At 71.3% G+C, this 115343-nt stretch carries 58 protein-coding genes and 4 pseudogenes; 21 read left to right on the top strand and 41 right to left on the bottom strand.

Annotated elements, in window-relative coordinates; translation table 11 throughout:
- Nucleotides 1–86 precede the first annotated feature (86 nt).
- A complete protein-coding gene (locus ACFYSH_RS17985) occupies nucleotides 87–692 on the top strand; it encodes an SMI1/KNR4 family protein (protein WP_388753500.1) in 606 nt (201 codons plus the stop codon).
- A 53-nt stretch (nucleotides 693–745) separates the two neighbouring features.
- Here the strand turns inward: ACFYSH_RS17985 and ACFYSH_RS17980 are convergent, their stop codons facing one another.
- The gene (locus ACFYSH_RS17980; protein ID WP_388753498.1) at nucleotides 746–1363 is read right to left on the bottom strand and encodes a TOPRIM nucleotidyl transferase/hydrolase domain-containing protein; all 618 of its coding nucleotides are present in this window, start codon (nucleotides 1361–1363) and stop codon (nucleotides 746–748) included.
- 342 nt (nucleotides 1364–1705) lie between these two features.
- Nucleotides 1706–2167, bottom strand: a complete 462-nt coding sequence (locus ACFYSH_RS17975) for a MarR family transcriptional regulator (RefSeq protein WP_359465950.1) — start codon at nucleotides 2165–2167, stop codon at nucleotides 1706–1708.
- A gap of 91 nt (nucleotides 2168–2258) precedes the next feature.
- On the opposite strand from ACFYSH_RS17975, the gene ACFYSH_RS17970 reads away from it, so the two are divergent.
- Entirely contained in the window at nucleotides 2259–2630 is a 372-nt protein-coding gene (locus ACFYSH_RS17970; RefSeq protein ID WP_359465951.1) for a VOC family protein, read from the top strand.
- Between the two features lie 33 nt (nucleotides 2631–2663).
- Here ACFYSH_RS17970 and ACFYSH_RS17965 read toward each other — a convergent pair whose 3' ends face one another.
- The 11 genes from ACFYSH_RS17965 to eccD all read right to left on the bottom strand — a co-directional run bounded on the left by ACFYSH_RS17965 (nucleotide 2664) and on the right by eccD (nucleotide 52668).
- Complete coding sequence (locus ACFYSH_RS17965) at nucleotides 2664–3272, bottom strand: type VII secretion system-associated protein (protein WP_359465952.1); 609 nt, start codon at nucleotides 3270–3272, stop codon at nucleotides 2664–2666.
- Complete coding sequence (locus ACFYSH_RS17960) at nucleotides 3265–4035, bottom strand: type VII secretion system-associated protein (RefSeq protein ID WP_359465953.1); 771 nt, start codon at nucleotides 4033–4035, stop codon at nucleotides 3265–3267. Before ACFYSH_RS17960 ends, ACFYSH_RS17965 begins: the two co-directional genes overlap by 8 nt.
- 68 nt (nucleotides 4036–4103) lie before the next feature.
- Nucleotides 4104–42368, bottom strand: coding sequence for a lonely Cys domain-containing protein (locus ACFYSH_RS17955; protein ID WP_388753495.1), 38265 nt, complete (start codon nucleotides 42366–42368; stop codon nucleotides 4104–4106).
- 81 nt (nucleotides 42369–42449) lie between these two features.
- Nucleotides 42450–42821 carry a hypothetical protein gene (locus tag ACFYSH_RS17950; protein WP_388753493.1) on the bottom strand — a complete coding sequence of 124 codons (372 nt, stop codon included), beginning with the start codon at nucleotides 42819–42821 and terminating at the stop codon, nucleotides 42450–42452.
- 2 nt (nucleotides 42822–42823) lie between these two features.
- Nucleotides 42824–43279, bottom strand: coding sequence for a YbaB/EbfC family nucleoid-associated protein (locus tag ACFYSH_RS17945; protein WP_065848046.1), 456 nt, complete (start codon nucleotides 43277–43279; stop codon nucleotides 42824–42826).
- A 157-nt stretch (nucleotides 43280–43436) separates the two neighbouring features.
- Entirely contained in the window at nucleotides 43437–47657 is a 4221-nt protein-coding gene (locus tag ACFYSH_RS17940; protein ID WP_388753490.1) for an AAWKG family protein, read from the bottom strand.
- 125 nt (nucleotides 47658–47782) lie between these two features.
- On the bottom strand, nucleotides 47783–48247 hold the full coding sequence (locus ACFYSH_RS17935) for a type VII secretion system-associated protein (protein ID WP_359465960.1): 465 nt from the start codon (nucleotides 48245–48247) through the stop codon (nucleotides 47783–47785).
- Nucleotides 48248–48381: 134 nt separating this feature from the next.
- On the bottom strand, nucleotides 48382–48690 hold the full coding sequence (locus tag ACFYSH_RS17930; RefSeq protein WP_359465962.1) for a WXG100 family type VII secretion target: 309 nt from the start codon (nucleotides 48688–48690) through the stop codon (nucleotides 48382–48384).
- Between the two features lie 108 nt (nucleotides 48691–48798).
- Entirely contained in the window at nucleotides 48799–49134 is a 336-nt protein-coding gene (locus tag ACFYSH_RS17925; protein WP_359465963.1) for a hypothetical protein, read from the bottom strand.
- A 468-nt stretch (nucleotides 49135–49602) separates the two neighbouring features.
- Nucleotides 49603–51213, bottom strand: a complete 1611-nt coding sequence (gene eccB, locus ACFYSH_RS17920; protein ID WP_388753485.1) for a type VII secretion protein EccB — start codon at nucleotides 51211–51213, stop codon at nucleotides 49603–49605.
- A 45-nt stretch (nucleotides 51214–51258) separates the two neighbouring features.
- On the bottom strand, nucleotides 51259–52668 hold the full coding sequence (gene eccD / locus ACFYSH_RS17915) for a type VII secretion integral membrane protein EccD (RefSeq protein WP_359465966.1): 1410 nt from the start codon (nucleotides 52666–52668) through the stop codon (nucleotides 51259–51261).
- Between the two features lie 405 nt (nucleotides 52669–53073).
- On the opposite strand from eccD, the gene eccCa reads away from it, so the two are divergent.
- Nucleotides 53074–57126, top strand: a complete 4053-nt coding sequence (eccCa, locus tag ACFYSH_RS17910; protein WP_388753482.1) for a type VII secretion protein EccCa — start codon at nucleotides 53074–53076, stop codon at nucleotides 57124–57126.
- Between the two features lie 68 nt (nucleotides 57127–57194).
- Here the strand turns inward: eccCa and ACFYSH_RS17905 are convergent, their stop codons facing one another.
- The 5 genes from ACFYSH_RS17905 to ACFYSH_RS17885 form a co-directional block, all read right to left on the bottom strand.
- Nucleotides 57195–58442, bottom strand: coding sequence for a S8 family serine peptidase (locus tag ACFYSH_RS17905; RefSeq protein WP_359465968.1), 1248 nt, complete (start codon nucleotides 58440–58442; stop codon nucleotides 57195–57197).
- Nucleotides 58439–61750, bottom strand: coding sequence for a right-handed parallel beta-helix repeat-containing protein (locus ACFYSH_RS17900; protein WP_388753479.1), 3312 nt, complete (start codon nucleotides 61748–61750; stop codon nucleotides 58439–58441). The genes ACFYSH_RS17905 and ACFYSH_RS17900 overlap by 4 nt, the downstream gene beginning before the upstream one ends.
- Before the next feature lie 145 nt (nucleotides 61751–61895).
- On the bottom strand, nucleotides 61896–63122 hold the full coding sequence (locus tag ACFYSH_RS17895) for an RICIN domain-containing protein (RefSeq protein WP_388753476.1): 1227 nt from the start codon (nucleotides 63120–63122) through the stop codon (nucleotides 61896–61898).
- A complete protein-coding gene (locus ACFYSH_RS17890; protein WP_388753669.1) occupies nucleotides 63119–63883 on the bottom strand; it encodes a type VII secretion system-associated protein in 765 nt (254 codons plus the stop codon). Before ACFYSH_RS17890 ends, ACFYSH_RS17895 begins: the two co-directional genes overlap by 4 nt.
- 507 nt (nucleotides 63884–64390) lie before the next feature.
- Entirely contained in the window at nucleotides 64391–64690 is a 300-nt protein-coding gene (locus ACFYSH_RS17885; protein ID WP_388753473.1) for a hypothetical protein, read from the bottom strand.
- Between ACFYSH_RS17885 and ACFYSH_RS17880 the strand changes: the two genes are divergently transcribed.
- The 4 genes from ACFYSH_RS17880 (at nucleotide 64683) to ACFYSH_RS17865 (ending at nucleotide 69753) form a co-directional block, all read left to right on the top strand.
- Nucleotides 64683–65423, top strand: coding sequence for a mannose-binding protein (locus ACFYSH_RS17880; protein ID WP_359465973.1), 741 nt, complete (start codon nucleotides 64683–64685; stop codon nucleotides 65421–65423). The genes ACFYSH_RS17885 and ACFYSH_RS17880 overlap by 8 nt on opposite strands.
- A gap of 575 nt (nucleotides 65424–65998) precedes the next feature.
- Nucleotides 65999–67204: a PP2C family protein-serine/threonine phosphatase gene (locus tag ACFYSH_RS17875; protein WP_359465974.1), complete on the top strand. Its 1206-nt coding sequence runs from the start codon at nucleotides 65999–66001 to the stop codon at nucleotides 67202–67204.
- A gap of 754 nt (nucleotides 67205–67958) precedes the next feature.
- Nucleotides 67959–68549 carry a sigma-70 family RNA polymerase sigma factor gene (locus ACFYSH_RS17870; protein WP_388753469.1) on the top strand — a complete coding sequence of 197 codons (591 nt, stop codon included), beginning with the start codon at nucleotides 67959–67961 and terminating at the stop codon, nucleotides 68547–68549.
- A 157-nt stretch (nucleotides 68550–68706) separates the two neighbouring features.
- The gene (locus tag ACFYSH_RS17865; protein WP_388753466.1) at nucleotides 68707–69753 is read left to right on the top strand and encodes a LacI family DNA-binding transcriptional regulator; all 1047 of its coding nucleotides are present in this window, start codon (nucleotides 68707–68709) and stop codon (nucleotides 69751–69753) included.
- Nucleotides 69754–69848: 95 nt separating this feature from the next.
- Here the strand turns inward: ACFYSH_RS17865 and ACFYSH_RS17860 are convergent, their stop codons facing one another.
- From ACFYSH_RS17860 to ACFYSH_RS17845, 4 genes are all read right to left on the bottom strand, one after another.
- Nucleotides 69849–70922, bottom strand: coding sequence for a DUF1996 domain-containing protein (locus ACFYSH_RS17860; protein WP_359465980.1), 1074 nt, complete (start codon nucleotides 70920–70922; stop codon nucleotides 69849–69851).
- A 334-nt stretch (nucleotides 70923–71256) separates the two neighbouring features.
- Nucleotides 71257–72096 (bottom strand): carbohydrate ABC transporter permease, encoded by an 840-nt coding sequence (locus ACFYSH_RS17855; protein WP_359466173.1) that lies wholly within the window; start codon nucleotides 72094–72096, stop codon nucleotides 71257–71259.
- Between the two features lie 28 nt (nucleotides 72097–72124).
- Complete coding sequence (locus ACFYSH_RS17850) at nucleotides 72125–73120, bottom strand: carbohydrate ABC transporter permease (RefSeq protein ID WP_388753463.1); 996 nt, start codon at nucleotides 73118–73120, stop codon at nucleotides 72125–72127.
- A gap of 14 nt (nucleotides 73121–73134) precedes the next feature.
- Nucleotides 73135–74451: a sugar ABC transporter substrate-binding protein gene (locus ACFYSH_RS17845; RefSeq protein ID WP_359465984.1), complete on the bottom strand. Its 1317-nt coding sequence runs from the start codon at nucleotides 74449–74451 to the stop codon at nucleotides 73135–73137.
- A 184-nt stretch (nucleotides 74452–74635) separates the two neighbouring features.
- Here ACFYSH_RS17845 and ACFYSH_RS17840 point away from each other — a divergent pair, with 184 nt between their 5' ends.
- Nucleotides 74636–75961 (top strand): ROK family protein, encoded by a 1326-nt coding sequence (locus tag ACFYSH_RS17840; protein WP_388753460.1) that lies wholly within the window; start codon nucleotides 74636–74638, stop codon nucleotides 75959–75961.
- Nucleotides 75962–76170: 209 nt separating this feature from the next.
- On the opposite strand, the gene ACFYSH_RS17835 is transcribed toward ACFYSH_RS17840, so the two are convergent.
- From ACFYSH_RS17835 to ACFYSH_RS17825, 3 genes and pseudogenes are all read right to left on the bottom strand, one after another.
- Nucleotides 76171–78342: a discoidin domain-containing protein gene (locus ACFYSH_RS17835; protein ID WP_388753457.1), complete on the bottom strand. Its 2172-nt coding sequence runs from the start codon at nucleotides 78340–78342 to the stop codon at nucleotides 76171–76173.
- A 220-nt stretch (nucleotides 78343–78562) separates the two neighbouring features.
- A complete protein-coding gene (locus ACFYSH_RS17830) occupies nucleotides 78563–80752 on the bottom strand; it encodes a discoidin domain-containing protein (RefSeq protein WP_359466174.1) in 2190 nt (729 codons plus the stop codon).
- Between the two features lie 276 nt (nucleotides 80753–81028).
- Nucleotides 81029–81340: pseudogene (locus tag ACFYSH_RS17825) on the bottom strand (cellulose-binding protein); the annotation flags it as partial.
- A gap of 1032 nt (nucleotides 81341–82372) precedes the next feature.
- Between ACFYSH_RS17825 and ACFYSH_RS17820 the strand changes: the two are divergent.
- The gene (locus tag ACFYSH_RS17820; protein ID WP_359465987.1) at nucleotides 82373–82549 is read left to right on the top strand and encodes a hypothetical protein; all 177 of its coding nucleotides are present in this window, start codon (nucleotides 82373–82375) and stop codon (nucleotides 82547–82549) included.
- Between the two features lie 398 nt (nucleotides 82550–82947).
- Here ACFYSH_RS17820 and ACFYSH_RS17815 read toward each other — a convergent pair whose 3' ends face one another.
- The 4 genes from ACFYSH_RS17815 to ACFYSH_RS17800 all read right to left on the bottom strand — a co-directional run bounded on the left by ACFYSH_RS17815 (nucleotide 82948) and on the right by ACFYSH_RS17800 (nucleotide 87491).
- Nucleotides 82948–84339 (bottom strand): amidase, encoded by a 1392-nt coding sequence (locus ACFYSH_RS17815; protein ID WP_359465988.1) that lies wholly within the window; start codon nucleotides 84337–84339, stop codon nucleotides 82948–82950.
- Nucleotides 84326–84532, bottom strand: coding sequence for a hypothetical protein (locus tag ACFYSH_RS17810; RefSeq protein ID WP_388753453.1), 207 nt, complete (start codon nucleotides 84530–84532; stop codon nucleotides 84326–84328). Before ACFYSH_RS17810 ends, ACFYSH_RS17815 begins: the two co-directional genes overlap by 14 nt.
- A 487-nt stretch (nucleotides 84533–85019) precedes the next feature.
- Nucleotides 85020–85862: a MerR family transcriptional regulator gene (locus ACFYSH_RS17805; RefSeq protein WP_359465991.1), complete on the bottom strand. Its 843-nt coding sequence runs from the start codon at nucleotides 85860–85862 to the stop codon at nucleotides 85020–85022.
- 204 nt (nucleotides 85863–86066) lie between these two features.
- Nucleotides 86067–87491, bottom strand: coding sequence for a non-reducing end alpha-L-arabinofuranosidase family hydrolase (locus ACFYSH_RS17800; RefSeq protein WP_359465992.1), 1425 nt, complete (start codon nucleotides 87489–87491; stop codon nucleotides 86067–86069).
- Nucleotides 87492–88462: 971 nt separating this feature from the next.
- Between ACFYSH_RS17800 and ACFYSH_RS17795 the strand changes: the two genes are divergently transcribed.
- Complete coding sequence (locus ACFYSH_RS17795) at nucleotides 88463–89893, top strand: endo-1,4-beta-xylanase (RefSeq protein ID WP_388753450.1); 1431 nt, start codon at nucleotides 88463–88465, stop codon at nucleotides 89891–89893.
- Nucleotides 89894–90024: 131 nt separating this feature from the next.
- Here the strand turns inward: ACFYSH_RS17795 and ACFYSH_RS17790 are convergent.
- Nucleotides 90025–90246 (bottom strand): annotated as a pseudogene (locus ACFYSH_RS17790) (carboxylesterase/lipase family protein); the annotation flags it as partial.
- A gap of 43 nt (nucleotides 90247–90289) precedes the next feature.
- Here ACFYSH_RS17790 and ACFYSH_RS17785 point away from each other — a divergent pair.
- Entirely contained in the window at nucleotides 90290–90916 is a 627-nt protein-coding gene (locus ACFYSH_RS17785; RefSeq protein ID WP_388753447.1) for a hypothetical protein, read from the top strand.
- A 14-nt stretch (nucleotides 90917–90930) separates the two neighbouring features.
- Complete coding sequence (locus ACFYSH_RS17780; protein WP_359466176.1) at nucleotides 90931–91290, top strand: hypothetical protein; 360 nt, start codon at nucleotides 90931–90933, stop codon at nucleotides 91288–91290.
- A 103-nt stretch (nucleotides 91291–91393) separates the two neighbouring features.
- Here the strand turns inward: ACFYSH_RS17780 and ACFYSH_RS17775 are convergent, their stop codons facing one another.
- The 6 genes from ACFYSH_RS17775 to ACFYSH_RS17750 all read right to left on the bottom strand — a co-directional run bounded on the left by ACFYSH_RS17775 (nucleotide 91394) and on the right by ACFYSH_RS17750 (nucleotide 96904).
- A complete protein-coding gene (locus ACFYSH_RS17775) occupies nucleotides 91394–91705 on the bottom strand; it encodes an SCO5918 family protein (protein WP_388753444.1) in 312 nt (103 codons plus the stop codon).
- Nucleotides 91706–91761: 56 nt separating this feature from the next.
- The gene (locus tag ACFYSH_RS17770) at nucleotides 91762–92166 is read right to left on the bottom strand and encodes a CBS domain-containing protein (RefSeq protein WP_359465996.1); all 405 of its coding nucleotides are present in this window, start codon (nucleotides 92164–92166) and stop codon (nucleotides 91762–91764) included.
- Between the two features lie 46 nt (nucleotides 92167–92212).
- Nucleotides 92213–93724, bottom strand: a complete 1512-nt coding sequence (locus tag ACFYSH_RS17765) for a DEAD/DEAH box helicase (protein ID WP_388753441.1) — start codon at nucleotides 93722–93724, stop codon at nucleotides 92213–92215.
- Between the two features lie 319 nt (nucleotides 93725–94043).
- Nucleotides 94044–94247, bottom strand: a complete 204-nt coding sequence (locus ACFYSH_RS17760; protein WP_359465999.1) for a cold-shock protein — start codon at nucleotides 94245–94247, stop codon at nucleotides 94044–94046.
- 421 nt (nucleotides 94248–94668) lie between these two features.
- Nucleotides 94669–94959: a MerR family transcriptional regulator gene (locus ACFYSH_RS17755; protein ID WP_359466001.1), complete on the bottom strand. Its 291-nt coding sequence runs from the start codon at nucleotides 94957–94959 to the stop codon at nucleotides 94669–94671.
- Nucleotides 94960–96244: 1285 nt separating this feature from the next.
- Nucleotides 96245–96904 (bottom strand): hydrolase, encoded by a 660-nt coding sequence (locus tag ACFYSH_RS17750; RefSeq protein WP_359466003.1) that lies wholly within the window; start codon nucleotides 96902–96904, stop codon nucleotides 96245–96247.
- 329 nt (nucleotides 96905–97233) lie between these two features.
- Here ACFYSH_RS17750 and ACFYSH_RS17745 point away from each other — a divergent pair, with 329 nt between their 5' ends.
- The gene (locus tag ACFYSH_RS17745; RefSeq protein ID WP_359466005.1) at nucleotides 97234–97701 is read left to right on the top strand and encodes a MarR family transcriptional regulator; all 468 of its coding nucleotides are present in this window, start codon (nucleotides 97234–97236) and stop codon (nucleotides 97699–97701) included.
- Nucleotides 97702–98215: 514 nt separating this feature from the next.
- On the opposite strand, the gene ACFYSH_RS17740 is transcribed toward ACFYSH_RS17745, so the two are convergent.
- Nucleotides 98216–98800 (bottom strand): TetR family transcriptional regulator, encoded by a 585-nt coding sequence (locus tag ACFYSH_RS17740; RefSeq protein ID WP_359466007.1) that lies wholly within the window; start codon nucleotides 98798–98800, stop codon nucleotides 98216–98218.
- An 82-nt stretch (nucleotides 98801–98882) separates the two neighbouring features.
- Here ACFYSH_RS17740 and ACFYSH_RS17735 point away from each other — a divergent pair, with 82 nt between their 5' ends.
- Both ACFYSH_RS17735 and ACFYSH_RS17730 read left to right on the top strand, forming a co-directional pair.
- Entirely contained in the window at nucleotides 98883–99686 is an 804-nt protein-coding gene (locus ACFYSH_RS17735) for an SDR family NAD(P)-dependent oxidoreductase (RefSeq protein ID WP_388753435.1), read from the top strand.
- 553 nt (nucleotides 99687–100239) lie between these two features.
- Nucleotides 100240–100722, top strand: coding sequence for a GNAT family N-acetyltransferase (locus ACFYSH_RS17730; RefSeq protein WP_388753432.1), 483 nt, complete (start codon nucleotides 100240–100242; stop codon nucleotides 100720–100722).
- A 67-nt stretch (nucleotides 100723–100789) separates the two neighbouring features.
- Here ACFYSH_RS17730 and ACFYSH_RS17725 read toward each other — a convergent pair whose 3' ends face one another.
- Complete coding sequence (locus tag ACFYSH_RS17725) at nucleotides 100790–101116, bottom strand: hypothetical protein (RefSeq protein ID WP_388753429.1); 327 nt, start codon at nucleotides 101114–101116, stop codon at nucleotides 100790–100792.
- An 87-nt stretch (nucleotides 101117–101203) separates the two neighbouring features.
- Here ACFYSH_RS17725 and ACFYSH_RS17720 point away from each other — a divergent pair, with 87 nt between their 5' ends.
- Nucleotides 101204–101482: a helix-turn-helix domain-containing protein gene (locus tag ACFYSH_RS17720; RefSeq protein ID WP_388753426.1), complete on the top strand. Its 279-nt coding sequence runs from the start codon at nucleotides 101204–101206 to the stop codon at nucleotides 101480–101482.
- Nucleotides 101483–101497: 15 nt separating this feature from the next.
- A pseudogene (locus ACFYSH_RS17715) lies at nucleotides 101498–102370 on the top strand (IS630 family transposase); the annotation flags it as partial.
- A gap of 1039 nt (nucleotides 102371–103409) precedes the next feature.
- Here the strand turns inward: ACFYSH_RS17715 and ACFYSH_RS17710 are convergent.
- Nucleotides 103410–103684: pseudogene (locus tag ACFYSH_RS17710) on the bottom strand (TetR/AcrR family transcriptional regulator); the annotation flags it as partial.
- Between the two features lie 1234 nt (nucleotides 103685–104918).
- Between ACFYSH_RS17710 and ACFYSH_RS17705 the strand changes: the two are divergent.
- On the top strand, nucleotides 104919–109142 hold the full coding sequence (locus tag ACFYSH_RS17705; RefSeq protein WP_388753423.1) for a trypsin-like peptidase domain-containing protein: 4224 nt from the start codon (nucleotides 104919–104921) through the stop codon (nucleotides 109140–109142).
- Nucleotides 109143–109167: 25 nt separating this feature from the next.
- Complete coding sequence (locus ACFYSH_RS17700) at nucleotides 109168–109548, top strand: CU044_2847 family protein (protein ID WP_388753421.1); 381 nt, start codon at nucleotides 109168–109170, stop codon at nucleotides 109546–109548.
- A 399-nt stretch (nucleotides 109549–109947) separates the two neighbouring features.
- On the opposite strand, the gene ACFYSH_RS17695 is transcribed toward ACFYSH_RS17700, so the two are convergent.
- Both ACFYSH_RS17695 and ACFYSH_RS17690 read right to left on the bottom strand, forming a co-directional pair.
- Nucleotides 109948–111318, bottom strand: coding sequence for a class I SAM-dependent RNA methyltransferase (locus ACFYSH_RS17695; protein WP_388753418.1), 1371 nt, complete (start codon nucleotides 111316–111318; stop codon nucleotides 109948–109950).
- 109 nt (nucleotides 111319–111427) lie between these two features.
- Nucleotides 111428–113479 carry an APC family permease gene (locus tag ACFYSH_RS17690; protein WP_359466015.1) on the bottom strand — a complete coding sequence of 684 codons (2052 nt, stop codon included), beginning with the start codon at nucleotides 113477–113479 and terminating at the stop codon, nucleotides 111428–111430.
- 369 nt (nucleotides 113480–113848) lie between these two features.
- Here ACFYSH_RS17690 and ACFYSH_RS17685 point away from each other — a divergent pair, with 369 nt between their 5' ends.
- Nucleotides 113849–114517, top strand: coding sequence for a TrkA family potassium uptake protein (locus ACFYSH_RS17685; RefSeq protein WP_359466017.1), 669 nt, complete (start codon nucleotides 113849–113851; stop codon nucleotides 114515–114517).
- Entirely contained in the window at nucleotides 114517–115194 is a 678-nt protein-coding gene (locus ACFYSH_RS17680) for a TrkA family potassium uptake protein (protein WP_359466019.1), read from the top strand. The genes ACFYSH_RS17685 and ACFYSH_RS17680 overlap by 1 nt, the downstream gene beginning before the upstream one ends.
- Nucleotides 115195–115343 lie beyond the last annotated feature (149 nt).

The raw sequence follows: 115343 nt of genomic DNA, 5'->3' as shown, positions 1-115343 counted from the left end.
CGGGCGACTTCGCCGCGAAGACAGCATCCGCACGGGATGCGCCACACCCGGGGCCAGGCAGGAGTGGACCTGGGAGACTGTCAGCCATGATGTCTGTTGATCATGGAGTGCGGGACTCGTGGGACCGCATCGGCATCCAGTTGAGGGGGCACGCCCGCACGACTCCGATCAGGCCGGCGGCGGATGCGGGGAGCCTTGACGCAGTCGAGGCCGAGCTGGCGGTGACCCTGCCCGCCGACGTACGGGCGTGGTGGGCCCTGGGCGATGTCAGCGCCGACTACTGGATTCCCGGGCCGTTCGCCCCGGTGGCACTGGAAGAGGCTCTGGACGCACGGGAGACATGGCTGCTCGTCGCGCAGGAGGACAGGCTCCTGAGCGATCGGGACGGCGAGGAGGAAGCCTGCTTCCTGCCGGAGTTCGTTCCGATCGCGATGAGTCCTGGCGGCGACGGCCTCGTAGTCGGCCTTCGGCCCGGTGAGCACCACGGCGCGGTCTTCTTGTGGGACCACGAGCGCTGGGGTCTCGGAGCCCCGTTGTGGCCCTCGACGGGCTCGATGCTGCGGGACGTCGCCGTCGCGCTCGAGACCCGTACGCCGTCACCGCTTCGGCAGGCCGCTCCCGATGGTGCCGGAGCGGCCCGTCCCGACAGGACCCACGACTCGGGCGACCCGGTCCGGGAACCGGAGTGCTGAACACAACGGCGCGGTGAAGGCGCCGATCCCCCTCCCGGTGCCGGTCCACCGGCTCACACCCCGGCCAGCAGCCCTTCGAGCGGTGCGGGTACATGGCCGGGGCCGAGGGCCTCGACGAGGACGCGGCCGTAGTGGATCTTGCGGCCCTTCTTCGTGCCGAGAAAACGCCGCAACTGCTGCTCGGCGGTACGGCCCCGCTGCGCCGGCTGGTGCAAGAAGGTCCGCAGGGGACGCAGGTCCCCCTCCGCCTCGACGACCTCTGCCACACGCGTCGGGCCCAGGGCGCGGACGAGCTCGTCCTCCAGATCGGCCGCGCAGACGAAGAACCCCTGTTCCGTCGCGCCCACCCTCGCCAGGCCGCGGGTGTAGAAACCCCACTCGGCCTCGTCGCACAGTCCCGTGAGGCGGAGGTCCAGCCCGGGCGGGCCGAGCAGGCCGGCGAAGCGACCGACGCTCATCGCGCCGCCCATCGGCAGGACGCAGACCCCTTCGGCCGCCAGGTCCCGGCCACGGCTCGCGGCCAGCGCGTCGACAGCGGCGGCGTCGCTCAGCCCCTCGAGCAGGACGACCGCCCGGACCCGCACCCGCGCGGCCAGCTCACGCGCGGGGCCGCCGGGGCCACCGGCCGCCCACGCGGTGACCGCTGCCCGGAACGCGCCCATGTCAGCCATGGGACGAGTCTGCCCCGCGCCCCGGCCTCACGACAGCGAATTACCCCTAGGGCGTGTTTCGAAAGTCCCGCCTGCCTGGCGACGCCTGGCACGCACGCTCGCCGCGTTGTCGGGATCACCCCGATACATCCAGTATCGGGGCGACCCTCCGCCTTGCGATCGCACGCACCAGACGCCGCCAGGCCCGCCCTTCGGGCGGACAGCGCTACTTTCGAAACACGCCCTAAGGGCTCCCCGCCTGAGACCGCCGTGGCATCGACCACCGCCCGTGTGCGACCGGCGGCCCCGGCGTGTGGCGCGGGTCACGGGAACTCCCGCGTCCACGGTCGGGCACCGTCCGGCTCACTCCTCGAGGGACTCCGTCATGGTGTCGAGTTCGACGAGGAGTGCGGTGAGGCGCCGCGCGGGAATGGCCCTGATCATCCGCGCCTCGACGGCGTAGACGGCACCGCGCGCCGCGTGCAGCCGCTCCCGTCCGGCGGGGGTGAGGTGGACGGGCAGAGCACGGCCGTGATCGGCGGCGGCCGGCCGGGTGATGAGCCCCGCCTCCTTGAGTCCGCGGAGGACGACGTTGGCGGACTGCCGGGTGACGAAGGTGCCGCGAGCGAGGTCGGCGTTCGACAGCCCTGGCTGTTCGTCGAGGAGTTCGAGGCATGAGTACTGCGGGACGGTGAGGTCATGGTCGCGCAGCGCCTTGTCCATGGCGCCGCGCAGGGCGGCCGAGGCGCGTTTGAGGCGGTACCCCACGTGCTCGGTGACGTCGTCGGCGGAGTGGGGCGGGGGCACGGGCACACGATCTTCCATGTCAGCATTTTGACATGCCGAAGGGCCGACGCCTACGGTCGTCATGTCAAAGTTCTGACATGCAGTTCTGCCATCAAGCCCTGGAGGAACCATGCCCGCCACCGTCGAAGGACCTGATTTCATCGCCCTGCAGATGAGGGACGTACCCACCGCAGCCGCGTTCTTCGAGGAGCGTCTCGGACTGCGCCGGGCCCCTTCCTCCCCTCCCGGCGCGGTCGTCTTCACCACCACTCCGGTCCCGTTCGCCGTCCGCGAGCCTCTGCCGGGCGTCGACCTGGACGGTGACGCCCACCCCGGCCTGGGCGTGGCACTGTGGCTGCGCACCGCGGACGCCGAAGGGCTGCGCGAGCAACTCCTGGCCGCGGGCACGCAGGACGTCAGCCCTCTGCGGGACAGCCCGTTCGGGCCGATGTTCTCCTTCACCGGCCCCGAGGGCTACCGACTCACGGCGCACGGGGGCTGACCCCGACAGACCGCTCCCAGGCGTCCCCGACTGCTACTCGGCTTCCCCTTCCCCCGTCTCCCGTAGCACGTCCGCGAGCCCGTCCGTGTTCAGCACCATGCTGACCTGGGCCGAGCTGTTGAGGCACAGGGCGTGACCCGGAGGGATCCGGGGGAGCAGGTCCACCACCGCAAGACGTTCGAACCCCAGCTGCCCGGCGGCCTGGAGGTAGCGAGGGGAGGTGTAGACCGGCACCACCGCAGTGCCGTCGGGCGCCGACGCGCTCACCGGCTCACCGTCCGCGGTGACCAGTACCGCCACGTCGGTCCTGGCCAGGGCCGAGGTGACGTCCTCCGCCCGGCCGTACCCGGTGGTGGCGAGCTGGACGGCACGGTCCACGTCATCGGCGGGCTCGGGCCATCCCATCGCCTCGGGTGACGGCCTGTAGGCCTCGTTGTCCTCCCACTCGACGATCTCGCCGTCGGAGTCGGAGCGCCACTGGCCCACCACGGCCCACTCCGGCGGCGGGCCCTCCCCCTGCCACGCGGGATCGGCCAGGTAGAGCCAGTGGTCGGGTGCGAGCCTGGCGGCCTGGACGAACTCCTCGGGTGGCGCTGGGGCCTCGGGGGCGGCGGGGGTTTCGGCGGCGCCGGTGTCACTCATCATGTCCTCGCTTGCTGGGGTTGTCCGAGTCGGCGCGCAGGCGCCCGGAGGTTCGGGTTGTCGCGCCGGGTGCGGCTTCCCCGGACGCCTCCGCCCACCGTTCCCGCAGGTCGTCCGCCGGCACGAGCAGGGCGGCCGGGGCGGAGGAGCTGAGGAACAGCACGTCCCGGCCGGCGGGCAGCCGGTCGAGGAGGTCGGGCAGGGCCATCAGCACATGCGGGGGCAGACGGTCCGCCGACGCCTGGGGCGGCACGGGGAAGACGGACACCGCGAGCGCGCCACCGGGCGCCCGCGTCCACGCCGGTTCCCCGTCCCCGGCCACACACACGGCCACGGTGCCTGCCTCCGCAAGGGCCTCGGTGACATCCGCGTCCGGACCGTAACCGGTGGCGGCCAGGTGCACGGCGGCGTCGGCGTCGCTGACCGGTGCGGCCCAGCCGAGCGCGGCGGGCGAGGGACGGTAGTCCGGGTTGGCCTCCCACTCGACGATCTCGCCGTGTGTGTCGGTGCGCCAGCGGCCGAGTACGGCCCACGGGGGCGGGGGGTCGTCGTCCGTCTCGCCGAGCCAGTGCTTGTCCGTCACCGACAGCCAGTGTTCAGGGGCGGTACGGGCCGCCGCGACGATGTCCCCGGGCGGCACCGGGAAGTCCGGCTGGTCCCGCCCTACGGGTGCGGACGGACGCGCGGACACGTCAGCGGGCGCCGCGCCGGGAACGGGTATCGGCCCGCGGGCGGCGTCCGGCCGTCCGTCAGAGATCGGCATGGGGGTCGCTCCATACAGTCACGCCGCGCGGATGCCCGGCTCGCAGAGGAAGACACGAGGACATCTCATCACTCCTGTGCACGGCCGTCGTTCCCTGCCCCGGTTCCGGCGGCCTTCCGGTTCTCCTCAGCCCGCCCGGCCGCCTCAAGCTCGGCCAGCAGCGCCCGGGCGTGCTCGTCGGGGAACAGGCCTTCGCGTGCGACGAAGGCCCGCAGCTCCTCCTCGGTCAGTGGGTGGACGTCCCAGTACCGACCCCAGTTGTTCACGTAGACCGAGGCCGCCGAGCGGTCGGCTTCGTCCAGGGCGTGCTGGGCTCCGGTCATCACCTCGTGGAAGCTGTGGTGGCCCACACCGACCATGATGCTCACCAGCCCGGACCTGATGAGGCCGAGGTCCACGGGCACGCCCGCGAGCCGGGTGAGCCGGGCCACGTGCGTGATGATCCGGTAGGCGCTGCCCGAGGTGCCGGTCAGCACCAGGCCACCGGAGTCCTCGGAACGCCCCTGGAAGTCAGCGGTCATCGGCAGGGTGTGCGTCGTCCCGGCGGGCGACCAGAGCAGGACCCCGTCCCGGACCGCCAGGCGCCGTTCGGCAGGGCTCAGCGCGGGCCAGACCTCGTGGGGGAGCAGCGGTGTCTGCAGAAGCGCATCCAGCTCCGCCATCTCCTCCTCCTCGTCCTCGGGGTCCAGGCCGGCCGCGAGGAGTTCGGCACGCTCGCGCTCGTACCGTTTGAGCTGCTCGGTCCGGTGCCGGTCACGTCGCTCCACACCGATCACCGGATGCTGCGGCTCGACACCTCCCATCAGGTACGGGACGAGGTCCTTCGCCACGCCGTTGAACAGGAACGTCACCCGCTCACGCAGGTTGCCGGACTCCACGACCCGGGCGAGCTCCTCGTACGAGGTGCCGACGGCTCCTGCGTTCAGGCCGTTCCTGCTGCCGAACAGCCGGTAGTCCGTGCGGTTGTTCAGGGCGATCGCCCAGAACGCCCGCGCGACCTTGCCGAACTCGTCGTTGATCTGCTGGTTGGCGCTCAGGTACGCGGCGAGCCTCTGCTCGAAGTACAGGGCCTCCTGCGCGTAACGGACGCGCGCCAGGGCCCAGGGGGGCGCTGCCAGTTGTCCGGCCTGCTCGTCGGGCTCCGAGAAGTCATCCGGCTCGGTGCCCCCTCGGGAGTCCCCGGCAACCGGGGTGCCCTCGCGGTCCGAGGACGGTTCCCGCAGCCGTGACAGCGGCGCCGGGTCGTCGTCCGAGTCGTCGTCCCTCGACAACAGCGGCCGCGGATCGTCGTCCGGGTCCGAGTCCAGGGACAGGGCCGCGAACGATTCGAGCACCGGTCCGGCGGCGGGCGCCGGCGGACCCGCGAAGTCCGCGTCCGCGACGGACGCCCCGCTTCCGGTGTGCGGCGCGAAGTACGGGTTGGCGACGTACGGCCCGAGCGGCATGCCGTACGCCATCGGCTGCACGCCGCGGATGTACCGGCGGTCGATGCCCCCGGGGAAGAGCACCTCCTCCTGGTCGGGGAAGGGCGAGGCCAGCCCCAGAGTGGCGTTCACGTCGATGCCGCCGGGGACCTGCATGTCGTAGCGCCAGCGGTAACGGCGGTGCAGCGCGTCCGCACCCATGGGGTTCGCGCGGGCGCTGTCGCGCACGTAGTCACGGTTCGCGGTCGCGCTCGCGAAGACGGTGTTCGGAACCAGGGCGCTGCCGCCGTAAACATGGTCGATGAGGTGCACCATCTCGGGCCCGTACGGCTTGAGCCCCTCGCGGAAGACCTGCTCGGGCCCGTCAGGACTGAAGCGGAACAGCGGGCCGTCGTGGTCACGCCACAGCGCGTCGGGGAGCGTGCTGCCTGCCAGCGCGGCCGGGTCGGCCGCGACGACGGCCGGGTCGACGGGCGGGGTCGGGCTCACCGGTCCGGTGGCGGGCCAGCCGACGGGTACGGGCTCGGCGCCACCGTCCGTCAACAGGCGGGAGGAGGCGACGAGTCCACGGCCGGGCAGATACCAGTCCCAGGCCGGGCCGTCGCGGTACACCCGGCCGGCCATGTCCGTGACACCACCGGCGGACGGGCCCTCGGGGTTGTACTCGCCGCGCAGTCCGAGCGACGGGATCTCGGCCACGAACACGTGGAAGTCCGCATCGTCCTGGCCGTAGCCCCACACGGTGTGCCGGTCGGTGGCGACGGCCACGGGGAACGCCTCCAGCGTCTCCTCGTACCGACCGTCGAACTGCCCGTCCGCGGAATAGGGCAGGGCCTGCTGCCCCGTCGGGGCCGTGCCGGCGGCGGGCGCGGTGGTCGCGTTCCACTCGGCGGGCCGCGCGGTGTCCACCGGGCCCGGAGCGACGGACGGTTCGGCGGACGGCATCCTCGGGACGGTCCGGTGCCAGACGCCGGGCCGCCCCGCGTCCGCGGCGAGAGCCGTCACGACGCCCGGCCGCGACGTGCCGCCCTCGGACACCGTGAACGCGCCGTCGTAGCTCCACACGGTCCGGTCGTTCGTGAGGGAGAAGCGCTGCTGTGCGCGCAGCTGCCCTGTTCCGATACCGGGCACCAGCAGGGCCAGGGGGCGGTGCTGGTCGATCAACGGCAGCTCCGGGTCGGACTCCAGCAGTGCGAAGAACTCCCGGGGGGTGATGTGCACGGTGCCGCCCGGCAGCCGCAGGACCACCGCACCGGCGTCGTTCGTGTCCGCGTACACGAAATACGGTGCGGCGGCGCCCTGCTGGGTCCACGGGGCGAACTCCAGCGAGCCGGTGGTGCCGGTCCTGTCGGTGTACAGACGGGAGGGCTCCAGCCCGCCGGGGGTCTGTGCGGGCCCCCAGTTGCGGCCCTGGAGGGGCCCGCCGGGCGTGCGGATGCGGCCCTCGTCGGCGAACGCCCCCAGCGTCTCCAGGTGGAAGACGGCGAGTTCTCCCGGGTGGCCGGAGTTCCGCCCGGTGGCGAAGGCTTGTTCGGTCAGCTCCCTCAGCCTGGCCTCCGTGGACGCGTCCCACCCGGCCTCGGCGGGCAGGTGGAGCGCCGCACGCCCCAGTTCCTCCCGCCGCGCGGGGGTACTGGCGTCCAGCAGTTGCGAAGCGCCGGTCATCGCCCACAGTGCGCGGGCGTACTCGCGCGGCGTGAGCGGACCGGCGGGCATCCGCAGCACCGCCCGCACCGCGGTGTCGCCGCCGGTGGCGATCCTGTCCAGCGTGTCCCGCAGCGCGGGCGCGTCCCATGCGTCCGTGAGCGCGGCGTCCCCCGGTGTGGCCAGGGCACGGTTGAGCACGGCCTCGAAGTCGGCCGGCCCCGGGGCACTCCCGTCGGGCGGCGACGCGAGGAGCTGCCACAACTCCATGCGCAGGGGGGTGAGCGCGCTCAGCGCCGGGTCGTTCGCCCGCAGCGTCTCCAGCGCGCCGATCCCGCGCAGCAGCCGCTTGTAACGGCCGCCCGGTACACCGCGGTCGTCCTCGACCTCGTTGCCGAAGACCTGCCTCAGCGCCCGTACCAGCCGCAGGGCACGCGGCCCCTCGTCGTCCCAGGCGGAAAGCCCCGTGCGACGCGGGAGGGGTCGCAAACCGGCCGCCTCGGTCAACTCCGCCGTCGAGTCCACCGGTTCGGGCAGGAACCTCTCCATGCGTGCCAGGGTGCCGTCGGGCGTCGCCGCGAGCAGCCGCATGGTGTCGTTGTAGCCGGTCCTCCCGGTGGCGGCCGTGGTGGTGCGCCCGCTGCTGTTGGCGGCGTGCTGCGCGAGCGCGACGTCCTCCAGGGGGTCCTCGACGAGCGGCGCGGGCCTGATGAGGGACTGTTCGCGCAGGGGGTCGCCCGCCACGGCGCCGTAGCAGCTCGCGACGTGCAGTTCGTCCCCGGCCGCCCGCTCGACCACCTCGGGCAGCCCGCCGATGTAGCGTCCGCCGTCCTCGGCTCCGAGCAGCAGCACCCGGCCGTCCTTGCTGGCCAGCTTCAGCCCGCCGGGTACGCCGTGGGCGTGGAAGGTGTAGACCGACGCCTCGGGGTCCGGGGCGGTCTCCTCGGTACCGACCGTATGGAAGGTGTCGCCCAGGCGCAGGACGTGCGCGCGTTCCCGCATGCCCCGGTACAGCCTCAGCCGCCGCTCCCGCAGCCGCCTGCGGCCGTCGTCGGGCATCGACTCGCGGCCTTCGAAGCGGTGGTCCGACCCGACCAGCGGGCGGGTGTCCACGTCGCTGTCCCGGAACCGGACGCCGTCCACCGTGACCCACTCGCGGTCCGGGGCCGGGCCCGTTCCGTGCGACGGCGGGTCGAAGGGCACCCAGTCGCCGTACGCGTCGCCGGGGTCGGAGTCGACGAGTGACAGGACGTGGACGGCCGGCCCGGCGTCCGTGACCTCGGCCCCGGTTTCCATGAGACGTCCGTCGCCACTGGGCGCCCAGACCCTGCGGCCCAGCCGTTCCGCGACCGTCCGTGCCAACTGGCCGTACTGGGCACCCGCGTACGGGCTCGCCAGCACGACCGGGACGTCGAGCGGCAGCGACGCGAGTACGGGATCGGCTGCCAGCAGGTCGGCCACCGCCTGCGCGTCCAGCTCCCGGCCGTCGGCGAACAGCGCCTCGTCGTAGCCGCCCTCGGCCGCCACCACGTACGCCCCTTCCCCCCAGGGGGCGGCCTCCTCGGAGACCCTCCGCAGCTCGCCGCCCCGCCGCTCGTGAAGCTGGATCCGCGTGGCGTCGACGCTTCGGATGCCGGAGCCGGTCCAGTCGCGCCCGCGCGGAGCGCCCTGGGCGTCACTCATCAGCGTGTCGCCGGACAGCAGCGGGTCGGAGGCCGCGTCGGCGGAGCCCGCGGACGGAAGCGAGTCGGTGGACCACGACCCGGACGTGTCGGAGGAGGAGACGGGTGAGGCCGGGGCCGAAACCGCGTCGGTACCGGGGGCGAAGGCCCAGTCGGGGCCGGAGGGTGACGTGCCCGTCGGGAGAGAGCCCCGCGGCCCGCCGTCCGCGTCCGGGGCCGTGGCGCCCCCTCCCGTGGACCGGGGCACCGGCGCGGGGAGAGTGCGGGGCGCGTCCTTGGGCGCGGCGTACTGGACCGGGCGCGCCTCGTGCCAGACACCGCCCCCCGGCGCACCCCCCATGACGGCCGAGAGGTGCATGGTCAGCACCGGCTGCCCGGAGTCGCCGGTGCCGGACAGGTCCGCCGGGAAGTCGGTCCACCACACGGCCCGGCCCAGCCGCTGGGCGAGCCGCTCGGCCACGTCGCCCGCGTCGTCGGGCTGTCCCGTGAACGCCAGGACGACGGGGGTGGTCAGTTCCCTGCGCGTCAGCATGGGGTCGTGCGCGAGCAGTTCCACGAACTCGCGGGTGGGCACGGCGGCCGACTCGCCGTCGTAGGTCAGCCGGATGAGCTCCGGGTCGGACGCGTCGGGGGCGACCCGCACCAGGTACGGGACCCGCGTACGCCCGCCCTGCGTCCACGGCGCGTCCTCCACCACGGCGAACGTGCGGAACTGTGCCAGGTCCACGTAGGACTGCGGCTGTCCGCCGGTGAAGTCGCGGCCGAGCCCGCGGGCGGCGCCCTGCACCGTGCGCAGACCGGACGTGGCGTACACCCTGGCCTCGTCCAGGTCGTGCACCGCCGCCACGTGGGGGTCGGACGCCTGGCGGCCCACCGCGAAGGCGCGCGTGAGCAGGTCGAGCGCTTCCCCGAGTTCGTCGGGGCCCGGCCGTGCGCCGGGTGTCAGATGGAGGACCTGCGCGACGAACGCGTCCCGGTCCGGGCCCGGGGTGTCCAGCGTCTCCTCGGCCTTGACCCGGGCCCAGAAGATCCGCGACCGCTCGGGCTCTGCGACCGCGTCCTCGTCGATGTCCAGGGCGGTGGCAGCCTCCTCCTCGGGGTCGGCGTCCCGCATCCACCGGGCGGCTTCCTCCACGGCGGGGAGGTCCACGAAGCCCACCAGCTGGTCGCCGGGCCACATCCTCCACTGCTCCGCGGCCGCGGCCAGTACACGTCGGGTGACGTCCTGGTCCACACCGGACGCGGCGTCGGGGTGCGCCTCGACCACCCGGCGCAGGAGGTCCAGCGTGAACGGGCCGGCCTTGTCGAAGTCGGAGTCCGCGCGCCACATGTGGTCGACCGCGGCCGCGCCGCGCAGCAGGCCGTCGTAGTCGGGTGCGTCGTCCACGTCGTGCCCGAAGGTGAGCCGCAGTGCCCGCACCAGGCGCAGCGTCCTCTCGCGCGTCTCCTCCGTGACGGGTCCGTCGGCCGGGCCGAATCCGGCGGCCTCGGCGAGGCGGTCGAGTGCGGGGCCCGCGGGCTCGGGCCGGAACAGGTCCCAGGCCCGGTGGCGCCCCTGCGCGTCGGCGAACAGCGTGCGTGTGTAACGGCCGTTGTCCGACTTCGTCCCCTGCGAGCTGTAGGCCAGGCGAACGGTGCGTCCCGTGGTGTTCGCCACGTGCTGTCCCATGGACACGTCGCGCAGCGGGTCGGCAACGAACGGGCCGGGGAAGGCGTCGCCCGCGGTGTTCGGGCTCGGCACGGCACTGTCCTTGGGCGCTCCGCTCCAGCAGACCACGAGGTCGATCCAGTGGTCCTCGGGCAGGTTCGCCAGGCTCTTGCGGCGCTTGAGCCACGGCCCGGCCTCCCGCTCGTCGACCAGCCGGACGGTGCCGTCCCGCAGCGCCAGCTGGAGGGCGCCGGGTTCGCCGTGCATGTCCAGGCGGTAGGCGGTGTCCTCGGGGCCCGGACGCGGCAGGTCGTACTCCTGGGACATTCCGTCCGTGGCCGGGTAGTGGTGCACGAACGTCGTCATCCGGTCGAGCTGGCGGCCCTCGTCCTCGAAGTGCTTCGCGTACTCGGCGGGGTGGTGCGAGGCGCGGCCGATCTGCTTCCCGCTCAGCGAGCTGACGATGGGCCGGGTGACCACGTCGCGGTGCCAGTCCGGTGCCTCGTCGTCGGGGTCGGGCGCCAGGCCGGGCTCGCTCGCGATCCAGTCGCCCTGGGGGACGCCGGAACGGCGGACGGTGTCGATGGTGCTCGCCGTGCCGGGGGCCGAGCTGAGCATCGCCTCGCCGCTGTGCGCCCACACCGTCAGACCGGTACGGTCCGCGAGCTTGCGCGGCAGGTCGAGGTAGCCGTCCCCGGCGAAGGGGACCGCCAGCACGACCGGTGTGCCCTGCGTGAGTCCTTCCCGTGCCACGTCGGCCGCGACCAGTTCCACGAACTCGTCGACGTCCAGTTCGACCGTCGAGTCGTCCGGCAGCCGTGCGTCCACCCGGTCGTGCGCACCGTCGGCGGCCACGACGTACGGGGTCACGCCCTGCGGCCAGGGGACCCGCGCCGTGTCGAGTACGTCGTACGAGCCGGACGGGGTGGCCTTCAGTACGTCGCCCTGGGCGGTGTCCAGCTCCGCGACGACGTCGTCCTCCCAGTTGAGGCCCGGTACGCGGCGGCCCTGGACGGTGAAGTGGCGGGCGCGTCCCGGCGCCAGCACGCCCAGATCGGTGAGGTGGAAGGCCCCCAGTGCGGCGAGGCTCGTCGCCGCGCCTGCCGCCGTCGCCCGTTCCACCAGCGCGAACAGTTCCGCGCGATCGTCCGGTCCGACGCTCTCGTCGGAGTCCAGGTGCAGGACCCGGCGGGCGAGCGCGTCCACGTCCAGCGGACGGTCGCGCAGCGAGGGCTCCCGGCGGCGCAGGGTGTCCAGCGTCTGCACCGCTGCGGCGTCCGGCGACTGGGAGATGCCGATCGTGGCCTGCCGGCCGAGTGCGGCCCGGGTCACACCGTCGAGCGCCCCCGTGCCCACCCAGTCACCGGGGACCCGTGTCAGGCTCTTCGCCCCGACCGAGAAGTCCCCGGCGGTCAGACGGGGTTCGCCGGCGGGGCCGTCCTTCTGGAGGTCGTCCAGCGCACGGGCCAGCAGCCGCTCGAACAGGGTGCGGGCGGCCTGCGCGCGCCGTCTGCCCGCCGAGGCCTGCTCGTTGACGTGCGACGAGCCGTCCGTCCGGCGCGCGTCGGCGCCGTAACCGGTGACGGTGACGCGCGGCAGCGACGCGCCGGCCCGCTGGTTGCGCAGCCCTGCGGCGGCCACCTGGGACGCCAGCCGGCGCAGGGTGTCCGCTCCCTGCGCCGACGGGGCCGTCTCCCCGGGCCCGTACGCCACCAGGGCGCGCGTCGGCAGGACGGGCAGCGGCCGGGCCGCCTGCGGAGCGGCCGGGGCCGTGTACACCGGGGTGCTGGGCGTCGGCACCGAGGTCATCTCCACGCCCTGCATGGGGTCCCCGGCCGAGGAGCGGGCCTTCACGGTGGAGGAGGTCGCCGCCGCCGTGGGGCTCTTCCCGGACGACGGCGCCGCGGGCAGCGGCGGCTCGACGGGGCGCGGAACCTCCTGGATCCCGGCCCGGTCGACAGGCCGTGCCTCCCGCCAGTCGGCGACCGTCGGGCTGGTCAGGGTGGTCAGCGAGTCGCTGAGCGTGGGTACCGCGACGCCTGCGTCGTCCTTGCCGGACAGATCCGCCGGGAACGGGCTCCACCAGACGCTGCGGCCCAGCCGCTGGGCGATCACCTCCGCGACGCCGGGTGCCGGGCCGCCGAGTCCGGTCAGCATCAGGAGGACGGGGACGGTCAGCCCCTGTCGACTCAACTCCACGTCGGCGGCGAGCAGTTCGGCGAACTCTGCGGCAGTCACGACGTAGGAGGCACCGTCGAAGTTCACCTGGACGTGGCCGTCGTCCTGGAAGCCCACGTCCGCCAGGACCAGGTGCGGGACGGGCTTGTCCTTGCCGTACACGTCCTGCCCGGCCCATGGGGCGTCGGTGAGTCCGCCCGGTGTCCGGAACGTGCCCAGTTCGGGGCGGGGTCCCGACAGGTCCGCCCAGTCCCGGCCGCCGCCCGCGGCGGATCCCATGGCCGTGGACACCGAGGACCGGTCGAAGACGCCGCGCGCCTCGAGGTCGTACGCGGCGGCCACGTCCGGGTCCGTCATGTTCCGGCCCGCCGCGAAGCCACGTGTCAGGACCGTCAGTGCCTCGCCGCGCAGTGTGTCGTTCACCGCGGTGTCGGGATCGAGGTGCCGGATCCTCGCGGTGAGGGCGTCGGCGTCCGGTCCGGCCAGCGTTTCCTCGGCCTTGACCCGCGCCCAGAACATCCGCGCCCGCTCGGCGTCGCCCACGTCGCCGGGACCCGGGAGGTGCAGGGCGGCGACGGCCGCCTCCTCGACCGCCGCCGGGTCCTGGAGCCACCGGGCGGCGGAGTGCAGCACCGGCAGGGCGACGAACCCGCTCACCGGCAGCAGGGGCGCGCTCGTCCACGCCTGTGCGGCCGCGGCCAGCACGCGGCGGGTGACCTGACGGTCCACCCCGGACGCCGCCTCCGCGTGGGCGGCGATCACCCGGCGCAGCAGGTCCGGCGAGAACGGGCCGGTCGCGCCGAGATCCGGATCGGAGTGCCACATGTTGGCGAGCGCACCGGCTCCGCGGATGAGGGTCGCGAAGTCGGCGGCGTCCTCCACGTCGTGTCCCAGGAGCAGCTTCAGGGCCCGCACCAGGCGCAACAGGTCGGCCCGGCTCCGCGGTGACGGCTCACCGGTGAACCCGACGAGCGCCGCCAGCCGGTCCAGCCCGGCCTCGTCGGGCTCCGGACGGCTGGTGTCCCACCACCACTGCTGTCCGCTCGCGTCGGTGAACAGCACCCGCACGGGGTCGTCCTGGTAGGTGAAAGCCCCCTGGAGGGCGTGGGACAGCCGGACCGTGCGCCGGGTGACGTTCGCCAGGTGCTGTCCCAGGGACAGGGCGTCGTCCGAGAGCGGATCGGCGGCGAACGGTACGCGGAAGGAGTCACCGACCTGCGAGAGGTCCTGCACGGCGCTGTCCTGCGGGGCCGAGGAGTAGCAGACGACCATGTCGATCCAGTGGTCGTCGGGCAGGCTCGACAGGCTCTTGCGGCGCCGCAGCCACTCCCCCGCCTCGTGCCGGTCGGCGGTCCTCGACCCGCCACCGGCCAGGGGCAGCTCCAGGCTGCCGGGCAGCCCGTGCCCCGCCAGGTGGTACGCCTTGTCCTTCGGGCCGGGGTCGGCCAGCGGGAGCTTGGCGGAGTACGTGTCGGTGGCGCGGTTGTAGTGGACGTACAGCGTCATCTGGTCGAGGCGGTTGAAGTTGTCCTCGCGCGACGACTCGGTGAGCTCGCCGGGATGGTGCAGACTGCGGCCGATCTGCTGTCCGGTCCGCGCGCTCACGATGGGCTGGGACAGCACGTCGCGATGGAAGTCCGGGGCGTCGTCGTCCGCGTCGGGCGCCAGGCCGGGCCGGACCGGGACCCACGAACCGTGGGGCATCCCGTCCCGCTGGATCACGGCGACGGTGTTCGACGCCGCCGGATCGGGGTTGCGCCGCGCCAGGCCGCTGTGCGCCCACACCGTGCGGCCGGTGCGCTCCGCGAGCTTGCGCGGCAGTTCCAGATACCGGTCGCCCGCGAACGGGACGGCCAGCACGATCGGGGCCACGGCCGGCAGGCCCTGCAACGCCGGGTCGGCCGCGACCAGTTCGATGAACTCGTCGGCATCGAGGTCCCGCGTCGTCCCGTCGGGCAGCAGCGCCGTCACCGTGTCGTGGCCGCCCTCCGCGAGGACGGTGTACGGGGTCATGTCCCACGCCCAGGGGGCGAAGTCCGTCATTCCACTCGGAGCCAGTCCGCCTGCCTGGTCCTCCTTGAGGTCATCCACGAAGAGGCCTTCCATTTCGGCGACCTCGGACCCGGCCCAGTTCAGGCCCGCCACCCGGCTGCCTCCGCTGGTGACGTACCGGGCGCGGTCCGGGGCGAGTACGCCCTCCTCCTCCAGGGCGAACGCCGTGAGGGAGGCCAGTCCGCCGGCCCGCCCGGCCGCGAGCGCCCGTTCGACCGTCGTGTACAGGTCCCTGTGCATCCCCGGGTCGACGAGCACGGACGGGCCGAGGCGGCGGACGCGCCGGGTGACGGCGTCCAGGTCGAACTCCCCGGCGCGCAGGGTGCGGTCGTCACGGCGCAGCGCGTCCAGGGTCTCGACCGCCGCCGCGTGCCCCGGCGACGTGAGGACGATGGTGGCCTGCCGGCCCAGGTCCGCGCGGCTCACCGCGTCGGACATGGCCGCGGTGCCGCTCCGGCCGGGCAGGCGCGCACGGCCACGTGAGGTGATCTTGAAGTCCCTCACGGACAGTCGCGTCCGCCCTTCCGGCAGGTTCGTCTGGAGGACGCGCAGCGCGTCGTCGAGCTTCCCGGCGAACAGGTCACGCGCGGTCCGCGCGCGCCGGTCGCCCCTCTGCCGGGCGGCCTGTTCCCGCTGCTGCGCGGTGCCGGCCTGGCGGGCGTCGGCACCGTACCCGGCGATGTCGATCTTCGGCAGCGGCACCCGCGTACGCAGGTTGCGCAGACCGGCCTTCGCAACCTGGAACGCCAGCCGTTCGACGCTCACCTCCGTGCCGGCCGAGGGACGCGTCTCGCCCTGGGCGTACGTCACGAGGCTCAGCCGGGGCAGGGGGGCGAGCGGCCGCGCGGACGCGGCGGTCACCGGGGCGGCGAACACCGGCCGACCGTCGGCGGTGGCCGGCGCGGTCATGTCCGGGCCGGTGGGCTCGAGACCGGTCATGTCGACGTCGGTCACGTCCGGACCCGTCAGGCCCAGGTCGGCGAGGTCTGTTCCGGTCGGACCGAAGTCGAAGTCGAAGTCGAAGCCGCCGACGTCGAGGCCGTCCCAGGCCGACATGTCGAAGTCGCCGAAGTCGCCGAAGTCGATCGTGCCCAGGTCGATGCCGTCCACCGTCGACAGGTCGAAGTCGGTCATCTCGGCGTCGGTCCCCGACTGCGCCCCCGGCACCGGCGCCGGACCCGTGAGGGGCGCGGCAGCCGGGCTCGGATCCGTGGCGGGCGCGGTCCAGCGCTGCCGCAGGCCGAGTCCGGAGCGGAGGGTGTCGGCCAGCTCCGTGGCGGAGGCCGGTGCGGCCCCGGTGCCGGCCCCCGCGTCCAGCAGGTGGCCGGCGACCCGGCGCACCGCGTCGCGGAAGCCGTCCCCGGCGTACCGGGAGTCGGCCAGGGTCGCGTGCGCTTCGGCCGGCAGCACCAGGGTGACGGCGGCGTCCCAGGCACGGGTGGCGTCGGCCGCGTCCGTGCCCTCGGGTGCCGTGTCCGCGAAGCGGGCGTACGCCCGCGCCCACAGCCGCCGCGACACGCGCGCGGCCACCGTGTCCGTCGTGTCCGTCCAGACGTCGGGCCGCGCCATCCGTACCCGGATCAGGTCCAGCGGCGACAGTTCACCCGCGGGCAGCCGGTCGTCGCCGCGCAGCATCATCTCGGTCCGCTGGCCGACGGAGGGGGTGATGCCCGCGCCGTTCAGCTCCCGCAGGCTGACGGTCTCGCCCTCGGCGGGCGGCGGCGGAGCCTGCGGCAGGTCCGCCTCGGTCACCTGGTCCGCGACCCACCGGCGTTCGGCGGCGTCCCTCGGGACGGCCGGGGCCGCGTCGTCCAGGTCGGAGCCGGTGTTCCGGGCCGCCCCCAGCGCGTCCGGAGCGACACCCAGGGTCAACAGCCGCGCCTCGGCGTCCTCCAGCCGGTCGCGGGCTGCGCCGACCCCGGTCCAGGCGTCCGCCACGGCCGTCGAGTCACCGCTGATCCGCTCCGTCGTCGCGGCCTCTGCGGCTGCCGCGCCGAGCGCGGTCAGCGCCCGCGCGTGCGCGTCCCAGGCGGCGTCGAGCTCCGTGGTGGCGCCGGATTCCACGGGCGTACGGGCCGACCGTGCGTTGACCGCCGTGGCCGTGGGGCCGGAGCCGTCGCCCTCGGAGGTCATGGTCCGCCCCCAGCCGCCCGCCGTGGCCGGCTGTCCGTCCGGGCCCGGCAGCACCGCGACGGTGTACGTACCGGTCGCCGGGTCGTGATGGAGCGTGGTGGCGCTGTCGGTGGCCCACCAGTTCCGGGCCGAGTTCCGGGCGCCCTCGCCCGGGATGCTGCCCTCGACGGGCATGCCGCCGGACGGCCTGCCGTGCGGCACCACCGCGATGACCTCGGCGTACCCGTGCTCGTCCAGCAGATCCGGGTCCCGGAAGACCAGTTCGCCGAACTCGCCGGGCGGCACCGGTCCCTGCATCCGCAGCCCGCCGGCGTCACCGTCGGCGACGTACACGAAGGGCCTCGGGCGGTGCGGGTCGGCCGTCCAGGGCGCGGGCTCGGTGCCGACGGGCACGAGGGAGCCGTCGGGCGCGTAACCGAGCAGGGTCACGACACTGTGGTCGAACGTGCCCTGTGGCCGGGACGTGCCGTCCAGCGCCCTGCCCCAGGCGTCGCCGTCGTCGTCCGCCAGGAGCCGGTCGGACTCCAACGCACCCTGCTGCTCCAGATGGTAGGCGGCCACCTCGTTCAGCTGCCACGGGTCCCGGCCGGCGGCAACCGCCTGCCGTGCCACGAGGACCGCTTCGCCGAACCGTGCCGGGTCGGGGGCGGGCAGGTGGAGCACCGCGGCGGCGAACGCGCCCTGATCGACGTGGCCGGTCGCCGAGGCGACCTTGAACGACGCCCACAACAGCCGCGACCACTCGGCCTCGCCCACCGGCGACGAGACGTCGAGGCCCAGGACGCGGCGGGCGACGTCCTCGCGGTGGGGGGTGGCGGCGAGGTCCGTCAGCATGTGGACCAGGTGCGGCAGCGCGATCCAGTCGGTCAGGGGGCCGCGCGGTCCCGTCTCCCAGCGGCGGGCCGCCTCCGCCAGCAGGCTCCGGTGTCCGTCCGGCGTGTACTGCGGGCTCTGCCCCTGCGGGAGCCCGCCCGCGAGGTACCGGGTGATGAGCTGCTCGTACAGGTCCAGGGTGAACGCGCGCGCGCCGTCGCGGTTCAGGTTCGGATCGGCCTCGTGCATCAGGTCGAGCGCGCCGATACCGCGCAGCAGCACCGGATACTCCGGGCTCTCGTCCACCGTGGAGCCGAAGATCTGGCGCAGCGCCCGGACCAGCCGCAGAGTCCGCTCCCGCACCGCCTCGGGTGCGGGCCCGGGGCCGTGGTGCAGCCCGGCGTCCAGGGCCCTGCGGTCCAGCGCGTCCCCGGCCGGCTCGGGCGTGAACATGACCCACGGGTAGGCGCGGCCGCGCGCGTCGGTCTGGAGGGCGATGTACGCGTCCTGGTCGCCGTCCGACGGCTGGACGGCGGCGTTCATCAGGGTGGTGGCGAACACCGTGCGGCCCGTCTCGTTGGCCGTGTGCTGGCCGACCGCGACGGCCGCGAGCGGGTCGGGCACGAACGGCGGAGCACCGACGATGTGCAGCCCGGGCGTCTCGCCGATGCCGGGGGGCGCCGCCGCGTAGCAGATGAGCAGCGCCACGGGGTGTTCCGGGGCGAGCGAGGCCAGGCTGCGCCGGCGGGCGAGCCTGCGGGCGAACTGCGGCCCGTCGTCGGTCCGCTCCCCCTCGGGGGTGTGCCACGTGACGGAGCCCGGCAGACCGTGGTTGTTGGGGAAGTACGGTGCCGGCAGGCCGAGCGCGGTCCACGGCGTGGGGGCGGTGGGGCCCTTGGTGTCGTAGGCGGTGCGCTGGTGCGTGTAGGTCGTGACCGTCCCCAGCCGGCTGTGCGTCATCGTCCGCGACCAGCCACCGTCGTCCGCGTCGGCGAGGTCCATCGAGATGTAGCCCGTGGACCGGTTGCCGTGATGGGCGATGGAGAGGGCACTGACCTGGCCGTCGACCGCGTCCGCGGGCGGGGTGGACGCGGTGGCGGGCGTGTTGGCGAACCACTGGCCCCGGGGCGCCTGCCGCTCCTCGTCCAGCAGCAGGACCACCGAGCGGTCCGGGGCGCCTGGGAGGCGCCCGATCCCCGACCGGCCGGTGGTGGCCCACACCTCCCGGCCGAGCCGGTCGGCGAGCCCGCGCGGCAGGTCCAGGGACGCGGCGGTGGGCCGGGCGACGTGGAGCAGCAGGGGCCCCGGCCGGCCCGCCAGGTTCCGGTCGAGGGCCATCAGCTCGTGGAAGACCTCGGGCGGTACGGCGCGCGCGAACCCGCCGAGCCCACGGACCACGACCGCGTCGGACCGGCCCCCGAGCATCACGAGGTACGGGTCGGGGTCGCCCTGTGCGGGAAGCCAGGGCGCGGTCTCCGGTCCGCTGTGGCCGGGCGTGCCGTCGGGGGTACGCGAGATCCGGCCGGTGCTGCCGGAGTCGAAGTCGGCCGGCAGGGGCTGCCCGAGCCAGTTCCAGCCGCGCGGTCGGCCCTGCGCGTCGGTGAGCCTGAAGTCCGCGTGGAACGCGCCGCGGTGCGCCAGGTAGCGGGCGGACAGCGCGGGAAGTGTGCCGGCGCCGACGGCGAACGGGGCTGTCACCAGCCGTACCAGGGCGCCGCGCGCCGCCGCGTTCACCGTGTCGGAGGGGTCGAGCAGCAGCACCCGGCGGACCAGGGCGTCCAGGTCCAGGAAGCCGCCGCGGAGCTGCGGGTCCGTGGACCGTAGCCGGTCCAGCCGCTCCAGCGCTTCGGCGGCCCGCTCCCGGTCGACGCCGTTGAGGGCGCCCAGGCCGTACAGCGCGTCGAGGACCGCCTCGCGGTGCTGCTCCGCGTCGTCGGGCGAGACGTCCTGGGGCCTGGCGGCGGTCCCCTGACCGGTGGCGGGAGCGCCGGGCGCGTTCGGCATCTGCGGGACCGGGCGGTTCGGCTCGGTGGCGACGGGCCGCGTGTGGATCGGCCGGTGCGGGAGCACGGCGCGGCCCCTGCCGCCGCCCTCACGCGTCACGGTGCCCGTGACGCGCTCCGGCTCCAGCTCGTCCAGCAGAGCCTGGGCGTGCTCGTCGGGGAAGAGCCCGTCCCGCGCCACGTTCTCCCGCAGCTCCGCCTCGTCGAGCGGGTAGATGTTCCAGTACCGGCCCCAGTTGTCCGTGTAGTCGAGGGCCGGGTCGTGGTCGGGCACGTCGTTCAGTGCCAGCTGGGCCCCGCGCATCACCTCGTGGGCGGTGTGATGGCCCACCGTCAGCGAGATGGCCAGCATCCCGGCCCGGATCAGCCCGAGGTCCAGGTCGAGGCCCCACTGGTCCCGCATGCGGGCGGCGTGCAGTACGAAGCGGTACGTGGACCCGGCGGTGCCGGTCGCCACCAGGCCGCCGGAGTCCTCGGAACGCCCCTGGAAGTCGGAACTCATCGCGAGGTCGTACACCGTCGTCGCCGGCATCCAGGTCAGCCCGGCCTCGTCGACCGCGATGCGGCGCTCCGCCTCGCTCAGCGGCGGACGCGCGTCGTCCGGACGTGCCGGATCCGCCACGGGATGCGGCAGTTCCCTGACCGCCGCCGCCTTCTCGGCAGCGGACATGTCCGATGCCTGGATCTCCATGGCGCGCCGCATGTACGCGGCGTAGACCTCCCGCTGACGTCGGCTCGGCCGCTCCGCGGCGATCTCCGGATGCTGCTCCTCGGCGCCGCCGAGCATCTCCGGCACGAGGTCGTTGGAGATCCCCTCGTACAGGAACGCCACCAGCTCCCGCAGGTTCCCGCTCCTCAGCACCCCCTGGAGAGCCGCGCGGGAGGTGCCGACGGCGCCCGCCTTGAACTTGCTGGTGTCGCCGAATGTCGCCAGCGCGCGCGGATACTGCTGGCGCGCCTTCGTCCACGCCGCGGTCGCCATCTTCCGGAACTCGGCGGTGACCGCCTCGTGTTCGGCCAGGTACTCGCCCAGCCTCCTGTCGAAGGCTTCGGACTCCTCGGCGTACCGGATACGCGCCAGGACCCACGGAGGTGCCCCACTGTTCCTGCGCTCGGGGCCCGGCTGTGCGGAGCGGCCCGGCGGCCGGGAGACGGCGCGCTCGGGGACGGGCGGGGGCTCGGCGGTCGCGGGTCCGGAGGGCCGCGCGGGGGCGGGCTCCTCGGAGCGGGCCGGTTCCCCCACGGGCGTGACGGGTCCCGACGCCCCCGGCGGGACCAGGCGGTGATCGTCGATCTCGATCGTCACCATGCGCCCCTGGGCCGGGTCGGTGGCGCTGCGCACCCGCTTGGCGGCCTTGGTGAGACCGAAGTCCCGTACGCCGACGCGCGGCCCGCTCAGGCCGGCCTGGAAGGTGTCCAGGACCTGGGCCAGCCTGGCCGCGAGCGCCCTGGCCACGACGTCCGCCCGCTCCTGGCCGCTGGACTGCGAGCGGTTGCCGTGCCCGGTGAGGGTGATCGCCGGCATCGGCAGGCCGTGTGCCCGGTTCCAGAGCCCCGCGCGTGCGAGCGAGAGGGCCAGTCCGTCGATCGTGCCGTCCGCGTCGGCGGGGATGCCGTGCTCCCCCTCGTCGAAGCGGATGGCCAGCTGGTGCCAACGCGGCGCGTGGCCGTGCAGCACCACCGTCGTCAGCGGGTTGGCCACCGCGGCCGAGGAGTCGGACAGCAGCGCCGCGTTGACCTCGTGCGCCGACTCACCCGGCCGCTTGCTGTACGCCCGGAAGAACCACAGGTCCTTGCCGTCCATCACCGGCGCGGCGTCCCGCATCAGGTCCCTGGCGCGCGAGCGCGCCTGAGCCACCTCGCGCAGCGCCAACGCGTGCTCGGGCCGGTCCTCGTCGAAGTACCAGGGAATTCGCTCCGCCTGGCGGAGGTCGGCCAGGGCCCTCGCCACGCGCGCGAAGCCCTCCAGGCGGTCCGTCTCCGCCTGGTCCGCACCGCGTTCCCTCGCCTCGGCGAGCCGCTTCTCGGCGCCGCGGGCCAGCCGGGTCAGTTCGTCCTCGCCGTAGCGGTCGAGGTTCTCGTCGATGACGTCGTCGAGGAGCTCGGCCGGTATCCCGCTCCCGGAGTGGGTCTCGTTCTCCAGCGTGATCTGGTGGGTGCCGTCCTCACTGGCCAGTACCACCTGTGCGAAGTGGTACGGGGCGTGCGGGCCCACCTGGTCGCCGGGCTTGGCGTGGTTGTGCGTGAACAGCTGCGCGCCGCCGTCGCTCGTGGTGCTGACCGACTGGATCAGGTAGCCCTCGCCGACTTCCGCCCACGCGTACTCGTTGACGCCGATACGCCGCGCGGCCGAGGCCAACTGGGTGCGCAGCGGGTTGTCCTGCGGCTCGTGGCTCAGGGCCTGGCCGTAGCGCTCGCCCGGTGTGGGGGCGCCCACCACACCGCCGGTGAAGCGTTTGTCCCGGCCCGCCTGGCGTGCGGCCCAGCGCGGGGTGACGTCGGTGGCGGAGCGTGTGCCCTCGGCGACCTCCGTCAGTGCGTGGGCCAGGTGATGGGTTCCGGTGACCTCCCGGCCGTGCAGTGCGTTCACCGGGGCCGTCGAGACGACGTCGCCGGTGGGGCCCCGGAAGGCGATGTGGGACAGGGGCGGGCTCGACGCGCCGGCCACCATCTGGGCGAAGTCCCGTGTGAAGGCGTGTTCCGAACCGCCGGAAGCCGTCAGGAACTCCGGTTCCACGCGGAACAGCGGTTCACCGTACGAACCGTCATCCTTCGGCAGCAGGACGCCGGTCGACTCGTCGGCCTTCAGCCGGATCCCTGCCCCGGCCAGCCGCGCCGACGAACGCTCGATCGCCGCACGCGTGGCGTACACCTGCCGGCTGCGGCCGGTCGTGCCGTCCTCGGCCGCGAGCGTCGCCAGCGACCGGTCCTCGGAGATGTGCAGGGGCGGACGGTCGGCCATGGGGATGGTCCCGCTGTCCTGGCGCGGGAGGATCAGCGCGTCCGGTCCGGTGCCGGCCCGGACCTCCCCGACGGACCGCGGGAGCGGCTGGGTGAACAGGACCCCGGTGCCCCGCTTGTCGATGACGCCGTAGTCGCGCGTCGTCAGCGGGCGGGGACGACGCCCCTCGATCTGCCGCTCGCGCACGGCCTGGTCGACCATGCGGTCGAAGTCCGCGTCGTCGTCGCTGTCGCTGTCGGACCGGTCGTCCTCGCCGTCCGGGTCGGCCGCACTCCCGGTGTCGGCCTCACCGCTGAGGTCCCGGGCGCCCGGCAGCCCGCCGTCGGCGGGCGGCGCGGCCGAGACCCAGCCCGCGCCGGTGTTGCCCTCGCTCAGTTCGAGCATGAGGTGGCGGGTACCGGCCGTCGGATGCGTGGCCAGGCCGACCGGCGCTTCGGGATACCAGACGCGGCGGCCCGTCGTCCCGGCGACGAGGGAGGCGACGGTCGCGGCGTACTCCAGGGGGAGCGCCAGGACGATGTCCGCGCCGCTGGGCCTCCGGGAGTCGTACGAGATGAGCATGGCCAGTTCCTCGGCGCTGCTGACCCGGAAGGCCCGCCCCGGCGCGGCGATCCCGACGGCGCGGCCGTCCGCGTCGGCCGCGACCAGGTAGGGGTTCTGCCACGGAGCGGGCCGTGGGATGACCCTGCCCCGGCCGCGCACGGCGTAGGACGCCAGCTCGGGGGTCGGCAGCCCTGGCCCGGTGAAGTCGCGCCCGACGGCGTTCCCCTCGTCGTCGCGCAGCAGCGTGCCGTCGTCCAGGGCGCCCCGCCCTGTCTCGATCTGCCGCTCGACGAAGTACAGGGCGAGGTCGCCGACTCCCGCGAGGTCGTCCGAGGAGGCGTCGAGCGCCAGCGAACCGAGCACCAGGAAGTCCGCGGGGCCCGGCCGGGTCCCGCGGCCCATGTGCAGGACCTGCCGGGTGACGCGCCTCAGACCGTCGCGCAGCGTCTGCGCCGTCGGGTGTGCCTCCGCCTCCTCCCGGACGAGGTCGTACAGCGCCTCGGAGGTCTCCCGGAGGCGGGCGCGCGGAATGCCGCCCCGCTGGGGGCCGAACACCGTGTCCAGCCAGGCGGGTTCGGCCCAGAACGGGCGCTCGTCGTCGTCGGAGTCCGAGTCGGACTCCGACTCGTCGGGGTCCTCCGCCAGCGTGGGCAGGGTGTGTCCGGGGGGCAGCGGGGGCGGCACCGCGCCGTCCGGACCGGTCTGCGGGGAGGCCGACGGAAGCGACACCGGGTCGACCCATGCGGGCTCCCGGATCTCCGCCGGCGCGTTCCTGCGCGCGTCGGCCCAGCTCGTCCCCTCCGGCGGGGTGTGCGGCTCGATGTCCCCGGCCAACGCCGCCCACAGGTGGAGGTGGCGCGGACGCAGACCGCTCTGCGCGAGGCCTTCGGGCGCCTGCTCGGCGAACGGGCCGAGCAGGCTGCCCGGCGCGTGGAGCCGGTCGGGGTTGCTCGCGTCGCGCGTCTCGTCCCGCAGGAAGAGCTGGTGCGCCAGCTCGTGCGCGAACTCCACCGGATCGGCGTCGGCCCACCAGGCCCGCTGGTTCATCTGCTGTTCCCGGTCGACGAGATCGACCGTCAGGTGGGGGTCCTGGTCCGGCTGTACCGGCTCGACGGTGACGTGCACCCGGTCGCCGTTGGGCAGCGTGTACCGCGGCCCGTTGTAGAACTCCTCCACCCCTTCGAGCACCCGCGCCATGACGGCGTCGGTGTCGGCCTGCCCGTCCCCCGGGTGGAGGGCGAGCCGCACGGTGAGGTCGGTGACGGTCTCGCCGCCGTAGCTGAAGCGCCGCACGTCGAAGGCCGAGCGCACGACGATGCGCGGCCGGTCGTCGAGGTGGGCGCGGGGCGGCGCGGTGGCTTCGGTGGTCTCCCGGAGCGGGATGCGCAGGGCCGTGTCGCCACCGTCCTCCGGCACCAGGTACAGGGCCGCGGCGTCCGCCACGATCCGGTGGGGTGCCGTGTCGTGGTCCAGGTCGGCCATGACGACCGCGAGGGTGTCCATGTTGGCCACCCGGCCGATCCAGCCGCTGTCGCCCCGCAGGATCGCGCCCGTCGCCTCGTGGACGAAGTCGTGGCCGAACCGCGTCCACCCGGCCGGCGGGATCTCCTCCCCGTCCGGAAGCCTGATGTGCCCGGTGTCGGCGACCTCGTAACGGAAGGGCTCCGAGCGGGACTCGGCGGGACGCGTGTACGTGAACCACCGGTTCGGCCGAGGGCCCGTGGCAACCGTCGCGTCGCCCGAGGTCCCAAGGGCCGGGGCCTTGTCCTTCCCGGTTCCGGCGTCGGCGGACAGGTCCGTCGCGGATGCGTCGATGGCCGGTACGTCGGTGGCGGGCACGACGGAGGCCGGGTCGACGCCGCCGTAGCGGGGCCGCATGAGGGTGACCGGGCGGCCGATGGGCCACTGCTCCGCCACCGGGTCGAGACCGTCGTCGGGCGAGCCGCCCGCCAGGCCTCCGGACCGGGCGCGTGGACCGCGGGTGGCCACCTTCCGCAGTCCGCCGCGGTGGTCGTCGACCGTGATGTCCACGACGCCGGCGCCCGCTTCGGCGGTGGCGGACCCTCGGTCGCGCTCCGAGGCCGGATCGACGGTGATCACGTCGGCGGTGAGGTGCGGTTGCGGCGTTCCGTCCTGGAGCGTCGCGAGCGCCTCGGCGAGTTCCTGCCGGAACGACGCCACGACCGCCTCGGCGCGGGCCTTCGCGAGGTCCCGGCCCGTCAGGAGCCCGCTGCGCCGGCCGGTGACCCTGACGTCCGGGAGCGGCAGCCCGTTGGCGGTGTTCCACATCGCCGTCCTGGCCACGATCCCGGCGAGGTACCGCAAAGGGTGCTTCGCACCGTCGGGCGTCTGCTGGGCGCCCTTCTCGAAGGAGATGGTCACCGGCAGTGCCTGCTGGCCGCGGAGCACGACAGCGGTCAGCGGGTTGGCCTCGGCGGCGGGCCTCTCCTCCAGCAGTTCCGCGTTGATGTCGTGGGCCGACTCGCCCGGCCGCTGGGAGTACATCCGCATGTACCACTGGTTCTTGCCCGGGATGACCTGTTCGAGCTGGCCGATGCGCTGCGCGGCGGCGCGGGTGGCGCCCTCCAGTGTCCGCTCGGCCGCGGCGCGCTCCGGTGAGCCGGCCGGCGCCGCGCGCATGTCCGCCTGGGCCTGCTTCGCCCGTACCAGGGCCAGCGTCAGGTCGAGATGGGCGCGCAGCTCGGTGAGGTGTGCGTCGGCGCCGGCCTCCTGCCGCTGCTCGATCTCCCCGCGCAGTCGCGCCGCGGCCTCCCGCAGAGCCTTCAGGTTGTGCACCCGCAGGTTCGCCTTCGCCTCCCCACGGTGCCGGGCGTTCCGCTGCGAGGACCGCGCGTGGTTCTCCAGGGAGATCTGGTGACTGCCGTCCTCGCTGGCCAGGACCACGGTGGCGAAGTGGTAGCCGAAGTGCGAGCGGCTGATGCCTGATTGCGGCTTGGCGTAGTTGCGTTCCAGGCTCGGCTGGCCCTGGTCGCCGGCCGTCGCGACGGACTGGACGACGTAGCCCTCGCCGACGCCGGCCCACGCGTGCTCGTTGACCCCGATCCGTCTCGCGGCGTCCGACAGCGCGTCGCGGCGCGGGTCCTCCGGCTGGTGGAGGCTGAGTGCGCTGCCGTACGCGTGGCCGGGCAGCGGGCCGCCGTCACCGCCGGTGGGCCGGTCGTCCCGGCGGACGTACGAGGACGCCCACGCGGGATCCACCGTGGCGGGCGCCACGTCGCCGTCCGCGACGTGGCCCAGGGCGTCGGCGAGGTGGTGCGTGCCGGTGACCTCGGCCCCGTCGGAGGCGTTGACCGGCGCGGTGACCACCCGGCCGGTGCGGGGATCGCGGAAGACCATGTGGGACGTGCGGGCGTTGTCGGCCAGCATGTCGGCGAAGTCCCGGCAGATCTCCTCCGACGACTGCCCGGACCGGGTGAGGAAGTCGGGCGTCACGCGGAACAGACGCTTCGTGCCCCCGTCGGGGGTGGGCAGCAGGATGCTCAGGTCCTCGTCGGTCCGCAGACGCATCGCGAGGCCCGCGCGCGCCAGACCGACCGACGAGCGGGCGACGGCTTCCGCCGTCGCGAAGACCTGCTGTCCGTACGCGCCGTTCTCGACCGCGAGCGTACGGTCCGACGCGATCCGCAGGAGGGGCCGCTGGGTGGCGAGCGTCTCGTAGTAGCCCTGCACGGACAGGGCCAGCTCGGGGGCGCCCTCCGTGCCGGCCAGCGCCTGCGGCCTCTGCCAGGTGCCCTCGATGCCACCGGGCTTGCGGAAGAGCACGCCGTCACCGCGGTGGTCCACGACCCCGTAGTCCCTCGTCGTCAGCGGCTTCTGCCGGCGCGCCTCGATACCGTCAGCGGGCTCGGACCCGTTCTCGTACAGGTCGACGATGTCCTCGACGTCCGCCTCGCTGGTGCCGTCCGCGCCCGGTCCGACGGAGGCCCATGCCGTGCCGACGCCGTCAGGGAGCGGCCCCAGCGTGATGTGGTCGGAGCCGGACCGCCAGTCCGTCGACGGCCGGGGGCCGTGCTCCGAGTACCAGACCCTGGAGCCCGTCAGGTCGGCGACGTGCCGTGCCAGGAACGCGATGTCGCCGTGGGGGAACGCGAGGACGACATCGGCTCCCGGAGGCCGTGCCGGGTCCCTCGCGACGAGCCGGGCGAACTCACCGGGGTCGTCCAGGGTGAGCCGGCCGCGCGGCGTCATCAGGTGAACGGCGTCCGCACCCTCCTGGGCGAGGACCACGTACGAGTCCTGCCAGGGTGCGGTCCAGGTGACCAGACTGCCGTCCTCGCTCTCCAGCGCGTACGAGTTCAGCGGCGGCGCCTGGTCCCCGGTGCCGGTCCAGTTCCGCCCGGTGCCGGCCTCCGGCACCAGCTGGGTGTCCTGGCTCAGGACGGCGTCGTGCTGGGTCAGGTAGTCGGCGAGGGCGTCGGCGTCGGACAGTTCGTCAGGGGAGGCGCTCAGGGCCAGGGAGCCGAGGAGCAGCAGGTGCTGTCCGTGCACCGGGACGTCCGGTCCTAGGTCCAGCACCCGCCTGGTCAGGTCGTGCAACGCGTCCAGCTCGCCGGTCGCCACGGACGACGACTCCTCCCTCAGGGCGAGTTCGCGCAGGGACGACACCGTGTCGAGAAGTGTCTCGGGCGAGTGGTCGTGCCTGGCCGCGGCACCGAAGAGGAGGTCGAGCCACGCCTCCTGGCGGGCGTCCGGGGCACCGTCCTCGCTGTCGGTGTCGCCGCTGTCGTCGACGAAGCGGAACTGCGCCAGATCGACTTCCTGGGCACCGTCCTCGCTGTCCGTGTCACTGCTGTCGTCGGACCCGCGCGACGGCAGGGGGAACGATCCGTCCTCGGTACCCGCCGTCCCCGGCACCTTGGCGGCATCGGCACCGGACAGCGTGCTCAGCTCGTACGCCTCTTCCTCGCCCGGCAGTCCCGGGAGCCCTGCGGGGTCGCTGCCGTCCGGTGACGGGGGCAGCGGAACGGCGGCCGGGTCCGGTTGCGGGGCGGGCGGGGCGGGCGGCGCCGCTTGCGGGACAGGCGGCGCGGGGGTGCGCTGGAGCAGGGGTACGAAGTCGCCGCCGCGCCGCCGGAGTCGGAGGTGCGTCCCGTCGGCGGACGGACCGGGGTAGGTGTGGGCGGTGCCGTTCTCCTCGACCAGGGTGACGGTGGTGCCGGTGGTGGCGGCCGCCCACTCGGCGGCGGCCCGGTCGGCCCCGGGGCCCCAGGGTGCTGCGGCGAGGTGGCGGCGCAGGTGACCGTCGAGGGCCTCACGGCTCGGCGCGGGCGCGCCGGGCTGCACCTTCATCGGCGGTGGTGCGAAGAGGGTGTCGCGTTCGGCGGGCTCACCGGGCAGGCCGTTCAGACGCATCAGCTGGGCGGGCGACGCTTCGGCGCGTGTGCGCAGCCGTGCCGCCTCGCGGCGGTCGAGCCCGGGCTGTCCTGCGGCCTGCCGCAGGGCTGTGGTGAGTGCGCCGAAGAACCCGTTGCCGCGGCCGGTGGGCGTGCCCTGGGTGTAGGTGGCACCGTCGGGCGCGGTGAGGACACCGTCCCGGGCGAGGCGGTAGCGCGGCCGGCTGCTGTCGGTGGGCAGCCAGGGCGCGGTGGTGTGGCTGCGGTGCGCGGTCGGGGCGTGCCCGTCGTCCGTGCCGGAGGTTTCGGATGCCGGGGGTCCCGGCAGCGGGGCGGCGACCGGGGCCGCGGTGCCCGGCGGGAGGGCTGCGTGGAAGAAGCCGTCGGCTGAGAACAGCACCGGGTCGGCGGCCGGGTCGACGGCGGCCGGATCGACGCCGTGCGGGAGGAACAGCTGATCGTGGCCCTCGCCGGTCACCACGGTCAGCGGGGTGCCGAGGACGCGCGCGGCGAGGGCGGGCAGCAGGTCTGCGCCGCCGTTGTCACCGGCGCGGCGCTCGGTCGTGTCCGGTGCCCCCTGCTGTCCGGTGCCGGTCGGCTCGCTCGTGAACGGGCGGAACAGGGCGGCGGTCGCCAGCGCCACACGCTGGCCGGGCGTGAGCCAGAGCGTCAGGGGGAGACGGCCGAAGGCGTCGAACTCGGCCTGCTGGGCCGGAGTCAGCACCACACCCGCGGCGTCCAGTTCGTCCTGCGTGAAGGTGTCTGCGACGTCCAGGGCGAGGGCGTCGAGCAGGTCCTCGTTGCCGTCCTCGCCCAGGGCCCAGGCGAGGCGGTCGCGGGCGGCACCGACGGCCTCGGCGGTGACCTCCGGGTCGCCGGGGGCGCCCGCGAAGCGGGCGGCGAGGTCGTTGCCGAGCAGGTGGGGCAACCGGCCCCGGGCCTCGGCGCCGGCGAGCAGCGCGTGGAAGAACGAGGCGCCGTCGTGCGGCACGTCGTGCACCTCGCGCACCGTGGCGCCGTCCGGCGAGGTGAGGGTGCGCGGGGCGGAGTCGCCGCCGCCGGTGATCGCGTACGGTTCCGGCGCCTCGGAGCGCCATCCCGGCTCGGAGTACGCCTGGGGCAGGTCAGGCACCGGGACCGAGGCCGAACCCTGGTGATGTGCGGTGAGGCGGGCCGCGGCGAGGTGCAGCCCGTGGTGGTCGGCGGCAGCGGCGTCGGTGCGCGCCTCCCACAGCCGTACCTGGTCGCGGGCCGCCTGCCAGGCCACGACCGCCGGGGCCTGGGCGAGGTCCCGCGGCAGCACGGTCGCGAGGCGGGGGTCGTCGTCTCCGAGCGCGGTCCGCTCCGCCGGGCTCAGCGAGAGCCACGCCTCACGGGCCCGTGCACGTGCCTCGTAGTACTCCTTCTCGGCCGTGGCGAGGTCGGCGGCTGCCTTGGCCATGTCGTCCCAGGCCGTGCCGACCTCGTCGGGGAACGTGCTGTCGTCGAGCAGGCCGTAGTCGCGGGCGATGTCCTCACGCAGCCAGACCAGCGCGGTGGTCTCGGCCTCGGCGGCGCGCGGCCCGCGCCGGGCCGGGCCGAGCGCGCGCAGCGGGCGGCTGTGGGTGATCCGGTGGTCCACCTCGGCCACCGCCAGCCAGCTCACCGGAACCGCGAACAGCATGCTGCGGTCGGTGACGACCTTGACGTGGGTGCCGAGGGTGGTGTCCACGGCGCCCTTGAGCGCGGTGCCGTCGTTCGCGCCGGCGATCGGGACGGTGCCTCCGGGATTGGTCATACCGGCGTTGCTGTTGCCGGCCAACGGCGCGGTGCCCACCGCGCCCTCGACGTTGTCGGTGATCCCGGCCTCCAGGGCGTAGGAGGCCTTGCGCCGTTGCATGGCCTCCATGCGGGGCTTGCTCTCCACGGCGAGCAGCCGCGCGCCACGGCGGTGCATCTTCGCGTAGAGACGGGAGTCCGCGATGTGGGACTGGCCGAAGAGACGGGCGGAGGACTGGGCCGGCAGCCGGGACCCGTCCGCACCGAGCGCCTCACGGAATCCGGCGGTCAGACCGCCTTGGGAGGTGGCCTCCTCCTGCGCCTGCGCGGGAGCCGTGCCCAGGCCGGTGAGCGGAGTGTGCCGCGCCATGCGCACGCGGGAGGTGAGCTCCCGGCCCGTGTGCCGTGTGCCGAGGTCGCTGTCACCGAGGCCGTCGGCGCGAGCGGTGGCGAGGGTCAGCGCGTCGTGCACACCGGCTGCGCCACGGATGTCCACGGCGAGGATGCCGGAGCCGATCCGGTCGTCGAAGGGCAGGATGTCGGAGGCGGATCCGGTCGTGCCGCCGCCGGAGGCGCGCCAGGTGGTGACGCCCTCCGGCCGAGCCTGGTCGGCCGTCAGCATGCGTACCGCGCGCTCCGGTTCGGGTATGTCCTGCTCGGTCACCGCGCCGTCGTCCCCGTCACCCACGGGGGTGAGCAGACCCGCGGGGGCGATCTCGTTGAGGGTGCCGACCTGCGCGACGGCTCGCGGCGACAGCGCGTCACCGGCCCTGTCCGTCATGGTGACGGACAGGATGTAGCTGGTGACGATCTCCACGTGTGCCTGCGTGGTGGCGATGTTGGGCATCGCCGTGCTGCCGTCGGTCTCGGTCCGGTTGCTCGCCCGCTGCTTGGCCGCCGTGCCCTGGAGCGAGGGGTTGGCGACCAGGACGCCGTCGCCCGCCGCGCGCTGACCGGCACTCAGGGTGAGGTCGGCGCCACGGTCCTGGGTGGCGCTGTCGGTGTCGTCGCGGGCGATGGTCCGGTAGTCCTCCAGTTCGTACCCGGTGCGCAGCCGCTCCACGGTCGTGGTGACCGGTGTCAGCTTGAACCTCACCTGTCCGGGACTGCCCCCGACCGGCAGGTGGTGCGGGCTGGACCAGGCGCGGTAGCGGACCGGCAGACTCATCCCGTCGGTGGTCAGCTCGTGCAGGTGAGCGCGCAGGAAGTCCGGCGAGAGCCGCTGCAGGACCTGTTCCCGGTCGTGCGAGGGGACGCCGATCTTCTCCAGGCGCGGCAGGAGCTGCTGCGCCGCCCCGCTCGCGTCCAGCTGGCCGCTGGGGTGGGTCGGGAAGCGTCGGCGCCGCAGGAACGCCGGCACCCGGTAGCCGCCGCCGAGGTTGCGCGGTGTGGTGGTGCCCAGCCCGTCCGGGGCGAGACCGGCCTCGATGGCGTCCTGTATCGGCAGGTGGAACATGACGGCGTCACGGATCCGCTGGAGCGCCGCGGCGGCCCGGCGGGGGGACAGACCGCGCCCGAGGCGCTCCGACAGCCGCCCTGCGGCTGAGCTGACGCGTGCCCCGGCACGGGTACCGACCGTACCCATCGCGGCCGTCCACCGGTCGCGCACCGCCACGGTCTCCACGGCGTCGGCCACCACCAGGTACATCCGCCCCGCGAAGGTCAAGGTGGTGTTGCGTCCTCGGCTGAGGGCCTGCGAGGCGCCGCGGCCCTTGCCCCAGGCGTACTGGAGCGCGGTCGAGTAGGAGCCGACGACCGCCTGTTCGCCGGGGAGCTGCTGCAGGGGCATGTAGCTGCCCTGGACGCCGAGCGTGCTGCGGGAGACGGTACTCGTGCTGCCGACCACCCGGTGCTCGTTGCCGATGGTGTTCTCCAGGCTGGCCGGCTTCGGATCGCTCTTGACGCGTACGTTGTCCAGCTCGCCACGGATCGCGCCCTTCAGGTAGTGCGTCCGGAACGGTCCGGCACCGTTGAGTCCGGTGATCCTGGTGCCGAACGGCCCGAGATACTGCCCGAGTTGACCGGCCACAGCGAGGCCGTCCATCGCCCGGCGCAGCGCGGTGCGCACCGGTGCGCCAGGCGCGCTGACGTGCCAGGAGCTGCCCGAGGCGAGGTCGGCGGTGTCCTGCATCAGCTGCTGCCGCTGGGGGCCGCCCTCGGCGCTGAGGACCACGTGCGGCGCGCTCAACAGCCGCCGGACGAGCCGTCGGCCGTGCGAGTCCCGCCTGGGCAGCGGGAGGGTGCCGTCGAGGAGCCGGTCCGCCTCGGCTGCGGAGAGACGCCGCGGCACGGGCGTGGCAGCGGGCGCGGGCGCCGTACCGCCGGCGGTCGGGTCGGCGGGGGCGTGGCGGTCGGAGCCGTGCGCCGCGGGCACGGCCAACTCCACGCGTCCCACGGTCTCGGTGCCCCGGCTGAAGAGCGGTCGCTCCTCGACCTTGCTGACGAAGACGCCCGCACCGAGCAGACCGACCGACAGGAGCCGGGCCCAGCCGCGCGGACGGCGGTGGCCCTCGAAGGAGGCGCCCAGTTCCACCTGGTAGCTGTAGAGGTCGGCACCGTTCTGGAACGCCAGGTGGTCGTGGGTGACCGTGATGGTGCTCCGGGAGCCCTTCTGGTAGGTGCGGGCGTAGCGGGCGCCCACCGAGGCGCTCCCGGTCTGGCGCGGGAGGTTCGCTCCGGGCACCTTGTCGTGGTCGCGGGGCGAGACACCGACCTCGACACCGGCGGAGTAGGTGCTCGCCTCCTGCTGCCCCTGCCCGGAGACCTCGTTGCCGATCACCCCGTTGCGCAGTGACCGCTCGCTCATGGTGGTCTCGAACCGGCGGTCGGCCAGCCGCGCCCGCAGGATCAGCGTGTGGTGGCCGCGGCGCACCTTGCCGTCCTCGGTCAGCGATACCGGGACTCCGGTGGTGGTCAGCTGGTCCAGACTCTGTGTGAGGGTGGGCCGGTTCAGCGCCTCGCGCACCTGACGGTCGTTGTGCAGCGCGGTGCGCAACCGCCCGTCGCCGTACCAGAACCGGGCCAGCCGGGGGTGCCGCAGCATCAGCGGCGGCACGAACATCGACGGGTACGAGCGGTGCAGGGTGTCCAGGACGGCGTCCGTGAAGACCCGCATGGGGTCCTGGGGTGCGGTTCCGTCCTGGGGAGCGGGCGGCTGCGGGGTCGGGAGGGGCGTCTGCTGAAGAGCATCGGGTGTCGGCTGCTGGGGCACGGGCGGCTGCGCCTGGGCGCGCGCCTGCGGGCGGAAGCCCTCCGCCCGGACCTGGCCGCCCAGGTGCACCGGGTCCTCACGGGTGAGGTACCACGGCACCGGCGGCTCGGCGTCGGGGTTCGGTCCCGTACGGCCGGGCGTACGGCTGTCCCAGCCCGCGAGACGGCGGGCGTCCTGGGTGGCGATCCAGTCCAGGCTGACCACCCGCACCGGCCGGGCGGCGGAGGCCGGCTCACCGGCCTTGCGGACCATCAGGGTGCGCTCCACCTGGTAGAGCGCCGTCGGATGGTTCCGGACCCTGCCGGTGACCTTGCGGGCCGCGTCGGTGCCCAGGTAGTGGCCCCGCCCGGCGGCGAGGTCCATGCGCACCAGGGGGCCGCCCTGGAGGCGTACGTCGGTCTCCGGCCCGACGAGCGTGTAGTTCGGTCCGGCGGTGACCTGGAACCCGAACCGCGTGTCGCGGACGTGGCCGCGCTGGTTCTGGTACGTGGTCTGGGTGAGGTCGCGCACCTCCGCCTTGGCCGACTCGGTGACCAGCACGGCACGGTGCGGCAGCGAACGCTCCACGACCAGATGGCCCAGCGGGTGCTGCCCGCTGCCCCGGGTCAGCTCGGGCCCGCTGACCGGCCCGGTGAGCCGCCCGAACAGCCCGAGCATCCTCCCCGGGCGGACGTACGAGATCAGTGTCCGGTGCGCCGAACTGCCGGGCCGCGCACCGGAGATCTCCAGCGCGACGTCCTCCGGCGGGGCCATCATGTACAGGCCGGCGGAGTCGGTGAGCCGGGGCTCCACCCCGTCCGGGAAGGTCAGCGTCTCCGGCGCCCGGCGGGGCCCCGTGAACGGCACGGTGAGGTCGTCCGGCAGCCGCCAGCTCAGCCCGTCCCGCATGCCGAACTCCGCGGTGTGCACCTGGGCACGCTGCCAACGCGGCCCCGGCACGGACGGACCGGTGGGAGCGGCCGTCCGGCTGTCCGGACCGGTGCTCTTCGGCGCCTCGGTGACCCGCTCCACCCGCACCCGGTAGTGGACGTCGTCCAGGTGCAGGTGCGAGCCCTCGTGGGCGCGGTACTCCGCCTGGTGGTACGCGGATGTTCCCTGGCTGTAGTCCGTCCGGCGACTCCAGCCCAGGGACGTGCCTATCTTCAGGAGCCAGTTGAGCGGCGGCCCCATCCCGACACCGGCGGCGATCCGACGCCCGAAGCCCACGCTGCGTCCGCCGCCCGTACCCGCCTGCCCGCGCCGCGTCGTGTCCACGCGGACCGTGGCGCCTCCCACGTCGGAGAAGCGTTCCCACCGGTGGTACGGGACTGCCTCGACGGTCATCTCCAGGCCGACTCCGGACTTCTCCCGGCCCACGAGCCGGGCGCCGCGGGGGGCGGTGAACGCCGAGGGCTGGTCGGTGAGCAGACGCAGCAGTTCCGCCTCGTCGAACCGCGCACGCAGCGTCGCCGGCAGCGTGTCCATGATCTGCCGGGCGGCCAGCTCCGGTGAGCGCAGGGTGAGCACGCCGGGCCCCGCGAGCAGCCCGGTGGGCGCGCCCTGCCGCGCCCCGTCCGGGGCGGTGTCGCGCGGGTCGGCGCCGGGTCTGATCAGGACGGCGGGCAGCCTGCTGCCGTCCTCGAAGGCGACCGTGCGCGGTGCCGGCCCCGGCGGCCGGGCGTCCTCGCCGGTCAGCAGACGGGCGGGGCGGTGCCGTTCGAGCTGGGTCTCCAGGGGTACCAGGTCGCCCCGGTCGGGAGTCTCGGCAACGTCGAGATCGGTGATCCCGGCCATGCTGCGCAGCCACTCCCCGAACGGGCCGGAGCCGTCCGGCTCCTGAGAGACCGGTGTCCCGGTGGGCCGGGCCGACTCCGAGTCCGAGTCCGACCGCGAGTCCGACTCCGAGTCCGACTCCGAGTCCGGCTCCGAGTCCGGCTCCGGAGTGGGCGCCAGGGCGTCGTAGTGGTCGCTTCCGTTGTACGCCAGGTGCAGGGGGCCGCCGATGCCGCCCGGATTCAGCTCGGTGACGAGGAGCTCACCCGTCCCGTGCGGGTCGGGCCGCACGAGACGCAGGTCGAGGTCGAGCGTGTGCGCCAGCGCTTCCGGGAGCAGGTCGGAGAAGGGGGACGACCACAGCCCTGGGCGTTCCGCGGCGGCGGCGAGCAGGCCCCGCCCGCCGAGCCGACGCGCGTCGGCGGGCGTGGGCGCCACCTCGGCGAGCTGCGGATACCCGCTGTCGGCGAGGATCTCCTGCCACCGGCCCGCGTCGCCGTCCGTGACGACCTCCCGCGCGACGCGGTTCCACTCCTCGGTGATCCGGCGCAGAGCGTCCACGTCGTCGACCCCGGCCAGGGCGCGCATCCGGAGGTCGTCCACCACGGTGAACACCGGGTCCGGTACGGCGATGTCGGCGACGGCGCCCAGCTCGGATCCGATGACGCGGTCCCGCACCAGACCGCGCAGCCCGGCGATGTTCCGCGCGGCCCAGGCGGGCGGCACGTCCCTGCTCCGCGCGCTGTCGAGCAACGCCCGGAAGAGGCAGTTCCCGTCGCCTCGGACGGCCACCCGGTGGAAGGCGAGACCGTCCGCCCGGACGAGGTCCGCCGGGCCGGGCGTCGTCCCGGGGTCCTTGCCGGACAGGGAAGGCGGGACAGGGGCGACCGTGTCCGCTCCGGTCCAGGTGAGCTGGGCGTTCTCGTTCCCGGGAGCGAACCGGAGAAGCGGCTCCCCGTCAGGCCCCCGGTGCTTTTCGACGATCTTGTCGAAGAGGGACTTGTCGAAATCGGTCGGCGGATTCCAGAACATGTGCGCGCCGTGCACCACGGCCAGGTCCTTCGCCCGCATCTGCGCGATCAGCGCGTCATGCGCGGGATGCGCGAGCCGCGTACCGCCCGGCGTCGACACGTCGAACAGATCGTGATCACCGGTGATCGGACGACGACCACCGTCCGCACCCACCCCGAAGACCACCCCGTCCCGCACGACGAACCTGTTCTCCGCCTCGAACGCCGCCATCTTCGCGCCCAGCTCACGGAACTCCGTCGACCGCTGATTGAAACGCGACAGAACCCTCTCCGAAGCACCCTCCGGCACAGATTCCGCCGCAGGCATCACCGGCTTGAAAAACCCGACGAGCCCGATGTTCCCCGGATCAGCACCCAGAAGAACATCGACCTGGTTCACCGTCTTGGCCTTGATCTCCTGAGGCTTCGGCAACGCCCCCGCCTCGAGCCACTTCGGAGCGAGGAGATTCGTCGGACGCACATCGATGACCACGTTCCGGTCCCGCGCCACATCACGGAACCCCTTGAAATTCTTCTCCGGCATCCCGTACGCGTGCCGCGCCGTGTACGCGTTCACCTCACCGCTCACGAGGGGCTTGGTCCAGGTGAGCTGGGCGTTCTCGTTCCCAGGAGCGAACCGGAGAAGCGGCTCCCCGTCAGGCCCCCGGTGCTTTTCGACGATCTTGTCGAAGAGGGACTTGTCGAAATCGGTCGGCGGATTCCAGAACATGTGCGCGCCGTGCACCACGGCCAGGTCCTTCGCCCGCATCTGCGCGATCAGCGCGTCATGCGCGGGATGCGCGAGCCGCGTACCGCCCGGCGTCGACACGTCGAACAGATCGTGATCACCGGTGATCGGACGACGACCACCGTCCGCACCCACCCCGAAGACCACCCCGTCCCGCACGACGAACCTGTTCTCCGCCTCGAACGCCGCCATCTTCGCGCCCAGCTCACGGAACTCCGTCGACCGCTGATTGAAACGCGACAGAACCCTCTCCGAAGCACCCTCCGGCACAGATTCCGCCGCAGGCATCACCGGCTTGAAAAACCCGACGAGCCCGATGTTCCCCGGATCAGCACCCAGAAGAACATCGACCTGGTTCACCGTCTTGGCCTTGATCTCCTGAGGCTTCGGCAACGCCCCCGCCTCGAGCCACTTCGGAGCGAGGAGATTCGTCGGACGCACATCGATGACCACGTTCCGGTCCCGCGCCACATCACGGAACCCCTTGAAATTCTTCTCCGGCATCCCGTACGCGTGCCGCGCCGTGTACGCGTTCACCTCACCGCTCACGAGGGGAGCCGGGGTCGGCTTCTCCTCCTGGGGGGTGGCCGCGGGCGCCGGGTCGTGCAGGCGGCGTGCCAACTCGGCGGTGTCCTCGGGGCTGAGAGCCAGCTCGGACAGAGGCAGCGGTGTGTTCGACGACAAGGACCAGACGACGTCCGCCGACGGCGCGTAGGAGAGCCCGCGCACGTCCTCCTGGGAGACCGGTGTGGCCGGGGACAGCTCGGGCGGCGGCGGGGGCAGCAGTTCCTCGAGCGTGGTGTCGGGGCCCGCACCGGCCCGCAACTCCGCCGCCGCCCGCAGGAACGCCTCGTACTGCTCACGTGTGGGGTCGGCGGAGGAGTCGTCGGTGGAACCGGCCGCGGGGCCGCCGGTGGCGGCGTGCCAGTCGGTGGTCATCCGGCGCAGCAGGTCCGGGGTCATCCGCCCGTCGCCGTAGCGGGCCGCAGTGTCCGGGTCGAGCCAGCGCAGGCCGTCCACGTACGCGAGCCCGGCGAGCAGCTCGCGATTCTCCGGCCGCTGTTCGGCGTCGGGGCCGAGGGCGTCGCGCAGTGTGCGGATCTGCTGGAGCGTACGCGCCCGGGTGAAGGCGTCGGCCGGTTCCGGGCCCGCGTGCAGGCCGGCGTCGCGCGCCACTGCGTCCAGGTCGGCGCCGGTGGGCTCCGGAGTGAACAGCCGCCACCGTCCCGGCCCATCCGGGCCGTCGGTGAGCACCGCGCGGACCTCGCCGTTCCGGTCACGGGCCGTGCCCACCTCAGTGGTCGGCGCGTACACCCGCCGACGGCGGGTCCGGTTCGCCACGTGCTGGCCCACCGGCAGCCCCGCCACCTCGGGCTGCCGTCCGGCCTCGCAGGAGTACAGCACCAGCGGCCGGTCCAGGTCGTCGTCACCGTCCGCCCAGATCCGGAGCGCCTCGCCGAACTGCACGCCGCTGAGCTTCACGGTGGGGCGCGCCGCGTCCTCGGTGCCGAGGGTGACGGTGCGGGAGGTGGCGTGTGTCACGAAGTATTCGGCGCCGCGCTCGGTGCCCGCACCGGGGAGCGGGGCCGGCGGGCCGGTGAACACGGTACGGCGGGTGGACGGCGCCACTTCGGTCCCTGCGGCGGAGTCCGTGGGCGGGAGTGCGGAGGGGGATGCGGGGACGGACACGGTGCGTACGCCGCGGAAGGCGTCCTGGCCGAGCAGCGCCCTGCGCCCCGCGTCGTGTGCCGTACCGTCGTCGGCCGTGCTCTGCGAGATGGTCAGGGTCCGCACGGCTCGGCCCGGCGTGGGCTGTACCGCCGTTTCCGGTATCAGGCGCCGCAGCTGGGCGGTCGGCACGGTGAAGCCGTCGAGGGTGACGACGACGGGCTCCCTCGCCGGGCGCTGTGACCCGTTTCCGCCGACGTCGGAGACACCGCCGTCAGCGGGGCGTACGACGATCCGGGCGGGCGGCTGGGGAGGTGCCACGGGCGGAGTCGCGGGAGAGGTCTCCGGTGTCGCCTGAGCGGGCGGGGGCGTGGTTCCGTTCCCGGTGCCGTGTCCCGCGCCGGGGCCGACGTCCTGTCCTGCGGCCCCGGCACCGGTTGTTCCGCCTTCGCCCGACTCCAGGTGCAGATCGGTGGCCGTCTCGCTCCAGGGGCGCGAGAAGGTGGCGATCTTGGCCGGGCCGGACTCGACGCCGGACGTGGACTCCGAGACGGCTCCGTCGCCGCGTACGGGCGTCGCCGTGTCCGAGCCGGGCGCCGTCGGCGGGGTGGCGTCCGTGGAGGTGACGACCGGGGCGCTGTCGGCCGTCCCCGTGCTCCGGGTGGCGGGCGGGCCCGCCGGGCCGAGGGCGTCGGCGAGCGGCAGCAGAACGTCCGCGCCGGGGAACGAGGTGCCCGGGGTGTCGGTGGCGCCGTCAGCCGTCGCGACCTGCGCGGGGGCGGTGAGCGGACGGACCTGGACCGGGGCCCCAGGCCCCTCTCGGGTGAGCTCGACCGCGGCACGTACCGGGCGTCCTGCTCCCTCGGGCGTGACCGCCGGTCCCAGCACCACGGCCCGGTCGGTCCCGGCCCCGTCCAGCAACTCGGCCGCCTCCGGCGACCCCTCCCCCGGCGGCGGCACCTCCGACACCACGATCGTCAGGGGCGGTGCCGGGACGGTGCCGGGGTTTCCGACGGGCGTGGAGCCGGACTTCAGGTCGGCCGTGCCGCTGACATCACGTACGTCGCCGGTGTCGGCGAACGAGCCGGTGGTGCTCACCTTCGGCGGAGCCGTGACGGTGTCGGCAGTGGAATGGGGAGCGGTCTCGGCGGTGGGGTCGACGGCCGGAGCGGTGGTGGTGTCGACCGTGGTCACGACGGCCGTGGGGGTGTCGCCCGTGGCGCTGTCGCCGACGGGGGTGGTGACGCTCCCGCCGGAGTCCGGCGTGACGTCGGTCCCGTTCGGGTCGACCGCCTCCGGCGTGGGAGTGGTCTGCGTGGAGTCGTCCGTCGCGGTCGGCGAGCCGTCCACCGGGACTACGCCGTCCGGAGCACGGGTGCCCTGCGGGGACGCGGCGGAGGAAGCCGGGGCGCCTCCCGCCGTGGGCACGCCACCCGGCCGTGCGCCGCTGCCCGCTCCGGGAGTGGAGGAGGTCGTGGGGCTGCCGCCTGTGGCAACGGGGGTGGGGTTCGCCTGGCCCCCCGGCACGGTGGCCGTGGTGTCGTTCCGGCCCGCCGCTTCCTCGGGAGACGTCTGGAGGCTGCTCTCCGGGACACCCTGGGTGTCGCTCTCGGGAGACCCTTGCGCAATGTTCACCGGAGCGGCCGGGACGTTGCTCTCCGGAGACGGCGACGTCACAGCGGATTCCGCCGGAACGTCCACAGCGACGTTCTCCGGGGACTGCCCGAGTGCGGCACCCGGCCCGTCCGCGACATCGTCCGACGGCGCGTCCAGGCCGTGGTCCACCCCGAGGCCGGCATTGTCCCCGGTGGGACGTGCGGCGGGGTTTCCCGAGGTCGTGGTGGGGCTGTTGCCGGAGGTGCCGGGACTGTTCACCGCACCCGGGCCGTCCGCCGCGCCAGGGCCGCCGACCGTACCGGGACTGTTCACCGGATGGGGTTCGCCCACCGTGCCAGGGCTGTCCACCGTGCCGGGAGTGGCGTCCACCGCGATCGGGGCGTCCACCGTGACCTGGGTGCCGAAGCCGTCGAGCGCGCGGCGGACCTCGTCCGTGTCGACGTGGTTGGCGGGGCTGCCCCCGGCAGGCACAACCCTGACCTCGGGCAGCTGCGACAGGTTGCTGTGCAGGCTGTCGCGGACACCGATCTCGGCACTGCCGGGCGGCTGGGCGCCGCGCAGGGCGGCGAGGTCACGCAGCGCCTGCTCGCGGACCTCGGCGGGGCCCTGGTGCACCTGCTGCCACAGCGCGTTCTCGGTGGCTGTCGTGGGCAGCGGCCCCGGTGAGTACGGCGGCGGGTCCAGGGACGTGTACGGCGGCGGGTTCTCGGAGACGTACGGCGGAGGCGACTGGCTGCCGTTGACGGCCCCCGGTCCGGTGGTCTGCTGGGAGACCGGCGGGGCTGAGGTGAGCGTGGGACCGTCGCCGCCGGTGGTGTCCGGACGCGAGGGACCGTCGGTGCGCTCCGAGCCGCCGCCCGAGCGCGACGAACCGTCGTCGGAGTCCGTGGTGCCGCCCGAGACGGTGGGCGGCGGGTTGCGCAGCTTGTCGATGGCGTGGCGCAGCTCGGCGGCGCTGTTCACGGCGGTGTCGCTGAGCGTGGCCTCGACCTGGCTGCTGATGCCCGCGCCGACGAAGGTGGACCAACTGGTGGACCAGTCGCCGTCGAACGCGCCCTTGATCAGGATCTCCGCGAGCGCCTCGCCGGAGCCGGCGGCAAGGAAGTCGGTCACGCCCTTGAGCCCGTAGTGCCCGGCCAGAGCGCCGGGCCGGTCGGCGTTGAAACGCAGGATCTGGTTGTTCCGCCACAGCTCGGTGTTGTTCCGGAAGGAGAGCGGGTTGTTCCGGAAGGTGACCGGGACGTGGTTGTTCGAGGGGTTGGGGCCGTTCCCGTACGGGGTGGGGTCCGGGCGGTCACGGTCGGGGCCCGGGGCGGGGTCCGGATTGGGTTTGGGGTTCGGGCCGTAGGTGTCGAGGTCGAGGTTCGGGTCGTTCTTCAGGTTGGGGTTGTTCTTGAAGTCGAGATCCGGGGCGTTCTTGAGGAAGTTGTTGTCGAAGCTCCTGACGATGCTCCGCGCGAACTGGTCGAAGACGCTGGTGAGGAAGCCCGCCGCGGCGCCGAACGCGGCGGCCTTGCCGATGTCGCTCCAGTCGATGCCGTCGGGACGACGGCCGTCCGGGGCGAAGTTCATCATCGCCAGCCGCACCGCGAAGGTGGTGAACGCCTCGGCGAACGCCTCGGTCAGCGAGGGCGCCAGATGCAGCCGCTGGAGCAGGTGGCTGAGCGTGGTGAGGATGAAGAACCGGCTGCGCATCTTGGCCAGCATGATCTGGCTGGCCGATGCGCCACCGGTGAAGAACGACATCGCCAGGTAGATGGCGATCTCGATGAGCAGCCGGATGATCTCGGCGATGACCTGCCACTTGGACTCCATGATGTCCATGGAGGTCTTGCGCCGGCCTTCGGCGATCTTGTCGAGCTGCTCGGCGAAGTCGCGCAGGTAGTTCTTGCCGCCGTCGTCGATGAGCATGCCCATCGCCTTGCCGTAGGACTTGGCGAGGTCGTCCGGCATGGATTCGCCGATGTCGTGTACCGACTTGTCGATCAGCGAGGACAGCCTGTCCAGCTTCTGTCCGAGGCCGGAGTAGGGCCGACGGCTCTCGAAGGCGAGATCCTCGTCGGCGTCCATGAGCCTCTCCCCGGTGAGGATGAAGATCATCGCGTTGACCTCGGGCGAGACCTGGATGCTCATCGGGAACCGCCCGGAGACCCGTGCGGGCAGGACGGAGCGACCGCTCCCGGCGTGGTGCGGGAGCGGCCTGCGGCGCGTCGGTCAGCGGCGCCCATGCCCGCCCGGGCCGTTGTCGAGTCCGTCGGTGTCGATGCGGTTGGTGCCCTGCTCGACGTTCTCGATGTTGCGGTCGCGGGTGTCCTTCATCATCCGGACGTTGCCGAGTGTGGCGTCGGTGATGCCGACCAGCGCGTCGCGGATGGACAGCATGGTGTCCTTGGTGGTCTGCCGTTCCTTCTGCTCCTGCGGCTTGGCCTTCTCCGCGAACTCGCCCTCCGTGCCCGGCCAGCTCACCGTGGGTGCCAGCTCGTCGAGGAACTCCTCGGTCATGCTCCTGGTCAGGGTGCCGATCTCCTCCAGCTGCTTCGCCAGGGCCTCGATGCGATGCGGGTCTACGTAGTACCGCTGTCCCATCGTCAGTCCTCTCCCTCTTCGCCGATGGCGTCCCGCCACGCGGGAGCGGCCTGACCGGCGCGTGCCGAGTCCTCGGGGTCCTCGCGCAGCACTTCGGGGCCGAAGATGCGCTCCCAGTCCATCTCGAAGCCCTTCAGCTCCGGCACGTTGCTGCTGGGTTCGGCGAAGGGCGCCATCGCCTTCATCACATGCCGGTTCATCTTCAGGCGCGCCGCGCCCGCCGCCTCCAGGACGCTGGCGGCCAGCTCCTGCGGAGACATGTCGCGGTACTTGTTCTCCAGGAAGTCGATCCCGGTCAGCTCACCCTGCGGGCCCGCTGTGGCACGGACCGCCCGGTCGGAGGAGAGCGCTGCGAACGACGCCGTCCGCAGCTCGCGCTCGGTGCGTGCGACCGCCTCCTGGGCCGCCTGCAGCTCGGCCATGGCCTTCTCCAGCCGCTTCTCCAGCGGTTCCGTCATGCCCGCTCCCCCTCTCTCCGTCGGTCTCTGCATGCGTCCGGCTCCAGTCCCCGGAGCCCAACTACTCTACTGATCATGCCTGGTGAAGGCCCTTTGGCGGTAGCTGGGGCAGGGTGCGCACCGTCCGCGTGCGACATCCGCCGCCCCCGTGCGGTGTTCACCGGCCGATGACGGCCGGGGTGCCGCCCTCCTCGGTGCCCCACACGTCCGAGTCCTCCTCGAGGTAGTCGGCGGACGTGGTGGGCCTGCGGCCCTGCTCCGTCTCCTCCGCGGAGGTGTCTCCGCCGGTGGTCGTCACCCGGGAGGCCGGGGCCAGGAAGGTGTCGGTGTCCTCCTGCCGGTTCCACGGGCTGCGCCGGCGGCGGGTGCGGCGCTCGCTCTCCTCGGCCGCGTCGACCAGGACGGAACGCACCCGCTCGCCGTTGCCCTTCTCTCCGCCGGCGCCCATGCCGCCCATGCCTCCGCCCATCGGCATGCCGGGCGTGCCGGGCGTGCCGGGGGCACCGGGGGCTCCTCCGGCGCCCCCGGCTGCGGCGAGTGGGGTTCCCGCGCCGGCGGTGACACTGTCGGAGAGGGGCGCGACCGGGCCCGTCCCGATACCGTCCACGGAGGCTCCCGGGATGCCGCCGCCTGACGCACCGGCGGTCACCTGGCCACCGCTGAGACCCAGTTCGGAGAGCGGCACGTCACGGCTGGTGGTGCCGCCACCGCCGCCACCGCCACCAAGGTCACCGAGTCCGCCCAGCTCGTCGAAGATGCCCGAACTATCGGTGGGAATCGACGAGTTGAGCTCCTTCAGGTCCAACGTCTCGGTCCTGCCCTGGGCATCGGTGACAGTGGCTACGCCGGTGTCCGGGTTGATGACCTGCTTGCTGCCGTCCGGGAAGGTGGTGGTCAGCTGGCCGTCGTCCAGGAAGGTCGTGGAGCCGTCAGGGTTGTTCACCCTCGCCCCGTGGGTGAGGTCGGTCTCCACGGTGGAGCCGTCCGCGCCGGTGCTGGTGAGCATCCCGCTCTCCGGATCGAAGCGCGCCGCGCCACCGTCCGCGAACATCGTGGCGAAGTCGCCGTCGACGAGTCCGGTCTGCCCGCCCGTCGGGGTCTCCAGGCCGCCCAGGTCTCCGAGGCCGCCGTTCCCACCGTTCAGGTTGCCGAGGCTGCCGAGGTTCTCGGTCGTGACGGTGCCGTCGGGGGCGGTGGAGACGGCCTGGCCGGTCGCCGGGTCCACGACCTGCTCGGTGCCGTCCGGGAACGTCGTCGTCAGCTTCCCGTCGTCACCCAGCGAGGTCACCGACCCGTCCGGATTGTTCACCTGCCCAAGGTCGCCCAGATCCTGCGTGGTGACACTGCCGTCCGGATGCGTGGTGGTCAGCACACCGCTGTCCGGGTCGAACTGCGTACTGCTGCCGTCCGGGAAGTCCGTCGTCACTCCACTGTCACCGAGCTGGGTACTGCCCCCGGTCGGCGTCTCCAGGGAACCACCGGAACCACCGTTCAGATCACCGAGGTTGCCCAGGTCACCGACCGAATCGGTGGGCAGCGAGGAGTTGATGTCACCCAGGTCTCCGAGGCCGCCGTTCCCGCCGTTCAGATTGCCGAGGCTGCCGAGGTTCTCGGTCGTGACGGTGCCGTCGGGGGCGGTGGAGACGGCCTGGCCGGTCGCCGGGTCCACGACCTGCTCGGTGCCGTCCGGGAACGTCGTCGTCAGCTTCCCGTCGTCACCCAGCGAGGTCACCGACCCGTCCGGATTGTTCACCTGCCCAAGGTCGCCCAGATCCTGCGTGGTGACACTGCCGTCCGGATGCGTGGTGGTCAGCACACCGCTGTCCGGGTCGAACTGCGTACTGCTGCCGTCCGGGAAGTCCGTCGTCACTCCACTGCCACCGAGCTGGGTACTGCCCCCGGTCGGCGTCTCCAGGGAACCACCGGAACCACCGTTCAGATCACCGAGGTTGCCCAGGTCACCGACCGAATCGGTGGGCAGCGAGGAGTTGATGTCACCCAGGTCTCCGAGGCCGCCGCTCCCGCCGTTCAGATTGCCGAGGCTGCCGAGGTTCTCGGTCGTGACGGTGCCGTCGGGGGCGGTGGAGACGGCCTGGCCGGTCGCCGGGTCCACGACCTGCTCGGTACCGTCCGGGAACGTCGTCGTCAGCTTCCCGTCGTCACCCAGCGAGGTCACCGACCCGTCCGGATTGGTCACCCGTGCACCGTCGCCCAGACCCTGCGTGGTGACACTGCCGTCCGGATGCGTGGTGGTCAGCACACCGCTGTCCGGGTCGAACTGCGTACTGCTGCCGTCCGGGAAGTCCGTCGTCACTCCACTGCCACCGAGCTGGGTACTGCCCCCGGTCGGCGTCTCCAGGGAACCACCGGAACCACCGTTCAGATCACCCAGGTTACCCAGGTTCTGGGTGATCGCCTCGTTGGCCGCGTCGGTGGCGTTCTTCGTACCGCCTGGGCCGTTGGTGAGGTTGCCGAGGTTCGGGGAGACGGGCGGTACGACCCCAGCGGGCGACTGGTTCTCGCCACCGGGGTTGTTCACGTCGCCGAGGTTGCCGAGCTCCTCGGTGATCGTGTTGTTCAGGTCGTCGGCGCCACCCGGGTTGTTGAGGTCGCCGAGATCACCGTTGCTCTCGGTGACCGGCACGTTGAACAGGTCGTCGAGGTTCTGTGCGTTGACCGAGTTCGGATCATTGAGGCCGCCGAGGCTCTCCTCGACGATCTTCTGCTGTTCCTCGGCCTCCCGCTTGGCCTCCTCCTGTTCGCGCTTCTGCTCCTCGCGCAACTCGTCCTGGTAGCGCTTGTCCTCCTCCCGCTGCTGGTTCTGCTCGTTCCGCAGCTCGTCCTGGAGGTTCTTGGCCTCCTCCTGTTCGCGCTTCTGTTCCTCGCGCAACTCGTCCTGGTAGCGCTTGTCCTCCTCCCGCTGCTGGTTCTGCTCGTTCCGCAGCTCGTCCTGGAGGTTCTTGTCCTCTTCCCGCTGCCGCTCCTGTTCCTCGCGCAGCTCGTCCTGGTACCGCTTGTCCTCCTCCCGCTGCCGCTCCTGTTCCTCGCGCAGCTCGTCCTGGTACCGCTTGTTCTCCTCGTTCTGATTCTTGATCTCCTCCTTCTCCTCCTCGAGCTTCTTGTTCTCGTACTCCTCCGACGCCGTGCTGGTCGACTTCGGTTTGGGTACGTTGTCGGCGAAGTCCTTGCCCAGCTCGAGGAAGTGGTTGTTGAGCGTCGACTGCACCGTGCGGGCGGGCGTGACCAGGTGTTCGTCCACACCCTTGTTCCAGATCTCGACCGCCTTGTCGCCGACCTTCGCCCAGTTGGCGATGTCGGTGAGGTCCCCGTAGTCGGGGTGCACCTGGGAGAAGCCGTCCTTCGGGCTGTGGGAGACGGTCGTCATGTACCGGCTGGTGTAGGACTTGATCTCCGTCTTGGCCACGTTCTCCGTGTCCACCCACTGGGCGAGGTCGTCCAGGACGTAGCGCAGCACCCGGTGCGGGTCGTAATACGGGGACTTGGCCCATTCCAGCCACGCCGCCAACAGCGTGTTGGCGGCGTCCACCAGGTACGAGCGCCCCAGGGACAGCGCCCGCGAGTAGACCGTGTTACCCGTTCCGGCCTCGTCCCCCGTGCCGGGCGAGGAGTTGAAGGTCTCGACGTAGCTGTCGTAGTTCTCGCGGACCTTCTTCAGCAGGCTGCGGAAGACCTCCGCGGCCTCGCCCTTCCAGCTGGCGTCCTCCCGGCCGAAGCGGTCCTCCCAGTCCTTGAGCAGCGGTGCCTGGTCCTTGAAGAACTTGGCCGCGAAGTCGAAGGACTCCCCCGTGCGATTGAAGGAGTTCAGGTCCACCACGGCTTCGTCGGCCACACCGAGGTTGCTGAACCGGGCGTCCTTCGTGTCACCCGTCAGCAGCTCGAGAAGCGCCGCCCGCGGCCCGTTCATGTACTGGGCGAGCGGGATGGTGCTCATCTTGTCCTTGTTGTAGTCCGTGAACTCGTTGCCTTCACGGACTTGCACGTTGTTCACGTCGTCGGAGTCGGCACCGGCGAAGATGACCTCATCACCGGACTTCACCCGCCCCTCGAAGACGATGCGGGCCTGCATGATGGAGCGCTTCTTGCCGCTGTCGAAGAACCATATGTCGTAGTCCTCGCCCTTGTTCTGCAGGAAGCCGGAGTCCTTGACGAGCAGGCTGAGGCTGCGCTCCTTGATGTCCATCCGGAAGAGCTTGCCGCCGTGGTCGGAGCGGAGCGTGTCGAAGATGGTGGCACGGTCCGGTACCGGATAGCCGGTGATGTGGGTGACCAGGCCGGCCCAGGTGTCGGACGATGCTCCACCGACGTCCTCGTACTTGTCGACGTTGCCGACGGATGTGGGATCGTATCTATCGGGCACCGGGGACCCTTTCTGGTCGGTTGTCGTCCGCGCCGACGCACAGTCCCGTCGTGTGGACGTGCAGCCGGGTGTCTCTCGGAGCGTGTGCCGGACGGCCGGGCGCCGTCGTCACACACGGCACAGGATCAGGTCTCGGTCGTCTCCGAGGTCCCGCTGGTGAGCGTGTCGACCTCGTCGAAGGTCTGCAGCAGCGTCTGGGCGTCGATCGCGTCCAGGTTCTTGTTCTTGGTCTTGTTGGCCTCTTCGATGGTGTCGGTGAGCGCTTCCTGCAGCTCCTTGAAGAGCTCCATCTGGTCGCCGAGCAGCTTGTCGATGGCCTCGGCCGCTGTCCGGACACCTTCGATCAGCTTGGGTCCCGAGACCAGGGCCTCGGTGGCCATCTTGCCGATGCGCAGGAGCTGCTGGCCCTGTACGAGGTTGTCCGGGCTGGTGTGCCCGTCGACGAGGTCACCGAGCGGCCGGATGTTGGGGGCCTCGCCGTCCTCCCGGTGCTTCTTCGCCTTGGTGTACACCGGCTGCACCTCGTTGTCCCGGAAGTTCTCCATCTGCTTGAGGTCGAAATGCTTGACGTCGGCCTTCTCACCAGCCATGGGACGTCCTCCTGCCGTTCGGTACCGGACGGAACACGGGCCGGCCGGACGAAGACGAGTCCGGCCGGCCCCAGGGACCTACCGTCCGGATCATGCGCGGGCGACGTGCCCCGGCATGATCCGGACGGAGGGCCTCAGCGAGCCCGCACGTTGCCCCAGTTGTCGGCGCTCCTGCGCTCGTCGCGTGAGTGGTTGTCGTGGATGCTCTGGACCAGGTCACCGCTGTCGCCGAGGAGCAGGGCCATGTTCTTGGTGGCCTGGTCCCACTCCGCCTGGACTCCGCGGTACATCTGCTGGTCGTCACCCTCCCAGGACATCACGAGCGGCTTCAGCTCGTCCTCGAGGTTGTTGAGGGTCGTGATGATCTGCTGGGTCTGGCCCTTCAGCTCCTCAATCGCGTTCCGGACCGTGGAGTACTGCACATCGATGATGCCGTCGGCCATGACGTCTCCTCTCGGGGGCCGGGCGCCAAGGGCCCGGGAAGCTCACGGGTTCCGGCCTCCCCGAAGGGGGTCGGGTGCCGCGTGGGGGTGGGGGGTGGGGGGTGTGGGTCAGCGCAGCGCTTCGAAGACGCCCTGGCTGGTCTTGCTGTTGAGCACCTCGGTCAGGTCCTGGTTCTCCTGCGCCAGGCGGTTGGCCGAGGTCACGTTCTCCTGGAGCGCGTCGATCATCTTGCTGATCTGGACGACGACCTTCTGCGCCTCGCCGTTCCAGCTGCGGAAGAGCTTCAGCAGAGCCTGGCCCTCGTCACCGCCGACGCCCGAACGCGCGGCGACCTCGGCCACGTTGTTCTGGATCTTCTCGACCGCGGCCCGGGCCGACTCCAGGGAGGAGACACCTCCCAAGCCCTTGGCATAGTCCGCTTTCCTGCCGGAACCGTCCGCCATGTCACGCTCCCTTCGTTCAGGCGAGTCTCCTCGCACCGTTGCCCGCTGAGGCTAAAGAGAATCCACTGTCCGGCGCAACGTATGCAGCGAAGTTTTGAGCGTAGGACGGCGCGCCGGAATCCGTACACGGCAATGGAGTTGTCCAAATGTTTCCACGAAATGAACGCTGACCACCCCGCCGACCGGTGCTCTGGGCCGCCAACCCCCCACCCCGGGCGATGCGGTCAGGAAACGGGCAGACAACCAGCCGAAACGGGCGCGGGGATGACCCGTTTCCGACGAAGCGGGCAGGACCCCGCGCCAGGCCGCCACGGATGCGGCGACCGTGAAAGTTTGAGCTTATTCTGAGCTTTCTCATCGCACTCGATGCACGACGAATCAACCCCAGAGCGACGAGAGTTCAGCATAAAGTCACGCCGAGCCTCCCGTCGCTCTTTCCTCAACTCCGCATGTGGCGTTCGCGGGACTTCACGACGTGGAGCCGGCCGCCCGGGACGCGCTCTCCGCGGACGCCTGGTCCACCTGGTCCGCCTTTCCCTCCTCAGCCTTCTCCTCGCCCTCTTCCGACCCCTGCCCGGTACCGCACCGCGGAGCCGTGACCTTGGCCTCGGCGGCACCGGAGGCGGCGGCCGGATCGAGGTCGGCACCGGTCGGGAGGGCCGCCAGCAAAGGTGCGGGGACCGAGCTGATGTCTCCTTCCGCATAGCCGAGCGCCGCCAGGGAGTCCTTGGCCGAAACCCGGTACTTCACGCCGTTCTCCGCCACCAGGTAGGTGGTGCCCGCGTGCGCGGCGCCGCTCGCGTGCAGGGCCCGGACCAGGGCTCCCCGCCCGGGCCTCACCACTGTGACGTCCGTCCTCACACAGGCCGCCTCCAGCGGCTGAGCTGTCCCCTCCGACACGGCGGCCGGGGCGAGCTCGGTGAGCGGGACGAGCACCGACTTGATCCGCGCGCCGCCGTTGTCGCCGTCCACCTGCGCGCAGAGCGCGGTACCGCGCGGCGACGACTGCGGGACCGGGGGCGAGTCCGGCAGCTCGGCGGACCCGGCGGTTCCCTTGTCCCGCGCACTGTGCTCCCGCAGCGCGTCCGCGCCGACCGCGCGCACCTCGGGCGACCGCCCCTCGTAGGCGTCCTTCTGGGTGGCCGGGTCGCCCAGCACCAGTGCGGCGCCGAGGCGGGTCAGCGGCACCAGGCCGTCCTTCCGCAGCAGGTGGTACGTACTGCCTCCACCAGGCACGCTGACCTCGAACAGCTGGCCGATCCGGCTGGCTTCCCCGCCGAGTACCGGCCCCTCCTCGCCTCGCCCCTGGACCTCGGGCGGCTTCAGGGCGGGGCCGGGCGCCAAGGCGTCCAGGAAGGCCGCCGAGACAGGCATGGGCTGCTCGGAGCCGTAGCCGAGAGCGTTGCGGGCATCGGATTCCCGGTCCAGTGCCAGCCTGCTGCCTCGCCACACCAGGTACTCGACCCGGTCCGGGCCGCGCACGAGGATCCCGCGATCAGCGCCGACGCCGCGGGAGTCCACAGGCGCCCCGGCGACCAACGTGGTGGCCCCCGGCTTCTCCACCCCGGCCCTCGTCACGGCGCCGGAGGTGCTGGCCGCCGGTCCTTCCGGCCCGGTGACACACATGTGCCAGGCACCGCCGTCGAGCTGACCGGGCCCCGGCAGGGCGTCCGGTGCGCCGGGGATGCCTGCGGGGGACCCCACCGGAATGTCCTTCAGCGAGGCGGTGGCGACGTCCACGGTCGCCAGGTCGGAGCCGCCGATCAGGCGCGCCGAGGCGTAGTTGCGCACAGGGTGCAGTACGCCGTCGGTGCCGGTCCACAGGTAGCGGGCACCCGTGTCGCGGTTGACCACCAGGTTCCTCGTGTCACGCCAGCCGTCGTTGCCGCCGGGGCGCAGCAGCCCGTACACCGTGGCGCCCGCGCCGATCAGGACGGTCACCAGCACGCCGAAGACCACACCTCGGGTGGTCCGCCCGAGCGGGCTCTCCGGAGCGTCCGGATCGGCCGTCAGCAGACCCGAGCTGAGCCTGCCCATCATGAACCCGTGGGCCTGTACCTGGTCGCGCTTGGACTGCACAGCCTCTCCTCAACTCGTGTTCCGTGTAACGGCGTACAGGCGCGGTCAGCCGAACAGGCCGCGCAGCCAGCCGAAGAGGCCCGCCACCCACAGGCTGAGCGGCAGCAGCGCGACCGCGAGGAGGGTGTGCCCCAGCTCCGCCGCCCGCCCCCAGTACGGCAGCACCCGACGGCCGGGCACCGTCCATGAGGCGGTGACCAGCCCGGCCGCCGCGGCGAGCACCACCCCGAAGACCACGAGGCGACCGTCGGCGTCGCTGTCGACCGCCCAGGCCCGGGCCAGCAGGAGCAGCCCCAGGACCCCGGGCAGCGCCAGGGTCAGCCGCTGGCCGATGTGCACCAGATCCCGGCAGTGCAGGAGCAGCAGGAGGCTCAGCGCGACTGCCGTCAGCACCTCGGGGAGGTCCGGCTTCTCGGCGAGGACCACCAGGGCCGCCGCGGCGATGGTGCCGGTGGCGGCGAAGAGCGCGGTGACCCAGCGTCCGGCCAGTTCGGTGCGTTCGGCGACCTCGTCACCCGCGTAGGGGTCGATGCCCTCCTGGAGCTGTCCGGCGGTGGACGGCAGCGCCGGCATCCGCATCCCGGCCAGCTTGAAGGCGAACGGTGCGACCACCCCGGCGGCGAGTGCGACCACCGTCGCCACCAGCGCCACCGCGGCCGGCACGTCCAGGCCCGTGTACCCCATCAGGGCGCCGGCGATCGCGGCGGCCACCGCGACCATCGCGGTGGCCAGCAGGGCCGGGGCCCCGACGGCGGTCGCGGCGAGCGCGAGCACCGCGCCGCCCGCGCCGGCGGCGCCCGCCGCCAGGAGCCGGGCGCCCGCGACCTGCCCCGCGTCGGGGCCCGTCAGGTCTCCGCCGGGCAGCACCCAGCCGACCAGTGCCAGGCACGGTGCGACCAGCAGGCCGAGCGCGGTCGCGGAGAGGCGGTCACCGACCGCGCGGCTGGCGGAACCCGCGCCCGCGAGCAGGAGCAGCCCGACCACGGCCGCACAGGCCGCCCGGGAAGCGCCGGAGCCGGTCGTCACCCCCGGCCAGAAGACCAGCACGAGGGCGGTCACCACGGTCGCCACCGCGGTGCCCACCAGCAGGCCGCGGGCCGCCCCCGGGGACCAGGTGTGCAGCCGTCGGCCCACGGTCTCGGCTATCCCGTCCACCAGGTCGTCGAGCCGTGCCTCCGGCAGCGCCTCGGTGTGCGGGCGCAGGTGGAGCACGGCGCCGTCGGCCAGCCCGGCGTGCGCCAGGGTGGTCTCCTCGTCGAGCGGGGCGTCGCCAAGCCGCTGGAGCACCCAGCCCGCGTGGTCGAGTCCGGCCTCCTCGGCCTCCTCGCCGACGTAACGCAGCAGTGTGGGCAGCAGATCGGCGACCGGCACGTCGGCGGGCACCGCCAGATCGATGCTGACGCTCGGTGCACGTACGGTCAGGCGGCACGTTTCGGCCACCGCGCTGTCGGTCATCAGCTGAACTCTCGTCTTCCGGAAGGCTCTGACAGGAGGACTTCCCCGCGAGGGGGATGTGCGAACGGTACGGAAGGTCCGCGCGGCCGCGGACCGGGGCGCCCGGCGCGGAATGTGGCTCCGCGGGACCGGTGAGGACCACTCCCGCGTGGACAGGCCGTGTTCCGTGAATGCACACTACTGCCTACGACCACCGGGTCGTGCTGCGGACCGGACTCCATTTATCCTGTATGTGGTTGGCCATCACGGAAGTTGACCGCCTCCCACTATCCGCTCGAAACATTCATCCGGCGTTCACGGCACCTCGCGGGGCCCGGAGAATCAGCGCGGCCCGGTCTTTCCACACCGGGTGCGCCGCAATTTCGGCGCGGGCCGGAAAGTCAGTGAACCGGAGGTTCTGTTCCCTTGAGTGTCGTGCTGTTCCGCCGCCCGGCCCGCAGGCGCGGGCCGGAGATGCCCGAAGGGCAATTGACCCTCCAGGAACCGCCGGTCCTCGCCGAGACGGTTCCCGATACCTCGGCAATCTGGACCTATTTGCCGATGGCTTTGATGTCGGTGTCGATGATGCTGATGTTCCTGCGCCCCGGCGGCGGGAACGGCGTCTTCATGTATCTGGCGATGGGCGTCATGGCGCTCTCCGCCGGTGCCATGCTGCTGGGGCAGCTGATGCGCCGCTCAAGCGAGCGCAAACAGCGCCTGAAGGGTGAACGCCGCGACTATCTGCGTTACCTGGCACAGATCCGCAAGCGGGTCCGCACCACCATCGCGGAGCAGCAGCGTGCGCTCGCCTGGCGGCACCCGGAGCCCGCGTCGCTCCGCTCGCTGGCCCGCACCTCACGGCTGTGGGAACGCCGCCCGGCCGACGAGGACTTCGGCGAGGTCCGCCTCGCGGTCGGCGAGCAGCAGCTCGCGCTCACCCTGAACCCGGTCTCCACCCGTCCGGTGGAGGACCTCGAACCCCTCTGCGCGCACGCCCTGCGCCGCTTCATCCGCGCCTACTCCACCATCCCGGGCCAGCCCCTCGGCCTCTACCTGCGCTCCTCGGCCCGGATCCTGCTGCGCCCCGAGGAGACACCCGGCCAGGACACCGACGAGCCGGTCAACACGCCGTCCGGGGAGGAGGGCGAAGGTCCGGGCGCCGAAGCGGTGCGCGCCTTGGTACGCGCCATGCTCGGGCAGCTCGCGGTGTTCCACGCGCCCGAGGAGCTGTGGATCGCTCTCTGTGTCAGCGACGAACGGCGGCCCGACTGGGAGTGGGCCAAGTGGCTGCCGCACACGCTGGACCCGTACGAGGAGGACGGCGCCGGCCAGGCCCGCCGGATCACCGCCGACCTCACCGAGCTCGACGACCTGCTCGGCGCCGAATTCGCCGAACGCCCCGGCCTCGACCCGGAAGCCCGCCCCGCTCGTGACGAGCCCTACACGATCGTCGTCCTGGACGGCGTCACCGTGCCCGAGGGCCACCGCTGGGAGGGACACGGCTACCGCAACGCCTTGGCCCTAGACCTGTCCGGTGCGCTGCGCTGGCGCCCGGGCCGTAACACACTGAGGCTGACCGTCGGCACCGACCAGGTGAGCCTGGTACGCACCGACCGCAGCCGCAAGGAGCGCTCCGTGCCGCTCGGCCGGCCGGACCGGCTCGGCCTCCTCGGCGCGGAGTCACTGGCCCGGCTGCTCACTCCCCGCCGGATGAGCCTGGGCACCGACATCGCGCAGCCGATGGACACCGACGTCGAACTGACCACGCTGCTCGGCATCCCCGACCTGCACCGGCACGACCCGCACACCCTCTTCAACCGGCACACCGGTTCCTCCCGGCTGCGGGTACCGATCGCGGTCGGCGTCGACGGCCGCCCGGTGGACCTCGACATCAAGGAGTCCGCGCAGGGCGGGATGGGGCCGCACGGCATGCTCATCGGTGCCACCGGCTCCGGCAAGAGCGAGCTCCTGCGCACCCTCGTCCTCGGCCTCGCCCTGACCAACTCCTCCGAGACGCTCAACTTCATCCTGGTCGACTTCAAGGGGGGCGCCACCTTCCTCGGCCTGGAGGAACTCCCCCACACCTCCGCCGTCATCACCAACCTCGCCGACGAGGTCGCGCTGGTGGAGCGCATGCAGGACGCGCTGCACGGCGAACTCATACGCCGGCAGGAACTCCTGCGCTCCGCCGGAAACTACACCTCGGCCCTGGAATACGAACGGGCCCGCGCCGGGGGGACCGACCTCGCCCCGCTGCCCAGCCTGTTCGTGGTGGTCGACGAGTTCAGCGAACTGCTGTCGGCGCACCGGGAATTCATGGACCTGTTCGTGATGATCGGCCGCCTCGGCCGTTCGCTCGGTGTGCACCTGCTGCTCGCGTCGCAGCGCCTGGACGAGGGCCGTATGCACCAGCTCGAGAGCCACCTGTCGTACCGCATCGGCCTGCGCACCTTCTCCGCCATGGAAAGCCGCGGCGTGCTCGGCGTCCCGGACGCCTACGAGCTGCCGGCACAGCCCGGCAGCGGCTACCTGAAGTCGGGTGTGGAGTCCCTGACCCGGTTCCGCGCCGCCTACTCCTCCGGCACGTACCGGCGCCGCACCGGAGCGGTGGTCCAGGCCCGGGTGGCCAGCCAGGTGGTGCCGTGGACCAGCGGCTGGGTGGTGCCGCGTACCTTGGACCCCGCTACCGAACCGGAGCCCGAGACCGAGGAGACGGGCGACGAGGAGGCCCTGCTCGACGTGGCCCTCGACCGGCTGCGCGGCTCCGGCCCCGCCGCACACCAGGTATGGCTGCCGCCGTTGGACGAGCCTTCCCCGCTGGACGTTCTGCTCTCCGGCATCACCGCGGACCCGGAGCGCGGTCTCACGGCCGCCGGCTGGTCCGGCACCGGCAGGCTGCGGGTCCCGGTCGGACTCGTGGACAAGCCCTTCGACCAGCGCCGCGACCCGCTGGTCGTGGACCTCTCCGGAGCCGGCGGCCACGTCGCCGTCGCGGGCGGTTCGCAGAGCGGTAAGTCCACACTCGCCCGCACCCTGATCGCCGCTCTCGCCCTCACCCACACACCGGCGGAGATCCAGTTCTACTGCCTCGACTTCGGCGGCGGCGGCCTCTCGCAGCTCGCCGCTCTTCCGCACGTCGGCGGTGTCGCGGCACGGCTCAACCCGGAGCGGGTGCACCGGGCCGTCGCCGAGGTGATGACGCTGCTCGCCCGCCGCGAGCAGTTCTTCGTGGACCACACCCTCGACTCCATGCAGTCCTACCGCCGGCGCCGGGCCGCCGGGGAGTTCCCGGACGAGCCCTTCGGCGACGTGTTCATGGTGGTCGACGGCTGGTCCACGGTCCGCCAGGACTACGACGCCCTGATCCCGAAGTTCAACGAACTCGCCGCCCGGGGACTCAACTACGGCATCCACCTGATCATCACCACCACCCGCTGGGTGGAGCTGTCCGCCCAGGTCCGTGACCAGGCGGGCACCCGCCTCGAACTGCGGATGGGTGACCCGATGGACTCCGAGATCGACACCCGCAAGGCGCGCTCGGTGCCGCGCAGCGGCGGTCGCGGCATCACCGCGGACAGCAAGATGCACTTCCTCGCCGGCCTGCCCCGCCTGGACGGCAGCGGCTCCCTCGACGACCTCGGCGACGGCGTCACACACCTGGTCGCCGAAGTCTCCCGGCACTGGCCGGGCGCGCCCGCCCCGCAGGTCCGTATGCTGCCGCACCGGCTCCCGCTCGCCGAACTGCCGGCGCCCGAGTCCACCGAGGGCGGCGGCATGCGCCTCGCGCTCGGCATCGACCAGGACGCCCTGGAACCTGTCTGGCACGACTTCAGCCGTACCCCGCACCTGATCGTGGTCGGCGACACCGAGAGCGGCAAGACCAACCTGCTGCGCGCCGTCACCAAGGGCATCACCACCCGCTACACCCCGGAGGAAGCGAAGATCATCGCGGTGGACTACCGCCGCACCCTGGTGGGCGCCATCCCCGAGGAGTACCGCATCGGGCACGTGATCTCGCTGGACAACCTCAAGGAGACCATCGAGGGCGCGGCCCGCGCGATGAAGGCCCGCGTCCCCGGCGCCGACATCGCACCCGCCCGTATGCGCCGGTGCGACTGGTGGACCGGGCCTCGTCTGTTCGTCCTGGTCGACGACTACGACATGGTGTCCGGCAACTCCTTCCAGAGTCCCTTCGAGCCCCTCTTCGAGAATCTGACCCTCGGCTTCGAGATGGGTCTGCACCTGGTCGTCGCCCGCAGCGCCATGGGCGCCGGCCGCGGCCTCAGCGACGGACTCATCCGCCGGCTCGACGAGGCCAACAACCCCGCCGTCCTGCTCTCCTGCCCGCCCACGGAAGGCCGGCTCTTCGGCGACGCGAAGCCCCTCAACCTCCCACCGGGCCGGGCCCTCCACATCGCCCGCCGCCGACCGCGGCTGATGCAGACGGCGCTGGTGGAGGAGAACCCGCAGCAGGACTGAGAGGACGCGGGACGACGACACCCTCCTGAGGTACGCCTCAGGAGGGTGTCGTCGTGGAGGACTTCAGCTCATTGTGATGCGGTTCCGGCCGCTCCCGCCGGGCGCCATCCCCGGGCGCGGGCCCGGGACAGGGCGAAGCCGGCCCAGAGGACGGCGAGGACGGCGGCGGAGCCGAGCAGGACGAAGAGCGTGGCCCTGCCGGTGGCGCGGTCGGCGCCGGAGGTGTCGCGGACGGTCACGGGTTCCGCGGCGCGCTCGGCGCCGACGGACGTGGCGGAATCGCCGATGACCGCGGTGACGGCGGCATAGGCGTCCAGCTGGGGGATGTCGGCGGGATAGGCGGTGGCGGTCAGGCGGCGCACGACGTCGTCGGGCGAGTCGTCGGGGTGGGCGGCCCGGACGGCCGCGGCGGCCCCTGCGGCGTAAGCGGTGGCCACCGGGACGCCGCCGCCGAGGTAGTGGCCTGTGCCACGCGGGCCGCCGGAGACCACCCCGGCGCCAGGGGCGGCCAGGTCGATGCCGCCGGTGGGCAGGGAGCCGTCCGGGCGTACGCCGCCGGGAAGCATGTCGGCGACGGAGAGGACGCCGGCTTCACCGGCCGGCCAGTAGGTACGGGACGGGACCTCGTCGGCGCCGCCCCGGGAAGGCGGGTCCGGGGCGGCCGCCGCGACGACCACCGCGCCCGCGCGGCGGGCCTCGGCGACCGCGTGGCTCAGCGCCGCGTCCTGACGCGGCAGGGCCACCGCGACCGCGATCACGCCGGCCCGGGCCTCGGTCGCCTCGCGCAGCGCGTCCACGACCAGGCCGGAGTCCGCCTGCCCGCGCCGGTCGGTGCCGCGCAGGGCCAGGATCTTCGCGCCCGGGGCCACCCCGGCCAGACGAGGGCTGTCCCCGCCCGTCCCGGCGATCAGCCCGGCAAGGAACGTGCCGTGTCCGACGCAGTCGTCAGCGGCCGTGCCCGCGGCGGTGACCCGGCCCTCGAGGCCGGCCGCGTCGGGGTCGACACCGGTGCCGATCAGCGCGACGGTCACGCCCTCACCGGTGCTGTGCCCGTGCAGCCGGTCCAGGTCGAGGCGTTGGCGCGACCAGTCCTGCTTCTTCGCCTTCTCGCCGGACGCAGGAGTGCAGACCACCTCGTCGGCCTCGGGATCGAGGGCGGAGGGCATGCCGGGCAGTTCCTGGCCCTTCTTCCCGTCGGCCGCGGGGACACGCGAGGGGGGCGCCGCCTGTGCCGGAACCGCCATGGGCAGCACCAGGGCGACGGCGACGCCGGCCCCGGACAGCAGACGGGCGGCGCCGTGTGCGCGGATCCTCATCGGGGTGCCACCTTCGGTGCCGCGGCTGTGACGTCTGCGGGGAGGAGGACGCGCAGGTCGTCCAGGGTGGGTGCGGCCACCGAACTGAGCCGTCCCGCCTGGCGGGTGACCATCGCCTCGACCACCTGACGGGCCAGTCGGGCGTTGCCGAAGGAACGGTCGCGGGGTATCGCGTCGAAGTACTCCTTGAGCAGCGGGCCGGTGCCGGGTCCGCACTCGTAGCCCATGTTCGCCGCCTGTGTCCGCACGATGGTGACCAGTTCCTCCGAGGAGTAGTCCGCGAAGGAGATCCGGCGCGGGAAACGGGAGGACAGGCCGGGGTTGGAGCCGAGGAAGCGCTCCATCTCGTCGGTGTAGCCGGCGACGATGACGACCACCTCGTCGCGGTGGTCCTCCATCAGCTTCAGCAGGGTGTCCACCGCTTCCTGACCGAAGTCGGCGCCACCGCCGCGCGGGGTGAGGGTGTACGCCTCGTCGATGAACAGCACGCCGCCGCGGGCCCGTTCGAAGACCTCACGGGTCAGCTGGGCGGTGTGGCCGATGTAGCGGCCGACCAGGTCGGCGCGCGCCGCCTCGATCAGCTGCCCCCGGTCCAGGACGCCGAGCTGGGTCAGGACCTCCCCGTAGAGGCGGGCGACGGTGGTCTTGCCGGTGCCGGGCGGGCCGGTGAAGACCAGGTGGTTGCTGAGCGAGGGGACCGGCAGACCGGCCGCGGCACGGTGGCGTGCCGTGGTGATGAGGTTGACCAGATCCGCGACCTCGCGCTTGACCTCGGCCAGACCGATCATGTCGCCGAGGCGGGTCAGCGGGTCGTCGTCCGGTACGGAGGAACCGGCGGCCGCGGCGGCAGCGGTGGCGGACACGTCGTCCGGCAGCAGCAGTCGCAGATCGTGCTCGCTGACCTGTGACTGCTCGGACAGCCGGACCGCCTGTCTGTCCACCATCTCCTCGAACACGCCGCGCGCGGCACGGCCGTTCCCGAATCCGGCGTCCCGGGGCATCGCCTCGAAGTGCGCGGCCAGCGCCGCCGCGGTGCCCTCACCCAGTTCGTACTGGTGCTGGCCGCACATGCTCTCCATGATCGCGACCAGGTCGGGCACCGAGTAGTTCTCGAACTCCACGGTCCGCGAGAAACGGGAGGCCAGACCCGGGTTGGAGGCGAGGAAGGAGTCCATCTCGCGGGAGTAACCGGCCGCGACCACCACCACGTCGTCGCGGTGGTCCTCCATCAGTTTCAGCAGGGTGTCCACCGCCTCGCGGCCGAAGTCGGCGCCGCCGTTGCCGCTGTCGGAGGTGAGTGTGTACGCCTCGTCGATGAACAGGACGCCGCCGAGGGCCCGCTGGAAGGTCTCGGTGGTCTTGATGGCGGTACCGCCGACGATCTGGGCGACCAGGTCGGCGCGTGAGACCTCCACCAGGTGGCCGCTGCGGAGCGAGCCCAGTTCGGCCAGGATCGCGCCGTAGAGACGGGCGACGGTGGTCTTGCCGGTGCCGGGCGGGCCGGCGAAGATGAGGTGCCTGCTCATCGGCGGCGCGGACATGCCGAGTTGTTCGCGACGCTGGGCGAGCTGGGTCAGGTTGACCAGGGTGCGCACCTGGTGCTTGACGTTCTCGAGGCCGATCAGGGCGTTGAGTGCGCCGAGCGGGCCGTCCGCACGGTCCGGCGGGGGCGCGTCCGCGGCGCCGGACCCTGCCGGGTCGGTGTTCTCGGCGCTGCCGGTGCCCCAGGCGTCCCGCTTGCCGTTGCCCACGCTGTTCAGGCCCTCCACCGCGAGCCGTTCGCCGGGCGTGGTCTGCACCAGGCCACCGCCCTCGTTCTCCCGGGCGAGGCAGTTGACGAGCGAGACCGGCGCGGTGGACTCCACCCGGAAGCCGTCCTGGGCACCGCCGGTGGCCTCACAGCCGCTGAGCGAAGCCAGTGCGCCTTCGTGGAGCAGGAAGCCGTGCCCCTTGGAGGCGTGCACGGCGGTGCGGTTGGCGGTCAGCTCGCCGCCCGCGGCTACCACCACGCCCTCCTCACCGGATATCTCGACGCGGAAGTCGCGGACGGTGACATTGCCGCCGTCCTCCACGACCAGGCCGCTGACGGCGGTGTCGGAGACCCCTCCGCCCGCCAGATAGAGGGTGCTGCCGGAGGCCACACGTACGCCCGCGCCCTTCGGGCGGACGATCTCGCAGTCCTCCACGCGGCCCCGTGCTTCCTTGGTGGTCGCGATGCCGTCGCCGGCGGGCTCCACCAGCCGGGCCCGTCGCAGCAGCGGGTTGGCACCGCCGGACACCGCGACCGCGGGGGAGCCGCCGATCACCTCCAGGCGGTCCAGCTCCGGCGCCGAGTCCTCCTCCAGGAGCAGCCCCGGCCCGTCGCAGTCGCGGACCGTCAGGCCGGTCAGCGCCGGGGACGCGGCCCCGGCGACCCGCAGTGCCGCGCCCTGCGCGCCGTCCACCCAGCAGTCCTCGAAGGTGCCGCGCGACCGGTCCGTGACCACCACACCGTGCCCGCGTGCGCGCGAGACGCGGCAGCGGCGCAGCACCGGGTCGGTGCCCCCGGCCAGTGCGATCCCGTTCCCGGAGGCGCCGGTGACACGGACGTCCTCCAGCGTCGTACGGCCCGCACTGCTCAGGTGCACGCCGGTGCTGGTGTCGTGCACCACGGTGCGGACCACCGAGACGGAGCAGTTCTGCTCCAGCGCGATGGAGGGCTTGTCGGTGGACGAGATGTCGCAGTCCTCGACGCTGCCACGGGCCTCGCCGTTGGCGAGCAGGCCGTTGCCCCGGGCGTCCCGCACCGTGCAGTCACGGATGCGTGCCTCGCCCTGCTCGGCGAGGACCAGGCCGCTGGTCCCCAGGTGTTCGAGCGTGCAGGACTCCACGGTGGTGGGTGTGGTGGAGGTCACCACGATGCCCGCACCCTGCGGGTTGCTCACGCGGCAGTTCCGCAGCGCGAGGGAACCCGTCCCACCGGCCAGCATCGCGGTCCAGGCGGCGCCGACGACCTCACAGGCGTCGAACGCGGCCTGGCCGCGCCGCACGTCCACGGCGGGCAGCTCGGCGTCACCGCCCCGCAGGGTCAACTCGGAGAACATCACCGCGTCGGCACGCAGCGCGACCACGCTGCCCGAGCGCGGCCGGATCTCCACCGTGCCCCGCCCTTCGGCAGCGGTGAGGGTGACCCTGGTGTTGACCACCAGGTTCTCCGCGTACGTCCCTGGCCGGATGCTGATGAGAGCCCCGGTGCGGGCTGCGGCGAGTGCCTCACCGATCGTCCGATAGCGGTCCTTGGGACCGACCGACAGTACCTGGCGCGACACGCACCAACCTCCTTGCTACGGCGGCGTCTTCTGCGAACTCCCCCATTCGCCGGGGGCGCGTGTCGGCGAGCCGACGATGCCATCATGCCTCGTCCCGGTGCGTACGGGCTCCGGGAGCGGTGCTCCCGGGGGCGAGGCGATGCGGTCAGGTGCTCCACTTCTGGGCGTCGTTGCCCGTGCACGTCAACAGCTGAAGGGCTGTCCCGTTGCCCCGGTTGGCGCCCGCGACGTCGACGCACATGCCGACGACGGTGTTGACCAGGTCGTGGCTGCCGTTCAGGGCGAACTGCTGGGCGGCATTTCCGTTGCACCAGGCGACCTGGATGGGGGTGCCGTTGCTGAAGTTCGCGCCGGCCACGTCCAGGCACTTGCCCTTGATGCGGATGGTGCCGTCCGAGGCGAACTGCCACTTCTGCGCGACGCTGTTGTCGCAGTCCCACACGTGCAGCGCCTTGCCGTCACTGAAGTCGTGCTCCGGTACGTCGATGCAACGGCCCGAGAGATGGCTGCGGAAGGAGACGGGTGCGCTGAGGGTGAGGGCCGACGCGGCCTTCGGCTGCTGCTTCTCCGCGCCGCCGGACTTCTTCACCTCGGTCTTCTCCTCGGTCTTCTCCTCGGTCTGCGTCTTGGGTTTCTCCTTCGGGGCGGCCTTCTGCGGCTCGTCCTCGGACGGCTCCGGCGCCGGGGCCTGCTTCACCGGCTTCGCGGGCGGCTCGACGGAGGCCTTCTTCCTGTCCTCGTCCGGGGAACCGCTCTCGGGCGTGGTCACCGCGAACTCGCCCGGTGCCTCCTGCGTGCTCCCGTCGAGGACGGTTCCCGCCGCCGCTACCGACGGCCGCTCGGGGCCCTTGTCGTTGTTCCCCGCGAGTATCAGGAACGGCACCGAGAGGAGCAGCGAACCCGCGACCGCCGCCCCGGCCAGCGCCGCCTTGCCCGGCCGGCCCACCGGCCCGCCCTGCTGCGGCCTGCCGATCGCGGTGGCGGTCATGGTCCGTACCAGCCCGGGCAGTCGGCTCTGCGCGGCGGCGGTGGCACCGGGGGCGGCCTCGGACTCCGACCGGGCGCCGGCGGGTGCCGCGGACCCGGGCTCGGTGGACCGGCCCTCCCCGGGCGCCTCCTCGCCCTCTGCGGGCTTCTTCGCGGCCGCTCCGGGTTCCTCCTCGGTCTCCGGGGCCTTCGTACCGGTGCTGCCGGCTTTTCCGGCCGCGGCGCCGGTCTGCGCCTCTGCGGGCTCGAACGCGGGCTGCGCCGGGGTGGCGGCGGGCGCGGTGGTGCTGCCGGCCACGGCGGTCGTGGCCGATTCCTCGCCTTCGGAAGAGGTCTCGGCGCGAGCTCCCGAGGAGGTGGGGGATGGCTGGGACGAACGCGTCACGGGGTCCTCCCTGTGGAGTGGGGCCAGGATTCGGGTGAGCTGTGGGGCCGGTCCACGGGTGAGGCCGTCGCCGTGGCATCGGTGCGGTCCGCGCCGGGGGCGTGCCCCGGGCCCGGAAGGCTGTCCGCCGGCACGAGCAGCGGAGCCGCGGCCCCGGCGTTGACCATGAGCATGGCGCCCGGGCCGCTCAGCGAGCGGGCCAGTTCCCGTGCCGACAACGTGTCATGGTGAAGTGCCGCGGACATGAACTCATGGGTGGGCGAGGTGAACAACAGGGCCACCGGCGCACCGTCCCGCCCGGCAGCCAGGAGCGGCCCGCCGTCCGGCCCGCGCACCACGGTGACGTCCGCCTCCGCGAGCGCCTCGATCGCGGCTCCCACGGAGCCGTAGCCGGTGGCGGCACGCTGCGCGGCGGCGTCCACCGGGTCGGTGGGCTCCGGCCAGCCGAGTACCCGCGCCGAGGGCCGGTACGCCGGATTGGCCCGGTACTCCCCCACGCTCCCGCTCTCGTCCGACTGCCACTCCCCCAGCACCGCCCACTCCGGCGGCGTCCGCTCCTCGGTCCACTCCGGGTCCACCACCCCGATCCAGTGCCCCGGCGCCCTGCGGGCAGCGTCCTTCACGGCCTCGGGTATGCCGTCGATGTCGTCGGCCTCGGAGGTTCCGGTCCCCGGCGACCCGGGTCCGGGGGCCGGGTCGGAGGTATCAGGACGGACGAACGGGGCGTCGTCCAAGCCCTCTTGTCGTTCTCCGGGCCGCATCTCCACCTGAACTCTTGGGTCTGTACGCACTCTCAGGTGCCGAACGGCATGTGTTCGCACGCCGACACTGATCAGATCGGGGAGCCAACAGGATGTCATACGGGCGCTGTCCGTGGGACTTCGCGGGGGTTCCGTTTCGGGCGGCCCCATGCCCGTGTCGCTGCCCGAACACAGCACTTTCCGGGAGCAGTGAGGCAGGAGAGGACAAAGCGCACGAGGTGTTCGGAGTGCGGAAGCGGCCGTCGTCCTCACGACGGGCTACGTTGGGTACGCCATCGGCCCCTTCGACGTGCATCGCCTCCCGGCCCGGACGTCCGCGGGGGTCGTACGGGAACGCCTCGCAGCTCGGACAGGCGTCGGACCGGTCTCAGGCCGCCACCGCGCCGGGTCACGCGAACTCGACGACGAGGACCGGACCACCTCGCCGCGGCACTCGCCGACGCCCGCAGGGGTGAGCAGGCTTGCGTCCGCCCGACCGCTGCCCACCACAGCTCCGCCACTAAGGAGTCACCGCATGTCCCCCCAGCACCCCACCCCCGGCGCGAACGCGGCGGCTCCCGCCGCCCCCGGCACGCAGGAGGCCGGGTCCCCGGCCCCTGCCTCCGCCTCGGCCCCCATCTCGTCATCGTCATCGGCGCCGGCCGAGCAGACGCCGGCCCCGGCCGCCGCTTCCGCTTCCGCTTCCGCTTCCGCTTCCGAGTCGGAGTCCGTTACCTCCCCGGCCGGGGAGACCGCGGCCACTGCGCCGACACCCTCGGCCGGCGCCAGGACGAACGCGGTGCCCGAGGAGGGCATAGGCGTGGCCACGGCCGCCGGGACGGCACCGGGCACCAAGACCGCCACCGGCGTCGACGGCGGACGGCCGCGCACGCCGATCCTGGCGGGGGCGGTGTTCGTCGGCGCCGCCCTGGTCGCCATACCCCTGCTGCTGGTCGGAAGCGCCAACGACAAGGGTCAGGACGACACCCCCATGCGGCCGGTGGCGGGGGGCGCCGACACCGTCCTCAACCCGGACTCCACCCCCGCGGACGTCGGGGACTACGTGGCCGGGAAGCCGAGCGCGTCTCCGACCACGAAGAAGCCGAAGGCCGTCGAGAGCCCGAAGGTCGTCGTCCCCGAGCCCGTCGTTCCGGCGCCGGAGCCCAGGAAGAGCAGCCCGGCCGCGAAGAAGCCCACGCCCTCGTCCAAGCCCGAGCCCAAGCCGGCTCCGAAGCCGAACTGGAGCACGGTGACCGTCTTCTCGCCCAGCGTCCTGGAGGTCAACCAGGCCTGGACGACCAACCGCATCCGCATGGTCATGCAGGCCGACGGCAACCTCGTCGTCCTCAACGAGTTCGGCAAACCCATCTGGGCGTCCATGACCTTCGGCCAGAACCACCGGGCGATCTTCCAGCCCGACGGCAACCTCGTCATCCACAACGGCGACGACCGTCCGATCTGGGCCTCCAAGACCCATGACTTCGCAGGCGCCCAACTGGTCCTCCGGGCCGACGCCAAGGTGGCCGTCGTGCACAACGGCAGGACCGTCTGGACCACCTGACACCGCGGCGGTCACATCCGGGACCGCGGACGCGCGGGAACCGCGCACGGCCCCGCCGGCCACCGGCCGACGGGGCCGTATGCGTGTCCGCACCCCCACCCCGCAGCACCTGAAGTCGGCGGGACGCGACCTCCGCGTCCCGGAACGCCTGCGCCCTCCTCCTCGGTGACGACGTCGACGCCGCGAGCGCCGCTGTCATCGAGCAGGACCACTTCAGCACCGAGGTGCGCTTCGGCGGGCACGTCGTGGCCATGTACGGGTACGACGAACGGGGCGCCTTCGGGTGGACACCGGCCCGCAGGGCGGAGCCGTATCGACCGGCCTCACCGGCCTGGCCAGAGCCGAGCGCGGCCCCATGACCGCCCGACACCGCTCCTTCACCCTCACGGTGCCCAGCGGCCTGACATCACCGCGGGACCTGGCCGTCCCCGCGATCAGGAGCTGCCGGCTCCCCGCATCGAACACGACGCCATGCGGGCACTCAGCCGGCTCCAGGGGGCGCGCCCGAGACGGACGTACCAGGTGAGGTCGGGGAAACCCGGGGAATAAGTGGCGACAAACGATGGGAGGTTGCCATGAATACCAGAGACCTGGAACTCGGCGAGCTTCTGGCCGCCGCGGAGTCCGCGCCGCCCGGGGAGTCCGTCGACGTGATCGCGCACGATCTGCGCAAGCGCTTCGGGGCGGAGAGTGTGTCCTTTCTGTTCGCCGACCTCCTGGGGCAACGGCTGCTCCGCCTGACCGCGCCTGCCGACGGTGACAGGGCGGACACGACGGAGAGGATCAACCTTCTGAACAGCGTCTACGACACGGTTCTCCGCAGCCAGCGCCAGCACGTGGAACCGGACGGTCATGGCGGACGGCGCGTGATCTCACCGGTGACCAATCGCGGCGACTGCATCGGTGTGCTGGAGGTGACCTTGCAGAACGCCGACGACGCCGTGCTCGGACAGATCGGCGACGCGGCCCACGCGCTGGCCTACATCATCGTCACGGACCGCCGCTTCACCGACCTGTACCACGCGGGCCGGCGCACCACCCGGACCAGCCTGGCCGCCGAGATCCAGCACCAGTTGCTCCCTTCGGCCTCCTGCTGCGAGGCTCCCCAGTTCACGCTCGCCGCGGGACTGGTCCCGGCGGACGACATCGGCGGCGACACCTACGACTACACGCTCGACCAGGACACGCTGCACCTGTCCATCACCGATGCCATGGGGCACGACACGGAATCCGCCCTGCTGGCGACGTTGGTCACAGGTGCGCTGCGCGGCGCCCGCCGCACCGGTTGCGACGCGCTCCATCAGGCCGAGCGCGCGCACGAGGCCCTGCTGTCCCACAGTCGTGGGCTGGCCACCGGACAACTGCTCTGCGTCCGCCTCGACTCGGGCGTCTGCGAGCTGGTCAACGCGGGGCACCCCTGGCCCCTGCGCCTGCGGGCAGGCGCCGACGAGGTCGAGGAGGTCCAGCTCACCGTCAACCTGCCGTTCGGCGTGGCGGCACCCACCTCCTACCAACTGCAGGAACTGCGGCTGTACCCCGGCGACCGCTTGGTCCTGCTCACCGACGGCATGCAGGAACGTGGTGCGGCGGCTGTCGACCTGGCCGCGCTGGTGCGCGACACCCGCGCCTCGCATCCCAGGGAGGCCGTCCGCGCCCTGACCGCGGCGGTGATGGACGCCTGCCGGGGAAACCTCAAGGACGACGCCACTGTCCTCATACTGGACTGGCACGGCACCGCCCGGCGCACAGACCGGCATGAGGCCTGGGCTCGTTCCGCGTGATCGGGCCGACGACACGGCGTGACGGACGGCGAGGTGCCGGAGACGGCTGACCGGCATGTCGGACCGGACCGGCTACGATGCCGCCGGCCCGCGCGGCGCCCTCCCGGCAGCCTGCCGGCCGGGGAGAGCCTCACGCGGGCCGACGGCAGCCTGCCATCCGGACATGCCGCCAGGCTGATCGAGAGCGCGTAACCATGGAACACGCTGCGGCCGGCCCGCTCATCGACCGAGAGCAACAGCTGTCATGAACCGCCGCCTGCGCACCACCCTCGCCGTCTCCGCCGCCCTGAGTGCCGGACTGCTCATGACCGCCTGCGAAGACGGCCCGCTCCCCCGTCGGGTTCGACATGGGCCGGCTCCGCCCCCGCCGTTCGGCGAGGTCCCTGACTCCCCTGACTCCGGGGCTGGTTCCATGGCGGCCCACCCCAGGCGACAGGGGCGACGCGGGCCGCCCAGGCGTCCCTCTCGCACCCCGTCCCCAGCGTCGTCCCCGCCGCCACCGCCTGGCCGCGTCCGCGCGTCCCGGACCACCGTCCCAAGTCGTCGGCGTTCGCGCAGGTGAAACGCCGTTTCGGCGTTCCAGCCGTCCCTGATGCCCGGTGAGCCTCGCGGGTGGGACAGGAGATGCCCCAGGCTGATCACATCGCAGCCGCCGCACCGCCGGCCTCACAGCGGCCGGCCTCCGGCATCCACTTTCCGACCCACCCGGCGACGACTCCCGCTAGCGGACGCCCACCCAGCACGGGGAGAGACCATGAGCACCACCCAGCAGACGACTGTCCCGACCGCCGGACGAACCGGCTCCACACCCCCGCAGGCCCCCGCCGGGTGCGCGGCCGCGGACGCCGAGCGGTTCGTCCACGAGCTGTACGCCGAACACGGGACGGCTCTGCTGACCTACGCGGCCCGGCGTCTGGACAACGACTGGCACCGCGCCCAGGACCTGGTGCAGGAAACCGCCGTACGAGCCTGGCGTCGCGGCCCTTCGCATCCGCTCTCCGCGGACGGCATCCGCCCCTGGCTGTTCCGGGTCCTGCGGAACCTGGTGATCGACGAACACCGGGCGCGAGCCGTGCGCCCCGACGTCCCCCATCAGCTGGACGACGTGGTCGTCCCGGTCGGCGACGGCACGGATCGCGTCCTGACCGCCCAGGTGGTAAGAGAGGCCCTCACGGACCTCACCGAACAGCAGCGAGAGGTCCTGCACGGGATGTACTTCCGCGGTCACAGCGTGAACCACGTGTCACACCTCCTGGGCATTCCCCCCGGCACGGTGAAGTCCCGCACCTTCTACGCGATACGGGCGCTCAAGCGCGCCCTGGGCGCCCGCGGGGTACTCGGCTGAGCGGCCGTGTGGCGAGAATGACTGACCACGCACCACTCGACGAGGTGACCAGGGGGTAACTCCCCGGCGGTTCCCGCACCCGTCGCACGTCCCGCGTGGAGGAAGATTGCTCGGAGAGCGCTCTATCGTGCCCTTGCCACCCGATAGGGTGCCGTGCATGACCAGCAGACAACCGCCGACCCTGGAGGACGTCGCACGGAAGGCGGGCGTCTCGCGCGCCACCGTCTCCCGCGTCATCAATGGTGTCCGGAACGTCGACCCCGCCATCCAGGACGTGGTGCGCAGCGCGATCGAGCTGACGGGCTACACCCCGAACAGCGCCGCGCGCTCACTGGTGACCCGACGTGCCGAGACCATCGCCCTGGTCGTCTCGGGCGTGGGCGACAACGACTCCGGGAGCGAGCGGACCGCCTTCGCGACCCGTGTGTTCGCGGACCCCTTCTTCGGACGGGTGGTCGATGGCGTCATCACGTTCCTGCGCCCGCGATCCATGCATCCGGTCCTGATGTTCGCGGAGTCGGAGGCAGACCGGCAGGAGGTCGTGGCCTACCTGCGGCAGGGCCGGGCGGACGGCGCGCTGATCTTCTCCACGCACGCCGAGGATCCGCTGCCGTCGCTCCTGGCGGCGGAGAGCCTGCCCTGCGTACTGTTCGCGCGACCTGCCACGACCGCCTCGGTCAGCTACGTCGATCTCGCCCACCAGGACGGTGGACGCATGGCCGCCGAGCATCTGCTGGCCCGCGGCTGCCGGCACATCGCCACCGTCACCGGGCCGCTGAACCTGCCCGCGGCCCAGGACCGGCTCACCGGTTTCCGCGACGCCATGGCGCGGCAGGGTCACCCGTACGTCCCTGTCGCGGAGGGCGGTTTCACGCTCGACAGCGGGGCGGCGGCAACAGCCCGCCTGCTCGCCGAGCACCCCGGCATCGACGGGGTGTTCGCCGCCAACGACCTGATGGCGCAGGGTGCTTGCCAGATACTGCGGGAGCACGGCAAGCAGGTACCGGACGACGTGGCGGTCGTCGGTTTCGACGACTCCGTCACCGCAAGCGTCTGCCGGCCGCGACTGACCACGATCCGCCAGCCGATGGAGGACATGGCGGCCACGATGGCACGCATCCTCCAGGAGCACATCGAGGGGGCCCGCACCGAGCCGACCTCGGTGATCTTCGAGCCGCGGCTGGTGGTGCGCGAGTCGGCGTAGGCGCCGCCCCGCGACGCCGTCGGCCGCGGGCCCGCCCCGCACCCCGCACATGCGTGCGGAACGGGCCGACGGACGGATGACGCGCGGGGCCCCGGTCAGGGCAGGCGGTAGTCGGCGCCCAGCGCCGCACCCTCCCTGGGGTGGTTCTGGTCGTATCCACGGGCGTCGCACTGCAGCCCACCGACGATGCAGTGGTCGACAAGGGCCTGCAGCGTCGGCTCGTTCCAGGCGTTGAAGAAGTCGTAGTGGAACGAGTACCCCCGTCCGCCGGCCAGTTCCACCTGGGACATGTCCCCGTCCACGGGCCAGGCCATCTTGAACTCGATCATGGGAAGCGCCACGGGGTGACTCGTCGGGCAGACGTTGTTGTTGGTGCCCGGCTTGACGAGGGGATAGGCCATGTGGCTCTGGTGACTCGGTGTGTCGAGGTGCTGACCGTCCCAGCAACTCGGTGCCTGCAGCCGCAGGTTGAGCTGCGAACCGGTCGGGCAGTGTTGGGGGATGTCGATGTTCTTGAAGCTCTCCCCGCATTCCCATCCCTCCACCCAGCCCGGGTGGTTCCGGAAGTCCTGGGCGCTCTGCATGGGGTTGGCGACGACGAACCGCAGCCCCTTGGGGAAGGGCCGCACGCTGGTGTAGTCCGTGACACCGGCCTTGTAGTAGATGACCTGCGGCCCGCTCGGCAGGATCTTCTTGTCGCCCTTGTAGAGGGAGGGCATCCAGTACGCCGAGGAGTCACCGGGGGCCTTGCACGTGGTGTCACCGCCGTACAGCGAGGAGCTGGTGCTGTTCGCGTTCGTCGCCGTGTTGCCCATGAACGTGTGGTCGTGGGACCTGCCGGGCTGCGCCGGGTAGACGATCGGGTCGTCGGGCGCGGTGTGGGTCACCGCGCAGTTCGCCTGGAACTCGTGGAAGTAGCGGGGCGCCGGCTCCCGGTCGGACGGCTGCACACCCGTGACGGGCGGGTTCGCCGGAATGTAGCCGTCACCGTCCACGTCGTCGCCCGAGGGCATCGGTGGAGCGGCCACGGTGTGCCCGGCGTGCGCCGCGCCCGCCGTGCCGGAGGCCGGGCCCGGGTCGGCGGCGGCGATCGTACCGACGCCGAAGACCGTGGTGACGAACGCCGTACAGATGAGTAATGCGGAAAAGCCTCTGGAACGCTGCTGCATGGGAGACCTCGTCGGAAGAGTGGGGGCCTGCCCCGCCGTCGGACGATCACGACGGAGCGGCTCGGGAGAGCGCTCTCCCGAGCGTGGCGCGCGGATGTGAGCCTGTCAATGCTTCCGGAGACACCGCGCGGGCACCTCCTCGCGGGCGGCGTCGCCAGGGAGTACCCCCGCGCGAACGCGGTGCCGGCGACCACCGCCCCTGTCACGGGCAGCACGGCCTGCGTCAGGGGTGGGCTCCACGACTGCTGGCAGGCGTGGATGACGGTGCGTACGGATGATGTCGGCGTACCGGCGACCTCTGCTCCGGGAAGGATGAAGCGGCCACCACGTGCGGCTACTTGACGGCGCCGGCGGTGAGGCCGGTGACGAGGTAGCGCTGGAGGAGCAGGAACCCTGCGACGACGGGCAGGCTCACCACGAGGGAGGCCGCCATGACCTGGTTCCAGTAGACGTCGTTCTGCGTGGAGTAGCCCTGCAGGCCGACGGCGAGGGTGCGGGTGGTGTCGTTGGTCATGACGGAGGCGAAGAGCACCTCGCCCCAGGCCGTCATGAACGCGTACACCGCGACGGCGACGATGCCGGGAATCGCCGCGGGGACGATGACCCGGAACAGCGCACCGAGCGGGCCGCAGCCGTCCACCTTGGCCGCCTCGTCCAGCTCCCTGGGCACCGAGTCGAAGTACCCGATCAGCATCCAGATGGAGAAGGGGAGGGAGAAGGTGAGGTACGTGAGGATGAGGCCGCCCCGCGACCCGAACAACGCGATACCGGTGGCGTTACCGATGTTCACGTAGATGAGGAACAACGGCAGGAGGAAGAGGATGCCGGGGAACATCTGCGTCGAGAGGACGGTCACCGTGAACACGCGCTTGCCGCGGAAGTTGTAGCGGCTGACCGCATAGGCCGCGAAGGCCGCGATCACCACGGAGCAGACGGTCGCCGTGCCGGCGACGATCAGCGAGTTCATGAAGTAGTCGGCGAGCGGGACCGTGTCCCAGATGTCGAAGTAGGGACTGATGGTCAGGCCCGAGGGAATCCACCGGAACTTCCCGGTCACGTCTTCCAGCGGCTTGAGGGAGCTGGTGACCATGACGAAAACCGGCAGGACCACGAAGACGGTGAGAAGGGTCAGGAAGATCCGCCGTGCCCACAGGAACGACTGCGGGGGTGCCATCGGGGAGGGGGGCTTGCGCTGTGCGGTCCTAGGCATCGGTGGCCTGCTTTCCCCGGGATGTGAACAGGAGGTAGAGGCCGGTCACGGCGAGCAGGAACAGCAGGAGCAGTACCGACATCGCGGAACCCGTGCCGAAGTTCCAGGTCTGGAAGGAGGACTGGTAGATGTGGATGGAGATCAGGTCCGCCGACGCCGGTGCGGCCTTGCCGAACAGGACGAAGGGCGTGTTGAAGTCGTTGAAGGTCCAGAGGAACAGCACGAGCACCAGGACCTGGTTGACGGGTCGCAGTGATGGCAGGGTGATGCGGCGGATCTGCTGCCACACCCCGGCGCCGTCGAGCGCCGCCGCTTCGTAGACGTCCCGGGGGATGTTCTGGAGACCGGCCATCATGATGAGGAAGGCGAAGGGCCAGCCCTTCCATACCGCGACGACGAGCAGGGTGACGAAGGCGTTGTCACCGATGAGCCAGAACGGCGGGCTGTCGGTGAGGCCGAGCTGGTCATGGATGACGTGGTTGACGATGCCGTTGTCGCGCTGGAACATGAACGCCCAGGTGATGACGGCGGCGTACACGGGCAGGGCGTACGGCACGAGGAAGAGCGTGCGCAGGAGGCCCCTGCCGCGGAAGGTCTCCTGCATGAAGACCGCGGCGGCGGTTCCGAGGAACCAGCACAGCCCCACCGACAGCAGGGTGAACAGGCACGTGGTCAGGAACGACTGCATCAGCGCCTCGCCCACCGGGGCGTCGAAGTCGACCGAGACGGCGTAGTTGTCGAAACCGGCCGACGGCGCGGTGGCCCAGTCCCGGATGTAGAACTGGGTGAGCTGCCGGAAGCTGACGACGATGCCGATGATCATGGGCACCAGGTGGACCAGCAGCTCGAGGAGCAGGGCGGGGAGCAGCAGCAGGTACGGCAGGCCGATCTTGCGCAGCCGCCCGGAGCGGCGTCTGCGCGGCGCCGCTCCGGAGTCGTTCTTGCCTGCTGTCCTCTCGCCGGGGACGAGGGCGGCGGTTGTGGTCATGGTGGTGTCCGTGCTCACTTCGCGGGCATCTGCTGCTGGGCCTTCTCGAGCTTGGCCTTGACCGACGCGGTCGTCACCGGACGGCCGGCGGCGGCGTCGGCGAAGAGTTCCTTGACCGCCGTACCGACGACGGTCTCGAACTGCGACTCCTCGGGGACCTGGGGCAGAGCGGCAGCGCTGGTGGCGAGGGCCTCCCGCAGGGGCGAGAGCGCGAAGGTGTTGAACGCGGCGTCCTCCTGGGCGGCCTTGACCGGCGGGATGGACCCGTAGGCCTTGTTCAGGACCGTCTGCTCGTCATCGCTGGTCATGAACTTCACGAACTTCTTGGCACCGTCGATGTTCTTGGTGTTCGCGAAGACGGCCATGTTGATGCCTGCGACCATGGAGTTCGTGCCCTTGCCCTGACCGGGCTCGCCCGACCGGACCGGAGCGGGCACCACGCCCCACTCCTCCTTGTCCATGCCCTGGGCCTCGAAGGTGGCGGCCGCCGTCTGCCACAGCACCATCGCCGTCTTGTCCTTGGCGAAGTCGCTCAGGGACTGGTTCTGCGCGTACTCGGCGTTGCCGGGCGCGATGATCTTGTCCTTGGCCATGAGGTCGACGTACTGCTTGACGGCCGCCACCGCACCCTTGGACGTGAAGTCCGCCGTGCCGTCGGCGGTGAAGAAGTCGGCCCCGTGCTGCTTCGCGAGGACGAACACCTGATGGATGTTGTTGGAGAGGTTCGAGCCCTCCGCGCCGAGCCCCCACTTGCCGTCCTCGGACAGCTTCTTCCCGGCCTCGGTCACTTCGTCCCACGTCGTGGGCGGCTTCTCGATGCCGGCCTCGGCGAACATCTTCTTGTTGTAGTAGAGCGCGTAGGCCATGGAGTAGAGCGGCACGGCGGCCGGGGCCTCGCCCCGCACGCCGGTCGAGGCGAGGGCGGACTCGACGAAGCGGTCCTTGCCGCCTATCGCCTCGAAGTTCTTCTCGTCCCAGGGCAGCAGCGCGCCGGTGGCCTGCAGCGAAGCGCTCCAGGTGTTACCGATGTTCAGGACGTCCGGCCCCTGCCCGGAGGTGGTGGCGGTGAGGATGCGGTTGAGCAGGTCCCCCCAGGGCACCACCTCCAGCTCGACCTTGATGCCCGTCTCCTTCTCGAACTTGTCGAGTTCGGGCTGCAGGACCTTCTTGTCCACCTCGAGGCCGGCGCCCTGGTTCGAGGCCCAGTACGTGAGCGTCTTCGGCTGGTCGTTGGATCCGCTCGCCCCGGACGACCCACCGCCGCAGGCAGCCGCGGTGAGGACGAGCGAGAGGGTGACGGCACCGACGGCCGCGGCTCGGGTTCTGCGCATGACTCCAGGGGCCTCTCAGAAGTGACGGATGTCCGCCGCGGGCCGGGCCGGAGCGGAGTTCCCCGTCGCACCCACAAACCCACACGGCTTAATTTAGGATGTGAGTTAAACCCCAAGTGAAGGTCGCGTCAAGGGGTGTCACGGCGGTATGTTGCTCAGGTGAGCTTCAAGACGAGGGGGCAGGGTGAAAGTACGCAGCGGCCGGACGGTCCGTGACCTGCGGCGCGAGAATCGCACCGCCGTATTGCAACGTTTGTATTTCGATGGCCCCTTGAGCCGCTATTCGCTCGGACCGCTGACCGGGCTGAGCTCCGGATCCGTGAGCAACGTGGTGGCCGAACTCGTCGCCGAAGGCCTGGTCGAGGAGGCCGGCAGCGTCGACTCCGCCGGCGGGCGCCCTCGCACCCTCCTGCGTATCCGACCGCAGAGCAGGTACATGATCGGCGTCGACATCGGCGAGACCCGGGTGCGGGTCGAACTCTTCGACCTTGCCCTCACCGAGCTCGCACGGGTCGAGAAACCCCTGTCGTCCGACGGGCCCCGGCGCGTCGACCGCTACGACGTCGGTGTCGTGACGGGGCATCTGCGCGCGGGCATCACCGAGGTCCTGGACCGCGCGGGAATCGCGGCCGACCGGCTCCTCGGGGTCGGCGTCGGTGTGCCCGGCATCGTGTCCAGGTCGCCGGAGGACGGCGCCGTGGTGCACGGCCAGACCATCGGTTGGGACGCCGTGCCGCTGGAGCGCCTGCTGCGTGAGTCCGTGCCGCTTCCCGAGAGCGTGCCGTACTACATCGACAACGGTGCCAAGACGCTCGGTCAGGCCGAGATGTGGTTCGGCGCCGGGCGCGGGGCGCAGAGCGCCGTGGTCGTGCTCTTCGGCTCCGGGGTGGGCGCCTGCGTGGTCACCGACGACATGAGCCCGGGCCGGGCCGTCGAATGGGGGCATCTGACCGTACGGGTGCGCGGCCGCCGCTGCCGCTGCGGCGCGCTCGGCTGCCTCGAAGCGTACGCGGGCGCGGAGGCGCTTCTGGAACGCTGGCGGGAGGCCGGCGGGCAGCCGCTCGCGGACGTCGACGAGGAGACCGCGCTCACGGCCATGCTCGCCGCGGCGTACCCGGCGGGCCAGGACGACGGGGCCGGGCCCGAGTCCGACGCCACCGCCCTGGCCGTCCTGGAGGAGACCGCGGAGTACCTCGGAGCGGGCTTCTCCGACCTGATCAACCTCTTCCAGCCGGAGCGCATCCTGGTCGGTGGCTGGGCAGGACTCCAGCTCGGCACCCGTTTCCTCGACGCGGTGCGGGCCCACGCCACGTCGTACGCCCTCGCCTATCCGGCCGCCCACGTGCGCATCGACCTCGGCACCCTGGGGCCGGACGCCGTGACCGTCGGGGCTGCCGCCCTGCCGCTCGCGGACTTCTTCGAGCGCGGCGGCCGGCAGGAGGAGACCGGCCCCCAGGAACAGGTCCCGGCCTGGCAGACGACTCTCCAGGACCGGGCCGCGAACGGGTGAGACGAGGTGGGCGGCCCGGCCCTCGTGCCCGTGGCGCCGGTTGTCACTCATCCGGGCAGCGGCGCCACCTCGTCCCGCCACGTGTCCTCTCGGCCACGGAGACGGTGCGCGGACCGACGGCGGCGCACCCCACGTGCGAGGGCAGGGCCCGACCGTCCCGTGGCGGCGACGGCGGGGCCCTGCCGGACGTACGGCACGCTTCGCCGAGGTCAGCTGTAGACGCCGAACTCGTGCAGCGAGTAGCCCCAGGCCGTGCCCCGGGCGGTCAGCCGGAGACGTACGTGACGGGCGGTGGCGGGGGCGTCGATCGTGTCGATGTCCCCGTTGCCCGCCGAGGTGGTGTGGACCGTACGCCAGTCGGTGCCGTCGTCGGAGACCTGGACCTCGTAGGACGTGGCGTAGGCCGGGTCCCAGACCAGCTGGATCTTACGGAACGCGGTCGGCGCCCCGAGGTCGACCTGGATCGACTGGGGGTCGCTCCAGTCGCTGGCCCAGCGTGTCTCCGGCTTCCCGTCCGTCGCGAGGGCGGCCGGGCACGGGCAGTCGCCGTACGACGCCTGGAAGGAGGACGCGGTGGTGGGCTTGTTCAGCGCGACGTCGGTGCCGTCGACGGGTGGCGCGACGACCTTGACCGACTTCGTTTCGATGCCGGCGTTGCCGTGGCCGTCCTCCGCCTGGATGTACACCTTCCACACGCCGAGCTTCTCGGGTGCGGTGACGGCGAAGGTGCCGTCGCCGGTGGACCGCCACCGGGCCTCGACGAGGCGCTTGTCGCCGCCGGCGTAGTTGCCGCTGAGGAAGATCCGGTACGTCACCGGGTCGCCGTCCGGATCGCGCACGTCCGCGCGGACGGTGAACTCCTCGCCCGCGGGGGCCGCGGACGCCGGGCTGACGCCCATGTCCGTGATGACGGGCGGCGTGTTGTCCCCGCTGGTGGAACCGGCGTACGCCTTCTTCACCGCGTAGTACGACAGGCGCTTGAGCCCGTCGGGCACCAGGTTGAACCAGACCCCGCCGAAGTCGTGCTCCAGCCCGTAGTGGAAGAGCGTGGCCCCGAGCGCCACACCCTGGTGTCCGGTGACACAGCCCCACGCCGTGGTGTAGCCGTCGGCCTTCTGCACGTCGGTGGGCTCGTCGGGGACGCCGTTGGCATCGTCCGGGACCTCCCACTCGCCGGCCGGTCCGCCCTCGGTGATGAGGTAGGGCTTGGTGTACCCGCCCTGCTCCCAGGCGCCGCGCACGTTGCAGATGTCGCCGTAGGAGTTCATCGAGTACAGGTCGAGGTCGGGGGCGTTGCGCTTGTAGTAGGGCCACGCTCCCGTCCACGCGTCGGTGGAGGTGACCGGGTGGTCCGGGTCGATGGAGTGGATCTTCTTGGCGACGTCGTTCACGAAGGACGTGTAGGCGTTGCGCTGGTTCTCCAGTTCGGTGCCGCTGTAGCAGTTCTGGAGGCCGAGCACCGATTCGTTGCCGACGTTCCACATCAGGACACCGGGGTGGCTCCTGTAGGCGTCGACCCACTTGGCGAACTCGGTGAGCGACGCGCTCTTGTACGCGCTGTCGGTGACGTAGTCGACGCAGCCACCGCTGCCGGGACCGCCGCCGGGCTGGAGCCAGAAGCCGCTGACGACCCGGATGCCGTTGGCCGCCGCCTCGTCGAGCAGGGGCTTGGTGGAGCCGTCGGTGCCCCAGGTCCGGATGGTGTTGACCCCCATCGACTTCAGGTCGGGCATGTACCGGCCCGCGTCAGCGACGGACGGACCCCAGGTGAGTCCCTTGACCTGGTAGGGCTTGCCCCCGACGGTGAGCTGCCAGTTGCCCTGCGAGCCGGTCACGGCGACCGCGCCGCCGGCGGGCGGCGGACCGTCGCCGTTGCCGTAGACCTGGAATTCCCACAGCGAGTAGCCGTAGCCACCGGTGCGTGCGGTACCGAGCACCCGGACGTACCGGCCGGTGCCGGATACGGCGACGTCGTCGGTGCCGCCGTCGCTTCCGGTGACGGTCTTCAGGGCGCGCCAGTCGGTGCCGTTGTCGGAGACCTGGAGTTCGTAGTTCTTGGCGTGCGCCGCCTCCCAGGTGAGGACGACACGGCTCAGGTCCTGCCGGCTGCCGAGGTCCACCTGGATCCACTGCGGGTCGCTCCACAGGCTGGCCCAGCGGGTTCCCGTGAGATCGCCGTCCACCGCCGCGGAGGCCGCGAACGCCTCCCCCTCCTGGGACGAGGCCGTGGCCGTCCGGCCCTGCGACAGCAGGGTCTCGGCCGCCTGGGCCGGAGGAGAGGCGGTGAGGGTGAGTGACGACGCGACCAGCGCGCCGAGGGCGAGGAGGGGTACGCCGGCGCGGCGGCGTACCGGCGGGCGGTGCGAGGGCGGTTTCGACACATCTGCTCCTGGCGGGTCGGGGTGCCCGGGTGGCGGGACATGCGTACGGAGGTGCTGGAGCGGCCCGGCGTGCGGGCAGGGGCGTACCGCCCGCCGGGCGGGCGGTACGTCCGGTTCGGTGCGTGTGCGTGTCACGGGCTCCGGGCCGGGTCGTGGGGACGGAACCCCGCCCGAAGGCGTCGCGTCCGGCCCGCCACGGACCGCCGGGCGGGCCGGCCGATCAGGGGTAGGACACCACGGTCGACGGAATGGTCGACGTGCCCGAGGTGGGCGATCCGGTGTCGTTGATGACGTGGTTGTAGTGGCCGTTGCCGCCGAGGGAGACCACCAGCAGGCTATGGAACCTGACGCCGGGCTTCACCGGGGCCTTGAAGCCGTGGTCCTGTCGGATCGTCGGATCGACGTTGTAGTTGGAGTAGCTGCCCATGCCCCAGCCCTCGTGGGTGTTCACGGAGTCGTCGACCCGGTAGGCGGCGTAGCCCTTGGTGTTCCCGTTCTGGATGGCGGCCTGGTCGGGGGCGTCGTACGCCTTCTCGTTCTGGTAGAAGATCGTCCTGCCCCTCTCCCCGTACCACTCGACGTCGTACTTGTTGAAGTGCTCCACGAACAGGCCGGTCGCCAGTACGTCGTCGCCGTTGACCCGCACGCCGTAGTCGGCGCGGTTGGTCTCCCAGCCCACGCCCTCACCGTGGTCGGCACGCCACACCCAGGTGTGGTCGATGATGACGTCGTCACTGTTGACGACGATGCTGGTCGTGGCCTTGCCGGCGCCGGCGCCGCCGACTCGGACGTAGACGTCCTGGACGGTGGTGGGATTGGCGGCGTGGTCGGCCAAGGCGCCCTGTCCGCCGATCTCGAGCAGCGTCGGGGAGTTGACCGGCCCCGCGTCGATGAGGAAGCCGGCGAGCTTCACCCCGTCGACGTCGGCGACCCTCATGGCGGTCACACCGTTGTCCGGGATGATGGTGGCGAGCCCGAGGCCCAGCACGACGGTGTCGGCCCGGTTCACGTCGATGGTCCGGTCGACGTGGTAGATGCCGGGGGTGAAGAGCAGGTGCAGCCCCTGCTCCAGGGCGGCGTTGATCGTCGTGGCGGTGGCGCCGGGCTTGACGACGTAGAACTCGCTCAGCGGGATCGACGTCCCCTGCGGGGTGCCGCCGGCCCAGGTGGTACCACGTGCGTTCGTCCGCTTGGCCGGTGCGAAGACCTTGAACTGGTCGCCGTCCATGTAGAGGAAGGGCTTCTCGCGCGAGACGGGGGTCGTGTCGAGCGTGGTGTAGCGGGGCTCGGGGAAGCTGTTCGCCGGAGCGCCCTCGACACCCGAGAAGGTCATGTTCCACACACCGTTGGTCCAGCCGCCGATGCTGCTGTCGCGGGTGTACCACTGCTGCTGCGAGTACGGGCCGACCTGGCCGTCGATCTTGCTGTCGGCGATGTAGCCCCCGCTGGCCCAGCCGTAGCCGTTGGGAGCGAGGTTCAGTCCGCCCTTGACGTGCATGCGGCGGAACGACGCCGCCTGGGAGACGGCCCAGCGGTTGGTGCCGCTGACCGGGTTCAGGGCGAGGTTCTCGGCCGCACGCCAGAAGTTCTGGGTGGCGTTGCCGTTGAACCAGCCGGCGTCCACGGTGACATCACCGTTGAACGTGGTGTCGTCCGGCTTCAGGCCGAGCCCCGCGATCTGCGTGTAGAAGCCGATCTGCGCGTTGATGTCGTTGTACGTGCCCGGCTTGAAGAAGAAGGCGTGCCGACCACTGCCGAACTGCGCCGACTCCTGCTCCCTGAAGACCTGGTCCAGCTCGGCCTGGATACCGGGTGTGGACGGGTCGAAGACATGTACGTTCGGGCCGAGGTCTCCCCCACCGGGGATCACCGGTCCCGTGCCGCCGTCCGTGCTGCCGAAGACCTTGAACTCCCAGAGGGAGTAGCCGTATCCGGTGGCCCGGGCGGTTCCGAGCATACGGACGTAGCGGGCGGTTCCGGAGACGTCGACCGTCTCGGTGCCGCCGGCTCCGGTGGTCGTGGAGTAGGCGGTCGACCAGTCGGTGCCGTTGGACGACAGCTCGATGCGGTACGTCGTGGCGTAGGCGGCCTCCCAGCTCAGCTCGACCCGGTCCAGGGCGGCCGCAGCACCGAGGTCGACCCTCAGCCACTGGGGGTCGGAGGCCGTGCTCGACCAGCGGGTGCCTGGGTCACCGTCGACGGCGCTGCCGGCCGGTGTGCCGTGGTGCTCCTGGCTGGAAGCCGTCACCTGCTTGCCCTGTGACAGCGGCACGGGCGCCGCGTCGGCCTCCGTAGCGGGTGTCAGGGCGAGCAGGGCTGCGGCCAGTGCGGAGACGACCGCCCCGACGAGTCCCTTTCGGGCAACTCCGGGGGGTGGTTCCGCTGTGAGGGGTATGCCAACTGTGGGCATCATGGGGCTCCTTGGGAATGAACAGATAGGAGAGCGCTCTCCGACCCTGCCGCGCCCCGCCCGCGCGGTCAAGAACCCTGGCACTACTTTTCTTTCGCCTTCCATTAAGGGGAAGTCGACTTCGGGCGTCACCCTCCGCCCTGACCCCGCCACCGTCGGCGCCAGGCACCACCTGCTCACCGGCTCCGTGCGTCAGAAGGACTCGACGACCTCCTCGGTCCGGCGGGCCGGTGCGACACGGGAGAGCGGCACCGGGCCGGAGGAGGTCGTCACTCCCGCAGCGATGTCTTCGGCCTGTCGCTGGGCGGCCTCCACCGTCCGGCGGGCCCGGCGCTCGGCATCCGTACGGAGTTTCTCGGCCTCCAGGCGGAGCTGCTCCGCGCGGTGCTCGATCTCGGCAAGACGCTTCTCCGCCTTCGCCTGGCGGGACGCGAGATCGCGTTCCGACTGCTCGCGGCGCTTGGCGAGGTTCGTCTCGAAGTCCGCGGCGGCCTGGGCCGCCTTGGCGCGGGTCTCCTCGAAGAGCGCGTCAGCCTCCTCACGCCTGTGCTGCGCGTCACGAGTCGCCTCGGCGCGGAGGCTCTCCGCCTGCTCCGCCGCGTGCCGGAGCTCCGCGAGACGCCCGTCGGCGAGCTCGGTGGCGTCCGCCATCTCCTGCCGCGCCTCCTCGGCCTTCGCCTCGAGCGCCTCGCGCTCCGCGTCCTCCTCGACGCCGGCGATCTCTCGCTCCAGTTCCACACAGCGGTCCCGTGCGTCGTCGCGATCGCGCTCGGCCCGCTCGAGCTCCGCCTCGAGCCGGTCGATCTCCTCGCGCAGCTCATCGCACTGTTCCTCGAGGTCCCGTTGCCGACCGCGGTAGATCTCGATCTCCGCAGCCGTCTGCCCTCGGTCCTTGGCGGCACCACGCTCGATCTCACGCTTCTGCCGCTCGACACGGGTCAGTTCGCGTTTCTGGTCGGAAACACTGAGTCTCAGGTCCCGGATCTGGAGTTCGGCCTGTTCCCTCTCGAGAATCGCCTCCTCGAGCTTGTCACTGGCCATCTGCAACCGGTAACGGCCGGGTTGCTGGGCGAGTAGCGCTTCACGGTGCAGGCGGTAGGCGTGAGCCTGGACCTCGGGGGTGAGGTCGACACCGTGTGCTTTGCAGGCGGACTTCAGCAAGGCGTCGACGACATGCTTGTCCGGGATGCGTCTGCCGCTCAGATAGCGGGACACGGAGGGTGCGCTGATGTGGTGGTAGGCCGCGAACTGCCGGAGCGTCTTCCCGCTCGCCTTGAACAACCCACGTAACGCGCGCACGAGTTCACGCACCTCGGGCTGAAGGTCGCCGGAGAGGGGGCCGAGTCCGGCAACGTCCTCCGCTTCCTCGAAGGGTGTCTCCCGACCACCGTCACCACCGGGCGGGCTTCCGTCTGCGCGCATGTGACCTCCTCGGACCAGCGTCGTCGCTCACGTCCCACTGTGACCGCCTTTCCGGCCTCCGGCCACAGACCGGCCGGGAAAGTGTTGCCACCTGCGGAAACGGCCACTGTTTCCGTTCCGCAACACCCCGCGCCGCCTGGAAGGTGATTGCGGCGGAGCGGCAGGAAGCAGCCGCTCCCCGACGTTCGAGGAGTCGAAGTGAACGATCCGTTGTTGCCGATGCGCTCGGCATTCATCCTGCTGGTGGGTCTGCTCGTCGGAGTCGGCGCGGGAGTACTCACCGCCCTCTCCGGGGCGGTGACGGCGCAGGCGGTCCTCGCTGGGGCCGCTGCCTTCGCCGTGGCGGTGCCGTTCCTCGACCATCTGGTCGACTGAAGGGCGGTCCTGGACGCCGGTACAGGAACGCCGCCGTTCCGCCCGGGACTCCCGCGTCGTACATGGTGCCGCCCCGCCCCCACCACGAGCGGTGAGGGCGGGGCGGGCGACCGGCTCAGGCGTGGCCGGCGGTGGGGCGGACGATGATCTCGCTGACGTCGGCCTCGGCGGGCTGATCTGCACCTGCTCCTGAGGGAGCTGAACCGTGACCTCTCATCACGGCATCTGCATCCACCCCGGCCACCCTGTGGACACTCTTGTCGTGGACGTGGCCAGGTCCTGTGGTGGGAGACCACGACCCCCCGAGCGCTACCAAGCCGTCCTGACCGTGCGGGACTCCACCGGCGGACGTCCCTGCGGCGACGCGACCGCATGCCGACCGGAATGTCCGCTCTCCCTCAGGCCGCGACGGGAGCGAGCCGCCCCGCGCCGGCCACCGACTCCTCGTAGACCCGGCCCACACGGAGCACCGTCGCGTCGCGGAAGGGGCGCGCCATCAGCTGCATACCGATCGGCAGTCCGGCGCTGTCGTGACCGACCGGCAGGGTGAGGGCCGGGACGCCGGTGATGTTGGCGGGGGCGCAGAGGCGGACGTAACTGTCCGACACGGCCTCGGTCGTGCCGTCGGCCCACTCGACGGCGTCCTGCCCCGCCTCGGCGGCGGTCATCGGCACCGTCGGCGCGGCGAGGACGTCGATTCCGTCGAACATACGAGCCCAGGCGTCTCGCATCATGGTGCGGGCACGCTGGGCGCGGAGGTAGTCGCCCGCAGAGGTGAGTTCGCCGGCCTCCAGCAGGATGCGGACGTCCGCCGTGTACAGGTCGGGGGTGGCTCGCAGCGACCGCTCGTGGTACGCGGTGGCCTCGGGAACCATCAGCCCCCACTGGACGGCCCGGATGTAACGCGCCATCGGGATGTCGACGTCGACGAGCTCCGCCCCCAGCTCCGCCAGCCGCTCGATCGCGCGGCGTACGGACTCCTCGACCTCGGGCGTGACCCGGTCGAAGTAGTGGTTGCGCGGTACGCCGACCTTCAGCCCTCGCACATCCCCTCCCGGGAAGCGGTCCAGCACGGGGCCGGACACGCTCGCCGGGTCGCGCGGGTCATGGCCGGCGGTCGCCGACAGCACCAGCGCGGCGTCCTGCACGGTACGGGTGAGAGGGCCCACATGGTCCAGGGACCAGGACAGCGAGGTCACGCCTGCGCGGGGGACCAGGCCGTAGGTCGGCTTGAGGCCCACCACGCCGTTCAGGGCCGCGGGGACCCGGATGGAACCGCCCGTGTCCGTACCCATGGCGAACGTCGCCCCGCCGCCGGCGACAGCTACCGCCGAGCCGCCGCTCGATCCGCCCGCGACCCGGGTGTGGTCCCAGGCGTTGTTCGTCTGTGGAGTGGTCAGGCCGTAGGCGAACTCATGCGTATGCGTCTTGCCCAGGAGGACGGCCCCGGCGGCGCCCAGCCGTTCGGCCACCCGGCTGTCGTGTTCCGCCACGTGCCCTGCCCGGACGTGCGAGCTCGCCGTGGTCGGCATCCCCTCGGCGTCGATCAGATCCTTGAGCGCCATGGGGATCCCGTGCAGCGGCCCGCGCGGTCCACTTCTGCGGATCTCCTGTTCGGCGCGGACCGCTGCGGCCAGGGCCGCGTCGGCGGCGACGGTCACGTAGGCGCCCAGCCGTCCTTCGACCGCGGCGATACGGGCGAGCACCGACTCGGTGAGTTCGACGGGGGACAACTCCCGCGCGCGCACCGCACGGGAGGCTGCGGTCAACGAAAGCTCAAACGGCTGCATCGGCGTTCCCCTGTCCGGCTCGGTAGGAGGACGCGGGAGGGGTGTCGCCGAAATCGAGCTCGCGCAACGTACTGATCACGGAGTGGATGTAATTGGCCGTCATGGCCACTTCGTCGTGTCGGCCGTCCCCGAGGGGCAGCCCCGCCCGCAGCGCCCCTCGGGCTGCCTCTTGGGGGGTGAGTTCGCTGGTCATGACGTCCTTCCGGTCTGTGCGGCGCGCGACGAGCCTGGACCGGGGCAGGCCCCCCGGCCACCGTAAACGCGAATCGATTGCTTTAGTCGATCGTAGGACCTACGCCAACTTAACGCAAATCAATTGCTTTTAGTGCGCGACCAGGATCGGGCGCCACCCATGTACGGGATCATGGAAGCGGGGACCGCCATCCGCGCTCCAGCTTGGCGCACACCAGGCACGTCGCATCGGACGCCGACAGGGCCCTGCGGGAGCTGCACGAGCCATCACCCGAGTCGGCCCTCGCGTACTTCCACGGACCACGCCGCCTGTGCGTCAGAGGGGAGGCACGCGACGACACGCACCCCGCCTTCCTCTCGACTCGCCCACTGCATGCAACCGGCCCGCGGACCCCTCGTCCGTTTCGTACGGGAGCCGCACTGTCCGCGCTGTGTCCCCGCCGGTCCCGCCGCGCGTGGAAGCGTGGGTCGATGCGACCGCTCCCGGATCATTCGTCGGCGTTCGTCTCGTCGAGCCTGCAGATCGCCGTGGCGGTTTCGACGCCGTCATCATGCAGCAGATGGCGCATGCGGGCGGTGTCGACGTAGGCGGCGTCCAGAGGATGGGTGAACAGACGCGAGAGGGCGGTGGCGTACTTGGCCATCGAGCTCTTGCCCGGGATGAAGACCGACAGTTCATCCCGGGCTTCGAAGATCTGCACCTCGACGTCGCCGGGCAAAGACGCCAGCACTTCCTCGTCCCCCGTGACGGGGATCTTCACCAGCCAGTGCGGCCCCTCGCCGGCGAGGATCCGGCTCTTCTGCTCCGGGGTCTCGGCAGCCAAGGTCCGCCAAGGCAGCCCCGACACCACGGCTCCACACGACTCCACGGCCCTGACCACGTCCTGAACGGCTGCGGCGACAGCGGCGTCGACCGCACCCCAGTCATACCGGTTCCGCCCGGCCGGCGGGCTCAGCACCAGCTTCGACACCGCGGTCACCCTGTCCACCCGGCGCAGGCTCGTCCTGGGGGGCGAGGTGAAGAACTCACGTGCGTCGTCGATCGCCTCGTCCTGGACCTGCCGCTGCCCCTGCACGTCCCGCGTATGCTGCCGCAACAGGGTGAGGGCCGCGTCCGGCTCGTCGAGAGCACGTCGCACCAGCTTCACACTCATCCCCGTGCCCCGCAGGACAGAGACCAGCATGGCCTGTTCGACCTGCGCGAACGCGTATGAGCGATAGCCGGTCCGTTCGTCGACGTCGGCCGGGACGAGCAGACCCTCGGAGTGGTAGTACCGCAGTGTCTGCGGCGGCAGATTGCACATGTCGCTGAAATCGCTGATCGACAACATGACTGCATCTTCAGCGTTATGGCGACTGCAAGGTCAAGTGCCGAGGCCGTCACCCCGAGCAGGTCCGGCAAAGCCACGGGGCAGGGGCGGTTCATCGGCTTCCCCGGCAGTCATCGGAGCCGCACGGAGAGGTGAGAGGAACCCCGGCCGCCGCACGGCTGGGGTTCCTCGACGCGGTGGTGACCCCACCGTGGATCGGGAAGGTCAGCGTTGCAGCGTGAGGACGCCCGGCCGCCACGGCAGTCGGTTGTATTCGCCGCCCGCGGCGGGGTCCTTGCCCTGGTAGAGGAACTGCAGGTTGCAGGGGTCGATGGTCATGGTCTGGTCGGGATTGTTGCGGACCAGGTCACCGTGACTGATGTCATTGGTCCAGGTGGCACCGCTGTTGGCCTTGCCCGCGAAGGGGTTGCTCTCGCTTGCGGCCTGCGGGGTCCATGACCCGTTCAGGCTGGAGGCCGTGAAGGAGCGGAAGTAGCGCCCGTTCGCGCCCATCGCCTCGACGATCATGAGGTACTGGTTCTGGCCCTGGACCTTGTAGACCTGTACGCCCTCGAAGAGGTTGGCCTTCGTGTCGCTCATGATCGTCGTGTACGACGAGCCGAAGTTGCCCGGGAAGTTACCGATCGGCATGCTCGCCCGGTAGATCTTGCCGTTGTCACCGGCGAAGAACAGGTACATGTTCTGGCCGTCGGCGATCAGGGTCTGGTCGATCGGGCCGGTGTCGGAGCCGGAGATGCTCCCGGTGAACAGTGGCTGTGGGGAGGACCAGCCGTTGGGGTCGGTGGGGTCGCTCGAGGTTCGGTAGATGAAGGGCCACGCACCCCACTGGTACGCCAGCACCCAGATGTTCTTGGGCGCGAAGTAGAACAGCGTGGGCGCCACCGCCGCCTGGCTCATCCCGGTCTGGCCGGCCGACGCCATGCCCGACCAGTTCGTGAACGGACCGAACATCATCGAGCCGTACGACGATCCCGACACGTTCGACGCGTAGACCAGGTGTCTGCCGTTGTGCGTCACGGTGGTGAAGTCCTTCACCGCGGCCCACCCGTTCGCCGGCTGCGCCAGCACACCCGTCGACGTCCAGCGGTACGCCGACGGAAGAGAGCACGTGCCGTCCGTCGGCGGCGTCCCGGTCGGGCCGGTCCACTTCTGGTTGCTGCCGCCGTTGCACGTCCACAGTCGCACCGCCGTGCCGTTGGCCGTTCCGGCGCCCGCGGCCTCCAGGCACAGCCCGGACTCCACGCCGACGACCGTGCCGTCGGAGTTCACCCGCCACTGCTGGTTCGCGCCGCCGGAACAGCTCCAGATCTGCACCCGGGTACCGGCCGTGGTGGCGTGACCCGGAACATCCAGGCACTTGTTGCCGTACACGGTCAGCTGGTCGGCGTCCGTCGACGTCCACTGCTGGTTGGTCCCGTTCCAGCAGTCGTGGATCTGCAGGTACGTGCCGTCGGTCTGCACGGCGCCCGGCACATCGAGGCACCGGCCCGAACCGACACCGCGCACGGTGCCATTTTCAGCCGCCTGAGCCGGGGTGGCGACGAGCATCGCCGCCAACGCGGCCAGGGCCGCGACCACGGCGGCGAGCGCCGCAGACGGATGCCTGCGGCTGAAACTTCTCCTGTGCATGGGGACTTCCTCAACCTCGATACGGTTCCGGTCGGCCTCGTCAGAGGTTGCCCGGACGGTCGGTGCGGTGCGGTGCGCACCCTTCGGGCGGCATGAGCGCCCGGGGGCGAGGGCCTACAATTGGCGAGGTCATGACATGCGCATGCAGCACAACCCCTGACGGCTCCGCGTTCGGGCGGTGCGACCCGGAGTTGCCCCACAGCGCGAGGAGGCGACGCGACACGTTCGACATGTCGAACAAGGGTCGAACTGTCGAGCAACCTGAATGATAGGGAGCCGACAGACGGCGTCAATACCTCTCGCATGTATCGCTATCGCCGTCGAAACGTTCTCGGGAACTGTGCACGAAACGCCGCCCGCCGACCGTCCACGAACAGTCCCTTCTCTTACGGCTAGACACGCTGTCGCGCCGACCGGAAACACTCCGGAGGTTCACCGCGCCGCTCGCCAGTCCGACGGCTGACACAACGATGAGCGTGCCGTCCGACCCACAGAGATCTGAAAGTTTCGAACAAAGAACAGAAACTTTTCCTGTTGTGAGTATTGACGATGCATCGTCAACACCTCAATCATTCGTGTCTGAGAAACCGGCCACAGCTCGACACGTCGAGCCGCACCGGCCCTGGGCAATCCCTGCCCCAGGGCAGATCCCCGCACAACCGCACTACAGATCCGTGCACCGAAGCACCTGCGCCGCCCCGTTTCGTTCCGGTGAGGCCCGCACCAGCGCGTCCTGGCTCTTCACGCAGTCGGAGAGTCAGGCGACGCCGCGTGGCGGTCCCCCGGCTGAGCCGCGAGGGAGTACCCCCGTGCCCGCGTCGAAGATCACCCCGTCCCATGAGTGCGGTACCCGGTGATTGCGCGCTGCCCTGGCTCTCCGGCCGGCCCCGTCCGTCCATCCGGCGCGCGGGAACGGACGACGCGATCCCCCGCTTCGGTCCTTCCGTGATGACCACCTTGGAGGCACAGTCATGGGCTCGTACGCCCTTCCCAGACCCGTTATCCGCGGGAAGATCCGCAGCCTGATACTGGCGCTGGTCGTCGGCGTCCTCGGTGTGGCCGCCGCACTGGTCGCACCGCCGGCCGCACATGCCGCCGAGAGCACGCTCGGTGCCGCAGCGGCGCAGAGCGGCCGCTACTTCGGCACCGCCATCGCCTCCGGCAGGCTGAGCGACTCGACGTACACGACGATCGCGGGCCGTGAGTTCGACTCGGTGACGGCCGAGAACGAGATGAAGATCGACGCCACCGAACCGCAGCGGGGCCAGTTCAACTTCACCGCCGCTGATCGCGTGTTCAACTGGGCGGTGCAGAACGGCAAGCAGGTGCGCGGCCACACCCTGGCCTGGCACTCCCAGCAGCCCGGCTGGATGCAGAGCCTCAGCGGCAGCACACTGCGCCAGGCGATGATCGGCCACATCAACGGCGTGATGGCCCACTACAAGGGCAAGATCACCCAGTGGGACGTCGTGAACGAGGCTTTCGCCGACGGCAGTTCGGGAGCCCGGCGGGACTCCAACCTGCAACGCAGCGGCAACGACTGGATCGAGGTCGCCTTCCGCGCCGCGCGCGCCGCCGACCCGGCGGCCAAGCTCTGCTACAACGACTACAACGTCGAGGACTGGACCTGGGCCAAGACCCAGGCCATGTACGCCATGGTCCGGGACTTCAAGCAGCGCGGTGTGCCGATCGACTGTGTCGGCTTCCAGTCGCACTTCAACAGCGGCAGCCCCTACAACAGCAACTTCCGCACCACCCTGCAGAACTTCGCCGCCCTCGGCGTCGACGTGGCCATCACCGAGCTCGACATCCAGGGCGCCCCGGCCTCGACCTACGCCGCCGTGACCAACGACTGCCTGGCCGTCCCGCGCTGCCTCGGCGTCACCGTCTGGGGCGTGCGCGACACCGACTCCTGGCGAGCGGAGCAGACGCCGCTGCTGTTCAACGGTGACGGAAGCAAGAAGCCCGCCTACACCGCCGTCCTCGACGCACTCAACGGCGGCTCCACCACGCCCCCTGCGGGTTCCGGACAGATCAAGGGCGTCGGTTCGGGCCGCTGCCTGGACGTGCCCGGCACCAGCACCACCGACGGCACCCAGCTACACCTGTGGGACTGCTCCAGCGGCACCAACCAGCAGTGGACGCACACCGACGCCGGCGAACTCAGGGTCTACGGCAACAAGTGCCTGGACGCCGCCGGCACCGGCAACGGATCCAAGGTCCAGATCTACAGCTGCTGGGGCGGCGACAACCAGAAATGGCGCGTCAACTCCGACGGCTCCATCGTCGGCGTCCAGTCCGGCCTCTGCCTCGACGCCGTCGCAGCCGGCACCGCCAACGGAACCCTGATCCAGCTCTACTCCTGCTCGAACGGCAGCAACCAACGCTGGACCCTCACCTGAGGGGGCCCACCACGAACGGAGGGGCGCATCGATGACGGCCTACGGTGCGACCTCTCCCGCCCCTCCGGGAGGACATCGTTGACGGCCCCGGGGTCGCCGCCGTGGTGGCGGCGACCCTCGTTCCTGCCGGCTCAGGCCCATGCCTGTCGCTCCTGGCCGCGAGGGTCGTCGGTCTGAGTCCAGTCGGCGTCGACACGCATGGTGGCCCGGCGCTCGGGGCCGTACGGGTCCCATCCGGGATCACCCGTCGCGGCGAACCGGATCCAAGCCTCGTGCACACGGGGGGCGAGATCGGCGGGCGGCCTGTCGGGGCCGAGCAGGGCATGGGCGCCGTGCAACCGGGGCAGGTGCGCCCTCGTCAGCGGGCGGCGCGGTGACGTACTGGCATGGAATCGGATGGGACACGCACTGTTCGCCTCCCACATCGACCCGGCCGCACCGGCGGATCCAGACAACCGCCCCAACCTGGCCCGCCTGGTCTTCCTCGACCCCCACACCCGCGCACTGTATGCCGACTGGCCGAGGAAGGCAGGGGCTGTCGTCGAGAACCTCCGTATGACGGCCGGCCGACACCCCGACGACACGCTGCTCACCTCACTCGTCGGCGAGTTGACCATGAAGAGCCCGGAGTTCGCCGCCATGTGGGCCGATCACAAGGTCAGCCCCTGTGACTCCGCGGTGCACGAGATGCACCACCCGCTGGTCGGCAGCCCCACCGTGACGCAGCAGAGCCTGCGTCCCCCGCAGGACGAGGAACGGCATATCGTGCTCGCCATCGCAGAACCGGACTCCCCGTCGCACACCGCACTCCGGCCGTCCACCGATCGTGCGGCACGGCCGGATCGGACATGGTCCGGGCCGCGGCCATGTCCAGCCGGCCCCGGAGATGGTCGGGGGACGGCTCACACTCTCCAGCACCCAGGCGGGCCAGGAGCAGACGATCCGCCGTGCCCTCAGCGGCGGGACCTCGACGTCGTCCTGCCCGAACCCGGCACCGCAAGAAAGCAGCACGCCGGTCGGTGAATATAATCAGTCCCATGTCGAAGCATGACGCGCTGCTTGTTGACGTTGCCGCCCTGGTGGAGTCCGGGCGCAGCAATCAGATGCCTCTGACCGTGGTCGCCGGTGGTGCAGTGATCACGGGCCGACTGGCTCCCGAGGCCGTCTGGAGGCAGCGGGTATCGGAGGTCCTGGCGGACTCGACCCACCTGAGCGACTTCTCCGCCGTGTTCACCACTGCGGCACGCGAGGACGGACCGCCCACCCATCTGCACTTCCATGTGGCTCGGATTCTGCAGGGCACGGTGGGGATCCCGGAGACGGGCGGGATGTACCGAGTGGCGATCGATGACGTCAGCGCCTGGACCATGGGCGACTTCAGCTACACCGAGCACTGACCCATGCCGCACCGAGACACCTCGACACGCGGTGGGGGTCCGACCGGCGCACCCGGTCGGACCCCCACCGCGTGCTTGCCGGCGCCTCGCGCCTGCCCGTCGGTCAGGCTGCCGCAGGGGCGCCGGGCATCGCGGACGCGTGGTGCATCGGGGTGATAACCCGGGTGGGCACGGTGGCTGGGGGAAGGCCGCGGCAGGTGAAGCCGAGCTGGGCCATGGCCCGGAGAACTTCTCCTGCGCTGAAGTCGCGGCGGTCCTGGCGTGTGACGACCTGGCCGACCTGTTTGACCGGGTAGGTGCGTCGGCCGATGATCACGGACTCGCCGGAAGCCTGCTCAGGCTTGATGCCCTTCATCGATTCCAGGACGCCGCTCCTGGTGAGGTCGAACGGGAAGCGGGCGATGACACAGCGCATGAGGCCTCACAGGAAGAGGAGCGAAGAGGGAGTGGGTCCGCTGCGGTTGAGACGACTCAGCGGGCAAGGGCGAGGACGCCCAAGGCACTGCCGTGTTCGTCGACCACGGGCAGGGCATCCACGTGGCTGTAGCGCATCACGTGCCCGGCTTCGGCCATGGTGGTCACGGGCGAGGTGAACGGCCCCCGGTCGCCGAGGATGTCTCGCAGCTGGACCCTGTCCGAGTACGCGGAGCTGCCACGGGCTTCTGTGAGCTGGGCCTGGTTGACCAGTCCGGTACACAGGCCGCTGTCGTCGCAGACAAGCAGATGCCCGGTGCGAGCACTGGTCATGACCGCCAGTGCCACCTCGACGGTCATGTCGTCACAGACCTGCGGTCCGGCGGTTTCCATGACGTCGGCCACCGTCCTGCGTGCGGCGGTGACACCGGACGGGAGGGGCTGCATCTGAACCAGCGTCAAAAGGTGCCTCCTGCAGAAATGGGTCAGCTTCCGGATCACGAAGTTCTCAGGCCGCCGCGTCGAAGGAGGACTGCCGCACGGTCATGCGCCGGGCCGCCGAGGCGGGGCGGCGCCGGCCGCGTGAGGACGCGCTGCGCTGACGCCGCTCGGCCACCGGCGCTGTGATCGTCACCGGAACGCCGGAGGGAGTCCGGGCACCGGTGATCCGGCCGAGTGCCTCCTCGCCGGAGCGGACCTGGGTGGTCTGGGGCACGATGCCGGCCGCGGTCATGAGGCGGGTCATGTCGCGGCGCTGGTTGGGGGTGACCAGGGTGACGACACTGCCGGACTCCCCTGCCCGCGCGGTACGGCCGCCGCGGTGGAGGTAGTCCTTGTGGTCGGTCGGCGGGTCGACGTTGACAACGAGATCGAGGTTGTCGACGTGGATGCCGCGGGCCGCGACGTTCGTGGCCACGAGCACGGTGACATGCCCGGTCTTGAACTGAGTCAGAGTCCGGGTGCGCTGCGACTGCGCCTTCCCGCCGTGCAGGGCGGCGGCCCGCACCCCGCTGGCCAGCAGGTGGTCGGTGAGCTTGTCCACGGCCCGCTTGGTGTCCAGGAACATGATCACCCGGCCTTCGCGTGCCGCGATCTGCGTCGTCGTGCGGTGCTTGTCGGTGCCCTGGACGTGCAGCACGTGATGTTCCATCGTCGTGACCGCGCCTGCGGACGGGTCGACCGAGTGGACGACCGGGTCGGTGAGGTAACGGCGGACCAGGCGGTCGACGTTGCGGTCCAGGGTCGCGGAGAACAGCATGCGCTGGCCCTCGGGACCGACCTGGTCCAAAAGCGCTGTGACCTGGGGCATGAAACCCATGTCCGCCATCTGATCGGCCTCGTCCAGCACGGTGATCGCGACCTGGTTCAGCCGGCAGTCACCACGGTCGATGAGGTCCTTGAGCCGGCCAGGCGTCGCGATGACGACCTCGGCGCCACCGCGCAACGCGTTGGCCTGCCTGCCGATCGACACTCCGCCGACGACGGTGGCCAGACGCAGCCTCACCGCGCGGGCATAGGGGGTGAGCGCGTCGGTCACCTGCTGAGCCAGCTCACGCGTCGGCACAAGGACCAGGGCCAGCGGCTGGCGGGGCTCGGCGCGCTGACCGGCGGTGCGGGCCAACAGCGCCAGGCCGAAAGCGAGAGTCTTGCCGGAGCCGGTGCGCCCGCGCCCCAGGGCATCGCGGCCCGCCAGGGTGTTGGGCAGGGTCGCACCCTGAATCGGGAACGGAATGCGCACGCCCTGCGCGGTCAGCGCCGCCAGCAGCTGCCCGGGCATGTCGAGGTCGGTGAACGCCTCGACCGCGGGAAGCGCGGGAGTGACCGTCTTCGGCAGCGCGAACTCTCCCTGCACCGCCGCGGGCCGCCGGCCATGTCCACTCGACCGGCTCGGACCCCCTGAACGGCTCGGGGCGGACGAGCCGAGCCGTGCGCCCCGCCGCGAATCAGCGTCGGAGCCGAAAGGGAGAGAGTCGGTCCGGTTGCGGCTGGAGGAACGGCTGTTCGTACGTGTGGGGTTCATCGAGAACCTTCCTTGATGACGGCACGCACCAAGGAATTCCCGCAACGGAAAACAGTGCAGGGAATTACAAGAAACGGACCGAATGGAATGCGAAAAGAATCTGGCGTGCAGTGAGTCAGGTGCGGCACGAAGGCGATGAAATGAGTGAGTCACACGGGACATGAAATCCCGGACGTCGACCGGTTTCAGCTCCGAAGAAGCACGGACCCCTGGAGAAGGAATACAGGCGGCGCTCAGGGGAGACCACTGTGGGAAATGTCCGTGGCTGGGGCCCGCGCCCCGAGGGATGCCGGCCCCAGCCACGAAGTACGCGACAGCGTCAGGCCGGAACGATGTTCTCGGCCATCGGGCCCTTCTGGCCCGGCGCAATGTCGAAGACGACCCTCTGGCCTTCGAGCAGCTCACGGAAGCCCTGGGCGGCGATGTTCGAGAAGTGGGCGAACACGTCGGCGCCGCCACCATCCTGCTCGATGAAGCCGAAACCCTTGGCCGCGTTGAACCACTTCACAGTGCCTGTTGCCATGCCATGTCTCCTTTGGGGCAGTACGCCGGGATCCCCGATGCCGGGTACCCGGGTCGCCGCGATGATGCCCCAACCGGAAAATGACCGGCAATAGAAGCACCTCCAGTGGCCGACATTTCCGGCGAAGGCGCTTGAAGTTATGGGAACCACAACTGCAACTGAGATCGACAGTAGCACGAAGTAACGGCCCGGGCGCGGTAAATGGTTTCGCTCCGTTAGTTGCGGTACAAACACTCCCCGCACGGCACATTAAACTCTGGCCTCGCGGTCACAGATATTGCGCAACCCGGAACGCACGGTTTCATGAGAAGCGGTCGCTGCACGCGGCTCGGAGAGCACACATTCCCGGTGGCATCCTCCTGCCCGCGGCGCCGCCATCAGCCAACACGCCGATCTCCGGGTTTTCGTGCGCTCCCTGAGGTCAAGCCCCGTTCGATGCTTCTTCGAGTTGGTCTTCGCGGATGACGATGCGACAGGCGGCCTCGATGGGGGTCCCGGCATCGACGAGTTCGCGGGCGCGGGCGGCGATGCGCAGCTGGTAGCGGGAGTAGCGGCGGGGGCCCTCTGCGGAGCGGAGCGGGGTGATGAGGCAGGCTTCGCCGATGGCGCGGAGGAAGCTCTGGGTGGTGTGGAGCACGTCGGCGGCCCGGCCCATGGTGTGAGCGGGGCAGTCGTCGTCCTCGAGACGGCCGTACGAGTCGTCTCCTGTCACTGCACCTGACTGTGAAACGCGTGGAGGGGCCCTGGCACCAATGGCACCAGGGCCCCGAAGGAACTGCTACACCATCCACCGGCCCTCGTGCTGCGCCGGCCTTCTGTTTCCGCAGACCCGACCTGAACGGCGTCGAGGATACGGGGATCGCGGTTGCTTGACCGGAGACCACCTCACTATCGATGTCCTGCGGTACCCGGGCTCAAGAATTCCGCCCGGGCGATCCTGATGGCGCTCGGCTCCTCCGTCCTTCCCTCTGGATGAACTACTTGCCAAACGGAGCCTGCGTACTGCTGATACCGCGAACCGCTGGTGGCTTCGAACAGCGCCACTCTTCGGCAGCCAGCCCCGTCGCCCGTCCTGCGTCTGCTCTGGCTTGGAACCCCACTGCCGAACCTCCCGGTACGCGCGCCCGCAGCCGACGCCTTTACCGAGGTGCTACTCACTGAACCTCACTGCTGGGTACTTCCACTGCGGTACTGCTCACGGCAGCCCCTCATCACTGCGGGCCACCCGGTCCGGCCGTCAGCCTCGTCGCCGTCCTGCAACAACCCTGGCTTCGAAACTCCACCACCGCACCGCCCTGCGAACTGCAACTCCGTACTACCGCCCGGCAGTTCGTCCCTGCCAGGCCCTGCTCGATCTCGACTACGAGAGAAACCATAACCACACCGCCCTCCAATGTCTACTCCGACCGAGACAGATTTCCGTGTTCTGGCCTGAGAGATAATCCGCCTGAACCACTACAGGAGCGCACGGGCAGGCAACGGCCGGAGCCGTCTGCTCCGACCGACGCCGCTGCGGCGGCCCCGGCGCCGCACGCCACAGCCTCCCCGTCCGGCTGCGTGGTCGAGCCGCCGGACACATCCCGCAGCCCGGGGCATCATGCGGTTGGCGCACCGCAGGCCGGGGCATAAGCGCCGGGCGGAGGACAGGGCGTTGACGATCCCGGGACCGCCCGGGACCGCCCGGGACCGCCTCGAAGGTCTCGTACCGTTCGTCGCAGCCGAAACCGCCGACACCGTCGTACTGGTCGTCTCGGAGCTCGTCACCAACACCCCGCGTCACGGCGGCGACACCTGCACCCTGGGCCCGACCGCACACCCGGACAGGTTTGTGGACTGTTGTCGTGGGCGGCCGCCTCGAGGGGCACCTGCCGGGGCACACGAGGGAGCCACCGACTGCCGGCCCGGTCACGGAACCGGCCGCTACGCCGCCCGGCAGCCTCACTTCGGAGCTGCTACGCGACCGACGAGCGCCGTGACCGGGCCGCACTGACGCCCCGTCAGACAGTGTCCCCGGAACGCCCCGAGGCGAGCAGCTGCGTCTCCCAGCCGAAGGCGACGCCGGTGGCGCCCCCATGCTGGAGCAGAACCTCGGTCAGGCCCTGGAGCGTCTTCTCACGCGTGTAGTCGCGCTGCCACTCACTCATCACGGCCAGCCAGGTGATCGGCACCACTCCCGCCTGGACCATGCGCCGTACGGCCATCTCATGAGACTCCTTCGACGCGCCGCCCGAGGCGTCGGTGACGACATAGACCTCGAAGCCCTCACCCGCCGCCTGTATCGCCGGCATCGCCACACAGACCTCCGTCCAGAGGCCGGCGATGATCAGCTTCTTTCGCCCGGTCGCCTTGACGGCGTCGACGACGCGCTCGTCCTGCCAGGTGTTGATCCACGTGCGGTCGATCGGCTTCTGCTCCGGGAACACGTCCTGCAGCCCTGGGATGAGGTAGCCGCCGCGCTCCTCCAGCACGGTCGTCAGGATGGTGGGCACGTCGAACACCTTGGCGGCCTTGGCCAGGCCGACAGCGTTGTTCACGATCATCGTGGGTTCGTGGCTGTGCAGGTTGGCGAACTGGAACGGCTGGTGGTCGATCAGGACGACGACGCTCTCCTCGGGCGTCAGCAGTGCCTGCAGTCCGGACTTCGTTTCCTTGCTCATGAGATCCCTTTCCGGGTACTTGCCTTCGCGTGCTCGGGGTGCTCCCCAAGTGGTTGACGCGTCACCTACGTTAGCAGCGATGATGGACGTGTCAACTAGCTGTCCCGCGTTCGCAGTTCACCCTGTTCACGGCCCCGCGACCGCGCCCGTGGAGGCACGCCTGGTCCACCGGATGACGAAGCGGCCGATCACGCCACCCTCGGCGGTCGCGCCGGGAGATGACCGCCCCAGACCCTTGGGGCCCATGACACGGCGGGCCCGGCCTCGCCGAGTCGCCACACCGCCCCCGCAGGCGGATGAGCAACAGACGGCCTCGTTAAGCTGCCCCCATGGACGCACCGCCGCGCTGGCTCGTCGGGGAAGAGAAAGCCGCCTGGGACAACTTCATCCGCATGCAAGAGAAGCTCGTCGGACGGTTGTCCCGCCACGTCCAGTCCGACTCCGGAATGTCCGCATCCGACTACGTCGTGCTGGCCGGCCTCACCGAAAGAGGCGGCGGGCGGATGCGCTTGCTGGATCTGGCCAGACTCGTGGAGTGGGAGAAGAGCCGAATGTCCCACCAGGTCACGCGAATGACGAAACGTGGGCTCCTGGCCAGGGAGGAATGCCCCGACGACGGACGCGGCGCGTTCATCGTCGCCACCCCGGCCGGCTACGAGGCGATCGAAGAGGCCGCCGGCCAGCACGTCGAGCACGTCCGCCGACTGTTCATCGATGCCCTGACACCAAGTCAGCTCCAGACATTGGCCCGTATCTCCGAGCACGTTGTGGAACACATGGAGAAGCAGTCGGACTGACCGGGCGAGGAGACGCGGCTCAGGCCCGGCAGGGGGCGAGGCACGGACCGCGCTCGCGCAGTGCTCCGGCGGCGAAGACGACTTGGACCTACGGGGCGCCGGGACGTCGGGGCGGGGAACCGCCGGGGCAGAAATCCGTCCATCGAGCGGCTCCTTCGGAATGCGCACAGACGGTGGGTTTTCACACGTCGACGGGGCCATGCAGGCCCCGAGAGGCGCCCTGCTCGAAGCACATCACGCCGTGACTCACTGTGCGCATCACCCCGAGGTACCCGCGCCGATGCCGGCGCGGACGCCGGAGACCTCGCGCCGCACCGGGAGAAGTTCCGGCGGCGTCAGCCTGAGTCGCCGGCCAAGTCGCGCACCCCGACCCAAGGGATCGTGGAGCTGCCACCACACCGGCATCTCGGCCGGCACCCGCCCCTCGGCTTTGGCCGGTGCTGCGCACGCTCGTCGGTCGCACCGTGCACCCCCTGCGGGAAGACGCCTCGGCCGTGCCTGCCCGAACGCCGTCTCAACCGGAGCCCCGCACCGCCTCGAGGCACTGGTCGTAGAGGTCTACCGGGTCGAGTCGTCCGTCGTGTCCGGCCCATAGCTCGGTCGCCGTGTCCGCGCAGGCGAAGACCGTCGCGATGACCGCTTTGGCACGCGGGTCGGGGGCCGGACCGGGGGCGGCACCCAGCCGGACCTGGATGACCGGGACGAGTGCGGCCTGCCAGCGCAGGCGCTTCTCGATGTAGCGGGCGTGCAGCGAGGGAGTGTCGAAAATGAGACGGCAGAGTTCCAACGCCCGCTCGGGAGTGTGGTTGGCCGTCAGGAGGACCTCGAAGCCTGCGCGCAGGGCATCCCAGGCGGAGATCTCGGCCGGCTGCTGCTCGACCGTCTGCTTCAGCAGTTCGCCCAGCGCATCCTGATCCCCGCAGACCAGGTCCTCCTTGGTACCGAAGTAGCGGAACAGGGACCGCTGCGAGATCCCCGCCTCCCGGGCGATCTGCGCGATCGTCGTCTGCTCGTAGCCCTGCTCGGCGAACAGGCGAACCGCCGTGTCCAGGATCGCCTGGACGGCTACCTGTCGCGAGCGATCCCACAAAGTCGTCATGGCCATCAGGCTATCGCCTCTGGACAGGAGACGCCTACATGGCATTAACTGCCAGGAAGGCAGCGACTGAAAGAAGGCGACCATGACAGCCGTCGACTACCACGGACAGACCACACTGATCACCGGTGCCAGCGCCGGCCTCGGTGCCGAGTTCGCCCGCCGGCTCGCCGCCCGCGGCTCCGATCTGGTACTGGTCGCCCGCCGCAGAAAACGCCTGGAGGAGCTGGCCTCCGAGCTGCGCGCACACCACCACGTCCAGGTCCACGTCGTGGAGATGGACCTGGCCACGGACAGCCCCGGGCAGGCGCTGGCCGCACAGGTGAGGCGGCTCGGCCTGCACGTCACCAGCGTGATCAACAACGCCGGGTTCGCCACTTTCGGCCCCTTCCACGAGGTGGATCCGGCACGGACGCGCCGGGAGATCGCCGTAGACGTGACGGCCGTGGCCGACATCAGCCGCGCCTTCATCGAGCAACTGCGCGGGGAAGGGCGCGGAGTGCTGGTCAATGTGGCGAGCATGGCCGCCTACCAGCCCAACCCGCGCATGGCCCTCTACGGGGCGACCAAGGCGTTCGTGCTGAGCCTCACCGAAGCGCTGTGGGAGGAGTCACGCGGCACCGGGCTGCGGGTGCTCGCCCTGTCCCCCGGCGCCACCCGGACCGAGTTCTTCGACGTCGTGGGCACCATGCAGGCCGCCGGAGGGAGCAAGCTCGCCTCGCCCGCCGACGTCGTCCGCACCGCACTCGCCGCCCTGGACCGCAGAAACCCGCCCCCCAGCGTCATCGCGGGACGTATGAACCGGGTGGCCGCCGCCCTCACCCGCCGCCTGGCCACCCGACGCCAGGTCATCCGGGTCGTCAGCCGGCTCACCGCCGAGGGGAGATGACGACAGACAGGGAAGCCGTCCTCCTGGAGCACCGTCGGATCGGCGGGCGAACCGCAACCACCCCGCATGACCAAGGAGAAATCTTCGACATCCGGCGCCGCGTCCGTCATCACAACCGGGCACGGCCGGTCGCACGCCTGGCGGTGACGACGACACAGCTCGGTCTCCGGACACGTCGACGAGTACGGCCACCCACCGATCCACCGCCGAGCCGGAGGTATACACATGTCCACTCAACCTGCCGAGTCAGTCACTCCTCCCCTCACCGAGCCCCCGTCGGCGCCGTCCTGATCACGGGCACGGACGCCGGGGTGAGCCGCGCGGTCTTCGACGACTTCGTCTCCAGCCTGGAGTTCTTCACCCACCTGGGCTGCACACCACCGGAGATCTTGGACTTAGTGGTCGAGTTCGTAAGTCCTTCGGGGGTTGACCGCAGAGTCGGTGTAGTGCCTGTGTCCCGACTTGCCGGATCGCCACTGCGTCTTCCCGAAAGGCCGAGTGGCGTCGAGGTTGTCGTGGACACCTCCGCGGGCGTCGCGGCAGACTCCTCGGCATGGTGGACCTGCGCGTTCTTACGAAAAGCGAGTGGCCGTTGTGGCGGGAGGTTCGCCTTGCTGCGCTGGGCGAGGCACCGCAGGCGTTCAAGGCTCGGCTTGCGGACTGGCACAGCGGCGGAGAGGAGCGGTGGCGTGAGCGCTTGGAGATGCCCGACGCCTACAACATCGTTGCGTTGCTGGGTGGTCGAACGGTCGCGGTGGCCAGTGGCCTGCCTGGGGACAGTGGCGCATGCGAACTGAGGTCGGTATGGGTTAGTCCCCAGGCGCGGGGTCGCGGCGTCGGAGACCGGTTGATAGCGGCAGTCGAAGGGTGGGCCCTGCAGTCGGGTGCTACGACGCTGAAACTCGCGGTGATCCCGGGCAACGAGTCGGCCATTGCGCTGTATCAGCGCAACGGCTTCATCATCGCGGAAGAGCTCGGAGACCTGTTGGCCGATGGTCTGACCAGGGAACGGGTGATGGTGAAGGCCCTTCGCTGACGAGACGGCACACGAGCTCGGCGGGTCATTCCGCCTGTTTGTGTGGCTGTAGGAGCCTGGCGTCTGCTCAAATGTCGGGGGTGGTGAGGTAGAGGCTGCAGGCGCAGTCGAGTACGTCTGCGGGAGTACCTGTGGCGCTGCCGCCGAGTAGCAGGGAGTCTTCGTAGCGGTCGCTGCTGGCGTAGTAGAGGGCGAAGCCCCACTTGCCGACGGCGCCGGTGTAGCGCAGCCGCATCAGCTTGACCTTTTCGCCGTCGGCAAGTTCGGCCTCCACGCAGGCGAAGGCGCCGCGGTGGCTGACGTGCAACTGCTCCAGCTGTGGCCAGGCGGTGCGGGCATGCTCGCCGAGGCGCCCCTCCAGCGAGAGCCGGGTGTGTTCCGAAGGCGTGGGCATGGTGTCCATCCTGCATGAGGGGCCGATCGTCGGGTACGGCAGGCTCTGGCCTGTCGTGATCCACTTCTCCCGATCGGCCTGCCTGCCTTGCCCGTTGCCACCGCACGCCCGATAGTCCTGCGCGCCGCCGAGCGCAAGCGGCTGAAGAAGATGGCCTACGGCCACAAGACCGAGTACCGGTTACGCTCGCGTGCGCAGGTGGTGCTGCACGCCGTACGGGGACACTCCAACGCGCGCATCGCGCGGGAAACGGGCCTGCACCTGGACACAGTCCGCTGCTGGCGGGGCCGGTTCGCCGAGCACGGTCTCGGCGGGCTGAGGGACCGCGAGCGGTCCGGGCGGCCGCCGTCGTTCACCGCGCTGTAGGCAGCCCAGGTCAAGGCCCTGGCCTGTCGGCTGCCGGCCGAGACCGGGGTGCCGTTGTCGCGCTGGTCGTGCCCGGAGCTGGCCCGCGAGGTCGTCGCTCGGGCGATCGCCGGCTCGGTCTCCGCCTCCACCGTGCGCCGCTGGCTGGCCGACGACGCGCTCAAGCCCTGGCAGCAGCGCTCCTGGATCTTCATCACCGACCCCGACTTCCGAATCAAGGCTGAGCGGGTGCTCGACCTGTACGCCCGTACCTGGCAGGGCAAGGCGCTCGACGCCGATGAGTACGTCATCAGCGCGGACGAGAAGACCTCCATCCAGGCCCGCTGCCGCTGCCACCCCACCCTCGCCCCCGGCCAGGCCCGCGCGATGCGCGTCAACCACACCTACGGCCGCGGCGGCGCCCTGGCCTACCTGGCTGCCTACGACTTCCACCACGCGAAGGTGCTCGGCCGCACCGAGCCCAAGACCGGCATCGACCCGTTCATGAACCTGGTCGCCCAGGTCATGAGCACCGAGCCGTACGCCAGCGCGAAACGCGTGTTCTGGATCGTCGATAACGGCTCCTCCCACCGAGGCAAGAAGGCTGCCGACCGGCTGACCAGCGCGTTCCCCAACGCGGTCATGGTCCACACCCCGGTCCACGCTTCGTGGCTGAACCAAGTGGAGATCTACTTCTCTGTCGTCCAGCGCAAAGTCGTCTCGCCCAACGACTTCACCGACCTCGCCCAGGTCAGGAACCGGCTCCGAGCCTTCGAAGACCGCTACAACGCCACGGCACAGCCGTTCCAGTGGAAGTTCACCACCTCCGACCTGGACGATCTACTGGCCAGACTCGACCGGGACACCGCCGATCACCCAGAAGAATCCTCCGCCACCCCAGAAGCATGATCAACCCCCGAAGGACTTACGGCGCAGACCACTTAGCCACCTGGCACACGGCCGAGGCACTCGGCCTCACCGACACCGGGACCCTCACCCCGGGACACCGCGCGGACCTGCTGGTCGTCGGGGGGCGACCCCCTGCGGGACCTTCAGGCTCTACGCGACGTACGCCTGGTAATGGCGGCGGGCAGGGTCCATCGGTGACGCCTGACCACGGATCAGCGTTGGTTTGGTCGTTGACACTACGCACTCCGCCCCCGGTCCGCGGTTCCTTCAAGTGCGATAGATATGACGAGGTTGCTGCAACGGTTTGCGCCGCCGTCGTCACGCCCCGATGAATCCTCGGTCAGCCGCGCATGCCCGGCCAGACGCGCTTCATATGATGGACACCCTCAAACTACGGCGCCTTGTTCTGTGGCTTGGACGGGCCACGCTCTCGACTCCAACGAGCCGGGATGGCAGCTCCCGTGATCACTGGAAAGGTACAGAGGGACGCCCAGCGGAGTACTTTCCCCCGTGCCAATGGTCCGGTCAGCACGCCACAGCCGAAGTGGCCCGGGAGGTTGAGCCTTCCCTTTCGAACGTCATCCGAGCGTCAAGAATCTCCGAACGACACCTCGAAGGCATCGCCGATGTAAGCGTCCTCCTCATGAATCCGCAGGTCAGCAGCATTTCGAGGGTCCGTCCGTCCACTCGACCCGCTGCACGGAGGAAAACAGGTCGAGCGACCCACCCGAACAACGAAACCGCAGGTCAGGCGCCCTTTTCAGCTGGCTCCAAAATCGCCACGCACTCCACGTGGTGCGTCATCGGAAGCATGTCGGGATTCCTCAGCCAGAGAAAACCGCAGGTGAGAGCGCCTTTCCCCACACCGGAACAGCTCACCCCCGGGCCGGAGCGTCATATGAGCGTCACCGCGGCCCCCTCTGACGCCGCCATCCGCCCCCTCCCGGCCACTTCAGCCGCCCTCGCCCGGCTGCGTGATGCCTCGCCACCCGCGAGCGCGGTCATGTGCACCCGCACCGCGCCCTTGATCAGCCCGCCATCAACCCGCCTCGGTCAAGGCTTCGTGCGCGGCGGCGAGGATCTCCCCGGAGAGCGGGGAGCCCTTGGTGGCCCGGGACAGGACCAGCGCACCGAACCGGGTGCAGAGGCGGACGATGCCTTCCTGGTCGTCTCCGGCCAGGAAATCGGCGAAGTCGGCCACTCCCTCGACCTAGGCGCGACGGGCCTCGCCCCGCCCTCGCGCGCGATATCGGTGGCGAGCGCGGCGACTGGGCTGTCGTCCGCCGGGTCGTCGCGGTGCTCGACGGAGAGGTAGGGCCTTGACCCAAGGCCGGGTGGCGAATGGACTGCCCATCTCCCCCGAACCAGCCCGCGGATCACCTCGGTCGGCGAGCTGCGGCACCCGCACCTGGTCCCGTGGCCTATGCGCCCAAGGCACGGACTTGGCCGGGTCGCGGGGCTCCCGGACCCAGGGCTTCGCCTGCGGCGCTTCGGAGTGTGCTGAGCGGATTGTGGAGAACGTCCTCAGTCGGCACAGGGTGTTCCGCACGCACTATGTCGGGCAGGGGCCCTGGCCATGGCATACGAGAATCGGGGCGGAGCGAGGGTGACAGGACGGCTGCGGCCGGACCGGCTGGCGGTCGGTGACCACGCACACCACGTCAGCCTCGCACTGGAGGAGCCCGCACCAGCCTCATTCTCGTCGACCAGGCCCACCACCTGCACGGTCCGGGCTGGTCCAAAGCGGTGGTCGCCGACACCCTGGACTTCTTGTGCGACAGAGTGCCGGCCACCTTCGTCCAGGCGGCTCTCGGCGCACCGGACCTGCTGGCCGTCCCTGACCAGCGCCCCGCACCGCCGCTTGCTGCCGGTGAGGCCGGCCGACCCTCCCGAGGACGAGGGCCGGACACAGCTCCTGCGCAACGCCGAGCAAACGCTTCGGCTGAGCGCGCATACGGGTCCCCGCCCATGACACCTCCGCCGCGCTTCAGGCCAGTGCGTTCTGACGTGCGGTAGTTCCCGCAGAGTATGCCGACCCGGAACACTCCGGAAGCACTTCCGTCACATTGCGATGGCCAGTAGTGGCTCACAGCGACACGACACTGCCGAGGTCGGACCGACTCCCCCGCTTGGCGGGCGGCCTGGACGACTCCCTTGTGATCGGAGCGTCAAACGAGCGTCACGGCCGAGGCTTACCAGCCCTCACTCAACAAGTGCTTGCTGCAGACCCGCACACCCGTTGGAGGCCGGCGCAAGGCTCGGACCTTGACCAGAGGGCCCGTTGGCAGGTGTGGGCCGAATCCGCTGGCCCCACAGTCGGTGGTGGTGACCGAGGTGGCGGGGCGAGCGGAGCCGAAAGGCACCACCAGGGCGCACCCCGGGGAGGACCTCGCACGATCTGGGCGGCCCCCACGGTTATAAGGCGGAGGTCTCCACCAAAGCCCGTACTGCGGGCGGATGGTGTGCGTAAAGTAACACCGGGGAAAGGCAGCGACACCATGTGTGGCACGCCGTCGAGCAGGGAATTCGGGGGCTGACCGTGGCCGCTGTGCGGGAGATCGATGTCCTGGAGGCGTCGCAGGCGCGGGTGCACGCGAGCGACGGGGAAGTCGTCGGGGCCGCGTTTCTGGTCGCCGAGGACGTGCTGTGCACCTGTGCGCACGTCGTCACCAGAGCGCTTGGGTTGCCCGGGGCCGAGGAACCGTCAGAGTCGGCCGTCGAGTTCGACTTCCCCCTGCTCCCTGGCCGTCCCCGCATGCGCGCGACCGTGAAGTCCTGGCGTACGGGCGGCGCCGATGTCGCGCTGCTGCGGCTCGACGAGCCGGTCGAGGGCACCCGGCCCGCGCCGCTGGTCGACGGGACGGGGGTGTGGGGGCATGCCTTCCGGGCGATGGGCTTTCCGGCCGGCGCGAGTCAAGGCGTCTGGGTGTACGGGACGCTGCGCGCCGAGACGGGGGCCGGTTGGCTGCAGATGGAAACCGAGGAGCCCGGCCCACGCATCGCGGAGGGCTTCAGTGGTGCGCCGGTCTGGGACGAAACGCAGAACGGCGTCGTCGGCATGACGGTCACCGCCCACCTGGGAGAGCGCACCGCGTACCTGTTGCCCTCGGCGGACCTGGTCGACGAGACGACGCTGAAGCCGCGTTGCCCGTTCCAGGGACTGGCCGCGTTCACCGAGGAGGATGCCGAGTTCTTCCACGGCCGGGCCGCCGACACCGAACGACTCATCGACGCCGTGCTCAGGCGTCCCCTGACGCTGGTGGCCGGGCCGTCAGGGTGCGGCAAGTCTTCCCTCGTACATGCCGGGGTACTGCGCCGACTGCGTGCGGCCGGGGCGGACGTGACGGAGCTGCGGCCCATTCCAGGCACGCGCCCTACCTCTGTCGTCGCGCGAGCGTTGGTCGGCGTGCTCGAACCGGAGCTGGGTGAGATCGAACGTCTCGCCAGAGCGGAGACACTGGTCGGCTTGCTCGACACGGGCGACGGCATCACCACCGAACTGCGCGCCAAGGTGCTGGCCCGGAGCAGTAACTTCCGGCACGTCCTCTTCGTGGACCAGCTCGAAGAGTACGTAGGCGCCGACCCTGCCGCAGGCCGTACGCTCTTCGGCCTGCTGGCCGACCTGGCGGGCGGGGAACTGCGGGTCGTGGCGACCGCACGACCCGACTCGCTCGACGTCCTGAACACGGCCGGCACATCGGACCTCGTCAGCGACGCCGTCCAGTTCCTTGCGCCGCTGGCCGCGGAGAACCTTGAGCAGGCGGTGACGGCCCCGGTCGACGCGACACCCGGGTTGTGGTTCGAAGCGGGCCTGCCGGAGCGGATCGTCGCCGACGCGGGCAACGAACCCGGCCGTATGCCGCTGGTCCAGTTCGCGCTGACAGAGCTGTGGCAACGTCGCAGCCGCGCCATGCTCACACACGCGGCGTACGACGACCTGGGCGGTGTCGCGGGCGCCCTTGTCGGCTACGCCGACCAGACCTTCGAACAGCTGCCGAGCTCGGAACAGAGCCGTGCCCAGCGGCTCTTCATCCAGCTCGCCCGCCCTGGTCAAGGCGGGACATTCACCCGCAGGCCCACCCCCACGGCGGACCTCGCCCCGGAACTCGTCGCGGTCGCGCGCAGGCTCGCCCCCGGCAAGCTCGTCGTCCTCTCCCGCGCTCCGGGCGGCGACGAACGCGAAGAGCTCGTCGACCTGGCACACGAGGCGCTGACAACCCACTGGCCTCTGCTCCTGGGCTGGCTCACCGAATCCCGCGACTTCCGTCGCCGGCAGGAGCAGGTGCGCGCCGACCTCGCCCGTTGGCACACCCAGCAGCGCGAGCCCGCCCGTCTCCTCAGCGGCACGGACCTGGCCGAGGCGGAGCGTTGGCTGAAGACGCATCCTGCCCCGGACGACATCTCGGCGGCCGAACGGGAGTACGTCCGCCTCAGCGGGAACCATGCCCGTCGCGGAGCCCGACTGCGGCAGGCCGCCATGGCGGCACTGGGCGTGCTGACCGTCCTCGCGGTCGTCCTGTCTTTCACCACATATCAGAATCTCCAGCGTGCCGAGGAACACCTCCGTGCCCAGGCAGCCGGACTCCTTGCCCAGGCCACGGACAGGCGCCCGCCCCACGATGCGGCGGCGGCCCTGCAACTGGCTCTCGCAGCCTGGCACACGGGGCATACCCCGGACACCCGGCAAGCGCTCATGAACCAATACGTGCGAGCGCAGTACGTCACCGCCACCTATCCGTCCCTCTGGCGCGGCAACGTCAGCAGTCTGTACGCGAGCGAGGACGGCCGGACGTTGGTGGCGGCATCGAAGCCGTCGGGCGGCGAACAGTCGACCCTCACCGTGGTCACGGGAGCCCTCGGAGGCACACCCCATGTGCGGGAGCTCAGTGGTGTCCCCAAGGGCGCGCTGAAGATTGAGGTGAGCCCCGACGGGCGCTTCGTTGCCGCCCACGGCGCGGGAGGTGTCCACCTGTGGCGGACGGGCGGGGGAGGCGCTAAAAGCCCGGCCGTCCTTGAGCCGGGCCCTTACGAACTCCCCGAACGGGTCGAGGTCGGCTTGGACTTCAGCAGCGACAGCAGGCGGCTACTGCTGGCGATCGGCTCCTTCGACGGGTGCGCCACTAGCGGCAGCGAATGCACTTCGGCCTTCGTCAACATGTGGGAGACCGACTCCGGCGACCGGATGCGGGTGAGCAACCGAATCGTGCTCAGGCACGACCTCAACGACGTCGCGTTCACCCGGGACGCGGACTCGGCGGTGATTGTCCATTCCGATGGTGACGGGACCGCCATCCAGGTGCGGGACCTGGAATCCGGGCATCGGCTCTACTCGAGACGGGTGACCACTTCCCCCAGTCTGGAGACGGAGCTACGGGCGGGCGGCGAGATCGTCGTCAACGGGGAGACACGCAGGGCGCTGGCGCTGGGCCGGACGCCCGGACGTCCGTACGAGGTTCTCGGCGGCCAGCTCGCGGACGCCACTACCCGTTACACCGTCGCGTACCCCACCCTCAGTGACGAGGCGGAGGAAAAGGGGGGCTACGCCGAGCAAGTGCTGATCGATGTACGTACTGGTCACACCTTCCGTACGCGCGTCCCCGACTCGGGCGACGCGTCTGTGCTCGGGTCGGGCGTCGCAGTCGTCCCGAGGGAGGGCGGCGGGCTGACGGTTCTGGCGGCCGTGGGGTCGGATCTGTTGGAGCTCCGTGCCGAGCCGGTCGGCGGCAAGCGCTTCGGGCCCAATTATGGGGACGGCAATGAGGCGCTGTCTCCGAACGGGCAATTCCTGGCCCGGGTCGACGAGAACCGGCTCGAGATTCTTGACGCGTCCCGGGAGCGATTGCGGTCGGTTCACCTCCCCGAAGCGGCCCCTTCGGGTGAGTGGGAACAGACGTGGACCGCGGACTCCCAGCACCTCGTGCTGTGGGGACGCGACGGTCGCCTGAACCGGTCGTATGCGATGGGCGACACCGGTTCACGGTCTCTTCCCCTGGACGACGCGTTGCGGGACTTCGACCAGGTCCGGGACGTGGTTGGTATCGGCGGCAGTGAGGTCGCCGTGATCTCCGACGACGCCGACATCGCGCGGATCGACGCGGCCGACGGAGAGGTGACAACACAGCCCTTCTCCGTCCATCAGCCCGCGGACGACAACATGAGTCTGAACGGTGTCTGGGGTGGACACCGGCTCGTGGCCAGGCCGAAGCACCCCGGACAGGTCGCAGTCGTCACGGCAGAAGGCGCGGAGCGTGGTGAGATCCTGCTGTGGGACCTGCGCGGCCCCCGACGCGTCGACGTACTACGTGGTTCCCCCGTCGCTTCTTTCGCCGAGCATTTGATGGACGGCCCGTACCGCGCGAAGTTCGCCTTCAATCCGTCGGGCACGCACCTCGCGGTCGTCAACCAGGATTCTCTGGCGCGGATCTGGGACGTGCCGAACCGGAAGCAGTCCACGCGCGGCGTGCCCTGGACGACGGAGGATGGCCTTGCCGGGCTCACGCCGGACAGGGTGGTCGTCACCTATCGTGGCGGGCGATTCCATTTTCTCGACCCGGCCCACCGCGGAAGCGACCTCGCGGTCCCGGCCGTGACGGGCATGGGCCAGGTCGACGGGCACCAACTGGTCGTCGACTCGGGCACCGTGCGACAGAACTTCGACCTGCGGCCCGAGGTGCAGTTCCGTGCACTCTGCGACGCCGTGGGGCGGGACTACACCGAGGCCGAACGAGAACTGCTGCCTGAGGGCACACCTGATGAACCGCCATGTTCCTGACCACACGCCCAAGCTAGGAGCTGCCTTGACCGACCTTCAGCAGTCGCAACTCAACCTGGAAGACGGGACCGCGGTCCGGTTTGTCCTGGAGGAGGAAATCAGCCCCGTCACCAACGGCATGAGCCCCGCCGTACCTGTGTCCCGCCCGGGACGGACCGCCCCCGCGCTCGCCACCAACGCACTGCGCGCCACTCTCAAGCCGCTCGGTCCCCTGGTGCAGGGGGTGCACGACGCGATCAGCACTGCATCGACGCCGCCCAGCGAGATCACCGTCACCTTCGGGGTGCAGGTCGGGCAGGATCTCAAGCTCGGCATCGTGAACGGCAGCGGACAGGCCCACTTGACGGTGACAGCCACATGGCGCCCGGAAGGAACAAATGGCGAGGCACAGGGCTTGCTTCACTGAGCCACAAGTGCCTTCGCCCCTCTCGGCAGCACTTCCTGATCGAGGGCACGCCCGCAACGGGCCGGCCGCTCATCGGAGACGTTCACAATGGCCTGGCTGAGGGCGTCCTTAGCCAGGCCGCGCTCGGGGCCCGGCGCCCGCTTGGGCCGGATCATGACCTGCCACGGGAACAGGAATTCCGATGGCTCGAGTTTTTCTAGCCAGGCGGCTGGCCCAGAGCCCCGCCGCGAGCGTCATCTGGGTCAAGAAGCGCCGAACGCGCCCCTGAAGGCGCCCCCGATGCGGGCGTCTCCCCCATAAATTCGCAGGTCAGGCAGCCTGCAAGGGTCGATCCGTCCGCTCGACCGCTACACGGAGGGAAACGGGTCGAGCAATCCGCCTGGATCATAAAACCGCAGGTCAGGCGTCCTTCTTGACGGGCTCCAGGATGGCCACGCACTCAACATGCGACGTCATCGGGAACAGGTCGAACGCCCGCAGCGTCCGCACCTTGTACCCCCCGTCCCGGAAGTACGCCAGGTCCCGCGCCAGCGCCGCCGGGTCGCACGCCACGTACGCGATGCGGCGCGCGCCGAGGGTCGAGAGCTGCTTGACGACCTGCTTGCCCGCGCCCGCGCGGGGCGGGTCCAGGACGATCAGGTCGCATTCCGTGATGCCCGTGCGCGGCAGCACCTGGTCGACCTTGCCGTGTTCGACACGGACCCGGTCCAGGTCCTTCAGGTTGTGCCGGGCGTCCTCGACCGCGCGCTTGCCGGACTCGATGCCCAGCACCGCGCCCTTCTCGCCGATCCGCTGGCCGATGGCGCCGGCGAACAGGCCGACACCGCAGTAGAGGTCGAGCGCCGTGTCGTTCTTGCGGGGCAGCAGGCCCTGCATGACCGCGCGGACCAGCGTGTCGGCCGCCTGCGGGTGCACCTGCCAGAAGCCGCCCGAGCCGACCCGGTACGTACGGTCGTCGGCGCGCTCGCGCACGAAGGCGCGGCCGTGGACGCGGTGGACGCCGCCGTCCTTCTCGTCCACGCGCATCACGGAGACCGGCTTGTCCAGCTCGACCAGCGGGAGGCGGCCGCCCTCGCGCGGGGTCAGGATGACCTGGCGGTCGTGGGAGCCGGTGGCGGAGATGGCCTCCACCGCCGCCATCTGCGGCCAGTCCTGCTTCTCGATGCCGAGCTCGGAGACGCCGGGGGCGGCGATCAGGCAGTGGTCGATCGGCTGGACCTCGTGCGAGCGGTGCTTGCGCAGTCCGGCCAGGCCGTCCTGGTCGATCGCGTACTGGACGCGGGTACGCCAGGCCGGGACCTGGCCCGGCGGGAGCTTGTCGCCCTCAGCCGGCATGACCGTGCCGTCCCAGCCGGCCTCCTCGGGCGTGAGGCCCGCGAGGCGCTGGAGCTGCTCGGCGATCACTTCGCCCTTGAGCCGGCGCTGGGCGCCGGGCTTGGCGTGCTGCCAGTCGCAGCCGCCGCACTTGCCGGGGCCGGCGTAGGGGCAGGGAGCCTCGACCCGGTCCTTGGATGCCTCGACGACCGTGACCGCGTCGGCGCGCAGGAAGCGTGAGTCACTGTCGCCCTCGGTGACCCGGGCGACGACCTTCTCGCCGGGGAGGGTGTGGCGCACGAAGAGCACCTGGCCCTCGGACGTGCGGGCGATGCAGTGGCCGCCGTGGGCGACGGGGCCGACCTCGACCTCGTACTCCCGGCCGATCAGGGACTCCCCTGCCTGCGACTCTGCCTGAGGCTCCCCGGCCTGCGACGAGGTGGATTCGTTCTGCATGAGGGGGTGGCTCCAGAGGTCAGGAAGAAGGGGCCGGTGAACGGCCGGACAACAGCCCACCAGTCTACGTGGACGGAAGCCGGCCGCTTACCACAGGAGGAGCGCCGAGTCAGCCCTTGTGGCCGGTTTCCTTGTGATGCCGCCGTTCGACGGGCCCGCGCCGGACCGCGCCAGGGGCGTTCCAGTCGGCCCGCTTCCTGGCCCGCACCTTCGCGGCCTCGGAGGACTCCAGCTGGTACGGCACCGAGGTCACCATCACGCCCGGGGTGAAGAGGAGCCTGCCCTTCAGCCGCAGTGCGCTCTGGTTGTGCAGCAGGTGCTCGTACCAGTGGCCGACGACGTATTCGGGGATGTAGACACTGATCACATCGCGCGGACGGTCCTTGCGCAGGCCCTTCACGTACTCGATGACCGGGCGGGTGACCTCACGGTAGGGCGAGTCGAGGATCTTCAGCGGGATGTCGATGCCCCGCCGTTCCCAGTCGTCCCTGAGGGCCTTGGTCTCCTCCGGGTCGACGCTGATGGAGAGCGCCTCCAGGTGGTCCGAGCGCACCAGCTTGGCGTACGCGAGGGCGCGCAGCGTGGGCCGGTGCAGCTTGGAGACCAGAACGATCGAGTGGACGCGAGAGGGCCGGATGCTGTCGTCGGGCCGGGTCTCCGGCGCGGCGATCTCCTCCGCGACGCGGTCGTAGTGCTTGCGGATCGCCGTCATCGTGCCGAAGAAGATCACCATGCCGAGCAACGCGACCCAGGCGCCGTGGGTGAACTTGGTCGCGAGGACGACGACCAGGACCAGGCCGGTGAAGAACGCGCCGAAGGTGTTGATCGCGCGGGAGCGGATCATGCGCCGGCGCTGCGCCGGGTCCTTCTCGGTACGCAGATGGCGGTTCCAGTGCCGCACCATGCCGGTCTGGCTGAGCGTGAAGGAGACGAAGACGCCGACGATGTAGAGCTGGATGAGCCGCGTCGAGTCCGCTCCGTAGATCCAGACGAGCAGGATCGCCGCTCCGGCCAGCAGCACGATGCCGTTGGAGAAGGCCAGCCGGTCGCCGCGGGTGTGCAGCTGGCGGGGCAGGTAGCGGTCCTGGGCCAGGATCGAACCGAGCAGCGGGAAGCCGTTGTACGCGGTGTTCGCGGCGAGGAAGAGCACGAGAGCGGTGGCCGCCGCCAGGAACACGAAGAGGAATGTTCCGTCGCCGAAGACCGCCGCGGCGACCTGGGAGATGACCGGGTCCTGGGTGAAGCTCTCGCCGACCGCGGCACCGTTGTGGATGAGGTCCTTCGCCGGGTTCTCGGCCATCTTCACGTCGGTGGCCATGGCGAGGCCGATGATGCCGCAGAACATGGTGACGGCCAGCAGGCCCATGGCAGCGAGTGTGGTCGCGGCGTTCCTGCTCTTCGGCTTGCGGAAGGCGGGAACACCGTTGCTGATCGCCTCGACGCCCGTGAGGGCCGCGCAGCCGGAGGAGAAGGCGCGCAGGAGCAGGAAGACGAGGGCGAAGCCGGCGAGACCCTGGTGCTCGGGCTTGATCTCGTAGTCCGAGGTGGGGGCGTGCATGGTCTCGCCGAGGGCCAGCCCCCGGAACGCGCCCCAGAGGATCATGGCGAAGACCCCGGCCACGAAGAGATAGGTCGGGATGGCGAAGAGCTTGCCGGACTCCTTGACGCCGCGCAGGTTCATCAGGGTCAGCAGGACGATGGCCCCTATGGCGCAGAACGTCTTGTGCTCGATGACGAAGGGGATGGCGGAGCCGAGGTTCTCCACGCCGGAGGAGATCGACACGGCGACGGTGAGGACGTAGTCGACCAGGAGGGCGCTGGCGACGGTCAGGCCGGCCTTGGGGCCGAGGTTGGTGTTGGCGACCTCGTAGTCGCCTCCGCCGCTCGGGTACGCACGCACGTTCTGCCGGTACGAGGCGACGACGGTGAACATCAGGACGACGACCGCGGCCGCGATCCACGGGCTGAAGTGGTACGCCGACACGCCCGCGATGGACAGCACGAGGAGGACTTCTCCGGGTGCGTACGCAACGGAGGACAGCGGGTCGGAGGCGAAGACGGGGAGCGCGATGCGCTTGGGGAGGAGCGTTTCCCCCAGCTTGTCGCTGCGCAGCGCCCGGCCGATCAGGATCCGTTTGGGCACGTCGGTCAGTTTGGACACGGTGAGGATCGTAAGCGCTGTCGGGACACGCCGCCGAGGCACCACCCCCTCGGAACCCGGAAAACCTTCATAGTTACCCGTCCTCACCGGAAAAGTCCATGGAATCCTTAACGAAATTTTTGCGGGGCGGGCGGGGCCCGGGGCTGTGGCCGCTCCCCTTTTGCTCATCGTCCGGTGGGATACGCACACTCGGACGAGGCGGCGCGGGCGTCGCCCGGATGAGGCGGTGCGTACGTCGCCGCATAAGCTCATCCACGGGCAGCCCCGCAGGTGGTTGCCCCATTGTTTGCCCCGCAAGCTGAGAGAGAAGTGTGAGCAGGGTGTATTCGCAGGTCATCCGGACGACCAGGACGGCGAGGTAGGCGCGAGGTGCACATCGTCATCATGGGCTGCGGGCGCGTCGGAGCCGCTCTCGCGCAGACCCTGGAGCAGCAGGGGCACACGGTCGCCGTGATCGATCAGGACCCCACGGCGTTCCGTCGCCTCGGTTCCGGCTTCGGCGGCAGGCGGGTCAACGGCGTCGGCTTCGACCAGGACACCCTGCGTGAGGCGGGGATCGAGGAGGCCGGAGCGTTCGCGGCCGTCAGCAGCGGCGACAACTCCAACATCATCGCCGCCCGGGTGGCCCGCGAGATGTTCGGCATCGAGAACGTCGCGGCGCGCATCTACGACCCGCGGCGTGCCGAGGTCTACCAGCGGCTGGGGATCCCCACCGTCGCGACGGTCCGCTGGACGGCCGACCAGATGCTGCGGCGGCTGCTGCCGTCGGGCGCGGAGCCGCTGTGGCGCGACCCGAGTGGCGGTGTGCAGCTCGCCGAGGTGCACACGACGCCGTCCTGGATCGGACACAAGATCAGCACGCTGCAGGAGGAGACGGGCGTCCGCGTCGCCTTCCTCACACGGTTGGGTGAGGCCATACTGCCCACGTCGCAGACGGTTCTGCAGGAGGGCGACCTCGTCCACGTGATGATGCGTACGGACGAGATCGCGAAGGTCGAGGAGGCCTTTGCCGAAGGTCCCGAGGAGGGCGGTCACTGATGCGCGTCGCGATTGCCGGGGCCGGTGCGGTGGGCCGTTCCATCGCGGCCGAGCTCCTGGAGAACGGGCACGAGGTGCTGCTGATCGACAAGGCGCCGACCGCCATCTCGGTGGAACGGGTCCCGATGGCCGAGTGGCTCCTCGCGGACGCCTGTGAGATCACGTCGCTCGACGAGGCGGCGCTCCAGCGGTGCAACGTCGTGATCGCCGCGACGGGTGACGACAAGGTGAATCTGGTCGTCTCGCTGCTCGCGAAGACCGAGTACGGCGTGCCGAGGGTCGTCGCCCGGGTGAACAACCCGAAGAACGAGTGGTTGTTCAACGAGTCCTGGGGGGTCGATGTCGCGGTCTCCACACCGCGTCTGATGTCCGCCCTGGTCGAGGAGGCGGTGAGCGTCGGCGATCTCGTCCGGCTGCTGCGCTTCAGCCACGGCGACGCCAACCTGGTCGAGCTGACACTGCCCCCGGAGTCGGCGATGGCCGGCACCCGGGTGAGCGAGGTGGCCTGGCCCGAGGACACGTCGCTCGTCACGATCATCCGCGGGACGCGGGTGCTGACGCCGAGCCCCGAGGAGACCCTGGAGGCCGGTGACGAACTGCTGTTCGTGGCCGCGCAGGCGCGCGAGGAGCAGCTGGAGGATCTGCTGTCGGTCCGCCGCGAGCCCGCCGAGGACTGAGCAGCCGTGCGTGCGTGAGGGGCCCCGGGCCCGGCCCCCCCCGGGCCGGGGCCCCCAACCAACCGTGGCAAAGAGGGGGGGGGGTAGGGGCCACCGGGGCGCGGGCGGGGTGGGCCCCGATGGGGGCCGACACCGCCAGCCCCCCGGCT

Source organism: Streptomyces sp. NPDC005791, assembly GCF_042871485.1.
In the GTDB taxonomy this organism is placed as follows: Bacteria; Actinomycetota; Actinomycetes; order Streptomycetales; family Streptomycetaceae; genus Streptomyces.
The sequence above is the reverse complement of the archived record's forward strand: the minus strand, read 5'-3'. Positions and strand labels throughout refer to the sequence as shown.

What these genes read in the sequence shown, in the direction of transcription:
- ACFYSH_RS17985 (WP_388753500.1), top strand. Translation starts at nt 87, where the DNA reads ATGATGTCTGTTGATCATGGAGTGCGGGACTCGTGGGACCGCATCGGC.
- ACFYSH_RS17935 (WP_359465960.1), bottom strand. Translation starts at nt 48,247, where the DNA reads ATGGCTGGTGAGAAGGCCGACGTCAAGCATTTCGACCTCAAGCAGATG.
- ACFYSH_RS17875 (WP_359465974.1), top strand. Translation starts at nt 65,999, where the DNA reads ATGAATACCAGAGACCTGGAACTCGGCGAGCTTCTGGCCGCCGCGGAG.
- ACFYSH_RS17760 (WP_359465999.1), bottom strand. Translation starts at nt 94,247, where the DNA reads ATGGCAACAGGCACTGTGAAGTGGTTCAACGCGGCCAAGGGTTTCGGC.
- ACFYSH_RS17725 (WP_388753429.1), bottom strand. Translation starts at nt 101,116, where the DNA reads ATGCCCACGCCTTCGGAACACACCCGGCTCTCGCTGGAGGGGCGCCTC.
- ACFYSH_RS17815 (WP_359465988.1), bottom strand. Translation starts at nt 84,339, where the DNA reads ATGCAGCCGTTTGAGCTTTCGTTGACCGCAGCCTCCCGTGCGGTGCGC.
- ACFYSH_RS17785 (WP_388753447.1), top strand. Translation starts at nt 90,290, where the DNA reads ATGGGACACGCACTGTTCGCCTCCCACATCGACCCGGCCGCACCGGCG.
- ACFYSH_RS17730 (WP_388753432.1), top strand. Translation starts at nt 100,240, where the DNA reads ATGGTGGACCTGCGCGTTCTTACGAAAAGCGAGTGGCCGTTGTGGCGG.
- ACFYSH_RS17905 (WP_359465968.1), bottom strand. Translation starts at nt 58,442, where the DNA reads ATGAGGATCCGCGCACACGGCGCCGCCCGTCTGCTGTCCGGGGCCGGC.
- ACFYSH_RS17740 (WP_359466007.1), bottom strand. Translation starts at nt 98,800, where the DNA reads ATGACGACTTTGTGGGATCGCTCGCGACAGGTAGCCGTCCAGGCGATC.
- ACFYSH_RS17795 (WP_388753450.1), top strand. Translation starts at nt 88,463, where the DNA reads ATGGGCTCGTACGCCCTTCCCAGACCCGTTATCCGCGGGAAGATCCGC.
- ACFYSH_RS17850 (WP_388753463.1), bottom strand. Translation starts at nt 73,120, where the DNA reads ATGACCACAACCGCCGCCCTCGTCCCCGGCGAGAGGACAGCAGGCAAG.
- ACFYSH_RS17950 (WP_388753493.1), bottom strand. Translation starts at nt 42,821, where the DNA reads ATGGGACAGCGGTACTACGTAGACCCGCATCGCATCGAGGCCCTGGCG.
- ACFYSH_RS17805 (WP_359465991.1), bottom strand. Translation starts at nt 85,862, where the DNA reads ATGTTGTCGATCAGCGATTTCAGCGACATGTGCAATCTGCCGCCGCAG.
- ACFYSH_RS17975 (WP_359465950.1), bottom strand. Translation starts at nt 2,167, where the DNA reads ATGGAAGATCGTGTGCCCGTGCCCCCGCCCCACTCCGCCGACGACGTC.
- ACFYSH_RS17775 (WP_388753444.1), bottom strand. Translation starts at nt 91,705, where the DNA reads ATGCGCTGTGTCATCGCCCGCTTCCCGTTCGACCTCACCAGGAGCGGC.
- ACFYSH_RS17980 (WP_388753498.1), bottom strand. Translation starts at nt 1,363, where the DNA reads ATGGCTGACATGGGCGCGTTCCGGGCAGCGGTCACCGCGTGGGCGGCC.
- ACFYSH_RS17830 (WP_359466174.1), bottom strand. Translation starts at nt 80,752, where the DNA reads ATGCCCACAGTTGGCATACCCCTCACAGCGGAACCACCCCCCGGAGTT.
- ACFYSH_RS17855 (WP_359466173.1), bottom strand. Translation starts at nt 72,096, where the DNA reads ATGGCACCCCCGCAGTCGTTCCTGTGGGCACGGCGGATCTTCCTGACC.
- eccD (WP_359465966.1), bottom strand. Translation starts at nt 52,668, where the DNA reads ATGACCGACAGCGCGGTGGCCGAAACGTGCCGCCTGACCGTACGTGCA.
- ACFYSH_RS17765 (WP_388753441.1), bottom strand. Translation starts at nt 93,724, where the DNA reads ATGAACCCCACACGTACGAACAGCCGTTCCTCCAGCCGCAACCGGACC.
- ACFYSH_RS17845 (WP_359465984.1), bottom strand. Translation starts at nt 74,451, where the DNA reads ATGCGCAGAACCCGAGCCGCGGCCGTCGGTGCCGTCACCCTCTCGCTC.
- ACFYSH_RS17735 (WP_388753435.1), top strand. Translation starts at nt 98,883, where the DNA reads ATGACAGCCGTCGACTACCACGGACAGACCACACTGATCACCGGTGCC.
- ACFYSH_RS17780 (WP_359466176.1), top strand. Translation starts at nt 90,931, where the DNA reads ATGTCGAAGCATGACGCGCTGCTTGTTGACGTTGCCGCCCTGGTGGAG.
- ACFYSH_RS17745 (WP_359466005.1), top strand. Translation starts at nt 97,234, where the DNA reads ATGGACGCACCGCCGCGCTGGCTCGTCGGGGAAGAGAAAGCCGCCTGG.
- ACFYSH_RS17945 (WP_065848046.1), bottom strand. Translation starts at nt 43,279, where the DNA reads ATGACGGAACCGCTGGAGAAGCGGCTGGAGAAGGCCATGGCCGAGCTG.
- ACFYSH_RS17960 (WP_359465953.1), bottom strand. Translation starts at nt 4,035, where the DNA reads ATGCCGATCTCTGACGGACGGCCGGACGCCGCCCGCGGGCCGATACCC.
- ACFYSH_RS17890 (WP_388753669.1), bottom strand. Translation starts at nt 63,883, where the DNA reads ATGCGGCCCGGAGAACGACAAGAGGGCTTGGACGACGCCCCGTTCGTC.
- ACFYSH_RS17970 (WP_359465951.1), top strand. Translation starts at nt 2,259, where the DNA reads ATGCCCGCCACCGTCGAAGGACCTGATTTCATCGCCCTGCAGATGAGG.
- ACFYSH_RS17870 (WP_388753469.1), top strand. Translation starts at nt 67,959, where the DNA reads ATGAGCACCACCCAGCAGACGACTGTCCCGACCGCCGGACGAACCGGC.
- ACFYSH_RS17800 (WP_359465992.1), bottom strand. Translation starts at nt 87,491, where the DNA reads ATGCACAGGAGAAGTTTCAGCCGCAGGCATCCGTCTGCGGCGCTCGCC.
- ACFYSH_RS17860 (WP_359465980.1), bottom strand. Translation starts at nt 70,922, where the DNA reads ATGCAGCAGCGTTCCAGAGGCTTTTCCGCATTACTCATCTGTACGGCG.
- ACFYSH_RS17680 (WP_359466019.1), top strand. Translation starts at nt 114,517, where the DNA reads ATGCGCGTCGCGATTGCCGGGGCCGGTGCGGTGGGCCGTTCCATCGCG.
- ACFYSH_RS17955 (WP_388753495.1), bottom strand. Translation starts at nt 42,368, where the DNA reads ATGAGCATCCAGGTCTCGCCCGAGGTCAACGCGATGATCTTCATCCTC.
- ACFYSH_RS17865 (WP_388753466.1), top strand. Translation starts at nt 68,707, where the DNA reads ATGACCAGCAGACAACCGCCGACCCTGGAGGACGTCGCACGGAAGGCG.
- ACFYSH_RS17965 (WP_359465952.1), bottom strand. Translation starts at nt 3,272, where the DNA reads ATGAGTGACACCGGCGCCGCCGAAACCCCCGCCGCCCCCGAGGCCCCA.
- ACFYSH_RS17930 (WP_359465962.1), bottom strand. Translation starts at nt 48,690, where the DNA reads ATGGCCGACGGCATCATCGATGTGCAGTACTCCACGGTCCGGAACGCG.
- ACFYSH_RS17695 (WP_388753418.1), bottom strand. Translation starts at nt 111,318, where the DNA reads ATGCAGAACGAATCCACCTCGTCGCAGGCCGGGGAGCCTCAGGCAGAG.
- ACFYSH_RS17750 (WP_359466003.1), bottom strand. Translation starts at nt 96,904, where the DNA reads ATGAGCAAGGAAACGAAGTCCGGACTGCAGGCACTGCTGACGCCCGAG.
- ACFYSH_RS17925 (WP_359465963.1), bottom strand. Translation starts at nt 49,134, where the DNA reads ATGGCGGACGGTTCCGGCAGGAAAGCGGACTATGCCAAGGGCTTGGGA.
- ACFYSH_RS17810 (WP_388753453.1), bottom strand. Translation starts at nt 84,532, where the DNA reads ATGACCAGCGAACTCACCCCCCAAGAGGCAGCCCGAGGGGCGCTGCGG.